We start from the raw sequence: 112761 nt of genomic DNA, 5'->3' as shown, positions 1-112761 counted from the left end.
AAATAACTCTGATAACCCTTCGGACCAAACTGTTTTTGGCGCCCTTCTGCCGCGGCACTATGCCGCAGCAGAAAAGGTCTTTTCAGGGGGCTCAGTGAGCCTCATCCCAGTTGTTTCCAACACCCACTTCGACCAGCAACGGCACATCCAGTTTCGCCGCCTCGCTCATGTGCACGCGAATTTCATCGCGAACCTGGTCGACCAGGTCTTCACGCACCTCGAGCACCAGCTCATCGTGCACCTGCAAGATGACTTTGGCGTCCAGGCCCGACACGCTCAGCCAGTTATCCACCGCGACCATGGCTTTCTTGATGATGTCTGCAGCGGTGCCTTGCATCGGCGCGTTGATCGCCGTGCGTTCGGCGGCGGCGCGCTCTTGCGGCTTGTTGGAGTTGATGTCCGGCAGGTACAGGCGACGGCCGAAGAACGTCTCGACATAACCTTGCTCGGCGGCCTGGGCACGCGTGCGGTCCATGTACTGGCGAACGCCGGGGTACCGGGCGAAGTAGGTATCGATGTAGGCCTTGGCGGTCTTGGTGTCGACGCCGATGTCCTTGCCGAGCTTCTGCGCGCCCATGCCGTAGATCAGGCCGAAGTTGATCGCCTTGGCGCTGCGGCGCTGGTTGGAGGTCACGTCGGCCAGTTCGACCTTGAACACTTCGGCGGCGGTCGCGGTGTGTACGTCCAGATTGTGGCGGAAGGCGTTCATCAGCCCTTCATCCCGGGACAGGTGCGCCATGATCCGCAGTTCGATCTGCGAATAATCCGCCGCCAGCAGCTTGTAACCGGCCGGGGCCACGAACGCCTGGCGGATGCGCCGCCCTTCGGCGGTGCGCACCGGGATGTTCTGCAGGTTCGGATCACTGGAGGACAGCCGCCCGGTGGACGCCACTGCCTGGTGATACGAGGTATGGATCCGCCCGGTACGCGGGTTGATCTGCTCCGGCAGACGGTCGGTGTAGGTGCTTTTCAGCTTGCTCATGGAGCGGTATTCCATGAGCACTTTCGGCAATCGATAGTCGTCTTCTGCCAGTTTGGCCAACACTTCTTCGGCGGTGGACGGCTGGCCCTTGGCGGTTTTCTTCAATACCGGCAGGCCGAGCTTCTCGTAAAGGATCACGCCAAGCTGCTTGGGCGAACCGAGGTTGAATTCCTCACCTGCAATCTCAAAGGCTTCACGCTCCAGCGCCACCATCTTGTCGCCCAGTTCAATGCTTTGCACGCCCAGCAAGGCGGCGTCGACGTATGCGCCCTGGCGCTCGATACGCGCCAATACCGGTACCAACGGGATTTCGATGTCGGTCAGCACGCTGGCCAGGCTCGGAATGGCCGAGAGCTTTTCGAACAGGGCATGGTGCAAGCGCAGGGTGATATCCGCATCTTCGGCGGCGTAGGGCCCGGCCTGCTCCAGGGCGATCTGGTCGAACGTCAGCTGTTTCACGCCTTTGCCGGCGATGTCCTGAAAACTCACTGTGGTGTGGTCCAGATACTTCTGCGCCAGGCTGTCCATGTCATGGCGCGTGGCCGTGGAGTTGAGTACGTAGGACTCAAGCATGGTGTCGAAGGCGATGCCACGCACGGTAATGCCGTTGTCCTGATCGCCGCCGATGGCGCAGTTGGCCAGGATGTTCATGTCGAACTTGGCGTGCTGGCCGACCTTGAGTTTGCTCGGGTCTTCCAGAATCGGCTTGAGTGCGCGCAGGACCGTATCGCGATCCAGCTGCTGCGGCACGCCAATGTAGGAATGGGTCAACGGGATGTAGGCCGCTTCATTGGCCTGAACCGCGAACGACAGGCCCACCAGTTGCGCCTGCTGCGCATCGATGCCGGTGGTTTCGGTGTCGAAGGCAAACAGCTTGGCGTTGTTCAGTTTTTCCAGCCAGGCATCGAACCGCGCCTGATCGAGGATGGTTTCATAGGCGGTTTCAGCAGCGGCGGCTGGCGCTTCGGCCTCTGGTTCGCTGAACAGATCGGCGGCCGGTGCAGGCTCGGCGGTAGCGCTCAGTTCCAGACGCTTGGCATCCCTATCGAGGTCGTTCAACCAGCTCTTGAATTCCAGCAGGGTGTACAGCTCGTAGAGTTTGGCCGGATCTTCAGGACCCATTTGCAGGTCATCGAGCCCAACGTCCAGCGGCACATCGACCTTGATGGTCGCCAGCCGATAGGAAAGGAAAGCCATTTCCTTGTGCTCTTCGAGCTTGGCCGGCAGCGTCTTGGCGCCGCGAATCGGCAGGGTCGGCACAATATCGAGCTGCGCATAGAGTTCGGTCAGGCCCCCGTTCACACCGACCAGCAGGCCGGAAGCCGTTTTCGGGCCGATACCCGGAACACCTGGAATGTTGTCGGACGAATCGCCCATGAGCGCCAGATAATCGATGATCTGCTCCGGAGCGACGCCAAATTTCTCCTTCACGCCCTCCACGTCCATGCTACTACCGGTCATGGTGTTGACCAAGGTAATGTGACCGTCGACCAGTTGCGCCATGTCCTTGTCACCGGTGGAGATGATCACCGGACGATCCGCCGCCGCGCTGCTGCGGGCCAAGGTGCCGATCACGTCATCGGCCTCGACGCCTTCGACGCACAGCAGCGGGAAGCCCAGGGCGATCACGCTCTGGTGCAGCGGCTCGATCTGCAAGCGCATGTCGTCGGGCATGCTCGGACGGTTGGCCTTGTATTCGGCGAACATCTCATCGCGAAAAGTCCCACCCTTGGCGTCGAACACCACGGCGAACGGACTGTTCGGATATTGCTTGCGCAGGCTCTTGAGCATGTTCAACACGCCCTTGACCGCGCCGGTCGGCAGGCCTTTGGACGTGGTCAGCGGTGGCAGTGCGTGAAAGGCGCGGTACAGGTAAGAAGAACCGTCCACCAGGACGAGGGGGGCTTGGCTCATGAGCAGGATCAACCTTTTCGGCGGGTCCGGCGCTAGAATAGCGGGACCGTTGACGACAAAGGGACAAGGTTATCATGCGCACACTAAATCGCCTGTTGCTGGCTGGCTTGTTTGCAATCACACCACTGGCCGTCATGGCGGCGGACGATGCGCCATCGCCGGAACCGGATGTGACTATTCGCACGGAAGGCGACAACACGATCAAGGAGTACCGCCAGAATGGCTTCCTGTATGCCATTCAGGTAACACCGAAGGGCGGAAAACCGTACTTTCTGGTGCGGGCAGATGGATCGGACGGTAACTTTATCCGCTCGGATCAGCCCGATATGCTGATTCCGTCGTGGAAGATTTTCGAATGGAAGTAGTTTCTTAATTTCAATCGGCGCCGGCTCAACAGCGGCGCCCGTACTGGCAGCTTAAACATGTCTGTGTTCACCCCCCTGGCTCGGCCCGAGCTGGAAGCTTTTCTCGCCCCTTATGGCCTCGGCCGCCTGCTTGATTTCCAGGGGATTGCCGCCGGTAGCGAAAACACCAATTTCTTTATCAGCCTGGAGCAGGGCGAATTTGTCCTGACCCTGGTCGAGCGCGGCCCGGTTCAGGAAATGCCGTTCTTCATCGAACTGCTCGACGTGCTGCACGGCGCGGACCTGCCGGTGCCTTATGCCTTGCGCACCACCGACGGCGTGGCCTTGCGCGAACTGGCGGGCAAGCCTGCGTTGCTGCAACCGCGCCTGGCCGGCAAACACATCAAGCAAGCCAACGCGCAACATTGCGCGCAGGTAGGTGAGTTACTCGGCCATCTGCACCTGGCGACCCAGGCCAACATGATCAAGCGCAAAACCGATCGCGGCCTGGACTGGATGCTGGAAGAGGGCACGCAGTTTTTGTCGCACCTCGGTGGTGCCGAACAGAAAGAGCTGCTGCAGCGGGCGCTGGAAGAAATCACCCGGCAGAAAGAAAAAATCCTGGCACTGCCACGGGCGAACATTCACGCCGACCTGTTCCGTGACAACGCGATGTTCGAAGGCACGCACCTGACCGGGTTGATCGACTTCTACAACGCCTGCTCCGGGCCGATGCTCTACGACGTGGCGATTGCCTTGAACGACTGGTGCTCGGACGACGATGGCGTGATCGATGGACCACGAGCGCGGGCCTTGCTCGGCGCTTACGCGGCCTTGCGACCGTTCACCGCCGCCGAAGCCGAGTTGTGGCCGACCATGCTGCGGGTCGCTTGCGTACGGTTCTGGTTATCACGCTTGATCGCCGCGGAGTCGTTCGCCGGGCAGGACGTGTTGATTCACGATCCGATGGAGTTCCAGTTGCGCCTGGCGCAGCGCCAGACAGGCAATACGCCGCTGCCTTTCGCCCTTTAAAGCAAAGATCGCAGCCTTCGGCAGCTCCTGCGGAGCAATGTAGGAGCTGCCGAAGGCTGCGATCTTTTTGTTTCAGCGGTTACAACGACTCCAGGCACCCTGCCAGATCATTCCCCAACTTCTCCAACACCTGCTCATAGCCCTGAGCGGTCGCCGGTGTGTACCCGCCCAGCGCATCCAGTTCAGCCAGCTTCACTGGCAGTCCGGCCACCAGGGTTTCCGCCAGGCGTGGCCGCAGCGGTGGTTCACTGAACACACAGGTCTTGCCGACTTCCTGCAACCGCGCGCGCATTGCCGCGACATGCTGGGCACCGGGTTGCACTTCGGCCGCGACGCTGAACACACCCACGTGCTTGAGGCCGTAGGCGTCTTCGAAGTAGTCGAAGGCTTCGTGGAAAACGAAGTAGGGCTTGCCTTGAACATCGGCCAGGCGTTTCTTCAGGCGCGCATCCAACGCATCGAGACGCTCGTCGAAGGCTTTCAGATTGCTCTGATAGCGCGCGGCATTTGCAGGATCGGCGGCAATCAGGTCAGCGGCCATTTTCGTGGCGATGACCCGGGCGTTGACCGGCGACAGCCACAGGTGCGCATCCAGACTGCCCGGACGGTGATCGTGGTCGTGCTCGTCGGCTTCTTCGGCGTGTGAGTGGTTATCTTCGGCAAAACGACGCAGTTTCATGCCCGGCAAATCCTGCACGGCGACGTTAGGCAACGTACGACCATTGAGCACCCGTGGCAGGAAGCCTTCCATGTCCGGGCCGATCCAGTACAGCAGGTCCACCGACTGCACCTTACGTACGTCGGAAGGCCGCAACGCATAGTTATGCGGCGAAGCACCCGGTGGCAGCAAAACCTCGGGGATCGCCACGCCGTCCTGCACTGCAGCCGCGATCAACTGCAGAGGCTTGATGCTGGTAAGGACCTTGACCTCGGCCTGCGCCGAACCGATCAGCAGAAAACTTGCGATAAATGCGACAAAAACAGAAAAAAGTCGGGACACGATGACCACTCGAAGAGGCGAGAACGGGTAACATAATAACGTCTCTCACAATCGTCGTCGCCGCTCATGCTCAAAACACCGATCGCCAGCCGTCCCCACGACCACTCACATTGCGTTCACAGCGCTTTGTCCGAGGCCGATGCCCTGTGCGCGCGTCAAGGCCTGCGCCTGACCGCGTTGCGCCGGCGAGTGCTGGAACTGGTGTGGCAAAGCCACAAGCCGCTGGGTGCCTACGACATTCTCGCAGTCCTTAGCGAACAGGACGGGCGCCGCGCCGCGCCGCCGACGGTGTACCGCGCGCTGGATTTCCTGCTGGAAAACGGCCTGGTCCATCGGATTTCCTCGCTCAACGCCTTCATCGGCTGCAATCACCCGGAACATGCTCACCAGGGTCAGTTCCTGATCTGCCGTGCGTGCCACGCCGCGATCGAACTTGAGCAAAAATCCATCAGCGACGCGATCATCGCCAGCGCCAGGGATGTCGGGTTTGTCGTCGAAGGCCAGACCGTCGAAGTGGTCGGTCTCTGCTCGGGTTGCCAGGGGGCTTGATGAGCAACGCGCTGATCCGTCTTGAACAGGTTGCCGTCACGTTCGCCGGGCAACCGGTGCTGGACAACATCGAACTGAGCGTCGAGCCGGGGCAGATCGTTACCCTGATCGGCCCCAATGGTGCCGGCAAAACCACCCTGGTGCGGGCCGTGCTCGGCCTGTTGAAACCGGACAGCGGCAGCGTCTGGCGCAAGCCGAAACTGCGGGTCGGTTACATGCCGCAAAAACTTCACGTCGATCCAACCCTCCCGCTGTCGGTCCTGCGTTTCTTGCGCCTGGTGCCGGGCGTGGACCGTGCGATGGCCTTGGCGGCACTCAAGGAAGTCGGCGCCGAACAGGTGATCGATAGTCCGGTGCAAAACGTTTCCGGCGGCGAAATGCAACGCGTGTTGCTGGCCCGGGCCTTGTTACGCGAACCGGAACTGCTGGTACTCGACGAACCGGTACAGGGTGTCGACGTGGCCGGCCAAGCTGAGCTGTACAGCCTGATCACCCGCCTGCGTGACCGTCACGGTTGCGGCGTGCTGATGGTCTCCCACGATTTGCACCTGGTGATGAGCACCACCGACCAGGTGGTTTGCCTCAATCGTCACGTCTGCTGTTCCGGCCATCCCGAGCAGGTCAGTGGCGATCCGGCTTTCGTCGAGCTGTTCGGAAAAAACGCACAAAGCCTGGCGATTTATCACCACCACCACGACCACGCCCACGACTTGCACGGCTCGGTGGTCAAGGCGCCCACACCGGGCCAACCCCATGTTCACGGAGATAGCTGCAAGCATGGCTGATTTTCTGCTCTACGCCCTGCTTGCAGGCTTGGCCCTGGCCGTTGTCGCAGGCCCGCTGGGGTCTTTCGTGGTCTGGCGGCGCATGGCCTATTTCGGCGACACCCTGTCTCACGCGGCATTGCTCGGCGTAGCCCTGGGCTTCCTGCTGGATGTCAGCCCGACCGTTGCCGTCACTGTTGGCTGCTTGCTGCTGGCGGTGATGCTGGTGACCTTGCAACAACGCCAGCCGTTGGCGTCCGACACGCTTTTGGGAATTCTCGCACCCAGCACGCTCTCTCTGGGCCTGGTGGTACTAAGCTTCATGCACGAAGTGCGGATCGACCTGATGGCATACCTGTTCGGCGACCTGCTGGCGATCAGCCCGACCGATCTGGCCTGGATCCTTGGCGGCAGTGCTGCTGTACTGCTCTTGCTGGTTGCGTTGTGGCGCCCATTGCTGGCGATCACGGTGCACGAAGAACTGGCCAGGGTCGAAGGCCTGCCGGTGGCGGGATTACGCCTGGCCTTGATGCTGTTGATCGCCGTGGTGATTGCCGTAGCGATGAAAATCGTCGGGGTGTTACTGATCACTTCGTTGCTGATCATCCCGGCGGCTGCGGCACAACGTCACGCCCGCTCGCCGGAGCAGATGGCACTGGGCGCGAGCCTGCTGGGCATACTCGCCGTGTGTGGCGGGCTGGCGTTGTCCTGGTTCAAGGACACCCCGGCCGGCCCGTCGATTGTGGTGACGGCCGCCGCGCTATTTCTGCTGAGTTTTGTTCTGCCCCGTCGAGGGGTGTAGACTTGCTCGTTTTTTGCGCAAATAGAGAGTCGCAGGAATGAAGTCGTTCGCCTCCCGTTATCTGCTCCTTGTCGCATTTTCTTTGCTGCTGGGCGCCTGCCAAAGCACGCCATCGGAAGCCACCAAGGCCGCCGATGCACGGGCCATGGCCATCGTGCAGCTGGAGCAAAACATCGCCAGCGATGAACTGGCCATCGCCGAAGACCAATTGGCAGCCTTGCAGGCCGAATCGCCCAACGATGCTTCCCTTGAGCAATACCAGCGGCAACTGGCCGAAGCCTATCTGCGCCGCAGCCAGACCGTACTGCAAAAAGGTGACGTGGATGCCGCCGCGACCGCCCTGAGCCGTGCCCGCGCGTTGATGCCCAAGGCTCCGGCACTGACCGGCGGAGTCAACGGCTCGATTGCCCAGGCGCGCAAGGCCGAGCTGGAAAAGGCCGAAGCCGCCCTCAAGGCTGCCGAAGCCAAGCCAAAAGCCAAGGTCATCGACCCGATGGCTGAAAGCACCACTGTCGTACTGAATATCAACGATATGGGCAAACTGCGTCGCCAACTGGATGCCATCGCCGCCGATGTGGTGAATTTTCAGTGTGATGTGAGCATTCAGGCTCCACGCACCAACGATTACCCTTGGCTGGCTAACTTGCTGACCAAGCGAGTGAAGAAGCTCGATCCTGAGTTTGATCTGAAGCTGGAGCGGCAGATTTTGCGCAGTGTTCCGGCACAGATGGTTCTGAGTCCGCGCAAACCCTGAAAAGCATCGTCGGAACGCCGACCGGAGCAAGCCCGCTCCCACAATGCCCGAGTTAGCCACAAAACAAGTGACCAACCTGGAGCCCTGTGGGAGGGGGCTTGCCCGCGAAGGCATCCTGCCTGGCAGTAAAACTCTCAGGCCGGAATCGCCTTGGCCTTCGCCTCTCTGTCCCAAACCCGATGCTGCCCTATTGCAGCCAAAAACGGTTTGATCAATTTCGCATCCGCCCCCACGATCAACCCCGCATCAGCCTCCAGCTTCAACACATCCAGCAACTGCTTCGCCTCGCCCTGCAACGCGATAGCCTTCAGATGCTTGTATGCCTCCAGCAGGTAATGCAGTGCCACTCCGTCAGTGCTCAGCGCCTTGATCGACGCGGCTCCGCCCGGCACGAACACCGCATCGAACGCCACCGAAGGCGAACCTTCCATCGAAGCTTCGACCGCAAGGGTTTTGCCATCAGCCGTTTTGACTGGCGCCGAACTCGGCCCTAACAGTATCCCGTGGGCCCCCTCCGCTTTCAGCGCTTTCTTCATTGCAGCGATCGAGGCGCCATCGACACCGTTCGCCGCCAAAATCGCAATTTTTCGCGTCTTGATGTTTTCCGGCAACAGATTGGCCTGGCTCAATGCCGGTGAATGATCCAGCGCGGTTTTGCGCACCTCGACGGTTCCTCGACTGGGCGCAGGCAATCCAAGGTTCTGCGCCACGCGCCTGGCCAATTCCAGATCGATATTGACGAGGATTTCGTTCACTTCCCGGGCGCGGATCGCTTCGCGCTCGACCTTGCCCAACTCAAAACTATAGGCCGAGATGATGTGCTCCCGTTCATGCTCACTCATGCTGTGGAAAAACAAGCGAGCCTGGGAGAAGTGGTCCGCGAACGATTCGCTGCGCTGGCGAATCTTATTGGCGTCGATGCGCTCCGGATAGCTATCGAACCCGCCGTCCTGAGCGGAGGCCGGCGTTTCCTTTGGCCAGCCGCCATCAATGGAGTTCGGCTCATAGGAGGCACGTCCTTTGTCGATAGTGGTGCGGTGCTGCGCATCCCGCTGGCCGTTGTGGAAGGGTGACACCGGACGGTTAATCGGGATCTCGTGAAAGTTTGGTCCGCCGAGTCGGCTGATTTGCGTGTCGGTGTAGGAAAACAACCGACCTTGCAGCAGAGGATCGTTGGAAAAGTCGATCCCCGGGACGATATGTCCGGGGCAAAAGGCAACCTGCTCGGTTTCGGCGAAGAAATTGTCCGGATTGCGGTTCAGCACCATCTTGCCCAACGGCGTAATAGGGACCAACTCTTCGGGGATCAGCTTGGTGGGGTCGAGAATGTCGAAATCGAAGGCATGTTCGTTTTCTTCTTCGATGACCTGCACCCCCAACTCCCACTCCGGATAGTCGCCGATCTCGATCGACTCCCACAGATCACGACGGTGGTAGTCGGCATCTTTTCCCGCAAGCTTCTGCGCTTCGTCCCACACCAACGAGCAAGTGCCGGCCGTGGGGCGCCAGTGGAATTTGACGAACCGCGATTTTCCTTCGGCGTTGATCAGGCGGAAGGTATGCACACCGAAGCCCTGCATGCTGCGCAGACTTTTCGGGATCGCCCGGTCGGACATCGCCCACATCACCATGTGCGCCGATTCCGGCACCAGCGAGACAAAGTCCCAGAAGGTGTCATGGGCCGAGCCCCCGGTAGGGATTTCGTTGTGCGGCTCGGGTTTGACCGCATGCACGAAATCGGGAAACTTGATGGCGTCCTGAATGAAGAACACCGGCATATTGTTGCCCACCAGGTCGAAGTTGCCTTCGTCGGTGAAGAACTTCACCGCGAAACCTCGTACGTCGCGCACGGTATCGCCTGAGCCTCGCGGCCCCTGCACCGTGGAAAAACGCACGAAGACCGGGGTTTTCTTCGCCGGATCCTGCAGGAAACCGGCCTTGGTCAGTACAGAGTGGTTTTCATAACTCTGGAAGTAACCATGGGCACCGGTCCCGCGAGCGTGAACGATGCGCTCCGGGATCCGCTCGTGATCAAAATGCGTGATCTTTTCACGCATGATGAAATCTTCCAGCAAAGACGGCCCGCGGGCCCCGGCCTTCAGGGTGTTCTGGTTGTCCGCCACCTTCACGCCCTGGTTGGTGCGCAAGGCCTGCTCAGTGGCATCGGAGCGAAATGTTTCCAGGTTGTCGAGCTTGGCGTTGGTGTTGTGGCGGTCCGGGGTATCGGACCCGGCCAGGGCACTCTGGGTGGCGGCAGGCTTCTTGATACTCATCAGGCGTGAACTCCTCAGGCGTATTCCAGTGGCCTAAGTAGTGACTGACGTATTTCTTCAGCCGTTCCTTTTTTCTGACCTTTGATCGCGTTATTGCCAAATGACAGGACAAATGCGAAATAAATGCTAAGAACCTCTATACGGACAGGCTAAAATGCGCGCCCGGCTAACCGCTGATCCTTTTCTAACGCGCCCCACAAGGTTCGCTACGTGATCGAGTTTCAAAACGTCCATAAAACCTACCGCGTCGCCGGTAAGGAAATCCCCGCCCTGCATCCGACCAGTCTGACGATTGAGAACGGGCAGGTTTACGGCTTGATCGGTCATTCCGGCGCAGGAAAAAGTACCCTGCTGCGTCTGATCAATCGCCTGGAAAACGCCAGCGGCGGCAAGATCATCGTCGACGGTGAGGAAGTCACCGCTCTAGACGCCAACGGCCTGCGCCGCTTCCGTCAGCAGGTCGGGATGATTTTCCAGCACTTCAACCTGCTGGCCTCCAAGACTGTCGCCGACAACGTGGCGCTGCCGCTGACCCTGGCCGGAGAACTGTCGCGCAGCGAGATCGATTCCCGCGTGGCCGAGTTGCTGGCGCGAGTCGGTTTGTCCGACCACGCCAAAAAGTACCCGGCGCAATTATCCGGCGGGCAGAAGCAGCGTGTGGGCATTGCCCGTGCGCTGGCGACCAAGCCGAAAATCCTGCTGTGCGACGAAGCCACCAGCGCCCTCGACCCGCAAACCACCGCGTCGGTCCTGCAATTGCTGGCCGAGATCAATCGCGAGCTGAAACTGACCATCGTCTTGATCACCCACGAGATGGATGTGATCCGTCGGGTCTGCGACCAGGTAGCCGTGATGGACGCCGGCGTGATCGTCGAGCAAGGCTCGGTGGCCGAGGTGTTCCTGCATCCGAAGCACCCGACCACCAAGCGCTTCGTGCAAGAAGACGAGCAGATCGACGAAAGCGAACAGCGTGACGACTTCGCTCACGTGCCGGGGCGCATCTTGCGTCTGACCTTCCAGGGCGAAGCGACCTACGCGCCTCTGCTGGGCACTGTCGCCCGGGAAACCGGTGTGGACTACAGCATCCTGGCCGGTCGTATCGACCGCATCAAAGACATCCCTTACGGGCAACTGACCCTGGCCGTGACCGGCGGTGACATGGAAGCGGCCTTTGCCCGCTTCACCGCAGCCGACGTCCACATGGAGGTGCTGCGCTAATGGAAGCCCTGACAAGTTTCTTCGCCAATATCGACTGGTTCGAAATCTGGCTGGCCACTGGCGACACGATGCTGATGCTCGGCGGTTCGCTGCTGTTCACCGTGTTGCTCGGTTTGCCCCTGGGTGTCCTGCTGTTCCTGTGCAGCCCGCGCCAGTTGCTGGAAGCCAAAGGCGTCTACGCGATGTTGTCGCTGGTGGTGAACATCCTGCGTTCGCTGCCGTTCATCATCCTGTTGATCGTGATGATTCCGTTCACCGTGTTGATCACCGGCACGTCCCTCGGTGTCGCCGGTGCGATCCCGCCACTGGTGGTGGGTGCCACGCCGTTCTTCGCACGCCTGGTGGAAACCGCCCTGCGTGAAGTGGATCGCGGCATCATCGAAGCGACCCAGGCCATGGGCGCGACCACGCGACAGATCATCACCAATGCCTTGCTGCCGGAGGCTCGTCCGGGCATCTTCGCAGCAATTACGGTGACAGCCATTACACTGGTGTCCTACACGGCGATGGCCGGTGTCGTGGGCGCCGGTGGTCTGGGTGACCTGGCGATCCGCTTCGGCTACCAGCGTTTCCAGACCGATGTGATGGTGGTGACCGTGGTGTTGCTGCTGGTACTCGTTCAGGTACTGCAAACCGTTGGCGACAAATTGGTCGTCCACTTTTCCCGTAAGTAAGACATGAGCCGGCCATTCGCTGGCAGGTGCCAAACGGGCACCGCAAGCGGGCACCTCACATGGAGTTAGCTGAATGAAAAAACTACTCGTGGCCTTCGCGGCCGTTGCGGCATTCTCTGCCCACGCTGAAACCCTGACCGTCGCAGCCACCCCGGTTCCGCACGCCGAGATCCTCGAATTCGTGAAGCCGACGCTGGCCAAAGAAGGCGTGGACCTGAAGGTCAAGGTATTCACCGACTACATTCAGCCGAACGTGCAGGTCGCGGAAAAACGCCTGGACGCCAACTTCTTCCAGCACCAGCCGTACCTGGATGAGTTCAACAAGGCCAAGGGCACCCACCTGGTTTCCGTGGCCGGCGTGCACCTGGAGCCCCTGGGCGCTTACTCCAGCAAGTACAAGACCATTGCCGAACTGCCTGGCGGTGCCAACGTGGTGATCCCGAACGACGCCACCAACGGCGGCCGTGCGCTGTTGTTGATGGCCAAGGCCGGCCTGATCAAGTTGAAGGATTCGAACAACATCCTGTCGACCGTGAAAGACATTACCGAGAACACCAAGGACCTGAAAATCCGCGAACTGGAAGCCGCGACCATCCCGCGCGTACTGACCCAGGTCGACCTGGCGCTGATCAACACCAACTACGCGCTGGAAGCCAAGCTCGATCCGGCCAAGGACGCGCTGTTCATCGAAGGCAGCGACTCGCCTTACGTGAACATTCTGGTAGCTCGCCCGGACGACAAGGACAGCGACGCGATGAAGAAGCTGGTCGCTGCCCTGCACAGCCCGCAAGTGAAGGCCTTCATTCTCGAGAAGTACAAAGGCGCGGTGGTGCCGGCGTTCTGATCGAACTGCTGCAACGAAAAAGGGGCGCATCGAATGCGCCCCTTTTTTGTGCCTGAAACACGGCTCCCACAGGGTTTAGTGGTGTGGTCAGTTGCGCTTGAGCATCACCGGCAACTGCGCCACCAACTTCGCATTATTCAACGGCGCCCGAATAAACCCGCGCTGGGTGCCGTCCGGTCCGATGACAGCGAGGTTACCGCTGTGGTCAACGGTGTAGTTCGGCTTGCTGGTGTCCGCCGGAATGAACGGAATGCTCACCGCGTTGGCGATCTTTTGCAGCTCATCGGTCGACGCCGGGGTCAGGCCGATGAACTGCGGGTCGAAGTAGCCCAGGTATTGCTTGAGTTGCTTGGGCGTATCGCGATTGGGGTCGATGCTGACCAGCACGATTTGCAGTTTATCCACAGCCTCTGGTGGCAACTCGCTCTTGATCTGCCGCAACTGGGCGAGGGTGGTCGGGCAGATGTCCGGGCAGAAGGTGTAGCCGAAGAACAGCAGGCTCCACTTGCCTTTCAATTCGTTGATCGCGACCGGCTGGCCGTCCTGATTGGTCATCGTCACGTCCGGCAGATTACGGCTCTGCGGCAGCAAGATGATGCCGGCGTCGATCAGCGCCGTCGGATCGCCCTGGTTTTTCCCGGACAGCACCTTGTTGACGGTCAGGCCCAGGATCAATGCAACCAGGGCGACGAGTATGAAGACGGTTTTCTGGGTTCGAGTCATAGGTTCAACAATAGATAGTGGTCTACGAGCAGGGCGATAAACAACAGGAACAAGTAGTAAATAGAGTACTTGAACGTGTTGATCGCCGCGTGCGGCCGAGTGCCACGGTACAGCACCACGGCCCATTGCAGAAACCGCGCGCCCAGCCCGAGCGCGCAGACCAGGTAGAGAGTGCCGCTCATGTGGATCACATAAGGCATCAGGCTGACGGCAAGCAATGCGAAGGTATAAAGCAGGATGTGAATCTTGGTGTAGTGCTCGCCATGGGTGACCGGCAGCATCGGGATGTCGGCCTTGGCGTATTCCTCCTTGCGATGGATCGCCAGCGCCCAGAAGTGCGGCGGGGTCCAGGCGAAGATGATCAGCACCAGCAGCAGCGGTTCGGCGCTGATGTGACCGGTGGCGGCGGTCCAGCCGAGCAATGGCGGCGCGGCACCGGCCAGCCCCCCGATGACGATGTTCTGCGGAGTCGCGCGCTTGAGGAATCCGGTGTAGACCACCGCATAGCCAAGCAATGAGGCGAGGGTCAGCCACGCGGTCAGCGGGTTGGTGAACGCCAGCAGCATGGCTTGCCCGAGGACCGCCAATACCAGCGCGAACGTCAGCGCAGCGGTCGGCGAAACCCGGCCTTCGGCGAGCGGCCGTTTGTGGGTGCGCGCCATCAACGCGTCGATGCGCCGGTCCACCACATGATTGACCGCCGCCGCGCCACCGGCACACAGGGCGATGCCCAGGTTGCCGAAAATCAGCACCGTCCATGGCACCCCGGCGCGGGTCGCAAGGAACATCCCCACCAGTGAAGTGATGAGCATCAGCACCACGACTTTGGGTTTGGTCAGTTCCAGGTAGTCACGCCAGATCGCCTGACTGGGACGTTCGCCGATCAGAATCGCCATGGCATCTCTCCTTTTATTGTTATGGGCCCGGCTGAGTGTTTACGCGGGCTGAAGTGCCAGCGTGCTTGCTTGACCCGGACCAGACTGGTTCGGGCGTGGTAGTTGACCAACACCATGGTCAGCAACAGCGCCGCGCCGCCCGCGTTATGCGCAACGGCCACCGGCAGCGGCAGATGGAACAGCACATTGCTGATGCCCAGGGTGATTTGTGCGCCAAGGGCAATCAGCACCAGGCCTGCCAGGCGCGTCATGCCGACTGTTTTCAGTTGCCAGGCCAGACCGAGCAGCACCAAAGTCACCAACAGGGCGCCAATACGGTGAGTCAGGTGAATCGCAGTACGAGCATCGCTGTCCAGTTGCCCGCCGAGGTAGTTCGGGCCGATGTGCTGGGTCAGGTGAAAGCCGTTGGCGAAGTCCGCCGGCGGCAACCACTGGCCGTGGCAGGTCGGGAAGTCGATACAGGCCACCGCGGCATAATTGGAACTGACCCAGCCCCCGAGGGCGATTTGCCCGATCACCAGCAACAGCCCCGCCGTCGCCCAGTGCTGTAAACGTCGTGGCACGGTCAGCGCCGGCAGCACACCGGACAGGCGCAAGGTCAGCAGAAACAACAGGCTCAAGGTCGCGAAGCCGCCCAGCAAATGCCCGGTGACCACCTGCGGCCAAAGCTTGAGCGTCACCGTCCACATGCCAAACGCGGCCTGGCCAAGAACCACCGCCAACAGAAACAACGGCAGCTTCACCGGCTGCCCGGGATGGCGGCGATGCACCCACGAGCGACCGGCCAACACCGCGATCAACAGCCCCAGCGTGCCCGCGAAGTAGCGGTGGACCATCTCGTTCCAGCCCTTGTGGGCCTCGACCGGAGCGTCCGGGAAATGCAATTCGGCATGGGCCAGCTGGGCTTCGCTTTTCGGTACGCTGATGAAGCCATAGCAGCCGGGCCAGTCCGGGCAGCCGAGGCCGGCGTGGGTCAGGCGGGTATAGGCGCCGAGCAACACCACAATCAGTGCCAGCAAGGTGGCAAACAACGCGAGGCGAAATCCAGGCTTGGCCATGACGATGCCCTTATCCGATGTTCGACAGTTTCAGCAGGTGGCGCAGATCGTTGAGCAGGTCCTTGCCCTTCACCGACGGGTCGTAGCGCAACACCAGATTGCCGTGGGGGTCGATGATCCACAGATGCGGCGTGTCATTGCTCTGGGCGCCTTTAGTGTAGGCAGGCAAGTCCAGCGAATAGCGTTGCAACTGCGGGTACTCGCGTTGAAGTTTAGTCTCGTAATCGCTGTTCAGCGTCTGCGCAGCGGCCAATGCATGACTGGCGCGGGACGCATCGCGGCCCAGGCCGATCTGGATTTGCCGCGCCAGATACACCAGTTGCTGACAATCCACCGCGCAATCCTTGGGCGCGGTCACCAGTATCTGCCAACGCTCTTCCTGGGCCTGCACGCCGATGTCCGCACGGGTCTGGCCGTTGCCGATCAGTTCGCCGTGATAACTGCGGCCCTCGGGCACCCAGAAATTCAGCTTGTACATGCCGGTGGCGAGGATCATCGGACCGATCACCCCGAGCAGGATCAGCAGCAGTTGCATACGGCCCTTGCGGCGGTTCACCGACGGTTTCGCCTCAGACATGCTGGGTGGATTCATGGCCGCTCCCATGGTGTTTCTCCTTTGCGTTGTGCCAGCCGAGATAGAGATAAAGGCCGAACAGGGCGATCGCCATGGCGAACCACTGCACGGCATAAGCGATGTGTTTTTCCGGACCCATGGCGACTACGGGCCAGTCGGCCTGATAGGTGGCGGGGCCGGTTTCGGCGCGCAGTTCGTAGGCAAAGCCTTCGCGGTTCAGTGCTGTCCAGAGCTTGTCTGGCTCAACGGCCGTAATCAGCTTCGGCCATGTCAACGTTGTGGGATCTGCGTGCAATTGGAACGTCGCCCCGGGGGAGACATAGACCCACGCCTCGAGGCTGACTGCTTCGCCAGGTGTCTTGAATTGCGGTAGTGTGCGGCGCTCCGGCCAAGGCAACCAGCCGCGATTGACCAGCAGCCAAAGCCCGGAGGCCTGATCTAGAAAGGGTTGCAACAGCTCGACGCCAACCCTGCCGTTGCGTTGACTGTTGTCCAGCAGCAGGCTGTGTTCGGCATCAAACCGGCCGTACAGGTGAACCCGACGGAAGGCCGGGTCTGTCGTGTGTTGCAGTTCGGTGCTGGCCATCGGCTCAGCGGCCCGGCGCTCGGCGTAGGTTTGCAGCAGCGCGCTTTTCTCCGCGCCCCGGCTCAATTGCCAGAACCCCAGGAACACCAGTAGCGGCAGCAACAGCACCACCACCAGCGTTGGCACGATACCCGGCCGAAAGCGCTTCATGGCATCGCCAGAAAGTCGGTCATCGCGATAGCTATACTCAAGTGCATCGCTTATCCCCCCGGAGTCTCACCATGCTCAAAGCAGCCATCGTCCTGATGCTGATTGCCACGGTTGTCAGCCTGTTCAGCGGCCTGTTTTTTCTGGTCAAGGACGACAGCCGCTCAAACCGCCTCGTCATTGCCTTGAGTGTGCGTGTCACTCTGGCCGCCATTACCCTGGGCCTGATCACCTGGGGTTTTTTCAGTGGCCAGTTGGTTTCCCATGCCCCCTGGTAACTAAAAGCTCACAGCCTCAGAGCACATAGACGAAAACAAACAGCCCGATCCACACCACATCCACGAAGTGCCAGTACCAGGTCGCCGCTTCGAAACCGAACTGGTGCTCGTTGTCGAAGTGCCCGCGCATGATCCGCACCAGCATCACGAACAGGATGATGGTGCCGATGGTGACGTGGGCGCCGTGGAACCCGGTGAGCATGAAGAAGGTCGCGCCGTAGATGCCCGAACCCAGGGTCAGGCCCAGCTCACGGTAGGCGTGCATGTACTCTTCGGCCTGGAAGGTGAGGAACGCACAGCCGAGCAATACGGTGAGCGCCAGCCAGAGTTTCAGTGCGCCGCGATGGCCCTTCTTCAAGGCATGGTGGGCAATGGTCACGGTCACGCTGGAACTCACCAGCAACACGGTGTTGAGCAACGGCAGGCCCCAGGGGCTGATGACCTCCTTGGGCGGCGGAAACAGTTTCGAGTCGGGGTTGCTCAGCAGCGGCCAGGTGAACTGGAAGTTCGGCCACAGCATGTGCGCCACGCCTTTGGCGCCTTCACCACCGAGCGCCGGCCCGGAGATATGACGGACATAAAACAGCGCGCCAAAAAAGGCGATGAAGAACATCACCTCCGAGAAAATGAACCAGCTCATGCCCCAGCGGAACGAGCGATCCATCTGTGCGCTGTACAAGCCGCCGCGACTTTCCTTGATCACCGTACCGAACCAGCCGAACAGCATGTAGGCCACCAACAGCCCACCGACGAAAAAGATCAGCGGGCCGTGGGATTCCGGACGCGCTGCCTTCAGATCATTGAACCAGGTAGCCAGGCCAAACACCGTGACGAACATCCCGACCGTGGCGATGATCGGCCATTTGCTCTGGGCCGGGACGTAATAATGTTCATGAGTTGCCATTTATTGTTCTCCTTATCGGGCACGCTCAGCCGCCAGTGTTTACAGCTACCGGTGGATGTCGGGCGGTGATATCGAACAGCGTGTAAGACAGCGTCAGGTGCTTCACATCCTTGGGCATGTCACGGTCAACGATGAAACGTACCGGCATCTCGATCCGCTGACCGGGCTGCAGCACTTGCTGGGTAAAGCAGAAACATTCGGTCTTGTGGAAGTACGCCGCCGCATTGCTGGGCGCGATGCTCGGCACGGCCTGGGCGCTCATCGGCTTATCGGTGGGGTTGTGGGCGATGAAGATCATCTCGTTCACCGCCCCCGGGTTCGCGGTCAATTCATCATGTTTGGGGTAAAAGTCCCACGGCATGTCGGCGGTGTTGGTCGACAGAAACTGCACGCGCACCTGCCGCGAGGTGTCGACCGTTTGCTCACCCTCGTACTGCCCGCCGGTCTTGCCATTGATGCCGAAGGCCTTGCACATCACGTCGTAGATCGGCACCAGGGCAAAGCCAAACACAAACATCGCCACCACCACGGTCAGCAGGCGCGTGACCAGTTTTTTCATCGAAATCGAGTCAGCCATGGGCCAAGCCCTCCACACAGAACTCTGTGGGAGCGGGCTTGCCCGCGATAGCGGCCTGACCGACACACCGCGTCGCATGCATCGCAGGCAAGCCAGCTCCCACAGGACCGAGGCGTTTCATTTCACTTCCGGCGGTGTGGTGAAGGTGTGATACGGCGCCGGTGACGGAATGCTCCACTCCAGGCCTTCAGCCCCATCCCATGGCTTGGCCGGTGCTGGCGGGCCGCCGCGAATGGTCTTGATCACGATGAACAGGAAGAAGATCTGCGTGGCGCCGAACATGAACGCGCCGATCGACGACACCATGTTGAAGTCGGCGAACTGCAGGTTGTAGTCCGGAATCCGTCGCGGCATGCCCGCCAGCCCCACGAAGTGCATCGGGAAGAAGGCCAGGTTCATGCCGATGAACGACAACCAGAAATGCAGCTTGCCCAGGGTTTCGTCGTACATGTGGCCGGTCCATTTCGGCATCCAGTAGTAGGCCGAGGCGAAGATCCCGAAGATCGCCCCCGGCACCAGCACGTAGTGGAAGTGCGCGACCACGAAGTAGGTGTCCTGGTACTGGAAGTCCGCCGGGGCGATGGCCAGCATCAACCCGGAGAAACCGCCGATGGAGAACAGGATCACGAACGCCACGGCAAACAGCATCGGCGTCTCGAACGTCAGCGAGCCCTGCCACATGGTGCTGGCCCAGTTGAACACCTTCACGCCGGTAGGCACCGCGATCAGCAGCGTGGCGTACATGAAGAACAACTCGCCCACCAGCGGAATACCGACCACGAACATGTGGTGCGCCCAGACGATGAACGACAGGAACGCGATACTCGCCGTGGCGTAGACCATCGAGGTGTAGCCGAACAACGGCTTGCGCGAAAAGGCCGGAATGATCGAGCTGACGGCGCCAAAGGCCGGCAGGATCATGATGTACACCTCGGGGTGACCGAAGAACCAGAATACATGCTGGAACAGCACCGGGTCTCCGCCACCGGCGGCACTGAAGAAACTGGTGCCGAAGTGGATGTCCATCAGCATCATCGTCACGCAACCGGCCAGTACCGGCATCACCGCGATCAGCAGGAACGCGGTGATCAGCCAGGTCCAGACGAACAACGGCATTTTCATCAGCGTCATGCCGGGGGCGCGCAGGTTGAGGATGGTGGCGATCACGTTGATCGCCCCCATGATCGAACTGATCCCCATCAAGTGGATGGCGAAGATGAAGAAGGTCACGCTTTCCGGCGCGTAGGTCGTCGACAGCGGCGCGTAGAACGTCCAGCCGAAGTTCGGCCCGCCACCGGGGGTGAACAGGGTCGATACCAGCAGCAGGAACGCCGCGGGCAACAGCCAGAAGCTGAAGTTGTTCATGCGCGGCAGGGCCATGTCCGGCGCGCCGATCATCAGCGGGATCATCCAGTTGGCGAGGCCGACGAAGGCCGGCATCACCGCACCGAAGACCATCACCAGGCCGTGCATGGTGGTCATCTGGTTGAAAAATTCCGGCTGGACGATCTGCAGCCCCGGCTGGAACAGCTCGGCGCGAATCACCATCGCGAACGAACCGCCAAGCAGGAACATGGAGAACGCAAACCACAGGTACAGCGTACCGATGTCCTTGTGGTTGGTGGTCAGCACCCAGCGCATCAGGCCTTTGGCGGGGCCGTGGGCGTGGTCGGTGGCGGTATGAACATGTTCATCGATTACAGCAGTCATGTCCTGTCTCCTGCAAACAGATGGGCTGGGCAGGCCGGGGTGCGTAGCCCCGACCGGTTCCGTAGGTGCGCAATAGACCGGGTCATTTGCTTTCCGCCTGTTTCAGCTCCAGCACTTCTTTAGGCGTGACCATGTCGCCCTTGTTGTTGCCCCAGGCGTTACGTTCATAGGTCACGACTGCCGCGATATCGACTTCCGAGAGTTGTTTGCCGAATGCGGCCATGGCGGTGCCAGGCTTGCCGTGGAAGACAATGCTCAGGTGAGCATCTTTCGGCCCAGTGGCGATCTTCGAGCCCTTGAGCGCCGGGAACATCGGCGGCAGGCCCTGGCCTTCGGCCTGGTGACAGGCCACACAGGTGGTGTGATAGACCTTGTCGCCGCGATCCTTGAGCTCGTCGAGAGTCCATTCCTTGCTGGTCAGCTCTTTGAGCTGCGCGGCTTCGGTCTTGCGTTCGGCCAGCCATGTTTCGTAATCGGCCTTTTCCTTGACCTCGACCACGGTCGGCATGAAGCCGTGATCCTTGCCGCACAACTCGGCGCACTGGCCACGGTAGATGCCGGGCTTGTCGACGCGGGTCCAGGCTTCATTGACGAACCCGGGAATCGCATCGCGCTTGACCGCGAAAGCCGGCACCCACCAGGAGTGGATGACGTCGGCGGAGGTCACCAGGAAGCGCACCTTGGCGCCGACCGGCAGCACCAATGGCTTGTCGACTTCGAGCAGGTAATGCTCGCCCTTGGCTTCCTTGTTGTGGATTTGATCCTGGGGAGTGGTCAGGTTGCTGAAGAACTCGACGTCCTGGCCCAGGTACTTGTAGTGCCACTTCCACTGGTAGCCGGTGATCTGGATATCGATTTCCGGCTCGCTGGCGTCGTACATCTTGATCAGGGTCGCGGTAGCGGGAATCGCCATGGCCACCAGGATCAGGAAGGGCACGATGGTCCAGAGGATTTCGACGGTGGTGCTTTCATGAAATTTGGCGGCCACCTGCCCGGTCGAGCGGCGGTGGAGAATCATCGACCAGAACATGGCACCAAATACGATGATGCCGATCACCACACAGATCCAGAAAATGATCATGTGCAGGTCGAATACTGCGTGACTGATTTCAGTCGCTCCAGGCGCCATATTCACAGTCCAGGCCGCTTGTGCCTGACTGAAAATCGACCACAACAGGAGGCCCATCCAGACATGTGGATGTCGCATCATTGCGGGTTCCCCTTATCGTTCTTGTTATCCCGCCGGCTTTCACCTGCGGCAAGGGAGCGGCTGCATCAGACTACGAACTTGAGCACCGGGCCTTGCTGCATATGCAGTCGGGCGTCATCAGCTAACTCCATTCCACCCCGAGTATAGACAGCGACTCTCACCTCGCAATGCGAAGGCGTAAATGATCTGAAACAGCATTAACTTGCGTTGCAGGGCACGAATGGAGAAGGATGCAGACGAGTGGTGGCAAACCGATATAACGGGGCCGTCTCAAGGATGAAATAATTATGACAAATGCGTCTTAGCATTTTTCGTAAGCCAGCTAAGTTATGTCTTCCCTATTTCATTGCCTTGTTTCCTGGAGTTTTCATGAACACCGCCGCATTGCGCGAGCAGATCCAAAAAGCCCAACAACACGAAGCCCAGACCGGCCTGCTGACGCGTCAGCTGGAAAGTAAGCTGCCTCATCTGCACCCGGCGATCCAATTGCCGGAGGCCGATACCAACGGCGTACTGACGCGATTTGTCGCCGCCTACATCGAAGAAGTGCCCGATCTGCTGGATGCAGCCAATGAAGTCGCAAGGGAAGCGGGCATTGAGTCACAGATCAAACCGGTGCTGAGTATCGCCGAGCAGTACTTCCTCCAGCCGCCAGCCATCATGGCCGGCCATGTCGGGCTCGACAGCCTGCTGGATGAAGCTTACCTGGCGCACCGGTTTGTCGAAGAGGTCAACGACCTGTACATCAAGCATTTCGGCCAGCCACTGATCCCTTTGGACATGACTGTCGCCAACCTGATTGCTCACCAATTGATCGGTGAGGAATTTGCCAACCAACTGGACGAAGTGGTGCATCACACCATTGACGAGATGCTCAACGACGAAAGTTTCGCACTGGAGTCGGTGGAAGCCTACCGTGACAAACTCAATAGCCCGGACACCGGTGCCGCGTGGAAACGCTGGCCGTGCATGTCCCGCCGTTTGGGCGTAGGCCTGGAACTGGATCAGCCGGCGGCTTGATCCACCGGTAAACACAATCCCCTGTGGGAGCGGGCTTGCTCGCGAATGCGGTTTCACATCCAACATATGTGTTGGCTGATCCACCGCTTTCGCGAGCAAGCCCGCTCCCACACTGTTATCTACCCGGCCGCGCCGACGCCAGTATTCGTCCGCACCCGCCCCTCAAGTCTGCGCTTCAATCCCCGCGATTCAATCATCAGCTTCGAACCCTTGGCCGCATTCGCCCGACCCCATTCCTCCAGCAACTCCAGACACGAGTGATCGATGTAGCTCAGATTATTGAGCGGCACATGCACCGTCACGCCTGGTGGAATACTGCCCAGCACCTGGGTCAGCGCCGGCACTTTGAGGAAGGTCGCCGCGCCCACCAGGCGCAATTCCATTTCCCCTTCCTGCGGCAGGTCGATCAGGCTGATTTTCAACCGCGAAGCTTTCAGCGCCAGCTTCACCAGCGTCAGGCCGAAGCCAATCAACACGCCGGTCAGCAGGTCCGTGAAAACAATGGCGAGCGCGGTTGCCGCATAGGTGAACATCGGCGCCCGACCGTACCGACCCAAACCACGGAAGACCTTGAGATCCACCAGCTTGAAACCGGTGTAAACCAGCACACCCGCCAGGCTCGCCACCGGAATGCTTTGCAGCACGCTGGACAGCAACAGCACGAACGCCAACAACCACAGGCCGTGGAAAATGGTCGAAAACCGCGTGGTTGCGCCGGCCTGAACATTCGCCGAACTGCGCACGATAACGCCGGTCATCGGCAACGCCCCAAGCAGGCCACACAGCATGTTGCCGATACCTTGCGCCGACAATTCCCGGTCGAAGTCCGAGCGCTGACCACTGTGCATGCGATCAACCGCGGCAGCTGAGAGCAGGGTTTCGGCACTGGCGATGAAGGCCACCGCAAACGCCGCGATCAGTAAAGCCGGATCAGCCAGGTTGAGCAGATCCGCTGGCTTCAGCCAGTCGATGGCCTCCGTCAGGTTGGCCGGTACCTCGACCCGCTTGACCTGCAACGCCAGCATCAGACTGGCAAGCGTGGCCAGACCGACGCCGAGTAGTGCGCCAGGAACGAAGCGCAGGGATTGCGGACGGAATTTCTCCCACAGCCACATGACGGCGATCGTCGACAAACCGAGCAACCCGGCTTGCCAGCCAAACGAGGGCAACGCCTGGGCCATCGCCGCCGGGAAGGCCGCCAGGTTATCCAGGCCGGAGGGTTTGGGCACGGCATCCAGCATTACATGCACCTGAGACAGGATGATCAGCACACCAATCCCGGCCAGCATGCCGTACACCACCGCGGGTGCCGTCACCCGAAACCAGCAGCCCAGCTTCAAACGGCCAGCCACCAGTTGCAGCAAACCCGCCAACAACAGAATGGGCCCGAGCATGGCGATACCATGCTGGCGAACCAGTTCGAATACCAGAACGGCCAGGCCCGCCGCCGGACCGCTGACTTGTAGCGGCGAGCCGGCCAACCAACCGACCACCAGACCACCGATGATGCCGGTGATCAGTCCTTTGGCCGGCGGTAGCCCCGAGGCAATCGCGATGCCCATGCACAGGGGCAGGGCGACCAGAAACACAACCACCGAAGCCAGCAGCTCCCGTGGCAGAACAGCTTTGAGTCGAGCAGCACGCATGGTGAATCTCCCGAAGTTTTCTTCAGGCATGGCAAAGCCAGGCTGCCTGAAGGCAGCCTCGGCTGAACCACACAACGATTTAGGAGGGTTTAGAAGCGCGCTTTGGGCGTCGCCACGGGAATTGGCAGGCTGCCATTAAGCGGCAGGAAACAGCCTTGATCGGCGTCGTACGCTTTGATTTCGCTGGTTTCGATGTTGTAGACCCAGCCGTGAATAAATAGCTGACCATTGGCCATGCGCGAGGCCACCGACGGATGGGTGCGCAGATGCTGCAATTGGGCGATCACATTCTCTTCGGTGAGGATGTGCATGCTTTCGCTTTCGCTAGAGCAGTTACAGTTCTCCTGCACCATGGTCTTGGCCACTTCGGCATGACGCAGCCAGGCTTTGACCGTGGGCATTTTTTCCAGACTGTCCGGGTTGAGCACCGCGCGCATGGCGCCGCAGTCGGAATGCCCGCAAATTATGATGTGATGCACTCCCAGCGCCAGTACGGCGTACTCGATGGCCGTGGAAACACCGCCGTTCATTTGCCCATAAGGCGGCACGACGTTGCCGACGTTACGGGTCACGAACAAGTCGCCGGGGGAGCTCTGGGTAATCAACTCGGGAACAATGCGCGAATCGGCGCAGGCGATGAACATCGCTCGTGGCCGCTGGGCCGTGGCGAGTTTCTTGAAGAGCTCTTCCTGCTGAGGAAAGATCTCATGATGAAAATGCAAAAAGCCGTCAACGATATGCTGCAACGCTGCATCGGCGGTTTCGGCCTCGGGTTGGGCTGAAGCCGACGCAGCCAACGGCTGTTTATCCTTGTCACTCATCAATTCATCCTCATTGGCGGGCTCAGGGAGTCTTCCCGGGTGGTCCGGTGTGAAGCCAGTGGCTGTTAAAAAACATCCAGGTCAAAAATCTCGACCCATCAGTCACTCGATGAACAAGGTAGCGGCCGAATCTTAATTGAAACTGAATAAAACGCTCTGGAATGCGTGTTCCAGGTCACAAAAAACGTGACCAGCCTAAGGCGTGAGCGCGATCTTCAGTACTCAACCATAGGCCAATTGTCCTCAAATCAACGACATTTGGCGACCAGGCGGACAAAAGGCATTGCAGTCCAGGTCAAAGCCTTCCCGGCGATTGAGCCCCAGGCGCTTGATGGTTTTGGCAAAGCGCTGTGCCAGCAGGTCGGCGAAGGGGCCTTCACCGCGCATTCGAGCACCAAAGCGGCTGTCGTAGAGTTCACCGCCACGGCTCTGGCGAATCAGGCTCAGCACATGCGCCGCCCGTTGCGGATAGTGGGCACCCAGCCATTCTTCGAACAGCGGCGCCACTTCCAGCGGCAGGCGCAACATCATGTAGGCAGCACTTTGCGCCCCGGCCGCATGGGCCTCGGTGAGCAGGCTTTCGAGCTCACTGTCGTTGATCATCGGAATCATCGGTGAACACAGCACGCCCACCGGAATGCCCGCCTCGCGCATGACCCTGATCGCCCGCAACCGGGCCGTGGGCGCTGCGGCACGGGGCTCGAGGATGCGTTTGAGTTCGTCATCCAGGGTGGTCAGGCTGATCATTACCGCCACCAGCCTTTGACTGGCAAGTTCGGTCAGCAGGTCCAGGTCGCGAAGAATCAGCGAGCCCTTGGTGACGATGGTCACAGGGTGTCGGTAACGCAGGAGTACTTCGAGGGTTTGCCGGGTGATCCTGTAGTCACGCTCGATCGGCTGATAGGGATCGGTGTTGGAACCCAGATTGATCGGTGCGCATTGATAGCCACGTTTGGACAGCTGCTCCTCCAGTACGTCCACGGCGTTGGTCTTGGCGATCAGTTTTGTCTCGAAATCCAGCCCCGGCGACATGTCCCAATAGGCGTGACTGGGGCGTGCGTAGCAATAGATGCAGCCATGCTCGCAGCCGCGATAAGGGTTTATCGAGCGATCAAAGGGCAGGTCCGGCGAATTGTTGCGGGTGATGATGGTTTTCGCCGTCTCGATGCGCACTTCCGTGCCTTGAGTCACGGGTGCTTCCTGGTACCAACCGTCGTCCTCGGCCACCGAATGATTAGGGGCGAAGCGGTTGTGCGGGTTGGTCGCGGTGCCGCGTCCGCGAGGAGGCAATGGCATATTCATAGTGAGCGCCCTACCGTACTGTATGCTTATACAGTACACCAGAACTCATCGGCGAGCCAATGCCGTTCGGCGCCTTTTGTATAAACGGCTAATTAACAGCTTGACCATTAAACATGGATGGGACGCCTCCAGAACTCTTTGAAATTGAGAGTTACATATAAAGAGTGGCCTAAAAATTATGTTTGTCTGTATTGTTTAGTCGCTGTAATCAGACATATGGAAATAACTTAAAGGGATTTAATAATGTCGTTTTTTAATCGTCGTGGTATTTTTCTGCAAAAACTTGGGCCTACCATAGTCGACCCGAATGAAGTGCTAGTCTCCATGCAGTTTGCTTTGAAAGAATCGAGTCTGGATGGTAACGGCTCTCCGACGGAGAGCCTGCTGGATTCCACCATTTACATTGCTTCGTCTCGCGACGGTGGCCAGACTTTCAGTATTGACAATGTCAGAGACGTAGAGGGTGATGGCAATATCGGTGAAACCGACAAGGTAAAAATGCTGGCACTGGCCAAAGCTTATGCAAATATTGTCAATCCATAATTGATGATTTGCAGTAAGCAATCGACAGGAGAATATCGATGTGGTTTGACCTGCTGCGCATGACGTCCATGCGTAGCAGATTGGATATATAGGGATATTATTATGTGGACACCCGGCGATACAGGTGTATTTCTACAGCGGATAGAAACACCGGGAATTGATAAGGTAATTATAAAGTTAGTAAGAAAACAATCGGACGATAGTGCCGACCAGCGATCTTTCAACCTCTACAGCAATGTCACGACAATGACCTTGCACATAAAGCCTGAGAACATCGAAGAGTACAGACTAGACTACGATCCATGGTCTGACATTAACGTAACTCCAGACCGAAGTATTGATGATAAAGATATCGACGCCATTACCAAGCTGGCTCTCGCCTTCTACAGTCAACCGATAATTGCTCCTGGCGACGGAGCTTTTCTCTCTCTTGAACCAGAGGATCTTGTTGATATCTTTGATCCAGACAAACCAATTGAACCTGTCCCTCCTCCGATAATCGGGGTGCAAATTGAAGTGCTGGATATGGAAGATAGTGATCAACCGGAGTTCGACTATTTCATGACAGCATTATCCGTGGACAATGGAGCAAATTTTAAAGTACGAAGGATCAATCCCCATTCCGGTATCTTTTACGTCCCGGGGATGGATGACTTGGTCAAATCATTCATCAAACTCAAATTGTAAGTCCATGCCAGTCACCTCAGACAACACCCTTTCACGTTTCATTGACAGTCCTCTCACAGGCCTTTGACCGCTCAGGGTTGAAGCTGGACTCCAACATCCTTTCTCTCCCTGAACGGTCACTCGGGCATGTCCTTACTGCGCTTTATCCCTGCGATGTGCCTGTTACTGGTCGCATTGTTCAACCTCACACCAGCTCTTGCCGCCGACAGCATCTCGACTCGCCCAACAGACTGGGCGCAACCAGTCGAGGTCCAGTACAACCTTTTCCAGATGTCGCCTACGCTGTACCGCAGTGCGTTGCCGGACAGTGGGGCATTGCCGTTACTGGAAAGACTCAGGGTCGGCACGGTGGTCAGTTTTCTGCCCGAGTCAGACGCGAGCTGGTTGTCCACGGCAAAAATCACCCAAGTTCATTTGCCTTATCGAACCAACCACGTAGATGACGCAGACATACTCAAGGCACTGCGTACCATTCAAACCGCCGAAGCCAACGGTCCAGTGCTGATGCACTGCAAGCATGGCTCCGACCGGACCGGACTGATAGCGGCCATGTACAGGGTGGTGGTGCAGGGCTGGACCAAGGAAGAGGCACTGAACGAAATGACCCAAGGCGGCTTTGGCGACAGCACCCACTTCAAGGACGGCATCCGCTACATGATGCAGGCTGATGTGGAAAAACTGCGCACTGCCCTGGCCAATGGCGACTGCAGCACCAGCCCGTTCGCCGCGTGCTCGATGAAGAGCTGGTTCAAGTCCGCTCACATCGAATAAAAAAGCCCCCGCTGCATGGCGCAACGGGGGCTTTTTTTCACTCAGTGTTGTTCGTCAGGCTTTTTCTTCAATTTCGGATTCGGGAAGAACTGAACCGCCTGAACCTTGGTGTCGGCAGGTTTGGGTGCGCTGGTGTTAACCCGCGTACCCAACTCCTTGGGCACCGAAAGCCCTTGCTCATTAAGTGTGTCGGAGTAACCGCAGGCCACGCACTCTCGGTGCGGGACCTGGTCTTCATTCCACATCATCAATTTGTCCGGCTCGCTGCATGCCGGGCAGACCGCCCCGGCGATAAAGCGTTTTTTCGTAATCACAGGTCCCTCACTCATGCTGCCGCGTCCTCACTCAGGCCGCTGTGGCGCAAGAGTGCGTCAATTGATGGCTCACGACCACGGAAGTCGACGAACAGCACCATCGGCTCCTGGGAGCCGCCACGGGCCAGGATTGCTTCGCGGAACGCACGACCGGTATCGGCGTTGAGCACGCCTTCTTCTTCGAACTTCGAGAACGCATCGGCCGACAGTACTTCAGCCCATTTGTAGCTGTAGTAACCCGCTGCGTAACCGCCAGCGAAGATGTGAGCGAAGCTGTTAGGGAAACGGTTGTAGGCCGGTGGACGCATCACCGAGACTTCATCGCGCACGCCTTCAAGCACTTGCAGCACGCTGCGGCCGTCGCCGTGGGTAGCGTGCAGTTCGAAGTCGAACAGCGAGAACTCCAATTGGCGGACCATCATCAGGCCGGACTGGAAATTTTTCGCCGCGAGCATTTTCCCGAGCAGATCCTGGGGCAGCGGTTCGCCGGATTCATAGTGACCGGAAATCAGCGCCAGTCCTTCCGGCTCCCAGCACCAGTTTTCCATGAACTGGCTCGGCAGCTCGACCGCATCCCAGGCCACGCCGTTGATGCCGGACACACCAGCATGCTCGACGCGGGTCAGGAGGTGATGCAGGCCGTGACCGAACTCGTGGAACAGGGTGGTGACTTCGTCGTGGGTCAGCAGCGCAGGCTTGCCGCTGTCGGCCGGGGTGAAGTTGCACACCAGGTTGGCCACCGGGCTTTGCAATACACCGCCAGCGGTGCGACGACGGTCGCGGGCGCCATCCATCCAGGCACCGCCACGCTTGTTGGCGCGGGCGTACAGGTCGAAGAAGAAGCGGCCGACGTGCTGGCCGTTTTCCTTGATTTCAAACAGGCGGACATCCGGGTGCCAGGTGTCGAAACCCTTCTGTTCGGCAATCTCGATGCCGTACAGGCGCTGGACAATGGCGAACAGGCCACTGAGCACCTTGTCGATCGGGAAGTAGGCGCGCAGGGCTTCCTGGGCCACGCTGTAGCGTTGTTCACGGAGTTTTTCGCCGTAGAAACCGCTGTCCCAGCTTTGCAGATCCGGGCAGCCCTGTTCAGCGGCATAAGCCTTGAGCTGCTCAAGATCCTGGGTGGCGAACGGCTTGCTGCGCTTGGCCAGGTCACGCAGGAAGCTCAGCACCTGATCGCTGGACTCGGCCATTTTGGTCGCCAGGCTCAGCTCAGAGAAACTGCTGAAACCCAGCAGCTTGGCCAGTTCCTGACGCAGGTCGAGGATTTCTTCCATGACCGGGCCGTTATCGTTCTGGCCGGCATTCGGGCCCTGGTCCGACGCACGGGTGCAGTAGGCCGCATAGACTTCTTCACGCAGTGCGCGGTCCTGGGCGTAGGTCATCACCGCGTAATAGCTCGGGAATTCCAGGGTGATCAGCCAGCCGTCCAGGTCCTTGGCCTGAGCCGCGGCGGCCATTTGCGCCTTGGCCGAGTCGGTCAGGCCGGCGAGGGCTGCTTCATCGGTGATGTGCTTGGTCCAGGCTTGAGTGGCATCGAGCAATTGGTTGGAGAAACGGCTGCCCAGTTCGGACAGCTTGCTCTGCACTTCGGCGTAACGCTTCTGTTCGGCTTCCGGCAGGTCGATACCCGACAGACGGAAGTCACGCAGGGAGTGTTCCAGGATAGTTTTCTGCGCCACGTCGAAACCGGCGGCCTCCGGACTGTTGGCCAGGGCTTCGAAAGCCTGGAACAGTTCGCGGTTCTGACCCATTTCGGTGGAGTAGGCGCTCAAGGCCGGCAGGCACGACTCGTAGGCTTCACGCAGTTCGGCGCTGTTGCACACGGCATTGAGGTGGCTGACCGGGCTCCAGGCGGCGCCCAGGCGGTCGTTGAGTTCGTCCATCGCCAGCACCAGGCCAGCCCATGTTGGCTGTTTGACCTGGGTCTTGAGGATCTCGACGATGGCGACACGGTTGTCAGCCAGGATCTGTTCAATGGCCGGTTGTACGTGTTCGGCGCGGATGGCGGAGAACGGCGGCAGGTCATAGGACTGCAAAAGAGGGTTGTTCACGCTCACGGTTGATACCTTGGCTGGAGAAACATGCAGCCATCTTAATTACAATCGACGTTCACCGCAGCTATCAGCAACAGAGAGAAACCCTATCGTGAACCTTCGCAAGTATCAGAACCACACGCCGCTGCTGGGTAAAGGCGCTTTTGTCGACGGCTCGGCGGTGGTGATCGGCGACGTTGAAATTGGCGAAGACAGTTCGGTCTGGCCGCTGACTGTGATCCGTGGCGACATGCACCGCATCCGCATCGGCGCGCGCACCAGCGTGCAGGATGGCTGCGTGTTGCACATCACCCACGCCGGGCCGTTCAACCCGGACGGCTTTCCGTTGCTGATCGGCGATGACGTGACCATCGCCCACAAGGTCATGCTGCATGGTTGTTCGGTAGGCAGCCGGGTGTTGATCGGCATGGGCAGCATCGTCATGGACGGCGCAGTGGTCGACGATGATGTGATCATCGGTGCCGGCAGCCTGGTGCCGCCGGGCAAGCATCTGCAAAGCGGCTTCCTGTATGTGGGCAGTCCGGTGAAGCAGATCCGCCCGCTGACTGACAAGGAGCGCGCCTTTTTCACCTACAGCGCGGCGAACTACGTGAAGCTCAAGGAGCTGCATCTGGCCGAAGGCTACGACCAGCTTTGACCCGGCCCCCTTATTCAGGATTCGACATGCATTACCAAACCGTTTTGTTCGACCTCGATGGCACCCTGACGGACCCGCGCGAAGGCATCACCCGTTCGATCCAGTTCGCCCTGTGCAAACTGGGTATCGATGAGCCGGACCTGGCGAAACTCGAACACTTCATCGGCCCGCCGCTGTTGCAGGCGTTCATGCAGTTCTACGACTTCGACGAGCCGAAGGCGTGGGAGGCGGTGAATTTCTACCGCGAACGCTTCAAGGTCACCGGTCTCTACGAAAACCGCGTGTTCGATGGCGTCATGCCGCTGCTGGAAACCCTGGGCGGACAAGGGCGTCAGTTGTACATCGCTACCTCGAAACCCTGGGTGTTCGCCCGGGAAATCGCCCGGCATTTCGACTTTGCCAAACACTTCAAGGTGATTTACGGCAGCGAACTGGACGGCACCCGGACCAACAAGGTCGAGTTGATCGCTCACCTGATGGCCGAAGAAAGCCTGGACCCGGCCAACACCCTGATGATCGGCGACCGCAAGCACGACCTGATCGGCGCGCGCAGCAATGGCCTGGACGCGGCGGCGGTGGGCTACGGGTTCGGCAGCCATGAAGAGTTGAGCGCCGAAGCGCCGGCGTATCACTTTGAAACGCTGGCTGAGTTGCATCAGGCGTTTTTGCAGCGCTGATAAGGCCGACACAAATCAACTGTGGGAGCGGCGGTGCGGCGATCCCACAGGGGGACTGTGTTCTTCCTCAAGGTCTCGGCGGTGGCGCCAATTTCTGCCCTTGCTCAACCGCCCAGTTCACCACCTGCGTGGTCAACTGATCGTTCGCCTGACCGAACCCGACCACCACCGCCGGAACCTGCACATCGCTGAGTGGCTGGCGCACTTCAAAGCGGCGGCTAGCGAGGATGCGCTGGTCATAACTGCGCACCAGCAATGCATCCAGACGCACGACCGCGCTGGCATTCATGCCCTGGTATTCAGTCTGGAACGCCTGCAGGCTGCCGCCCAATTCAAGATCGGTCTGGAAAATGCTGTCATCGGTGCTCAACAATGGCACCCGTCCGTCATACTGGAAACCTTCCAGCAGACGATTGCGCACCAGCACCGGAGCCGGGTCGCTCCAGCGTGAACCCTTGTAGTGGCTGATCACATCACCTTGGGGAATCACGGCAATGTTCGGACTGTTCAACGCTTCGCTGGACTGGAATTTGCTCAGGCGCAGCGACCAGCGCTGCGGCGTGCCATGGCTGGCCGATGCACTCTGGGCCGATGGCAATCGATAGACCTCGAAGGGCTCGGGCTTGGGCAGGATCGAGCACGAACTGATCAGCGTGAAGCCAGCGACGAGGGCAATCCGAATCAGCTTCATGGTGTGAATTCCTTGGTCTTGTCACTGCCCAGCAGGTAACCGCTGGGGTTGGCTTCCAGGCGTGTGGTAATGGTGCGCAACGAACTCAGGGTTTCGCGCATCTCGCGAACGGCCGGGCCCAGGCCATTGAGGCCTTGCATGCCGCTGTTGAGCGAATCCTGATTGGCGGTGATCAGTTTGTTGAGGGTGGCACTGCTCTCCTGCAGCGACTTCATCGCCTGCTCGGCGCTGCCCAGCGCCTCCTTGCCATGCTCGTTGAGCAGCCCGTTGGCATTGCGCATCAGCGCCGTGGTCTGCTCCAGCATGGTGTTGGCCTGCTTGCCCACCGACGCCAGTTGCTGCATGGCCTGGCGAATATCGCCGCGCTGATCGGCAATGGCCCCGGTGGTTTGCTCCAGGTGCTCCAGGGTATTGCTGATGCGCTCGATGTTTTCCGTGGAGAACATCAGGTTGGCGTTATGCATCAGCGTGGTCACCCCGGCCATCAGGTCTTCGCTGTCATTGAGCAGGCGGGCGATGGGCGAGGGCGAGGCGACGATGGTCGGCAGGTTGCCATTCTTGCCCTTGAGTGTCGGGCTCTGTGGCGTGCCGCCGCTGAGCTGGATGATCGAAGTCCCGGTGACGCCGGTCAGGGCCAACTTGGCATTGGTGTCTTCCTTGACCGGGGTATCGCCGGCCAGGCGAATTCGCGCCAGCACCCGGCGCGGGTCTTTCGGGTCCAGGCGCAGCGAGATCACATCGCCGACCTTGATCCCGCTGTATTGCACCGAGCTGCCCTTGGACAAACCGCTGACCGCCTCGTTGAACACGACTTCGTAGTCCTTGAACTCGGTGTCGACACTGGACTTGGCCAGCCACAGGCCGAACAGCAGCGCGGCCGTCACCACAATAACGGTGAACAGGCCGATCAATACATGATGGGCTCGGGTTTCCATGTCAGACCTCATTGAGCTGTTGGGCGGCCGTCAATGCCGCGCGGCCGCGAGGGCCATGGAAGTATTCGTGAATCCACGCATCGTCGGTTTCCGAGACCTTGTCGATGGCATCCGCCACCAGCACTTTTTTCTGCGCCAGCACCGCCACCCGGTCGGTGATGGTGTAGAGCGTGTCGAGGTCGTGGGTCACCAGAAAGACACTCAGGCCCAGGGCATCGCGCAGGGTCAGGATCAATTGGTCGAACGCGGCAGCGCCGATCGGGTCGAGACCGGCGGTGGGTTCGTCGAGAAACAGGATGTCCGGGTCCAGCGCCAATGCCCGGGCCAGGGCGGCGCGCTTGATCATGCCGCCGGACAGCGACGACGGGTATTTCTCCGCCGCCGACAGCGGCAACCCGGCCAGGGCCATTTTCACCGCCGCCAGGTGCTCGGCGTCGTTGCGGCTCAAGCCGGCGTGTTCGATCAGCGGCAGGGCGACGTTCTCGGTCACGGTCAGCGAAGAGAACAACGCGCCTTTCTGGAACAGCACGCCGAATCGCCGCTCCACCAGCGAACGCTCGTGTTCGGACAAGGTCGGCAGGTTTTTCCCGAAGACTTTCACCACGCCTTCGCTGGGCTGGCGCAACCCGACAATGCTGCGCAGCAGCACCGATTTGCCGCTGCCGGAGCCACCGACCACGGCGAGGATCTCGCCCTTGTACAAGTCCAGGTCGAGGTTTTCGTGCACGCTCTGGCGGCCAAAGCGGTTGCACAGTCCACGGACTTCAATCACCGCCTCGGAGGGCGCTCGGGGGATACGACTCACCAACCCATCTCCATGAAAAACATCGCGGCAATCGCATCCATCACGATCACTACGAAAATCGACTGCACCACACTCGACGTAGTGTGCGCGCCCACAGACTCAGCGCTGCCACTGACCTTGAAGCCTTCCAGGCAACCGATGGCGGCGATGAGGAAGGCGAACACCGGCGCTTTGACGATCCCCACCAGAAAGTGCTGAACGCCGATGTCCGTTTGCAGCAGCGACAGGAACATCGCCGGCGAAATATCCAGCGCCACCGCGCAGACCACGGCACCGCCGATAATCCCCGACAGCATCGCCAGGAAGGTCAGCATCGGCAGGGCGATCAGCAACGCCAGGACCCGCGGCACCACCAGCAACTCCACGGGGTCGAGGCCCAGGGTGCGGATGGCATCGATTTCCTCGTTGGCCTTCATCGACCCGATTTGCGCCGTGAACGCACTGGCGGTGCGCCCGGCCATCAGGATTGCAGTCAGCAACACACCGAATTCGCGCAGGAAAGCAAACCCCACCAGGTCCACGGTGAAGACGGTGGCGCCGAAAGTGGCCAGCACCGTCGAGCCGAGAAACGCCACCACGGCGCCCACCAGAAAAGTCAGCAAAGCAACGATGGGCGCGGCGTCGAGACCGGTCTGTTCGATGTGGGCGATCATCGGCGTGACGCGCCAGCGCTTGGGACGGAACAGGCCACGGGCGATGGTTTCGATGATCAGGCCGACGAAACCCAGCAGTTGCAGGGTGTCCTGCCAGACGGTGTCCACCGCGCGGCCAATACGGGTCAGCAACTGAATGGAAACGCTGACTTCCGGTTCCTTGATCGGTACGCAGAAATCGGTCAACGAGCAGTAGACGGTTTGCAGCAATGCACGATCGGCGGCAGAGAGTGTGCAATCAGGGTGTTCGGCGGAACGGCCGAGGCGCTCGGAGCCGAGCAGCTCGACCAACAGCGAGGCGCCAGCGGTGTCGAGGGCGCCTAGACCATTGAGGTCGATGGGGGTGTTGACGTCGTACTGGCCATGGAGTTTTTCGCTCAACAGCTTGAGGTCAGCGTAATGGGCAAGCGTCCAGTCGCCCGTCACCCGCAACCGCGCTGGGGTAATCGACGTGTCCAATCGGGCGTTGCCGGCCATCGTGCTGCTGATCATAAGCTCCGTGCTTGTTCAGTGATTACGCAGATTTACGTAATAGCACGAACCGGATTACTTTTCTTTGATCGCTGTGCTGTCCGTGACTTTGAAACGCAGCACGCCGATGACCTGGCCATCTTCGGTCAGCACCCGAACCTGCCATTTGCCGGCCGGGTTGCCCGGGAAGTTCTGCTTGTGGGTCCAGGCCCGGTAACCCTCCTTGCGCCCGCCACGAATATCCAGGGGGATGCGATCGACCTCTTTACCGTTGAACTGCCAGACGTGATAAATCCGCTCGTCCAGGCCACGCGGGGCATTGATCGCGGTGTATGCGTAGAGCCCGCCATTGCGAATCTGCTCGGCGCTGACTTCGTCGAGGCTGGCGCCCGGCGTGCGGTCTTGCATCTGCGTGCTGATGGCCACATCGGTCATCCACAGCGTCGCTGGCGGCACCCACGAACGCAGCTCCCAACCAACGGCGCCGATGCCCAAGGTGATACTCAAGATCGCCAGCGCATTGCGCAGGGTACGAATCGGGAAGATCGATGCCAGGCTCGGGAACGACAGCAGCACCGAGATACCCAGTGCCCATTTGAAACTTTGCGCGGTGGTCAGGTGCATGATCACCGGCAAGGCGGTGAGCAGCGCGGCGAACAGGGTCAGGGTGTGCAGGGCCAGAAACGCCCAGCGCCGTGGGGCCAGCCATTTGTAGTAGAGCGGGTCGATGATCGAAATCAGCGCCGCGACGCCGAGCAGCCCGGTGAAAAACAACTGGCCACTGTTCCACGTCGTAGTGATGAAGAAGAACGGCAGGACAAAGAACAGGCTTTCCTGATGGATCATCTGCGTTGCGTAACGCAGCAAGGGTTCCGGGATTTCTCGCTTGAAGATGCGCTTGAACAGCTTGGTCAGGCTGTTTTCCAGCATCAGCCAGATCCAGCTGATCAGCATGATGGTGGTGATCCAGCTCGCCAGGCCTTGCTGGCGATCGACCAGAATGAAACTGCCCACCCCCGAGATGAAACCACAGAGCGCAATGACCCCAGGGTACCGCTTCATCAATTCGAGGATGCGCTGTACGAAAAAGGTCAGGTTTTGCATTCGGCGGTTTCACAGTCGTCGTAGGAAAAAACCTCGACAGGGTACCGCTGGTGCGGCTCTGTGGCGAGGGTTCACGGTCAGTTACACCATGCACCAGGGGGAACCGGCAAGGCCTCTCAGTCCGTTGTCACCTGGAATGGTTATTTCCTGCGATGCAAACGCCAGCCCACCAGCATCAACACGATCAAGCCCGTCCCACCGACCGCCAGCCACATCAACTGGTCATAACTGAACAACGGTTTCTCGATCCGCAAATACCCCGGTTGCAGGAGCAACTCACGCACGGCCTTGTTCGCTTCTTCCAGGGTCACCCCTTGCAGCTCCCGGGTCGGGTTGGTGAAGCGACCGTCCTCGTAGTTGCCGATGGCGCTCCAGTAGTAGTCGGCCAACGCGCTGTTGCCTTGCACGGCCCAGGACTGGCGGGCAATTGCGGCCTGCTTGAGGCGGTTGAAGGTATCGGCATTGAGGCCATCCTTGAGCAGTCCGGCCTTCAGGTCCTCAAGTACTTGTTCGGCATCGGCCACGTCGTCGCGTTCAAGGTCGGCATTGAGGCTCATGAACCCCACGCCGCCGAACACCTCGCGCTCCGCCCACGGGCCGTAGGACAAACCGTGAGCCAGGCGCAACTGGCGATAGAGCGCCCAATCCAGATAGTCCTTGAGCAAATCGAAGGTTTCATCGTGCCCATCCTCCAGTACCGGCTCCGGCACCAGCCAGTGTAACTTGGCGCCGTTGCCGACAAGACCGTGGGTCAAGGTGCGTTCATGGGCGGCGCTGGCCTGGATTTGCGGCAGCGGCGGATGCTCGCCAGGGGTGATCGCTTCCAGCGCGCCATACGCCCGCTCCAGATAGGCCGGCAGCAACTTGTCGAGGTCGCCGACCACGATCAGGGTCATGTTGTTCGGCGCATACCAGTCCTTGCGCACCTGCTCCAGCTGTTCACGGGTCAGGTCATTGACTTGCGCACGCTCCGGGCACTTGAGGCCCAGCTCCACGGCCAGTTGTTTGCTGGCCGTGTGACCGAGGTCCTGTCGATCGAGCCAGCGTTGCAGGTGCGAGTAGTGGCCGCCGTCTTCACGCTCGACCACTTGCTTGGCCGCGTTGATGGCGTTGTCGTCGAAGCGGGTCTGGGTCAGCAGCGCCAGCAACAGGTCAAGCACCTTGCGCTGGTTTTTCGCCGGGGCTTCGATGACGAAGGTCGTATCGGCATTGCTGGTGAACGCGTTCCACTCACCGCCCAGGGCCTGCATGCTTTCTTCCAGGCCGCCTTCGCCGCTGGCGTCGATTCCGCTGAACAACAGGTGTTCCAGCAGATGCGGCAGCTCCTTTTCTTCACACTTGAAATCGTCCAGGCCAACGCCGACCACCAGCCGGATCGCCACATGCCCGCGATCAGTGCCGGGTTTGAGCAGCAACTGCAAACCGTTGCGCAGGGTGTAGCCCTCGACCTGGAAGCGATCCAGAGCGAATGACGGGAATGAGCCAAGTAACAGGCAAGCGAACAACAGACAACGCATAACGAGCTTCCGTACGGCTGGCGTAAGTTCAACAGACTTCAGGCAACTGCGGACGTTCAGGGTGAATGAGTGATGTCGCTCAAATCGTCGACCACCAGCGCACCTGTCTCCGATGTTTCCAGCACCACGTAGGCACTGCTGCAAAACAGCGAATTCAGACGTTTCATGTCGGCGATCAGTTCCAGGTGCAACGAACTGGTTTCGATACTTTGCACGATTTTACGTTGCAAGCGGCTGACATGAGCGTGGGCCAGGCGCCGTTCCTGTGCGCGGAAACGACGTTTTTCACGCACCAACTGGCGGGCACTTTCCGGGTCGCCACTGAGAAACACCGACATCCCGAGCCGCAGGTTGGAGATCAACTGAGTTTGCAGCCCGGTCAATTCGTCCAGCCCGACTTCGGAAAACGACCGGCGCTGCGAGGTTTTCTGCTGCTGGACCTTGCGCAGCATGCGTTCGATCAAGTCGCTGGCCAGTTTCAGGTTGATCGCCAGTTCGATGATTTCCGCCCAGCGCCGGCTATCCTGATCGCTGAGATCTTCCCGGGGCATTTGCGCCAGGTACAACTTGATCGCGCTGTAGAGCGCTTCGACATCGTCGGTCAGGCGGCGCATTTCCTGGGTGACGGCGGTTTGCTTGCCGTGCAAAACATCCAGCATGGCTTCAAGCATGTTGTCGATCAGGTCGCCCATGCGCAGGGTTTCCCGGGCCGCATTGGCCAGCGCCAAGCCAGGGGTGACCAACGCCGTCGGGTCAAGATGCCGGGGCTTGGCCGTACCGTTGGCCAGCGGGCGCTCCGGCAGCACCCAGGCACAAAACCTGGCCATCGGCCCAACGCTTGGCAGCAGGATCAGGCAACGCGCGATGTTGTAGAGCAGGTGAAAGCCGATGACCATTTCCTGAGGGCTGAAATCCAGGCCATCGAGCCAGTGCACCAGCGGATCGAGCACCGGAATGATCAATAAAAGACCAATCAGTTTGTACAGCAGGCTGCCCAGCGCCACTTGGCGCCCGGCGGCGTTCTGCATGCTGGTGCTGAGGAAAGCGAGTACACCACTGCCGATATTGGCACCGATCACTAGCCCGATGGCCACCGGTAAGCTGATCACGTTGGCGCCCGCCAGAGTCGCGGTAAGCAACACAGCGGCCAGGCTGGAATAGGAAACCATCGCGAACAGCGCGCCGACCAGGGCGTCGAGCAGGAGGTCGCCGGTGAGCGAGGCGAAAATCACCTTCACCCCTTTGGCATGGGTAATCGGGTGCGCGGCTTCGACAATCAGTTGCAACGCCAGAATGATCAACCCCAAGCCAATGGCGACACGGCCCATCTGCCCGAGTCGGGTCTGCTTGCGCGAAAGAAAGAAAATCACCCCGGTAAAAATCAGCAGGGGCGACAACCACGACAGATCGAACGTCAGCACCCGCGCCATCAAGGCCGTACCGACATCGGCACCGAGCATGGTGACCAACGCCGGCGTAAGCGCCATCAGGCCCTGGCCGACAAAGGAAGTGACCAGCATGGCGGTGGCGTTGCTGCTCTGAACCATCGCCGTCACAGCGATTCCGGAGAGGAAAGCCAGCCAGCGGTTGGACATGTTATGGCTGATGACATGCCGCAAGTTGGTGCCGTAGACCCGCAGGATGCCGGTTCGGACGATGTGCGTGCCCCAGATCAGCAGGGCCACGGCAGAAAGCAAATTGAGCAGGGTGAGCATAATGACCCCCTGTGGTGTAGCGCCCCAAAGGAGCAAGTTGACGGTACCGCGCAACGTTCTACGTTCTGTACTTAAGCTGTAGTTGGCTAACGGTCTGCGCGCCAGCATCGCATAGCCAAAGAAGGGATTGAAACAAAACTGTCATGAAATCCCGTTCATGCAACCCGCCAAAAAACAAAATGGGAGCGAGCCTGCTCGCGATGAGGCCATCAGCTCCAACATTGATGTTGACTGACAGACCGCCATCGCGAGCAGGCTCGCTCCCACAGGGTGTTGCGTACTACCGGGTTACTGGCCCGGAATATCTTTGCGCAGCTTTACCGGATCCTGCTGTTTCTTCTTTTTCGCGATGGCAGTGCGCATCCTGATGTTGATCGCTTCCACCGCCAGCGAGAACGCCATGGCGAAGTAGACGTAGCCTTTTGGCACGTGCACGTCCAGGGATTCGGCAATCAGCACCGTACCGACGATCAACAGGAACGACAGCGCCAGCATCTTCAGCGATGGATGCTTGTCGATAAACTCACTGATGGTGCCGGATGCCCACATCATCACCAGTACCGCCACGATGATTGCCGCGACCATGACCGGTACGTGGGAGACCATGCCAACGGCGGTGATCACCGAGTCCAGGGAGAACACGATGTCGATGATCGCGATCTGGATGATGGTGTAGAGGAAGTTTCCGCCCTTGCCCGAAGGTTCGTCGTTGCTTTCATCTTCACCTTCCAGCGCGTGGTACATCTCTTGCGAGCTTTTCCACAGCAGGAACAGACCACCGAAGAACAGGATCAGGTCGCGTCCGGAAATACCCTGGCCGAATACGACGAACAGGTCCGCCGTGAGGCGCATGACCCAGGTGATCGACAGCAGAAGCAGGATTCGCGTGATCATGGCCAGCGCCAGACCGAAAATCCGGGTGCGTGCCTGCATGTGCTTGGGCATGCGGCTGACCAGGATCGAAATCATGATGATGTTATCGATACCCAGGACGATTTCCAGGGCGGTCAGGGTGAAGAAGGCAACCCAGATTTCAGGGTTGGTCAGCCATTCCATGTGTATTCCTTTGAGCGATTGTTAAACCACAACGGGCCCGGGCTTCAAACAGCGAAGCCTGGACCCGAAGTGGTGAGTCTTGGGCTTATAGAGTGCTGAACACCGGGAAAGTCCCCAACAGCAGTGCAGCAATCAGTATGCAGATACAAACCAGCACTGCCCACTTCAGGGTGAAGCGCTGGTGGTCACCGAAATCGATGCCTGCCAGGGCCACCAACAGGTAGGTCGATGGAACCAGCGGGCTCAATAGATGGACGGGCTGACCGACGATCGAGGCACGTGCCATTTCCACGGCGGTTATACCGTAATGGCTGGCGGCTTCGGCAAGAACCGGTAACACGCCGTAATAAAATGCATCGTTCGACATGAAGAAAGTGAACGGCATGCTTACCAGTGCCGTGATCACCGCCAGGTACGGGCCGAGGAAGTCCGGAATCACCGCCAACAGGCTTTTCGACATGGCGTCGACCATCCCGGTGCCGGTCAGGATACCGGTGAAGATACCGGCCGCAAAGATCAACCCGACCACCGCCAGCACGCTACCGGCGTGGGCCGCGACACGATCCTTCTGCTGTTGCAGGCAAGGATAGTTGACGATCATGGCGATACTGAACGCCACCATGAACAGCACCGGCAACGGCAGCAGGCCACCGATCAGGGTGCCCATCAGGGCCAGGGTCAGGGCGCCGTTGAACCAGATCAGCTTCGGACGACGGGCATCCGGGAACTGCGAAACGCTGATTTCGCTGTGATCGATTTCATCGCCAACCAGGTGCAGTTCACCCAGGCGTGCACGCTCACGCTTGCCGTAGAAGTAGGCAATGACCAGGATCGCCACTACACCAGCCAGCATCGCAGGAATCATCGGTACGAAGATGTCGGACGGGTCCACATGCAACGCACTGGCAGCGCGAGCGGTCGGACCGCCCCATGGGGTCATGTTCATCACGCCACCGGCGAGGATGATCAGGCCGGCCATGATCCGCGGGCTCATGCCGATACGGCTGTAGAGCGGCAGCATGGCGGCCACGCAGATCATGTAAGTGGTCGCGCCGTCACCATCGAGGGAGACAACGAGCGCCAGAACGGCGGTGCCGACCGAAACTTTCAGCGGGTCGCCCTTGACCAGTTTGAGAATCTTGCGCACAGCCGGGTCGAACAGGCCGGAGTCGATCATCAGGGCGAAGTACAGGATAGCGAACATCAGCATCACGCCGGTCGGCGCAAGCTTGGTAATGCCCTCGAGCATCATCGGGCCGATCTTCGGCGAAAAACCGCCGAACAGGGCAAAGATGATTGGAATGATGATCAGGGCGATCAGCGCGGACAGGCGCTTGGTCATGATCAGGAACATGAACGTGATGACCATGGCGAAGCCAAGGAAAGTCAGCATGGGAATACTCCAGGCGTAGCGCGGCTAGGGAATGGGCGGATCGGGCGGGATCAGCGCAGAACGGGAAGCACGAGACGTACGGGCGGAGTTGCAGCGAAGCGGCGGATAGAAGAGGACATCAGAATCACCATTGTTGTTGTTAAATGGGCTGTGCGAGCGATAAAACGCTGGCATTGGCCAACCGGTCTGTTGCCGGTAGTGGGGGCGATCCTAATCGGGGAAGCTTTCAGCCAGCTTTCGCCAATGAAAGCAAGGACCGGATGTGCAACCGATCGTCGGATTGGGTTTCAAGTCCCTGAACGCAGGGCGGGAGGTTGAACGTGGGCGAAGTTCACACCGGGGGCTGCCACTGCGGGCAATTGCGCTATCAATTCAGCGGGCCGCTGCACGATATCGCCCACTGCCATTGTTCGATTTGCCGACGGGTTAGCGGCGGCATCGTGACCACCTGGATCACCGTGCCGGTATCGGCCTTTCAATGGCTGGCCGGGACGCCGTCGCGCTATGATTCTTCATCCACCTGCGCGCGATATTTCTGCGGCCACTGCGGGGCGCAGTTGGCGCTGGTGACGCACCTGAGCCCGAAAAGCATCGACCTGACCATCGCCACCCTCGACCATCCAGAGCAAGCGCCGGCCGAGCGGCACATCTGGACCGACAGCCGCTTGCCGTGGCTGCATCTGGACGAACACCTGCCCGGTGAGGCCGGAGAAACACTCTGATCAAAAAACCGTCAGGTCCAACGGCCGAATAGCGCCCATCCAGATCGCGTGCTCGGTGTGGTCGAGCAGGTCGTTGCCGGTCTCCGGGTGCAGAAACACCACCAGCCCCTTGCGGTTGAGCGCCAGCCACGGCAGCACGTCACCCAGCACCTGCGGCTCGAACGCCAACTGGCAGCTCCAGTCCGGGTGCGGACCGACCAGGCGCTCATGCACGCGGCCCATTTTCAGTGGAAACAATTGCGCCGCCTGCTCACACAAGGCCCGCGCCTGCCCGATTGTGCTGGCATCGAAATAAACGTGGGCGTGGTAACCCCTGATCTGCTGCATCTGAACCCCTCTGAAAACTGTTCGAACCCTTGCTGGTTCCTGCGGGTCAAACATCATACAGGCGCTGGAAAACAGGAAGCCCAGCCATGAAAAATGCCGAAACCCCCGTCGTGAAAGTGGTGCTTTATGGTGCCATGAGTAGCCTGGGCAGTGCGCTGATGGCTGAGATGCTGCGGCGCCAGCATGAAGTGATCGCAATTCTCGATGACCTCAATGCGCTGGCACCCCGTCCGGGGCTGCGCACCAAGACTGGCGACCTGTTCGACGCGCAACGGGTCAAGCAGAGTGTGGCCGGCAGCTCCGTGGTCATCTGCCTACTGGACGCTCCAGGTTTACCGTTCAGCAGCGAACACGTGGAAAAAACCATCGTACCGGGCCCGGTAGAGCAGGTGCTGGCAGTAGATGCGCTAATCGATGGCATGCAGGCAGCAAAAATCGCCCGATTGTTTCTGGTGGGTGATTTCGACGTGCTGGACGATCCGGAAACCGAGGACAGCTTGGAACGTCACGCCGCCGAGGAAATCCGCGAAGCACTGCAGAGCAGCCCTTTGCAGTGGACGATGGTTAACGAACCGCGCGGCGTACCGGGACTGACCATCGAACATTTTGCCCAAATCGGGGGCAACCTCGAGCCGGGACTGGCCGAACCACTCGGACGACTGGCCCGCACCGCCGCGGGCATTGCCGATGAATTGCACTTGAACCTGCACATCCGAGAGCACGTCAACTTCATCGCCACCGACAGCTAAACCGCAATGGACGGCAGTGTCAGCCCGTTGAGTGATTGCGCACTGCTGGCCTGCTCTGCCATCAACCAATCCACAAACTGCTGGATCAACGCTCCGCGTCGTTTGCGCTGGGGCAACACCACGTAGTAACCCAGCCTCGACATCACCGTTTCGCCGATCGGTCGACACAACAACCCCTGCGTCAGCAAGTTATCCACAAGGTGGCGCCAGCCGATGGCAACGCCTTGGCCACCAATCGCGGCCTGAATCAGCAAGGTGTAATTGTCGAAGCGCAACTGCCCGGGTGCCGGGGGCGAAGTGATGCCCAGTTCGCGGAACACACCACTCCAGTCGAACCAGTTACTGCTGTGCTCCCCACGCAGGTGCAGCAACGGAAACTCCAGCAATGCGTGGGCCGGCAAGGGCAGGGGACGTTCGCTCAACAACTGCGGGCTGCACACCGGAAACACTTCTTCGCTGAACAGCCAATGGCTTTCACCCTGCTTGAAGCGGCCATCGCCGAACAGTACCGCCACATCGATATCGGTACGTAGCATGTTATGGCTGCGTTCACTGGTGACCAGGCTGACATCCACCTGCGGATTGGCCGCGTGAAAGCGGTGCAGACGCGGCATCAACCAATAGGCGGCGAAGGCAAAATCCGTGGCCACCTGCAGCACTTCATGCTGTTGCTGTGCGCTGATCGCGCTCAATCCTGCGTCGATATTCTGCAAACCTAGCTGAACCTGCTCGAAAAGGATCTGCCCGGCCTCAGTCAGTTCGATTCCACGGTAAATGCGATCGAACAGGCGTGTCGACAGTTGCTCTTCCAGGCGCTTGATCTGCTGGCTGATGGCCGGTTGCGTGGTGCCCAGCTCAACCGCCGCGGCGGTAAAACTTCGCTGACGGGCCGCCGCTTCGAAGGCACGAAGCAGATCCAGTGACAGGTCACCAAGGGCGTCATACATAAGCTGTGCTTATCCTAGTCATTGCCGCGCGTGGGCTTTACCGCAAGCTGTGAGGGTTTCATTCTCGAAACCAGCACTCTCGCATAAACATCCACTATGGAATGCCGCGATCACATGAAGCGCAAGAACATTCTTTTCATCATGGCCGATCAAATGGCCGCGCCAATGTTGCCGTTCTACGGCCCATCGCCCATCAAACTGCCTAATCTCAGCCGCCTCGCCGCACAAGGCGTGGTGTTCGACTCGGCTTATTGCAACAGCCCATTGTGCGCGCCATCGCGTTTTACCCTCGTCAGCGGCCAGTTGCCGAGCAAGATCGGTGCCTACGACAACGCCGCCGATTTCCCCGCCGACGTACCGACCTACGCCCACTACCTGCGCCGCATCGGCTACCGCACCGCCTTGTCGGGCAAGATGCATTTCTGCGGGCCAGACCAGCTGCATGGCTACGAAGAACGCCTGACCAGTGACATCTATCCGGCTGACTACGGCTGGGCAGTGAACTGGGATGAGCCGGACGTGCGTCCGACCTGGTACCACAACATGTCGTCGGTACTGCAAGCCGGCCCGTGCGTGCGCACCAATCAACTGGATTTCGACGAAGAGGTGGTGTTCAAGGCCCAGCAGTACCTGTTCGACCATATTCGCGAGGACGGCGACCAGCCGTTCTGCCTGACCGTTTCCATGACTCACCCACACGATCCGTACACGATTCCCAAGGCTTTCTGGGATTTGTACGACGATGCAGACATTCCGCTGCCTGTAACCCCGGACCCGCATGACCTCGACCCGCACTCGCAACGTCTGCTCAAGGTCTACGACCTGTGGGACAAGCCGCTGCCTGTGGATAAAATCCGCGACGCCCGCCGCGCCTATTTCGGCGCGTGCAGCTATATCGACAGCAACGTCGGCAAACTCCTGCAAACCCTCGAGGATACCGGGCTGATCGATGACACCATCATTGTGTTTTCCGGCGACCACGGCGACATGCTCGGCGAGCGCGGCCTCTGGTACAAAATGCACTGGTATGAAATGGCTGCTCGGGTGCCGCTGCTAGTCAGCGCACCAGGGCAGTTCGGTGCCAGCCGGGTCAGCGCCAGTGTTTCCACGGCGGACCTGTTGCCAACCTTCGTCGAACTGGCCGGCGGCTCGCTGGAACCGGGCTTGCCGCTGGACGGCCGCTCGCTGGTCCCGCACCTGCAAGGGCAGGGCGGTCACGACGAGGTGTTTGGCGAATACATGGCCGAAGGCACCGTCAGCCCGTTGATGATGATTCGCCGCGGTGCCTACAAATTCATCTACAGCGAAGACGACCCTTGCCTACTCTTCGACGTACAGAATGACCCTCGCGAACTGGAAGAACTCAGTCATTCGCCGCAACATCGCCAGTTGTTCGACGATTTTCTCGCCGAAGCGCGGGCCAAATGGAACATTCCGGCGATTCACCAGCAGGTGCTCGCCAGCCAGCGGCGCCGACGCTTCGTGGCCGAGGCGCTGACCCTCGGCAAGCTGAAGAGCTGGGATCACCAGCCACTGGTGGACGCCAGTCAGCAGTACATGCGCAACCACATCGACCTCGACGATCTGGAGCGTAAAGCACGTTATCCACAACCCTGCCAAAACCAATAATGTTAAGGGGAAGTCCATGCAAAGGTTATCCACAGTACTGACGGTCGGGCTCCTGGCTCTGGGCAGTGCATCGGCGTTTGCCGATCAGAGTTGCGAGACCGTGAAAATGGCCGACCCGGGCTGGAGCGATATCGCCGCGACCAATGCCATCACCGGGTTTCTGCTGGACGGCATGGGCTACAAGGCCAAGGTCGACACCCTCGCGGTGCCGATCACCTTTGGCGGGCTGAAGGATGGCCAGGTCGATGTATTCCTGGGTAACTGGATGCCGGCGCAGCAGGGCTTCTATGACAAGTTCGTCGCCAACGGCGATGTCACGCAATTGGCGAAGAACCTCGACGGCACCGAATTCACCCTCGCCGTACCGGACTACGTATGGGACGCGGGTGTGCATAACTTTGCCGACCTGAACAAATACGCCGACAAGTTCGACCACAAGATCTACGGCATCGGCTCCGGTGCTCCAGCGAACATCTCTCTGCAAGAGATCATCAAGAAAAACGATTTCGACATGGGCCAGTGGAAACTGGTCGAGTCCAGCGAGCAGGCGATGCTGGCGGAAGTGTCCCGCGCGGTGAAAAAGCAGAAATTCGTGACCTTCCTCGGCTGGACGCCGCACCCGATGAACGTGCAGCTGAAAATGCGCTATCTGAAGGGTGGCGAGAAATACTTCGGTGACACCGGCAGCGTGCATACCCTGACCCGCAAAGGTTATGCACAGGCCTGCCCGAACGTTGGCAAACTGCTGAGCAACCTGAGCTTCACCCAGGACATGGAGAACAGCATCATGGCCGAGGTGGTGAACAAGAAAGTCAGCAATGCCGACGCAGCCAAGGCGTGGATCAAGGCCAACCCGGCGGTGCTGGATAAATGGCTCGATGGGGTGAAGACCGTGGATGGCAAGGATGCGCTGCCAGCGGTCAAAGCGAAACTCTGATGATTACCTGTGGCGAGGGAGCTTGCTCCCGCTCGGCTGCGCAGCAGACGCAATCCGGTTACCTCGATGAGTCAGACACATCGTGATTGCCCTTTTGGGACCGCTACGCGGTCCAGCGGGAGCAAGCTCCCTCGCCACAATGATCGCGTTGTCCTGCTACCCTTGCGCAAAATCCCCAACCGAGAGGCCCCATGGCCCTGCCAAGCCGCCATTCACTCTTCCCCTTCCTCACCTGGCTGCCCCGGCAAACCCGCGCCAGTGTCGGTCGCGACCTGATCGTTGGCCTCAGCGGCGCGATTCTCGCGTTGCCGCAATCCATTGCCTACGCACTGATTGCCGGCCTGCCGCCGGAATACGGCCTGTACGCCGCAATCATCCCGGTGTTGATCGCTTGTCTCTGGGGCTCGTCGTGGCATTTGATCTGCGGTCCTACGGCGGCCATCTCCATTGTCTTGTACGCCAGCGTCAGTCCTCTGGCCGTTCCTGCGTCGCAGGACTACGTCATGTTGATCCTGTTGCTGACGTTTCTTGCCGGCCTCTTTCAGTGGATGCTGGGATTGCTGCGCTTTGGCGCATTGGTGAATTTCGTCTCGCATTCGGTGGTGCTCGGCTTCACCCTGGGTGCCGCCGTGGTGATTGCCATCGGTCAATTGCCTAACCTGCTGGGACTGGACTTGCCCAGTCAGGCTACCGCGCTGGATAGCTTCATCACCTTGTTGCGCCATCTCGGCGAAATGGACAAGCCTTCACTGGCACTGGGGCTGGCGACGGTGGTGGTGGGCGTGATCCTCAAGCTGCTGCTGCCACGCTGGCCGACGCTCCTGATCACCCTGGTTCTCGGCGGCTTGCTGGTTTGGCTCTGGCCATCAATGTTCGGCCATGTGCAACTGGTCAGCGCCTTTACCGGCAAACTGCCGCCCTTCAGTCCATTGCCGCTGGACCTTGATCTGATCCTGCGCCTGCTGCCCAGCGCGGTAGCAGTAGGAATGCTCGGGTTGGTCACCAGCCTGTCGATTGCCCGCTCGATCTCCGCACGTTCGCAGCAATTACTCGACGCGAACCAGGAAGTTCGTGCCCAAGGCCTGTCGAACATCGTCGGTGCGTTTTTTTCCGGATCACTGTCAGCCGGCTCCTTCACTCGCTCAGGCCTGAGCTATGAAGCGGGGGCCTGTTCGCCACTGGCCGGGATTTTTTCGGCATTGTGGGTGGCGCTGTTTGCGATCTTCGGCGCGAGCCTGATCGCGCACATCCCGATTCCGGCCATGGCCGGCAGCATTCTGTTGATCGCCTGGGGGCTGGTGGACCATCGCGGCATTCGCGCGTTGTTGCGGGTCAGCCGCGCCGAATTCGTGGTCATGGCGCTGACCTGCGTCGCCACCCTGCTGCTGGAATTGCAGACGGCAATCTACGCCGGTGTGCTGGCCTCGCTTTTTTTCTACCTCAAGCGCACATCGCAACCACGGGTGCAGCATGTGCGGGATGGCGAGGAAGACATTCTGCGGGTGGGCGGCTCGATCTTTTTCGGCGCCAGCCATTACCTGCAAGTGCGCCTGCAACGCATGCACGGCGCGCGCGTGGTGATCGAGGCGCAGCAGATCAACTTCATCGACTATTCAGGAGTGGAAATGCTGCACCAGGAAGCGCGGCGCCTGCTTCGCCAGGACCGCAGCCTGACCTTGCGCCGAGCCCGGCCGCAGGTGGTGGAAGAGCTGAGGAAACTGGAAGGGGCAGAGAAATGCCCGATCCGGTTTGAAGATTAAAGAGATCGCAACCTTCGGCAGCTCCTACGGGTTGTGTGATCACCAGTAGGAGCCGCCGAAGGCTGCGATCTTTTGACTTTAAAGGGCCAGTTGCCGGCGAAGCTCAGCCAATACCGGCGCTGTATCCGGGCGTACACCGCGCCACAGAAAGAAGGCCTCGGCTGCCTGCTCGGCCAGCATCCCCAAGCCATCCATCACCACTGCCGCGCCGTTTTCGCTGGCCCAGCGGCAGAACGAGGTCGGCTCCTTGCCGTACATCATGTCGTAGCACACCGTTTTGCCAGGCTCGATCAGGCTGGCAGCAATCGGCGGCACATCGCCGGTCAGGCTCGCCGACGTCGCGTTGATGATCAGGTCCACTGACTCCCGCAACCAGTCGTAGCCACTGGCCGAGACCGGCCCCAGATCGCAGAACAGTTCCGCCAGCAACTCGGCCTTTTCCACCGTGCGATTGGCGATGATCACCGATGCCGGCTGCTCGGCCAGCAACGGCTCCAAAGCACCGCGCACCGCGCCGCCAGCACCGAGCAGCAGGATGCGTTTGCCTTTGAGGCTGAACCCGGCATTGACCGTCAGGTCGCGCACCAGCCCGGCACCGTCGGTGTTGTCGCCCAGCAAACTGCCATCGGCCAGTTTGCTCAGGGTGTTCACCGCGCCCGCCCGCTGCGCCCGTGCCGTCAGGCTGTTCGCCAGCCGATAGGCTTCCTCCTTGAACGGCACCGTCACATTGGCGCCACGCCCTTCGAGGAAAAACGTCCGGGCACAGGTGGAAAAGTCGTCCAGTGGCGCCAGTAGCGTGTTGTAGTCCAGCTTCTGCGCGGTCTGCTCGGCGAACAAGCGATGGATCAACGGCGACTTGCTGTGGCCAATCGGGTTACCGAATACGACATAACGGTCCATCAGGATTCCTCGTTCAGGCTTCGGCCAACCAATCGCGGTCTTGCAGGAAGTACTCGGTCAGGCGCGCTTCTTCGCTGCCGGGCTCGGCCTTCCAGTCGTAGCCCCAGCGCACTTGCGGCGGCAGCGACATCAGGATCGACTCGGTGCGCCCGCCCGATTGCAGGCCGAACAGCGTGCCACGGTCATAAACCAGGTTGAACTCGACATAGCGCCCACGGCGGAACTCCTGGAATTCCCGCTGTTTTTCGGTGAACGCATCGTTCTTGCGGCGCTGCACGATGGGCAGATAGGCGTCGATGTACGCATCACCGATGGCGCGCATGAAGGCGAAGCTGGTGTCGAAATCCCACTCGTTCAGGTCGTCGAAAAACAACCCGCCGATGCCACGCGGCTCGTGACGATGCTTGATGTGGAAGTAGCTGTCGCACCAGGCCTTGTAACGCGGGTAGACGTCCGGGCCGAACCGCGCACAGGCCTGCTCGGCGACACGGTGCCAGTGGATGCAGTCTTCTTCGTTGCCGTAATACGGGGTCAGGTCGAAGCCGCCACCAAACCACCAGACCGGTTCTTCACCTTCTTTTTCCGCGATGAAAAAGCGCACGTTGGCGTGGGAAGTCGGCACGTGCGGGTTGTGCGGGTGAATCACCAGCGAAACGCCGAGGGCTTCGAAGCCACGGCCGGCCAGTTCCGGTCGATGGGCGCTGGCAGACGGTGGGAGACCGCTGCCGAAGACATGGGAAAAGTTGACGCCGCCCTTTTCAATCACCGCGCCGTTTTCTATCACGCGGGTGCGACCGCCACCGCCCGCCGGCCTGGTCCAGGCGTCTTCGACGAATTGCGTGCCACCGTCTTCGGCCTCCAGAGCGGCGCAAATACGGTCTTGCAGGTCGAGCAGGTAGGCTTTTACGGCCTCGGTGCGGGTCGTCATGTCATCACCTTGAATCGGGCAAAACAACGCGGCGCTCCATTGGAGCTCAGCCTGCGCAAATGGGCGCGTAGCATACCATCGCAAGTCACCCCGCCGCAGTTGACGAAGATCAAGCTTAGGAGTCCGATAGGGAGCTTGGTAAAACGACCTATGGAGAGTTCTGATGGCAAAGCGTATCCAGTTCCGCGCCCATGGTGGCCCCGAAGTGCTCGAATATGTGGATTACCAGCCCGCCGAGCCAGGTCCGAAGGAAGTGCGCGTGACCAACAAGGCCATCGGCCTGAACTTCATCGACACCTATTACCGCAGTGGCCTGTACCCACCACCGTCCCTGCCGTCGGGTGTCGGCTCGGAAGGTGCAGGCGTGGTCGAGGCGGTGGGCAGCGACGTGAGCCGCTTCAAGATCGGCGATCGCGTCGCCTATGGCAGCGGCCCTCTGGGCGCCTACAGCGATCTTCACGTCTTGCCCGAGGCTAATCTGGTGAAACTGCCGGACGCCATCAGCTTCGAACAGGCCGCCGGCGTGATGCTCAAGGGCCTGACCGTGCAGTACCTGCTGCGTCAGACTTATGAACTCAAGGGTGGCGAAACCATCCTGTTCCATGCCGCGGCCGGCGGGGTCGGTTCCCTGGCCTGCCAATGGGCCAGAGCCTTGGGCGTCAAGTTGATCGGCACCGTCAGCTCGGCGGAGAAGGCCGCGCTGGCCAAGGCCAACGGCGCCTGGGCGACCATCGACTACAGCCATGAAAATGTCGCGCAACGCGTGCTGGAATTGACCGACGGCAAAAAAGTCCCGGTGGTGTACGACGGTGTTGGCAAGGACACCTGGCTGACTTCACTCGATAGCGTCGCGCCACGCGGGCTGGTGGTGAGTTTCGGCAATGCGTCCGGCGCGGTCGACGGCGTGAACCTGGGGATCCTGGCAGGGAAAGGCTCGCTGTACGTAACCCGGCCAACCCTGGGCACTTATGCGAACAACGCCGAGAACCTGCAACGCATGGCCGACGAGTTGTTCGAGATGATCATCGGCGGCAAGCTGACCGTGGACATCAGCCAGCGTTATCCACTGGCTGACGCGGCGAAGGCGCAGACCGAGTTGTCGGCGCGGCGCACGACGGGTTCGGTTGTTCTGCTGCCATAACCCTCTGTGGCGAGGGAGCTTGCTCCCGTTGGGCTGCGCAGCAGCCCTGCATTCGGCAACTGTGTAGTTTCAGTTATAACGCGCCTGCAGTTTTTGCGGGCGCTGCGCACCCGAACGGGAGCAAGCTCCCTCGCCACATGTCCATCCAGCTTTAGTCCGGACGCACAACCCTGCCGGTCGCCAGATCACGAATCACGCTCGGGTTCTTGCGTCCGCCCAAATTGCCACCCAGCACCAGATCCACCTGGCCACGGAAATACTGCTCGACGCGAATCCGCGTACGCGCCGCCGGGCGTCCCTGCGGGTTGGCCGACGTCGACACCAGCGGCCCGACCAGCGCGCACAAATCCCGCACCTGAGGGTGATCGCTGACCCGCAGCGCCACGGTTTCATGCACGCCGGTAATCCACTCCGGCAACAGGTTCTGGTGCGGCACCAGCCAGGTGTTCGGACCCGGCCAGGTGCTGGCCATGCGATCCATCCACAATTCGGGGAAGTCTTCGAAAAGGAAATCGAACTGACGGATGTTGTCGGCGACCAGAATCAGCCCCTTGTCCACAGACCGGCCCTTGATCAGCAGCAGACGTTCCACCGCTTCCTCATCCCAGGGGTCGCAACCCAGGCCCCAGACTGCTTCGGTTGGGTAGGCAATCACCGCCCCGGCGCGAATTGCTTGCGCGGCTTGTTGCACACGCCAACTGTTGACCATGAAAAACACTCCAGACTAAGGCTCTGCGCAGTTTACCGATCTTGTTTATAAAACCTAGCTCACCCGCGCAAACCAGCGCCCGCTTTCGCACACGGCGCGGCCATCCATTTCCAGTTCCGTCAGCGCCGCCAGCACTTTCGGCAGGGCCCAGCCGCTTGCGTCGGCCAGCGCTTCACTGGTGTGAGGCGCGGCATGCAGCAGCTTCAGCAGTGGGTGAGTCGTTGCAGGGATGCAGGTTTCTGTGGATAACGACAGTCGTTGCCAGCCGCGCAAGGCTTCGAGGATATGTTCGATAGTTTCCACCAGCACCGCACCGTCCCGAATCAACTGATGACAGCCGCGGGCACCGGGGTGATGGATCGATCCAGGCATCGCAAACACCTCGCGCCCCTGTTCCGCCGCCAGCCTCGCGGTGATCAGAGAACCGCTGGCGACACTGGCTTCGACCACCAGCACCCCGAGAGACAAACCACTGATGATCCGGTTGCGCCGGGGGAAGTTGCCGGCGCTGGGCCCTGCATCCAGTGGAAACTCCGAAAGCACTGCGCTGCCCGACGCGATCATGGCGTCCGCCAGGCGTCTGTTTCGCTGTGGATAAAACTTCTCGAGCCCCGTGCCGAGCACACCAACTGTTTGCCCACCGACGTCGAGCGCGGCCTGGTGCGCGGCGGCGTCAATGCCCAGGGCCAGGCCGCTGGTAATGACAAAACCGGCACCGGCCAGGCTGCGGGAAAACGCGGCAGCGGTGTCCATTCCTGGCCGGGACGCGCGACGGCTGCCGACCATCGCCAGTTGTGGTTTTTCCAGAATGCCCGGATCGCCCGCGACAAATAACAGCGGCGGTGCATCGCTGATTTGTGCCAGCAGTGCCGGATAGTCCGGTTGGTCCCACATCAGTAAATGCTGGGCCGGATGCTCCAGCCAGGCCAATGCATGACTGGCGCCGTCACGGATCTCGGTGCTACGCCTGGCCTCGGAACAGGCCAGTGGCAAACCCAGCGCGCGCCAGGCACTGGCCGGTGCGCTGATCGCTTTTGACGCCGAGCCAAAGGCTTCAAGCAGCTTCTTGAAACGTGCCGGACCGAGTTCCGGCAAGCGGTGCAGACGTAATCGAGCTTCCAGTTCCGCGGGGGAAACCGGTGTAACAGTAGGCAGCGACATGGATCATCCTTGATCGTAATAAGCACCCGTACAAACGGGAATAAGCTGTGGATAACTCTGTTGGTAACTTGTGAAGCACTCTTACGGATTTCGCACCTTGTCCATCACCGACAGCGAGCGCGAAGCGCTGAGCACCAGCCCATAGCTGAGCTTGTCGTAGGTACGGAAAACCATCAGCAGACCAGCGCGCTCATCGGGAATTTTCAACGGCTGACCGGTTATCCGGTCGCGCACGGTTTCGCCGGTCTTCATCACCGCCAGCAGATTGCCTTCGGCCAGGCCGTCGCGCTGCCCCTTGTTCAGTGTTACCACGTCCAACTCGCCGATCTGCGTGACCCCACGCGGCACATCGATGATCAAACCGTTGATTTCGTGGCTCGGTGTGCTGGGCGTAAAGGTCGAGTTGATCGCGCGCTCCTCACCGCCGAACAAGCGATCGCCGAGGCGGACTTCCTGGGTCGTGCGTTGCAACTCCAGGGTGGCGACCTCACCTTCGATGGCCACGACCTCGCCGCCGCCGATGTCATCGGCGTTGATCCCCAGGATTTCCTTGCTCTGCGGATCGGTGTAGACCTTGCCTTGGCGGAAGATGCCGTACGCCGGTTGCGCCGGATCGAAATGGCCGCGGGCAAAGATGCGGTCACCCGCGCCACTGAGCACGCGCTCGGCATCACCTGCGACGATGTAGGGCGCCTTGTCGAAATCCTCGGCCTTATCGATGATGCGGTTGCTCAGCAAAAAGCTGTTGATCGATTTCAGCGCAATGCCGGGGATAGCCTCGGTTACCGGGCTGCTACGCACCTGAGGCGACAGCTTTATGGTGGGAATATCTTCCCGAAGTTGCACTTGCCCGTAGGCCAGACCGGCCGAGGCCAGTAGCAGCAGGGCGAGTAGTGATTTCCTCATGCGGTGAATCCCTTTATTATGTGCATTCGCGTGAAACGCCAGAGCCGTCAGAGGCTCGCTCCCTGCTTGCTTATCAAGACTTGCTTGTCAACAAAAGGGAGCTACGTTTTACAACGGTAGCCTGCATCTTCGGACCGCCAGGCCATCGACCCGACCTTACTTCACACGTGCACTAATCAAGCTTATGGCCATTTTAAACATCCTCGAATTCCCTGATCCGCGTCTGCGCACTATCGCCAAACCAGTGGCCGTAGTGGACGACGAAGTGCGTCAGTTGGTCGACGACATGTTTGAAACAATGTATGAAGCGCCTGGCATCGGCCTCGCCGCTACCCAGGTCAACGTGCACAAACGTATCGTCGTGATGGACCTCTCCGAAGACCGCAGCGAACCGCGAGTGTTCATCAACCCCGAATTCGAACCCCTGACCGACGAGATGGAGCAATACCAGGAAGGCTGCCTTTCGGTACCGGGCTTCTACGAAAACGTCGATCGCCCGCAAAGGGTCAAGGTCAAGGCGCTGGACCGCGATGGCCAACCCTACGAACTGATCGCCGAAGGCCTGCTCGCGGTGTGCATCCAGCATGAATGCGACCACCTCAACGGCAAATTGTTCGTTGATTACCTGTCGACGCTCAAACGCGACCGCATCAAGAAGAAGCTGGAAAAACAGCATCGCCAAAACGCTTGATGCCCTCCTTCAAAGGCTTGCCGCGGCAAGCCTTTTTCTTTTCAAGATGCTTTGCAATAGAGAACACCCATGACTGAGCCACTGCGCATCGTCTTTGCCGGCACCCCCGAATTCGCCGCCGAACACCTCAAGGCCCTGCTCGACAGCCCTTACGAGATCGTCGCGGTCTACACCCAACCGGATCGTCCGGCCGGTCGCGGGCAAAAACTGATGCCAAGCCCGGTCAAGCAACTGGCGCTGGAGAACAATATCCCGGTGCTGCAACCGCCGACCCTGCGCAACGAAGATGCCCAGGCGGAACTGGCCGCGCTCAAGCCGGACTTGATGGTGGTGGTCGCCTACGGCCTGATCCTGCCGCAAGTGGTGCTGGATATTCCGCGCCTGGGTTGCATCAACAGTCACGCCTCGCTGCTGCCGCGCTGGCGTGGTGCGGCGCCGATCCAGCGCGCCGTGGAAGCGGGGGACGCCGAAAGCGGCGTGACCGTAATGCGCATGGAAGCCGGCCTCGATACCGGGCCGATGCTGCTCAAGGTCGCCACGCCGATCAGCGCCGAAGACACCGGTGGCAGCCTGCATGATCGTCTGGCCGAAATGGGCCCGCCGGCCGTGGTCCAGGCGATTGCCGGCCTCGCCGCCGCAACACTGGAGGGCGAAGTGCAGGACGACAGCCTGGCCACCTATGCGCATAAATTGAACAAGGACGAAGCACGCATCGACTGGAGTCGCCCGGCGGTTGAGCTGGAGCGTCTGGTGCGTGCCTTCAACCCGTGGCCGATCACCCACAGCACCTTGAACGGCGAAGCCCTGAAAGTGCTGGCCGCAAATCTGGCTGAAGGCAAAGGCGCCCCGGGTGAAATCCTTAGCGCCAGCAAGGACGGTCTGATCGTCGCCTGCGGCGAGCAGGCCTTGTGCCTGACCCGTCTGCAATTGCCCGGCGGCAAGGCGCTGAACTTCAGTGACCTGTTCAACAGCCGCCGTGAGAAATTCGCCACCGGAACGATCCTCGGTCAAGCGGCGGACGCTCAATGAATCCGCGTCTGGCCGCCGCCAAGGCACTCGCCGCAGTCCTGAGCGGCAAAGCCTCGCTCAACAGTTCGCTGCCAACACAAATGGACAAGGTCGAGGACCGTGATCGCGGCTTCACCCAGGACCTGGCATTCGGCACCGCACGCTGGCAGCCACGCTTGTCCGCGCTGGCGGCCAAACTGTTGCAGAAGCCGTTCAAGGCAGCCGACGCCGATGTCGAAGCGTTGCTGTTGGTCGGTCTCTATCAATTGCTCTACACCCGCGTCCCGGCCCACGCCGCCATCGGCGAAACCGTCGGTTGCGCCGACAAGCTGAAAAAGCCTTGGGCCAAGGCATTGCTCAACGCTGTGCTACGCAATGCTCAGCGCGAAAGCGAAACGATTTTCGCCGAGCTGGAACGTGATCCGGTGGTGCGCACCGCCCACCCGCGCTGGTTGCAGAAATCCCTGAAGGCGTTCTGGCCCGAGCAATGGGAAGCCATTTGCGCCGCCAACAATGCGCATCCGCCGATGATTCTGCGGGTCAACCGTCGTCATCACAGCCGTGATGCCTATCTCGGATTGTTGACCGACGCCGGTATCGCCGCGACGCCATGCATTTATAGCCGCGATGGCATCGTGCTCGAAGCCGCCACCGACGTGCGCGGCCTGCCAGGCTTCGCCGAGGGCTGGATCAGCGTGCAGGACGAGGCCGCGCAACTGGCTGCCGATCTGCTCGACCTCGCGCCAGGCCAACGGGTGCTGGACGCCTGCTGCGCACCGGGCGGCAAGACCTGCCACATCCTCGAAGCCGAGCCAAAACTGGCCGGCGTCGTGGCCGTAGACCTTGAAGCCAAGCGACTGATACGGGTGCGGGAAAACCTCGAACGCCTGAAACTGAGCGCCGAACTGATTGCCGCCGACGGTCGCGACACTCAGGCGTGGTGGGACGGCAAGCCGTTCCAGCGCATCCTGCTGGACGCGCCATGCTCGGCCACCGGCGTGATTCGTCGTCACCCGGACATCAAACTGACCCGCCAACCCGACGACATCGCCGCGCTGGCGCTGCTGCAGGGCGAGTTGCTCGATGCCATGTGGAAAACCCTGGAAGTCGGGGGCATCCTGCTGTACGCCACCTGTTCCACGCTGCCGACCGAAAACACCGAAGTCATCGAAGCCTTCCTCGCCCGAACGCCGGGTGCCCGGGAACTGGACCTCGCCACGGCGGCCGGCATCAAGCAGCCCCATGGTCGCCAGTTGCTGGCCCAGGAAGGTGGCCACGATGGTTTCTACTACGCCAAGCTGATCAAGATCGCCGCCGCTCGCGGTTAAATGGATTCAATGGAGTGACTGGATGAAAATCATCATCCTTGGTGCAGGGCAGGTCGGCGGTTCGCTGGCCGAACACCTGGCCAGTGAAGCCAACGACATTACTGTGGTCGACACCGATGGCGAGCGCCTGCGCGACCTTGGTGACCGCCTGGACATCCGCACGGTACAAGGTCGTGGCTCATTCCCGACCGTGTTGCGCCAGGCCGGAGCGGATGACGCCGACATGCTGGTCGCGGTGACCAACAGCGACGAAACCAACATGGTCGCCTGCCAGGTCGCCCATACCCTGTTCCACACCCCGACCAAGATCGCCCGGGTTCGCGAAGCCGCTTACCTGACCCGCGAAGAGCAGCTGTTCCAGAACGAAGCGATTCCGGTGGACGTGCTGATCAGCCCGGAACAAGTGGTCACCAACTATATAAAGCGCCTGATCCAGCACCCCGGCGCCTTGCAGGTGATCGACTTCGCCGAAGGCAAGGCGCAACTGGTGGCGGTACGGGCGTACTACGGCGGGCCGCTGGTGGGCCAGCAACTGCGGCAGTTGCGTGAACACATGCCGAACGTGGAAACCCGCGTCGCGGCGATTTTCCGTCGTGACCGGCCGATCCTGCCCCAGGGCGACACGGTGATCGAGGCCGACGACGAGGTGTTTTTCATCGCCGCCAAGGCGAATATTCGCGCGGTGATGAGCGAAATGCGCCGTCTCGACGAAACCTATAAACGCATCGTCATCGCCGGTGGCGGGCAGATTGGCGAACGTCTGGCCGAGGCCATCGAAAGCCGTTATCAGGTGAAAATCATCGAGATGAACCCGGCGCGCTGCCGTCATCTCTCCGACACACTGGACAGCACGGTAGTGTTGCAGGGCAGTGCTTCAGACCGCGACCTGCTGATGGAAGAGAACATCGCCGACGCCGACCTGTTCCTGGCGCTGACCAACGACGACGAAGCCAACATCATGTCATCGTTGCTGGCCAAGCGACTGGGCGCGAAGAAGGTGATGACCATCATCAACAACCCGGCCTATGTCGATCTGATCCAGGGCGGCGACATCGACATCGCCATCAGCCCGCAACTGGCGACCATCGGCACCTTGCTGGCCCACGTGCGCCGAGGCGACATCGTCAGCGTGCACTCACTGCGCCGGGGTGCGGCGGAGGCCATCGAGGCGATTGCCCATGGCGATGCGAAATCGAGCAAGGTGATCGGCAAGGCCATCGAGAACATCGGCCTGCCGCCAGGCACCACCATCGGTGCGATTATCCGCGACGAAGAAGTGATCATCGCCCACGACAACACCGTGATCGAAGCGGGCGACCATGTGATTCTGTTCCTTGTGGATAAAAAGCATATTCGCGATGTGGAGAAGCTGTTTCATGTGGGGTTGAGCTTCTTCTGATCCGGATTTTTCGGCGATCAGACTGGCCTCATCGCGAGCTTGCTCGCGATAGCGGACTTCCAGATACCGGATATTTTCCTGACACACCTCAAAAAGGAATCCACTGATGATCGAATCCCTGGAAAAAATGCTCGCCAAGGGTGTGGATAACTCATTGCTGCGCTTCGGCCTGGGCAAGGGCTATCTGGATCTGGGGGAAAACGCCAAGGCTGCGGAGCATTTCCAACGCTGCGTCGAATTCGATCCGAAGTATTCGGCGGCATGGAAACTACTGGGCAAGGCCCATTTGGCGCTGGCGGACTTTACGGCCGCGCGCCAAGCCTGGGAGCAAGGCCTGGAAGCCGCTCGCGTCCATGGCGACAAGCAGGCCGAAAAGGAAATGACGGTGTTCCTGAAGAAGCTCGAGCGTCAGGCGTACTGATCAGAGATAACGCAAACCGATGCCCTCGGCATCCACCTGCACTACTTCCATACGCACCCGCGGCGCGCCTGTGGGTAAGCCCTGCACCTGACCGTAAACCACCGCGCCTTTGGGCAAAGTCGACAACCCCGGATGCTTGACGTAGACACCCGTGCTCGACAAGTTGCGCGTCTGCCCCAGGCAATCGCCAAAGCTTTCGTGACTGATCTTGATGCGGAATGACTTACGGTGTTCGGACATCTTCTGCGCCCTTGAATGAACGGTTGTGGATAACCCCAAGTCCAGGGTCATCCACAGATCATGCCAATCGATTCAATACCAACGCTCTTCACCCGGCGGACGCTTCTTGAAGCGCTTCATGCTCCACATGTACTGGCTCGGGTACGCCCGCACATAGCGCTCGACCACCTGGCTCATGGCCGCGCAGGACTGCGCGGTATCGGTGCTGTACATGGCCTCTGGCGCAGCTTCAAGGATCACTTTGTAGCCGGAACCGTCCGGCAGGCGCAGGGCATGCAGGAACACGCCGACCGCTTTGCCGCCGGCCAGCATGTTCGGCACGAACTTGCTGGTCAGCGCCTGGGTGGCGAAGAACGGCACGAAGATCCCGGCGGATTCGGACGGTTCCGGGTCAGCGGGAATGCCCACTGCACCACCTTTGCGCACTTCCTTGATGACGCTGAGGATGCCTTCCTTGGTGGAAGCGGCGACCTTGTTGCCCAACTGCACTCGCTGCTTTTGCAGCAATTCATCCACCGCTTTCAACTTCGGCGGGCGGTAGAAAATGATCGGTTTGCACTGGCTGCAATAGAAGTGGTTCAGCACTTCCCAGTTGCCCAGGTGGCTGGTGATACCGACCACGCCTTTGCCGGAGGCGAGGGCGTCCTTCAAGATGTCGAGGCCTTCGACCTCGCGCACCAGGTCGATGGAGCGCTGGGCCGGCCAGATCCAGGCGCAGGCGCTTTCGGTCAGGGACTTGCCGATGTCCTTAAGGCTCTGTCCGACTAAACGTTCGCGCTCGGCGGGGTCCATGTCCGGAAAGCACTTGGACAGGTTGATCCGCACCACGTCGCGGGAACGGTTCGGGGTTTTCCACATGACCCAGCCAATCGCCGAGCCGACGGCCTGCACGGCCCGCCACGGAAGCAGGGCAAACAGCCGCAGAGCGCCTACCAGCAAGGCGCCTTTCAACTTATCCACAGGTCACTCCTGATTTTGTGCTGTGCGCGAGGCGGCCATTCTAACCGCCGTTCGCCAACTGCGCGTAGCGGTCGCAGTCCCGGGTGTGATCCATCACCATGCCCGAAGCCTGCATCAGCGCATAGCAAATGGTCGGCCCGACGAACGTGAAACCGGCTTTTTTCAGGCCTTTGCTCATTTCCACGGCGATCGGCGTCACGGCCGGGACTTCACTGCGATCCTTGAAATGATTGATCACAGGCACGCCACCGACGAACGACCAGAGAAACGCCACCGGGTCCTCCAGCGCCAGCCAGGCCTGGGCATTGCGCCGGGCCGCGTTGAGCTTGAGGCGGTTGCGAATGATGCCGGGATCGAGCATCAACTCGTCGATTTCGGCATCGCTCATCTGCGCCACGCGCTGGACATCAAAGCCGAACATCACCTGGCGATAGTGCTCGCGTTTGCGCAGCACAGTGATCCAGGAAAGCCCGGCCTGGAACCCTTCGAGCAAAAGCAACTCGAACAAACCCTGCGCATCCCGTAGCGGCGTGCCCCACTCCTGATCGTGATAAGCCATGTACAGCGGATCTTCGGAACACCAAAAGCAGCGTGGCATAAGGCTCCAGGGGGCGTGCGCAGCAATGAATCGGGTATACTCCCGCTCTTTAAATCGCAGCCCAAGAAACAGGTGAATTTCGTGAGCCAGCCTACGCCAGCCGTGCGTACCTTCCAAGACTTGATCCTCGCCCTCCAGCAATACTGGGCCGAGCAAGGTTGTGTGGTACTTCAGCCCTACGATATGGAAGTAGGCGCCGGCACTTTCCACACCGCAACGTTCCTGCGCGCCATCGGCCCGGAAACCTGGAACGCTGCCTACGTGCAGCCAAGCCGTCGTCCGACTGACGGCCGCTACGGCGAAAACCCGAACCGTCTGCAGCACTATTACCAGTTCCAGGTGGTCCTCAAGCCGAACCCGGACAACTTCCAGGAACTGTACCTGGGCTCCCTCAAGCACGTCGGCCTGGACCCGCTGGTCCACGACATCCGCTTCGTCGAAGACAACTGGGAATCGCCGACCCTCGGCGCCTGGGGTCTGGGCTGGGAAGTCTGGCTCAACGGCATGGAAGTGACCCAATTCACCTACTTCCAGCAAGCGGGTGGCATCGAGTGCTACCCGGTGACCGGTGAGATCACCTACGGTCTCGAGCGTCTGGCCATGTACCTGCAAGGCGTGGATTCGGTCTACGACCTGGTATGGGCTGACGGTCCGTTCGGCAAAGTGACCTACGGCGACGTGTTCCACCAGAACGAAGTGGAGCAGTCCACTTACAACTTCGAACACGCCAACGTCGACAAGCTGTTCGAACTGTTCGATTTCTACGAAAGCGAAGCCAAGCGCCTGATCGAACTCGACCAGCCGCTGCCGTTGCCGAGCTACGAAATGGTGTTGAAGGCTTCCCATACCTTCAACCTGCTGGATGCGCGCCGGGCGATTTCCGTGACTGCGCGTCAGCAATACATCTTGCGTGTACGCACCCTGGCGCGTTCCGTTGCGCAAGCCTACCTGCTGGCTCGTGCCAAGCTGGGCTTCCCGATGGCGACCCCGGACCTGCGTGATGAAGTACTGGCCAAGCTGGAGGCTGCACAATGAGTGCTCTGGATTTTCTGGTTGAACTGGGCACTGAAGAACTGCCACCCAAAGCCCTGAACACCCTGGCCGAGGCGTTCCTCGCCGGCATCGACAAGGGCCTGCAAGCTGCCGGCCTGAACTACGAGAGCAAAACCGTTTATGCCGCCCCGCGCCGCCTGGCCGTGCTGATCACCGCACTGGCCACCCAGCAGCCGGATCGCAGCATCAACCTCGACGGCCCGCCACGTCAGGCCGCGTTCGATGCCGAAGGCAACCCGACCCAAGCGGCACTGGGCTTTGCCAAGAAATGCGGCGTCGACCTGAGCGAAATCGATCAGAGCGGCCCGAAACTGCGCTACAGCCAGAGCATCGCCGGCAAGGCGACCGCAAGCCTGCTGCCGACCATCGTCGAAGACTCCCTGAACGACCTGCCGATCCCGAAACGCATGCGTTGGGGTGCGCGCAAGGAAGAGTTCGTTCGTCCGACCCAGTGGCTGGTGATGCTGCTCGGTGACCAGGTCATCGATTGCACCATCCTCGCCCAGAAGGCCGGCCGCGACTCCCGTGGCCACCGCTTCCATCACCCGGAAAACGTGCGCATCGGTTCGCCGTCCAGCTACCTGGCCGACCTGCGTGCCGCCTACGTTCTGGCCGACGCCAACGAGCGTCGCGAGATCATCAGCAAGCGCACCGAAGAGCTGGCCACCCGTCAGGAAGGCACGGCTATCGTTCCGCCAGCCCTGCTCGATGAAGTGACCGCGCTGGTCGAATGGCCGGTGCCGCTGGTGTGCTCGTTCGAGGAGCGCTTCCTCGATGTGCCGCAGGAAGCCCTGATCACCACCATGCAGGACAACCAGAAGTACTTCTGCCTGCTGGACGCCGACGGCAAGTTGCTGCCACGTTTCATTACCGTGGCCAACATCGAGAGCAAAGACCCACAGCAGATCATCGCCGGTAACGAGAAAGTGGTTCGCCCACGCCTGACCGACGCCGAGTTCTTCTTCAAGCAAGACAAGAAGCAGAAGCTCGAAGACTTCAACCTGCGCCTGCAGAACGTGGTGTTCCAGGAAAAACTCGGCAGCGTCTACGACAAGGCCGAACGTATTTCCAAACTCGCCGCTTACATCGCAGCGCGCATTGGCGGCAACGCTTCGTGGGCTGCTCGTGCGGGCCTGCTGTCCAAGTGCGACCTGTCGACCGAGATGGTCGGCGAGTTCCCGGAGATGCAAGGTGTCGCCGGTTACTACTACGCCCTCAACGATGGCGAGCCGGAAGATGTCGCACTGGCCCTGAACGAGCAGTACATGCCGCGCGGTGCCGGTGCTGAACTGCCAAGCACCCTGACCGGTGCGGCCGTGGCCATCGCCGACAAGCTCGACACCCTCGTGGGTATCTTCGGTATCGGCATGCTGCCGACCGGCAGCAAAGACCCGTACGCCCTGCGCCGTGCCGCACTGGGCGTGTTGCGTATCCTGATCGAGAAGCAACTGGATCTGGACCTGAACGACGCCGTGGCCTTCGCTGTGAATGCATTCGGTACCAAGGTCAAGGCAGCCGGCCTGAACGAATCGGTACTTGAATTCATCTTCGACCGCCTGCGTGCCCGCTACGAAGACGAAGGTGTCGATGTCGCGACCTACCTGTCTGTACGTGCCCTGAAGCCAGGCTCGGCCCTGGACTTCGACCAGCGCGTGCAAGCGGTACAGGCCTTCCGCAAACTGCCGGAAGCCGCCGCCCTGGCCGCCGTGAACAAGCGCGTGTCGAACTTGCTGAGCAAGGTCGAAGGCTCCGTTCCTACCGTCGTGGAAGCCAAGTACTTCGACAACGCCAACGAGTTCTCCCTGTACTCGGCGATCCAGCAGGCTGACCAGGCTGTACAGCCAATGGCCGCCTCGCGTCAGTACAGCGAATCCCTGGCACGCCTGGCTGCACTGCGCGAGCCGGTGGATGCGTTCTTCGAAGCTGTGATGGTCAACGCGGAGGACGCAAAAGTCCGCGCCAACCGTTATGCGTTGCTGGCGCGTCTGCGTGGGTTGTTCCTCGGCGTCGCCGACATTTCGCTGCTGGGCTGAGGGATTGCTGTTGAAACTGCTGATTCTCGATCGGGACGGAGTGATCAATTACGACTCCGACGCTTACATCAAGTCGGTGGAGGAGTGGATTCCACTCCCCGGTTCGATCGAAGCCATCGCGCAGTTGAGCAAGGCCGGCTGGACGGTAGCGGTCGCTACCAACCAGTCGGGTATCGCTCGCGGCTATTACGACCTCGCCACCCTGGATGCCATGCACGAGCGCTTGCGCGCGCTGGTGGCGGAGCAGGGCGGTGAAGTCGGCCTGATCGTCTATTGCCCGCACGGGCCGGACGAAGGCTGCGATTGCCGCAAGCCGAAACCCGGGATGCTGAAAACCATCGCCGCTCATTACAACGTGTCGCTGACCAATCTCTGGTTCGTCGGCGACAGCCTTGGTGACCTGGAAGCCGCCAAAGCCGTCGATTCTCAGCCAGTTTTGGTAAAGACCGGGAAAGGCGAAAAGACTCAGGGCTTGACCCTTCCGGTTGGCACATTGATTTTTGACGATCTGGCGGCGATTGCCGCAGAACTTATCCACAATTAGAGTGCTTCTGAATTTCCTGGCAAAGGATTGATCAGGAGTGCGCTTTATACAGGCGGGTATTGCCCGCAACGGTAAACGTCACCATGTCGATATTGCAGGCCATCAGAACCTTCCTCTTTTACCTGCTGCTGGGCACCAGCTCCTTGCTGTGGTGCAGCCTGAGTTTTTTTATCGCGCCGTTTCTGCCATTCAAGGCACGTTATCGCTTCATCAACGTGTACTGGTGCCGCTGCGCCTTGTGGCTGAGCAAAGTGTTTTTGGGCATTCGCTACGAAGTGAAGGGGGCCGAGAACGTACCTGAACGGCCTTGCGTCATTCAGTCGAATCACCAGAGCACGTGGGAGACGTTCTTTCTCTCTGCCTACTTCTCGCCGCTGAGCCAGGTGCTCAAGCGTGAATTGCTCTATGTGCCGTTCTTCGGTTGGGCCATGGCCATGCTGCGACCGATCGCCATCGATCGCGACAACCCGAAAGCCGCACTCAAGCATGTGGCGCAAAAGGGTGATGAGTTGCTCAAGGACAATGTCTGGGTGCTGATCTTCCCCGAAGGCACGCGCGTTCCTTTCGGCACCGTTGGAAAGTTCTCGCGCGGTGGCAGCGCCTTGGCGGTCAACGCCGAATTGCCGGTGCTGCCAATTGCGCACAACGCAGGCAAGTTCTGGCCGAAAACCGGTTGGGTGAAGAAGCAGGGCGTCATCACTGTGATCATTGGCGAGCCGATGTATGCCGCAGGCACCGGACCGCGAGCCATCGCTGAATTGAACGACCGGGTCCAGGCGTGGAACGAGCAGATGCAACGGGAAATGGGCTCGCTACCACCGGCTCCGCAAGCGCCGGTTTCAAACGATCAGGTGGCTGTCTGAGATTCTGTGGATAACCTGTGTACCGTTTCATTGAAAATCGTCGTTTTTTGTATGTAACCTTATGATTTTTTTACATATTTTTTTGAATGATAAAAACCATAAAAACGTGCATAAGTTTTTTTTGGACGTAAAAAAACCGGCTGATATAGCCGGTTTTTTTATGCCTGGAACAAACACTGGCTGTCGACCTGACGGGGCGGCCTGGATCACCCGGTTTCATTCTGCATACAGCGGAATTTGCAGCCTGAATGTCTATCCCACCGAACTTAATCCGACACTCGATTCGCCCACAGATCGTGAGACAGGAGCCGCAACGGGACCGCGCGTTGCTCCGGCGAGACAATAAAAAAGGCCAACGCAATGCGTTGGCCTTTTCGTTGGTATCGACCGGGATCAGAAATCCAGGTTGGACACCGCCAAAGCGTTGCTCTCGATGAAGTCACGACGTGGTTCGACCGCATCACCCATCAGAGTGTTGAAGATCTGGTCCGCGCCAATGGCGTCTTCGATGGTCACTTTGAGCATCCGGCGCTGGCTTGGGTCCATGGTGGTTTCCCACAGCTGATCCGGGTTCATTTCGCCCAGACCTTTGTATCGCTGGATGGTGTGACGCTTGGTGCTTTCAGCCATCAGCCATTCAAGGGCTTCCTTGAACTCGGTCACCGGCTTCTTGCGCTCGCCACGCTGGATGTACGCGCCGTCGTCCAGCAGGGTGCTCAGTTGAGCGCCTAGCGAAACGACAGTCTTGTAATCGTTACTGCCGAAGAAGTCGCGGTTGAAGGTGACGTAGTTCGACAGGCCGTGGGAGATCAGTTCGACCTCTGGCAGCCACACACCACGCTCACGGTCTTCACGCAGGCTGGCCTTGTAGACCAGACCCGACTTCTCGACGGTGCGCAGACGCACTTCGTACTGGGCCAGCCAATCTTGCATCGCTGCGTGATCGGACAGTTGCTCCATGCTCACCGCTGGCAGGTAGATGAAGTGCTCGGTCAGCTCCTGTGGGTACAGGCGCGACAGACGCTTGAGGGTCTTCATCACCAGACGGAAGTCATTCACCAGGCGCTCGAGGGCTTCGCCGGAGATACCCGGTGCATCCTCATTCAGGTGCAGGCTCGCATCTTCCAGAGCCGACTGCGTCATGTACTCTTCCATGGCGTCGTCGTCTTTGATGTATTGCTCTTGCTTGCCTTTCTTGACCTTGTACAGCGGTGGCTGAGCGATGTAGATGTAGCCGCGTTCGATCAGCTCCGGTAACTGACGGAAGAAGAAGGTCAGCAGCAGGGTACGGATGTGCGAACCGTCGACGTCAGCATCGGTCATGATGATGATGTTGTGGTAACGCAGCTTGTCGATATTGTACTCGTCGCGGCCGATGCCGCAGCCCAGCGCGGTGATCAAGGTGCCTACTTCTTGCGAAGAGATCATCTTGTCAAAACGCGCCTTCTCGACGTTCAGGATCTTGCCCTTCAGCGGCAGGATGGCCTGGGTCCGACGGTTACGCCCCTGCTTGGCGGAGCCGCCAGCAGAGTCACCTTCCACGAGGTACAGTTCGGAAAGGGCAGGGTCTTTTTCCTGACAGTCAGCCAGTTTACCCGGCAGGCCGGCGATATCCAGCGCGCCTTTACGACGGGTCATTTCACGGGCTTTACGCGCCGCTTCACGAGCACGTGCCGCATCGATCATCTTGCCGACGACCAGCTTGGCTTCGTTCGGGTTTTCCAGCAGGAAGTCGGAGAAGTACTTGCCCATTTCCTGTTCGACCGCGGTCTTCACTTCGGAAGAAACCAACTTGTCTTTGGTCTGGGAACTGAACTTCGGATCCGGTACTTTCACCGAAATGATCGCGGTCAGGCCTTCACGGGCATCGTCACCGGTGGTCGCGACTTTGTGCTTTTTCGCCAGACCTTCGGCTTCGATGTAGGTATTAAGGTTACGCGTCAGTGCGGAACGGAAACCCACCAGGTGAGTACCGCCATCGCGCTGTGGAATGTTGTTGGTGAAACACAACAGGTTCTCGTTGAAGCTGTCGTTCCACTGCAAGGCGATTTCCACGCCGATGCCGTCTTCGCGCTGAATATTGAAGTGAAACACCTGGTTGACCGCAGTCTTGTTGGTGTTCAGGTATTCAACGAACGCTCGCAGGCCGCCTTCGTACTTGAACAACTCTTCCTTGCCGCTGCGCTCATCCTTGAGGACGATGCCGACACCGGAGTTGAGGAAGGACAGTTCACGAATCCGCTTGGCCAGGATGTCCCAGCTGAAGTGGATGTTCTTGAACGTCTCGGCCGATGGCTTGAAGTGAATCTGGGTGCCGGTGGTTTCACTCTCACCAACGATTTTCATCGGTTCTTGTGGAACACCGTGGACGTAAGTCTGTTCCCAGATTTTGCCGCTGCGGCGCACCGTAAGAACAAGCTCTTTGGACAGTGCGTTCACTACCGACACACCTACACCGTGCAGGCCACCGGATACTTTGTAGGAGTTGTCGTCGAACTTCCCGCCGGCATGCAGTACGGTCATGATGACCTCGGCTGCCGAAACACCTTCTTCTTTGTGCACGTCTACCGGGATGCCACGACCGTTGTCACGAACGGTTATGGACTCATCCGGGTGAATGATGATGCTGATGTCGTCGCAGTGGCCGGCGAGAGCTTCGTCGATCGAGTTATCGACCACTTCGAACACCATGTGGTGCAGACCGCTGCCATCGTCGGTGTCACCAATGTACATACCGGGACGTTTGCGTACGGCATCCAGGCCTTTCAGCACTTTAATGCTCGTTGAGTCGTACGTATTTTCTTCGCTCAATGCCTTCACTCCCGATGGTCGTGGGTCTGGGTGATACGGCCCTGTTCCACGTGGAACAGAGCGACTGGCGTTTCCGTCTGCCAGCCTTCCCTCAATAATTCGTGATCTACACAGGTGATAAAGACCTGGCAGCGTAAGTCTTCCAACAAGCGGCAAAGCGCGCGACGGTGGTGCTCGTCCAGTTCGGACGGCAAGTCATCCACCAGATAAATACACTGACCGCGTCGAGCCTGGCTGACCAAGTGACCTTGGGCAATCCGCAATGCGCAAACCACCAACTTCTGCTGGCCACGGGACAAGATGTCCGCAGCGTTATGCGCGCCCAGTCTGAGCCGCAAATCAGCACGTTGTGGTCCGGCCTGGGTATGCCCCATTTGCTGGTCCCGCTGAAGAGACCCGGCGAGCACAGTACTCAGTTCACGGTCCTTGTCCCAGCCGCGGTAATAGCTGAGCGTCAAGCCTTCAAGCTCAACCAGATCGCTCAAGGTTTGTTCAAAGACTGGTTTCAAGGCTTTGATATAAGCGCGGCGGTATTCATCAATTTCAGCGCTGGCCTGGCACAGTTCCCTGTCCCAAACCGCTTGCGAAACGGCGTCAAGTGTACCATGCCGAAGCCAAGAGTTTCTCTGGCGCAGGGCCTTCTGCAAGCGCTGCCAGGTTGACATGAAGCGCGGTTCCACGTGGAACACCCCCCAGTCAAGAAACTGCCGGCGAATCTTCGGTGCACCTTCCAGCAATCGAAAACTGTCCGGATTGATCAGCTGCAGTGGCAGGATCTCAGCCAGTTGCGCGGCGCTGCGAGCATTCTGCCCATCGATACGGATCTGGAATTCGCCCTGTCGATCCCGTGAGATGCCCAAGGCGCTATGCCCTCCCTCCGCTAGCTCAACCTGGCCAAAGACCGTACATGCCAGTTGTTCATATTGAATGACCGGCAACAGACGGGTGCTGCGAAACGAACGGGCAAGCCCCAGCAGATGGATGGCTTCCAGAACACTGGTTTTGCCGCTGCCGTTGGCGCCGTAAAGAATATTGATGCGGGGGGAGGGGGAGAAGGTCACCGGGTGCAGATTGCGCACCGCGGTGACCGAGACGCGACTTAAGGACATCTAGCTTCTGCTGGGCATGATTACAGACGCATCGGCATGACAACGTAGGCCGAGTCGTCGTTATCCGATTCCTGTACCAGCGCACTGCTGTTGGAGTCGGACAGGATCAGGCGAACCTGCTCGGTGGTCATCACGCCCAGTACGTCAAGCAGGTAGCTCACGTTGAAGCCGATTTCCAGGGAGCCGCCGTTGTATTCAACGCCCACTTCTTCTTCCGCTTCTTCCTGCTCCGGGTTGTTCGCCTGGATCTTCAGCTGACCGCTGGCCAGTTGCAGACGGATACCACGGTACTTCTCGTTGGACAGAATCGCGGTACGGCTGAACGCCTCGCGCAGAGCCTGGCGATCGCCAAGTACCAACTTGTCGCCGCCTTTAGGCAGAACACGCTCGTAGTCCGGGAATTTGCCGTCGACCAGTTTCGAGGTGAAGGTGAACTCACCAGTGGTGGCGCGGATGTGGTGCTGACCCAGCACGATGCTGACATTGCCGTCCGGCTCGGTGAGCAGGCGTGCCAGTTCGAGGATACCTTTGCGTGGCACGATGACCTGATGACGATCCGGCTGACCGATATCGGCCTGCATCGAGCACATGGCCAGACGGTGACCGTCGGTGGCCACGGCGCGGATCACACCAGCGGAGACTTCCAGCAGCATGCCGTTGAGGTAGTAGCGCACGTCCTGCTGGGCCATGGCGAAGCTGGTGCGTTCGATCAAACGACGCAGCTTGCTTTGCTCCAGGCTGCAGGTCAGCGAACCCGGGCCTTCTTCCACGGTAGGGAAGTCGTTGGCCGGCAGTGTCGACAGGGTGAAGCGGCTACGGCCAGCCTTGACCACAAGCTTTTGCTCGTCGACCTTGATGTCGATCAGCGCATCGTTCGGCAAGCTTTTGCAGATGTCCATCAGCTTGCGCGCCGGTACGGTGATGGAACCCGGATCCGCCGGCTCTTCGAGTTGAACACGACCAACCAGCTCGACTTCCAGGTCGGTACCGGTCAGCGACAATTGCTGGCCTTCGACAACCAGCAGCACGTTGGAAAGTACCGGCAAGGTCTGTCGGCGTTCGACGACGCCTGCGACCAGTTGCAGGGGTTTCAACAGGGCTTCGCGTTGAATGGTGAAATGCATGGTCTAGTCCCTTGCCTTAATAAGCTGCGCTGGTGTTCATCAAGTGGTCAGCGTACGCAGCAGGTTCTTGTAGTCCTCGCGGATGTCCGCGTCGGATTCCTTAAGTTCGTTGATCTTGCGGCACGCGTGCAAGACCGTTGTATGGTCGCGACCGCCAAACACATCGCCGATTTCCGGCAAGCTGTGGTTGGTCAGTTCCTTGGACAACGCCATGGCGACCTGACGCGGACGAGCGACCGAACGCGAACGACGTTTGGACAGCAAGTCGGAGATCTTGATCTTGTAGTACTCGGCGACAGTGCGCTGAATGTTATCCACAGAAACCAGTTTATCCTGCAACGCCAACAAGTCTTTAAGGGATTCGCGAATCAGCTCGATGGTGATGTCGCGCCCCATGAAGTGCGAGTGGGCGATCACACGCTTGAGCGCGCCTTCCAGCTCACGGACGTTGGAGCGAATGCGCTGGGCAATGAAGAACGCGGCGTCGTGAGGCAGCTCGACTTTGGCCTGATCGGCCTTCTTCATCAGGATCGCCACGCGGGTTTCCAGCTCCGGCGGCTCGACCGCAACGGTCAGGCCCCAGCCAAAACGGGATTTGAGGCGTTCTTCAAGGCCTTCGATTTCCTTCGGGTAGCGGTCACTGGTGAGAATGACCTGCTGGCCACCTTCGAGCAGGGCGTTGAAGGTGTGGAAAAACTCTTCCTGGGAACGTTCCTTGCGGGCGAAGAACTGAATGTCATCGATCAGCAACGCATCCACCGAACGGTAGAAGCGCTTGAATTCGTTGATCGCGTTCAGTTGCAGGGCCTTGACCATGTCCGCCACGAAACGCTCGGAATGCAGGTACACCACCTTGGCATTCGGGTTCTTCTTTAACAGATGGTTACCCACAGCATGCATCAAGTGGGTTTTACCCAGGCCGACGCCACCATAAAGGAAGAGTGGGTTGTAACCGTGCTTGGGGTTGTCTGCCACCTGCCAGGCGGCGGCGCGCGCCAACTGGTTGGATTTACCCTCAACGAAATTCTCAAAGGTAAAGGTGCGGTTCAGGTAACTGGTGTGCTTGAGCGCACCTTCGACCTGCACCGTACGTTGCTCGGCGCGCACAGGTGCCTGTTGCGAACTGGCACCGGCCATCGGGTCGAAGCTGTCACGTGAAGGTTCTTCTTCGGTGACCTCGGCCACTTTTTGCGTCGCACGCTTGGTCGACGCGGCGGCAGGTGCCGGCGACGGACTGGCGGGCGCTTGAGCAGCCTGGGCCTGGGAAGCCGCGGCAGCCAGGGGAGCATTGGGCGCGGCACGGGGTGCCGAACTGCGTTTGCTGCCTATTAATAAGGAAAGCGCTGGCGCCATGCCATTGCCGTGCTCATCGAGCAATTCGAGAACACGCCCCAGGTATTTTTCGTTGACCCAGTCCAGAACAAAACGATTGGGCGCATAGACACGCAACTCGTCGCCTTCGGCTTCGACCTGTAGTGGACGGATCCAAGTGTTGAATTGTTGGGCAGGCAGCTCATCGCGCAAAAGCTCCACGCACTGCTGCCAAAGTTCCACTGACACGGATATCCCCTAAGTTGAAAGCCGGTGAGGCAAAAACAAGCGGCCATTGTAGCGACCAGACGCCGACTTATCCACACGAAGGTGGTTCATCGACCAAGAAGAATCACCCTTTCATACGCAAAAAAGGCGACCAGTGGTCTGTGCATAAGCTCTGTGGATAACTGGGGTTAAGGTCGTTGCACAAGTGGGGGCGAAACTCGGTGGATAACCACCCTGTGGATAAAGCCTGCTTTCACACACAGGTTATCCGACAGCGCAGCACAGGCTGAACACTGTTTTCCACTGTAGTTGTCATTCTCTGTACAGCAGGTAAAACAAGGGTTGAATTGAGTTATCCACAGAAGGACGCGGGCCTAGCTTTTATAAGCTTTACAGAAAAGCTTTAAATACTTTCCTTTCTTATTTTTATATCTACGTAAGGTGCAAGCGCCGAAAAACCTCTGGAGATCTATTTATAAGGAAACGCTGGTTGGAAATTGACCTGAAGGCTTGCTTTCTCTAGAATCCCCGGTCTCTTAAAACGGGGGCCATTCCGGCCCGTTGTGGACGAACCAGGTAACACGACAATGAAACGTACTTTCCAACCAAGCACTATCAAACGCGCTCGTACCCACGGTTTCCGTGCTCGCATGGCTACCAAGAACGGTCGTGCCGTCCTGTCGCGTCGTCGCGCCAAAGGTCGTGCGCGTCTGGCAGTTTGATAATCCGGCACTGGAGGTGAGTCAGGACTTCAGTCGGGAAAAGCGTCTGCTTACCCCCCGGCAATTCAAGGCAGTCTTTGACTCCCCTACCGGCAAGGTTCCGGGGAAAAATCTCCTGCTCCTTGCGCGCAACAACGATCTTGATCACCCCCGTCTCGGGTTGGTTATCGGGAAAAAGAGCGTAAAGCTCTCCGTCGAGCGCAATCGCCTCAAACGTCTGATGCGCGAATCGTTTCGCCTGAACCAGGATTCACTGGTCGGCTGGGACATTGTTATCGTCGCGCGCAAAGGTTTGGGCGACGTAGAAAACCCCGAATTGATTCAGCATTTCGGCAAACTCTGGAAGCGTCTGGCTCGCAGTTCGCCGGTACCAGCAGTCAAAACCGAAACTGTAGGGGTAGACAGTCCAGATGCGTAAACTGGCACTCGTTCCGATCCAGTTTTACCGCTATGCCATTAGTCCTCTGATGGCCAGTCACTGTCGTTTCTACCCCAGTTGTTCCTGCTACGCGTTAGAAGCCATCGAAAATCATGGCCTTCTTCGCGGTGGCTGGCTGACCTTTCGTCGTTTAGGTCGCTGTCATCCGTGGAATCCCGGTGGTTATGACCCGGTTCCACCTATCCCTACCTCCCGTTCTTCTTCGATGGCCGAGTAATCATGGATATCAAACGCACGATCCTGATCGTCGCCCTGGCAATCGTGTCCTACGTTATGGTTCTTAAATGGAACCAGGACTATGGTCAGGCTGCCTTGCCGACTCAGAATGTTGCCTCCAGTACGACTGCACCGGGCCTGCCGGAAACGGCAACTGGCTCCAACGCTTCCGCCAGTGACGACATTCCACGTGCTGCAAGCGACACCAGCGCACCTGCCGAAACGCCGGTGGCTGTGAGCAAGGACCTCATCCAGATCAAAACGGATGTACTGGACCTGGCTATCGACCCACAAGGCGGCGATGTTGCCCAGTTGACCCTGCCGCTGTATCCGCGTCGTCAGGATCACCCGGAAATTCCGTTCCAGCTGTTCGATAACGGCGGCGAACGTACTTATCTGGCGCAAAGCGGTCTGATCGGCACCAACGGTCCGGATGCAAATCCGGCCGGTCGTCCGGTTTATTCCTCGGAGAAGAAGGTTTATCAACTGGCTGACGGTCAGGACCAAATGGTCGTAGACCTTAAGTTCAGCAAGGACGGCGTCAACTACATCAAGCGTTTCACCGTGAAACGTGGCTTGTATGACGTAACCGTTTCCTACCTGATCGACAACCAGAGCGCCCAGCCCTGGACCGGTGCGATGTTCGCCCAGTTGAAGCGCGACGCCAGCGCCGATCCTTCGTCGACCACGGCTACCGGCACCGCGACCTACCTGGGCGCCGCCCTGTGGACAAGTTCCGAGCCGTACAAGAAAGTGTCCATGAAGGACATGGACAAGGCGCCGCTCAAAGAAACCGTCACTGGCGGTTGGGTTGCCTGGTTGCAGCACTACTTCGTGACCGCATGGATTCCGGCCAAGGGCGAAAACAACGTCGTCCAGACCCGTAAAGACAGCAAAGGCAACTACATCATCGGCTATACCGGCCCATCGATGAGTGTTGCACCGGGTGCCAAGGCCGAGACCAGCGCTGTTCTTTACGCCGGTCCGAAAAGCCAGGCCGTGCTCAAAGAGTTGTCCCCAGGTCTGGAACTGACGGTCGACTACGGCATTCTGTGGTTCATCGCCCAACCGATCTTCTGGTTGTTGCAACACATCCACGCCATTGTGGGTAACTGGGGCTGGTCGATCATCTTCCTGACCATGCTGATCAAAGGGATCTTCTTCCCGCTGTCGGCTGCCAGCTACAAATCCATGGCGCGCATGCGTGCAGTGGCACCGAAACTGGCTGCACTGAAAGAGCAACATGGCGATGACCGGCAGAAAATGTCGCAAGCCATGATGGAGCTGTACAAGAAAGAGAAGATCAATCCGCTGGGTGGTTGCTTGCCAATCCTCGTGCAGATGCCGGTTTTCCTCTCGCTGTACTGGGTTCTGCTGGAAAGCGTCGAGATGCGTCAGGCTCCGTTCATGCTGTGGATTACTGACCTGTCGATCAAGGATCCGTTCTTCATTCTGCCGATCATCATGGGTGCAACCATGTTCATCCAGCAGCAGCTGAACCCGACTCCTCCGGATCCGATGCAGGCCAAGGTGATGAAGCTGATGCCGATCATCTTCACCTTCTTCTTCCTGTGGTTCCCGGCCGGTCTGGTGCTGTACTGGGTAGTGAACAACTGCCTGTCGATCGCCCAACAGTGGTACATCACACGTAAGATCGAAGCAGCCGCTAAAGCAGCTGCCTGATTTACACTGTGGATAACCACTCAAAACGCCCCCTAGTGGGGCGTTTTGCTATCTGTCACTTTTGTCTGGATACCGGTTTATGAGCGTTCCTCGCGAAACCATCGCAGCCGTCGCCACCGCTCAAGGTCGAGGCGGTGTAGGCATCGTGCGTATTTCCGGGCCGTTGGCCAGCGTTGCGGCCAAGGCCTTCAGCGGTCGCGAACTCAAGCCGCGATTTGCTCACTACGGTCCGTTTTTCAGTGAAAACGACGAGGTGCTGGACCAGGGCATTGCCTTGTATTTCCCCGGCCCGAACTCGTTCACAGGCGAAGATGTGCTGGAGCTGCAAGGCCATGGTGGTCCGATCGTTCTGGATATGCTGCTCAAGCGTTGCCTGGAACTGGGTTGCCGTCTCGCCCGGCCTGGAGAATTCAGTGAGCGCGCCTTCCTCAACGACAAACTGGACCTCGCCCAGGCCGAGGCCATTGCCGACCTGATTGAAGCCAGTTCTGCCCAGGCTGCTCGAAACGCGTTGCGCTCACTGCAGGGTGCTTTCTCGTCGCGTGTGCATAACCTCACCGAGCAATTGATCGGCCTGCGCATCTATGTCGAAGCGGCCATCGATTTTCCGGAAGAGGAAATCGACTTCCTTGCCGATGGCCACGTCCTGAGCATGCTCGACAAGGTTCGCGACGAGTTATCCACCGTCATCCGCGAAGCCGGGCAGGGCGCCTTGCTGCGTGACGGCATGACAGTGGTCATTGCCGGCCGTCCGAATGCCGGTAAATCCAGTCTGCTCAATACCCTGGCCGGGCGTGAAGCGGCGATCGTGACCGAAATTGCCGGCACCACCCGTGACGTGCTCCGTGAACATATCCACATCGATGGCATGCCGCTGCACGTGGTGGATACCGCCGGCCTGCGCGATACCGATGATCATGTGGAAAAAATCGGCGTCGAGCGTGCCTTGAAAGCCATCGGCGAAGCGGATCGGGTACTGCTGGTGGTCGATGCCACGGCCCCGGAAGCCCTCGATCCTTTTGCACTCTGGCCGGAGTTTCTCGAAACCCGTCCCGATCCCGCGAAAGTCACCCTGATCCGCAACAAGGCCGACCTTACGGGCGAAGCCATTGCCCTGGAGGTCAGCGCGGACGGCCATGTCACCATCAGCCTGAGCGCCAAGTCTGGTGGTGTCGGGCTGGACCTGCTGCGCGAACACCTCAAGGCCTGCATGGGCTATGAACAAACGTCCGAAAGCAGCTTCAGCGCTCGCCGGCGACACCTTGAGGCGCTACGTCATGCCAGTGCAGCCCTCGAGCATGGCCGCGCTCAATTGACCCTGGCCGGCGCTGGCGAGTTACTGGCCGAGGATTTGCGCCAGGCTCAGCAGTCGCTGGGTGAAATCACCGGTGCTTTCAGCTCCGATGATCTGCTGGGGCGAATTTTCTCCAGCTTCTGTATCGGTAAGTAGCCCACCTGTTACTCACAGACAGGCCATTCGTGCCTGTCTGTTCTCTCCATTTCTGAAAAAAACCTCCAGTGTCGAGCGGACTTTGTCTGCTTGAGCGCAATTCCTGTACCCGAATTTCGAGCAAACGGCACTTTTCTGTGGATTAAGCCCTGTGAATAACCGTGGCTAAGGTCAGTTGATAACAGGGCCTGAAAACTGAACATAACCACCTCTGTGGATAACCACCTCTTTCATCCACAGGCTTACACCGGTTATCCAAGGGCCTCATTGGCACATGAACACAGGGTTTTGAATCTCTGTACACATTGAAAATAAAGGCCTGTATCAATCTATCCACAGAAATGATGGTGCATAGAAATAAACATAAAAACAAAGATTTAATAAATTTCTTTCTTTTTAATTTCTATAACTCCGACTTTTCCACAGCTGGTTAAATTTTGTGCAAAGGGTTCTTTAGGAAGGGCGAAGTCCCTATACTTGTCGACCAGGTCCAAAAACCTGAGCTCAAACTATTCCTGAATTACCTACTTAAGCAGGCACGAGGTGCGTGGTGGATTTCCCTTCCCGTTTTGAAGTGATCGTCATCGGCGGCGGTCATGCCGGTACCGAGGCAGCACTGGCCTCAGCACGTATGGGGGTTAAAACCCTGTTGCTGACGCATAACGTGGAAACCCTCGGTGCCATGAGTTGCAACCCTGCCATTGGCGGGATCGGCAAAAGCCACCTGGTCAAGGAAATCGACGCCCTCGGCGGTGCGATGGCCATGGCTACCGATAAAGGCGGTATCCAGTTTCGCGTGTTGAACAGCCGCAAAGGCCCGGCCGTGCGAGCAACCCGCGCGCAGGCAGACCGGGTTCTGTACAAGGCAGCTGTCCGCGAAATCCTGGAGAACCAGCCGAACCTGTGGATATTTCAACAAGCCGCTGACGACCTGATCGTCGAGCAGGAACAAGTCCGTGGTGTTGTCACGCAAATGGGTCTGCGTTTCCTCGCCGATTCCGTGGTGTTGACCACCGGCACGTTCCTCGGTGGACTTATCCACATCGGTTTGCAGAATTTTTCCGGCGGTCGCGCCGGTGATCCGCCATCGATCGCGCTGGCTCACCGTCTGCGTGAACTGCCATTGCGTGTGGGTCGTTTGAAAACCGGTACTCCGCCGCGTATCGACGGCCGGTCTGTGGATTTCTCGGTGATGTCCGAGCAACCGGGTGATACGCCGATCCCGGTGATGTCGTTCATGGGGTCCAAAGAACAGCATCCGAAGCAAGTCAGCTGCTGGATTACCCACACCAATGCCCGCACCCACGAAATCATTGCCGCAAACCTCGACCGTTCACCGATGTATTCCGCTGCCGGCGAGATCGAAGGGATCGGCCCGCGTTATTGCCCGTCGATCGAAGACAAGATCCATCGCTTTGCCGACAAGGAAAGCCATCAGGTGTTTATCGAACCGGAAGGTTTGACCACTCATGAGTTGTATCCGAACGGGATATCCACAAGCTTGCCGTTCGACGTGCAATTGCAGATCGTGCAATCGATCCGCGGCATGGAAAACGCGCACATCGTGCGTCCGGGCTACGCGATCGAGTACGACTACTTCGATCCACGTGACTTGAAGTACAGCCTGGAAACCAAAGTCATCGGCGGTCTGTTCTTTGCCGGGCAAATCAACGGCACCACCGGTTACGAAGAAGCCGGTGCCCAGGGTTTGCTGGCCGGGACCAACGCTGCGCTGCGTGCGCAAGGCAAAGAGGCCTGGTGCCCGCGTCGCGACGAGGCCTATATCGGCGTGTTGGTCGACGACCTGATTACCCTTGGTACCCAAGAGCCGTACCGGATGTTCACGTCCCGCGCCGAATATCGCTTGATCCTGCGCGAAGACAACGCCGACTTGCGCCTGACCGAAAAAGGCCGCGAACTGGGTCTGGTGGATGACGTGCGCTGGGCAGCTTTTTGCAAAAAACGCGAAAGCATCGAACTGGAAGAGCAACGCCTGAAAAGCACCTGGGTACGCCCGGGCACCGAACAGGGCGATGCCATTGCCGAAAAATTCGGCACGCCACTGACCCACGAATACAACCTGCTCAATCTCTTGAGCCGTCCGGAAATCGACTACGCTGGTCTGATCGCGGTGACCGGTGGCGGCGCAGAAGATCCACAGGTTGCCGAGCAGGTCGAAATCAAGACCAAGTACGCCGGCTACATCGATCGTCAACAGGATGAAATCGCCCGCCTGCGAGCCAGCGAAGACACCAAATTGCCTGTGGATATCGATTACACGAATATTTCCGGTCTCTCCAAAGAGATCCAGAGCAAGCTCGGCGCGACCCGTCCAGAAACCCTGGGCCAGGCCTCGCGTATCCCGGGCGTTACGCCGGCAGCCATTTCGCTGTTGATGATTCATTTGAAAAAACGCGGCGCGGGCCGTCAGTTGGAGCAAAGCGCTTGAGTTCGTTGGTCACTTCGCAACACGCAGAAGAGTTATCCACAGGTGCTCGCCAACTCGGTGTCACGCTGACAGAAACCCAGCACGCCCAGCTGCTGGGTTACCTGGCCCTGTTGATCAAATGGAACAAGGCTTACAACCTCACCGCCGTGCGTGATCCGGACGAAATGGTTTCCCGTCACTTGCTCGATAGCCTGAGCGTGATGTCGTTCATCGAAAACGGTCGCTGGCTCGACGTCGGCAGTGGCGGCGGCATGCCTGGCATTCCGCTGGCGATCCTGTTTCCCGAGTCCCAGGTGACCTGCCTGGACAGCAACGGCAAGAAAACCCGCTTCCTGACCCAGGTCAAACTCGAACTCAAACTGGATAACCTGCAAGTTATCCACAGTCGCGTCGAAGCATTCCAGCCTGCCCAACCGTTCAACGGGATCATTTCCCGGGCGTTCAGCAGCATGGAAAACTTCAGCAACTGGACTCGCCACCTCGGTGATAGCGAAACACGCTGGCTGGCAATGAAGGGCGTTCATCCGGCCGATGAGCTGGTAGCATTGCCGGCAGACTTCCACCTCGATAGCGAACACGCCCTGGCCGTACCTGGTTGCCAAGGCCAACGCCATCTGCTGATACTGCGCCGCACGGCATGATTGGGAACACAAGCAAGAATGGCTAAGGTATTCGCGATTGCGAACCAAAAGGGTGGCGTGGGCAAAACCACCACCTGCATCAACCTCGCAGCATCCCTGGTCGCGACCAAGCGCCGGGTGCTGTTGATCGATCTTGATCCACAGGGCAACGCCACCATGGGTAGCGGTGTGGATAAACATGGCCTGGAAAACTCGGTCTACGACCTGCTGATCGGAGAATGTGACCTGGCCCAGGCCATGCACTTCTCCGAGCATGGTGGTTACCAGCTATTGCCGGCCAACCGCGACCTCACCGCGGCCGAAGTGGTTCTGCTGGAAATGCAGATGAAGGAAAGCCGTCTGCGCAGCGCGCTGGCGCCGATCCGGGAAAACTACGATTACATTCTGATCGACTGCCCGCCATCGCTGTCGATGCTGACCTTGAACGCACTGGTTGCCGCCGACGGGGTCATTATCCCCATGCAGTGCGAGTACTTCGCACTTGAAGGCTTGAGCGATCTTGTGGATAACATCAAGCGTATCTCTGAACTGCTGAACCCGAACCTCAAGGTCGAAGGCCTGCTGCGTACGATGTACGACCCGCGCCTGAGCCTGATGAACGATGTCTCGGCGCAGCTCAAGGAACACTTCGGCGAGCAGCTCTACGACACCGTCATTCCGCGCAACATCCGTCTGGCCGAAGCGCCAAGCTACGGCATGCCGGCGCTGGCGTACGACAAAACATCGCGAGGCGCCGTTGCCTACCTGGCATTGGCGGGCGAAATGGTTCGTCGTCAACGCAAAAACTCACGCATCGCCGCTGCTCAGGCAACTTAAGGAATCCCCATGGCCGTCAAGAAACGAGGTCTCGGACGTGGACTGGATGCTCTGTTGAGTGGTCCGACTGTCAGCTCGCTGGAAGAACAAGCGGCGCAAGCCGATCTGCGTGAGCTGCAGCACCTTCCCCTTGATCTGCTCCAGCGCGGCAAGTACCAGCCGCGTCGTGACATGGATCCGCAGGCGCTCGAAGAGCTGGCGCAGTCGATCAAGGCCCAGGGCGTCATGCAGCCTATCGTGGTTCGCCCGATCGGCGGCGGCCGCTTCGAGATCATCGCCGGCGAACGTCGCTGGCGCGCCAGCCAGCAGGCCGGGCAGGAAACGATCCCGGCGATGGTTCGCGATGTACCCGATGAAACCGCGATCGCCATCGCGCTGATCGAGAACATCCAGCGCGAAGACCTGAATCCGATTGAAGAAGCGGTGGCCCTGCAGCGTTTGCAGCAGGAGTTCCAGCTGACCCAGCAACAGGTGGCCGAGGCCGTGGGCAAGTCGCGGGTGACCGTGGCCAACCTGTTGCGCCTGATTTCCCTGCCGGAAGTCATCAAGACCATGTTGTCCCACGGCGACCTGGAAATGGGTCATGCCCGTGCTTTGCTCGGTTTACCGGAAATTCAACAGGTTGAAGGGGCGCGACATGTTGTCGCACGCGGGCTGACCGTGCGCCAGACAGAGGCACTGGTTCGCCAGTGGTTGAGTGGTAAACCGGAGCCTGTGGAAGCGGCAAAACCGGACCCGGATATTGCTCGTCTCGAACAGCGCCTGGCCGAGCGCCTAGGCTCTGCGGTGCAGATTCGCCACGGTAAGAAGGGTAAAGGGCAGTTAGTGATTGGCTACAACTCACTGGATGAGCTTCAAGGCGTACTTGCACATATCCGCTGAAACATTTCCTCATGTAGCGCGCAGTCGGAAATCACTACCTGACAGTTGAATAGGGGCAGAACCGCCCCTATACTCTGCGCGCATTTTGTCGGCACAAATTATGCCAAGTTATTGAATTTCGGCAGCCGACCATTGGAGAGTAAAAGTGATGGAAACCCGCACGCCAAACCGCCTGCCCTTCCATCGCCTGGCAGTTTTTCCGGTGTTAATGGCTCAATTTGTCGTATTGCTGATTGCCGCTTTGGCGCTTTGGTACCGATATGGAGTCGTTGCCGGGTACTCGGGACTCTGCGGAGGCCTGATAGCCTTGCTACCCAATGTTTATTTCGCTCACAGGGCATTTCGGTTTTCCGGCGCTCGAGCGGCCCAGTCCATCGTCCGGTCTTTTTATGCCGGCGAGGCAGGCAAACTGATTTTGACGGCAGTGCTGTTTGCACTGGTGTTTGCAGGTGTGAAGCCACTGGCGCCGATTGCAGTATTCGGTGCCTTCGTGCTGACTCAGTCAGTCAGCTGGTTCGCTCCCCTGCTGATGAGAACAAGACTTTCGAGACCTTAGGGCGTTTGAGGCAACCATGGCAGAAACAACCGCTTCGGGCTATATCCAGCACCACTTGCAGAACCTGACTTTCGGTCAGCTCCCTACCGGCGGCTGGGGCTTTGCCCACACCGCAGCAGAAGCCAAGGAAATGGGCTTCTGGGCTTTCCACGTCGATACCCTCGGCTGGTCGGTCGCATTGGGTCTGATCTTCGTTCTTCTTTTCCGTATGGCGGCAAAGAAAGCGACTTCGGGTCAGCCAGGTGCTTTGCAGAACTTCGTTGAAGTATTGGTCGAATTCGTCGATGGCAGCGTGAAAGACAGCTTCCATGGCCGCAGCCCGGTGATTGCACCGCTGGCACTGACCATCTTCGTCTGGGTGTTCCTGATGAACGCCGTCGACCTGGTACCGGTCGACTGGATTCCTCAGCTGGCCATCCTGATCACCGGCGACCACCACATCCCGTTCCGTGCCGTGTCGACCACCGACCCGAACGCGACCCTGGGCATGGCGTTCTCGGTTTTCGCACTGATCATTTTCTACAGCATCAAGGTCAAGGGCCTCGGCGGCTTCATCGGCGAGCTGACCCTGCATCCGTTCGGCAGCAAGAACATTTTCGTTCAGGCCCTGCTGATCCCGGTGAACTTCCTGCTGGAATTCGTGACCCTGATCGCCAAGCCGATCTCCCTGGCTCTGCGTCTGTTCGGCAACATGTACGCCGGTGAGCTGGTCTTCATTCTGATTGCTGTGATGTTCGGCAGCGGTCTGCTCTGGCTTAGTGGCCTGGGCGTTGTTCTGCAGTGGGCGTGGGCTGTGTTCCACATCCTGATCATCACCCTGCAGGCGTTCATCTTCATGATGTTGACCATCGTTTACCTGTCGATGGCACACGAAGAAAACCATTAAGACCAGTCTCGACTAGTCTGATGTCCTTCCCGGTAAAACGGGAAGGTGCTCCTTACGGGGCATCTGAAACGATTTGTTTTACCGCTTTAATCTAAAAAACCTAAACCATACGACGTAAAAGTCGGGAGGAAAGATGGAAACTGTAGTTGGTCTAACCGCTATCGCTGTTGCACTGTTGATCGGCCTGGGCGCACTGGGTACCGCAATTGGTTTCGGCCTGCTGGGCGGCAAGTTCCTGGAAGGCGCAGCGCGTCAGCCAGAAATGGTTCCAATGCTGCAAGTTAAAATGTTCATCGTTGCCGGTCTGCTCGACGCCGTAACCATGATCGGTGTTGGTATCGCTCTGTTCTTCACCTTTGCGAACCCGTTCGTTGGTCAAATCGCTGGCTAATTACTCGGATCTTCCGGGTAATTTGGTGTGATGGACAACGTAACTGCGAGGTGTTGGCGTGAACATTAATGCGACCCTGATTGGCCAGTCCGTTGCGTTCCTGATTTTTGTACTGTTCTGCATGAAGTTCGTATGGCCTCCGGTCATTGCGGCTCTGCACGAACGTCAAAAGAAGATCGCTGATGGTCTGGACGCTGCCAGCCGTGCAGCTCGCGACCTGGAGTTGGCCCAAGAGAAAGCGGGTCACCAACTGCGCGAAGCGAAAGCTCAGGCAGCTGAAATCATCGAGCAAGCCAAGAAACGCGGTAACCAGATTGTCGAAGAGGCTGTTGAAAAAGCCCGTGTCGACGCTGACCGTGTGAAGGTTCAGGCTCAAGCCGAGATCGAACAGGAACTGAACAGTGTCAAAGACGCGCTGCGTGCCCAAGTGGGCTTGCTGGCAGTCGGCGGCGCCGAGAAGATCCTGGGTGCCACAATCGATCAAAACGCGCACGCAGAGCTGGTTAACCAACTGGCTGCTGAAATCTAAGCGAGGGCGATCATGGCAGAACTGACCACGTTGGCCCGACCTTACGCTAAGGCGGCCTTCGAGCACGCTCAGGCCCACCAGCAACTGGCCAATTGGTCAGCCATGCTCGGCCTGGCTGCAGCGGTGTCGGAAGACGACACCATGCAGCGCGTGCTCAAGGCCCCGCGACTGACGAGCGCAGAAAAGGCCGCCACGTTCATTGACGTGTGCGGCGACAAGTTTGATGCCAAGGCACAGAACTTCATCCACGTCGTTGCCGAAAACGACCGTCTCCCGCTGTTGCCGGAGATTGCCGCTCTATTCGACCTGTACAAGGCCGAGCAAGAGAAGTCGGTAGACGTTGAAGTGACCAGTGCTTTCGCATTGAACCAAGAACAGCAAGACAAACTCGCCAAGGTTCTCAGTGCACGACTCAACCGGGAAGTGCGCCTGCAAGTTGCGGAGGACGCTGCCCTTATTGGTGGTGTCGTCATCCGCGCCGGCGACCTGGTTATCGATGGCTCGATTCGCGGCAAAATCGCGAAACTTGCCGAAGCATTGAAATCTTGAGTTTGAAGGGGCAGCAGAGCAATGCAGCAACTCAATCCTTCCGAAATAAGTGAAATTATCAAGGGCCGCATCGACAAGCTCGATGTGACCTCCCAAGCCCGTAACGAAGGCACTGTCGTCAGCGTATCTGACGGTATCGTGCGGATTCACGGTCTGGCCGACGTAATGTACGGCGAGATGATCGAGTTTCCGGGCGGCGTCTTCGGTATGGCCCTCAACCTGGAGCAAGACTCCGTAGGTGCCGTTGTATTGGGCGCATACCAGTCTCTGGCTGAAGGCATGAGCGCCAAGTGCACTGGCCGCATCCTGGAAGTTCCGGTTGGTAAGGAACTGCTGGGTCGCGTAGTCGACGCACTGGGTAACCCTGTTGACGGCAAAGGTCCACTGGGCAACACCGAGACCGACGCGGTCGAGAAAGTTGCTCCAGGCGTGATCTGGCGTAAGTCGGTAGACCAGCCTGTACAGACTGGCTACAAGGCTGTCGATGCCATGATCCCTGTCGGCCGTGGCCAGCGTGAGCTGATCATCGGTGACCGTCAGATCGGTAAAACCGCTCTGGCGATCGACGCGATCATCAACCAGAAGAACAGCGGCATTTTCTGCGTCTACGTAGCAATCGGTCAGAAACAATCGACCATCGCCAACGTGGTTCGCAAGCTGGAAGAAAACGGCGCCCTGGCCAACACGATCATCGTGGCTGCCAGTGCTTCGGAATCTCCTGCGCTGCAATTCCTGGCACCGTACTCCGGTTGCACCATGGGTGAATTCTTCCGCGACCGCGGTGAAGACGCGCTGATCGTTTATGACGATCTGTCCAAGCAAGCAGTGGCTTACCGCCAGATTTCCCTGCTGCTGCGCCGTCCACCAGGCCGTGAAGCTTACCCAGGCGACGTGTTCTATCTCCACTCCCGTCTGCTGGAGCGCGCATCCCGCGTTTCGGAAGAATACGTAGAGAAGTTCACCAACGGCGCAGTGACCGGCAAAACCGGTTCCCTGACCGCACTGCCGATCATCGAAACCCAGGCTGGCGACGTTTCCGCGTTCGTTCCGACCAACGTGATTTCCATCACCGACGGTCAGATCTTCCTGGAATCGGCCATGTTCAACTCGGGCATCCGCCCTGCAGTGAACGCCGGTGTTTCGGTATCCCGTGTGGGTGGTGCCGCTCAGACCAAGATCATCAAGAAGCTGTCCGGTGGTATCCGTACCGCTCTGGCTCAGTACCGTGAACTGGCGGCATTCGCCCAGTTCGCTTCTGACCTGGACGAAGCGACCCGTAAGCAACTTGAGCATGGTCAGCGCGTTACCGAGCTGATGAAGCAGAAGCAATACGCACCAATGTCGATCGCTGACATGGCGCTGTCGCTGTATGCCGCTGAGCGTGGGTTCCTGACTGACGTTGAAATCGCCAAGATCGGCAGCTTCGAGCAAGCGCTGATTGCTTTCTTCAACCGCGATCACGCCGATTTGATGGCGAAGATCAACGTGAAAGGTGACTTCAATGACGAAATCGACGCTGGCATGAAAGCCGGTATCGAGAAGTTCAAGGCCACCCAAACCTGGTAAGCCGCAGCGGGAGCCGCAAGGCTCCCGCTTGCTAACCTGATAGGTGTTACATGGCAGGCGCAAAAGAGATTCGCAGTAAGATTGCGAGCATCAAAAGCACGCAAAAGATTACCAGCGCCATGGAAAAAGTGGCGGTCAGCAAAATGCGCAAGGCACAAATGCGCATGGCTGCTAGCCGTCCTTATGCGGAGCGTATCCGCCAGGTAATTGGGCATCTGGCCAACGCCAACCCGGAATACCGCCACCCGTTCATGATCGACCGCGAAATCAAGCGTGTGGGTTATGTCGTAGTGAGCAGTGACCGTGGTCTGTGCGGCGGCTTGAACACCAACCTGTTCAAGGCCCTGGTCAAGGACATGGCGGTAAACCGCGAAAACGGCGTCGAGATCGATCTGTGTGTCGTTGGTAGCAAGGGTGCGGCCTTTTTCCGCAACTTCGGCGGTAACGTCGTTGCAGCTATCAGCCACCTGGGTGAAGAGCCGTCGATCAATGATCTGATCGGCAGCGTCAAGGTGATGCTGGATGCCTACCTGGACGGCCGTATTGACCGCCTGTCCGTGGTGTCCAACAAGTTCATCAACACCATGACGCAACAGCCTACCGTGGAGCAGTTGATTCCACTGGTGGCAACCCCGGATCAAGACCTCAAGCACCACTGGGACTATCTCTACGAACCGGATGCCAAGGAGCTGCTGGACGGCTTGATGGTCCGTTACGTGGAGTCGCAGGTCTACCAGGCGGTGGTCGAGAACAACGCGGCTGAACAAGCTGCGCGGATGATCGCGATGAAGAACGCTACCGACAACGCCGGTGATTTGATCAGCGATTTGCAGCTGGTCTACAACAAGGCGCGTCAGGCTGCGATCACCCAAGAGATCTCGGAAATCGTCGGCGGCGCTGCCGCGGTTTAACGGTTCAAATATTCAGAGGATCCAGCTATGAGTAGCGGACGTATCGTTCAAATCATCGGCGCCGTTATCGACGTGGAATTTCCACGCGACAGCGTACCGAGCATCTACAACGCGCTGACTGTACAAAGCGCGGCCGGGACCACCCTGGAAGTTCAGCAGCAGCTGGGCGACGGCGTGGTTCGTACCATTGCGATGGGTTCCACCGAAGGCTTGAAGCGCGGTCTGGACGTTGTCGACTCTGGCGCAGCCATCTCCGTACCGGTCGGTAAAGCGACTCTGGGCCGGATCATGGACGTTCTGGGCAACCCGATCGACGAAGCTGGTCCAATCGCTACCGAAGAGCGTTGGGGCATTCACCGTCCAGCGCCTTCGTTCGCTGAACAGGCAGGCGGCAACGACCTGCTGGAAACCGGCATCAAGGTTATCGACCTGGTTTGCCCGTTCGCCAAAGGCGGTAAAGTTGGTCTGTTCGGTGGTGCCGGTGTAGGCAAGACCGTAAACATGATGGAACTGATCCGTAACATCGCCATCGAGCACAGCGGTTATTCCGTGTTCGCCGGTGTGGGTGAGCGTACTCGTGAGGGTAACGACTTCTACCACGAGATGAAGGACTCCAACGTTCTGGACAAAGTGGCACTGGTTTACGGTCAGATGAACGAGCCGCCGGGAAACCGTCTGCGCGTAGCACTGACCGGCCTGACCATGGCCGAGAAGTTCCGTGACGAAGGTAACGACGTTCTGCTGTTCGTCGACAACATCTATCGTTACACCCTGGCCGGTACTGAAGTATCCGCACTGCTGGGCCGTATGCCTTCGGCAGTAGGTTACCAGCCGACCCTGGCTGAAGAGATGGGCGTTCTGCAAGAACGTATCACTTCGACCAAGGAAGGTTCGATCACCTCGATCCAAGCGGTATACGTACCTGCGGATGACTTGACCGACCCGTCGCCAGCGACCACCTTCGCCCACTTGGACGCTACCGTCGTTCTGTCCCGTGACATCGCTTCCCTGGGTATCTACCCAGCGGTCGATCCACTCGACTCGACTTCGCGCCAGCTGGACCCGAACGTAATCGGCCAGGACCACTACGACACCGCTCGCGGCGTTCAGTATGTTCTGCAGCGTTACAAAGAACTGAAGGACATCATTGCGATCCTGGGTATGGACGAGCTGTCGGAAGCCGACAAGCAGTTGGTAAACCGTGCTCGTAAGATCCAGCGCTTCTTGTCGCAGCCGTTCTTCGTGGCTGAAGTCTTCACCGGTGCATCGGGTAAATACGTTTCCCTGAAAGACACCATTGCTGGCTTCAAAGGCATCCTCAACGGTGACTACGACCACCTGCCAGAACAAGCGTTCTACATGGTTGGCGGCATCGAAGAAGCGATCGAGAAAGCCAAGAAACTGTAATCCCGGCGCCCGGCAACGGGCGCTAATTTAGGTTGAGGCAATCAGATGGCTATGACAGTCCATTGCGATATCGTCAGCGCGGAAGGAGAAATCTTTTCCGGTCTGGTCGAGATGGTGATTGCGCACGGTGCACTGGGTGATCTTGGTATCGCCCTGGGTCACGCGCCGCTGATCACTAATCTGAAGCCAGGTCCGATCCGCCTGGTCAAGCAGGGCGGGGAAGAGGAGGTGTATTACATCTCCGGTGGTTTCCTCGAGGTTCAGCCGAACATGGTCAAGGTTCTTGCCGACACCGTGCAACGTGCTGCCGACCTGGACGAAGCCTCCGCTCAGGAAGCCGTCAAGGCTGCCGAGAAGGCACTGCATGAGCGGGGCGCGGAATTCGATTACGGTTCTGCTGCCGCACGTCTGGCCGAGGCTGCAGCTCAGCTGCGCACCGTCCAGCAGATCCGCAAGAAGTTCGGCCACTAAGGCAGCACTTGTTGTGTGATTGATTAAAAAGGGTAGCCTCGGCTACCCTTTTTTCTTTTCCAACTTTTACAACCTGGTCGCAGCCGCTGACCACCCAGGATTGGTAGCCAGTCATGTCTCTTGAAATCGTTATTCTTGCTGCTGGCCAAGGCACGCGCATGCGTTCCGCTTTGCCGAAAGTCTTGCACCCGATTGCCGGCAACTCCATGCTTGGCCATGTTATCCACAGCGCCCGGCAACTTGATCCACAGCGCATCCACGTCGTGATCGGTCACGGTGCCGATGCCGTGCGCGAACGCCTGGCGGCGGATGACCTGAACTTCGTCCTGCAGGATAAACAACTGGGTACCGGTCACGCCGTTGCCCAAGCCGTGCCGTTCATTCAGGCCGACACCGTGCTGGTGCTCTACGGTGATGTGCCGTTGATCGAAGTCGATACCCTGCAGCGCTTGCTCAAGAAGGTGGGGCCGCAGCAGTTGGGCTTGCTGACCGTCGAACTGGATGACCCGACCGGTTACGGTCGGATTGTTCGTGATGCTGCCGGCAAGGTTGCGGCCATCGTCGAACAGAAAGATGCCAACGAAGCTGAACGCAAGATCACCGAAGGCAATACCGGCATTCTGGCGCTACCTTTTGCCCGTCTTGGCGACTGGATGAGCCGACTTTCCAATAACAACGCCCAGGGCGAGTACTACCTGACCGACATCATTGCGATGGCCGTGAGCGATGGTCTGGTGGTGGACACCGAGCAGCCGCACGATGCCATGGAAGTGCAGGGCGCCAATGACCGCAAGCAGCTTTCCGAACTGGAACGGCATTATCAATTGCGCGCCGGTCGTCGTTTGATGGCTCAAGGTGTAACGCTGCGCGACCCGGCACGATTCGACGTGCGTGGAGACGTGACAGTAGGCCGCGACGTGCTGATCGACATCAACGTGATCCTCGAAGGCAAGGTGGTCATCGAAGACGATGTGGTGATCGGCCCGAACTGTGTGATCAAGGACAGCACCCTGCGCAAAGGCGTGGTCATCAAGGCCAACAGCCATATCGAAGGTGCCATTCTGGGTGAAGGCAGCGATGCCGGCCCGTTTGCGCGTCTGCGTCCAGGCACCGTGCTGGAAGCGCGAGCCCATGTGGGTAACTTCGTCGAGTTGAAAAATGCTCACCTGGGCGAAGGCGCCAAGGCCGGTCACCTGACCTATCTGGGCGATGCCGAAGTGGGCGCGCGCACCAACATCGGTGCTGGCACTATTACCTGCAACTACGACGGCGCGAACAAGTGGAAAACCGTGCTGGGTGAAGATGTGTTCATTGGCTCCAACAACTCGTTGGTGGCGCCTGTGGATATCCTGGATGGTGCTACCACAGCGGCCGGCTCGACCATTACCTCAACTGTGGATAAATCCCAGTTGGCCATCGGGCGTGGTCGTCAGAGGAACATCGATGGCTGGAAGCGGCCGGAGAAGATCAAGAAGAGCTGAGTTATCCACAGTTCGTTAGATCAAAAGATCGCAGCCTTTGGCAGCTCCTACAGGGTGACCAAAAATCCTGTGTAGGAACTGCCGGAGACTGCGATTTTTTTACTTATCCACAGCTCTTTTTATCGCATGGCGCTTGACGAAGTTTCGCTGATAGGTTTTGATTGCTTCCGTTATCTTTCGAAACGAAACTTACCAGCTCATGTCGAAGCGCAATACCCCTCAGCGTCGTCACAATATCCTCGCCTTGCTCAATGAGCAGGGCGAAGTCAGTGTGGATGAGTTGGCCAAGCGCTTCGAAACGTCGGAAGTTACGATTCGCAAGGATCTGGCGGCGCTTGAAAGCAATGGTCTATTGCTGCGTCGTTACGGCGGGGCGATCACCATGCCTCAGGAGTTGGTCGCGGACCTTGGTCAGCCGGTTTCCAAATACAAGCAAGCCATCGCCCGTGCCGCCGTCGCGCGGATACGCGAGCATGCGCGCATCATTATCGACAGTGGCAGTACCACCGCCTCCATGATCCCGGAACTCGGCCAGCAACCCGGCCTGGTGGTGATGACCAACTCGTTGCATGTCGCCAATGCCCTGAGCGAGCTTGAGCACGAACCGGTGCTTTTGATGACCGGGGGTACCTGGGACCCGCATTCCGAGTCCTTTCAGGGGCAGGTTGCCGAGCAGGTACTACGATCCTACGATTTCGACCAGTTGTTTATCGGTGCCGATGGCATCGATCTGGTTCGCGGTACAACCACCTTCAACGAACTGCTCGGGCTGAGCCGAGTCATGGCCGAAGTCGCCCGCGAAGTGGTCGTGATGGTGGAGGCCGACAAGATCGGCCGCAAGATTCCCAACCTGGAACTGCCCTGGAGCAGTGTCCATACCCTTATTACCGATGAACGCCTGCCACTTGAGGCTCGCGATCAGATTCAGGCCCGCGGCATCACTTTGATATGCGCGGCTGTCAGTCAGGAGAAATAGCATGTGTGGAATTGTCGGCGCAGTCGCAGAACGTAACATCACCGCCATCCTCGTCGAAGGCCTGAAGCGCCTCGAATACCGTGGGTATGACAGCGCTGGCGTGGCGGTCTACACCAACGATGAAAAACTCGAGCGCCTGCGTCGTCCGGGCAAGGTCAGTGAACTGGAGCAGGCATTGACCAACGAGCCGCTGGTCGGTCGTCTGGGCATCGCCCACACCCGCTGGGCCACCCACGGTGCGCCGTGCGAGCGCAATGCCCACCCGCATTTCTCCGGCGACCTGGCAGTAGTGCACAACGGCATCATCGAAAACCACGAAGCCCTGCGTGAACAACTCAAGGCCCTGGGTTATGTATTCACCTCGGACACCGACACCGAAGTCATCGCTCACCTGCTGAATCACAAACTCAAGGATCTGAGCGACCTGACCGTGGCCCTCAAGGCGACCGTCAAAGAGTTGCACGGTGCTTACGGCCTGGCAGTGATCAGCTCCAAGCAACCTGATCGTCTGGTCGCAGCCCGCAGCGGCAGCCCGCTGGTGATCGGCCTGGGCCTGGGGGAAAACTTCCTGGCGTCCGACCAGTTGGCCCTGCGTCAGGTCACCGACCGCTTCATGTACCTGGAAGAAGGCGATATCGCCGAAATCCGCCGCGACAGCGTGCAGATCTGGGACGTCAACGGCCAGGCTGTCGAGCGCGAAGCCGTGCAGTATCGCGACGGTGCCGAAGCCGCTGAAAAGGGCGAGTTCCGCCACTTCATGCTCAAGGAAATCCACGAGCAACCATCCGTGGTGCAGCGCACCCTGGAAGGTCGTCTGAGCCAGAATCAGGTACTGGTACAGGCATTCGGCCCACAGGCGGCCGAACTGTTCGCCAAAGTACGCAACGTACAGATCGTCGCGTGCGGCACCAGTTACCACGCCGGCATGGTCGCGCGTTACTGGCTCGAAGAACTGGCCGGCATTCCTTGCCAGGTCGAAGTCGCCAGCGAATTCCGCTACCGCAAGGTAGTGGTGCAGCCGGACACCTTGTTCGTGACCATTTCCCAGTCCGGTGAAACTGCCGACACCCTGGCCGCGCTACGCAACGCCAAGGAACTGGGCTACCTCGCCAGCCTGGCGATCTGCAACGTCGGTATCAGTTCGCTGGTGCGTGAATCCGATCTGACCCTGTTGACCCAGGCCGGTCGCGAAATCGGTGTGGCATCGACCAAAGCCTTCACCACGCAACTGGTTGGCCTGTTGTTGCTGACGCTTTCCCTGGGTCAGGTTCGCGGCACCTTGGCCAAAGGCGTCGAAGCGACGCTGGTCGAAGAACTGCGTCGTTTGCCGACCCGTCTGGGCGAAGCGCTGGCCATGGACAGCACCGTGGAAAAAATCTCCGAGCTGTTCGCCGAGAAACACCACACGCTGTTCCTCGGCCGTGGCGCGCAGTTCCCGGTGGCGATGGAAGGGGCACTCAAGCTCAAGGAAATCTCCTACATCCACGCCGAAGCCTATCCGGCCGGCGAGCTGAAACACGGCCCGTTGGCGCTTGTGGATAACGACATGCCAGTGGTGACCGTGGCGCCGAACAACGAATTGCTGGAGAAGCTGAAGTCCAACCTCCAGGAAGTCCGCGCCCGCGGTGGCCAGTTGATCGTCTTCGCAGACGAGAAGGCCGGCATGACCAACGGTGAAGGCACCCACGTGGTGCACATGCCGCACATCCACGACATCCTGTCGCCGATTCTCTACACCATCCCGCTGCAGCTGCTGTCGTACTACGTCGCCGTGCTCAAGGGCACCGATGTTGACCAGCCGCGCAATTTGGCGAAGTCGGTTACTGTGGAATAAGTTATCCACAGATGAAAAACCCCCTTTTCAGGGGGTTTTTCTGTTTCTAGGCGGTCGTAATTCGACGCTTACGCCGCGTGTCCAGCAGATAGACCATCGCACAGGCATACAAGGTCACCAGGATGAACAGGCCCATACGAATGGCGAAGGCGGTGTAGACATCTTTGCCCGCGGCACTGTCCTGCACCGATTGGCCGAGCAGAATGATCAGGGTCGCCAGGCTGTTGAGCCAGAAGCTCGGTGGTTGTCGGGTCAGGGACAGGCCATAGAGCTTTCTGGCCGCCAGCAATCCGAACAGCAGCATCCACAGAAAGAACATCCACAGGTTGACGAACAGGCTCAGCGCGCACCAGAAAAGGATCGCCATCAGGCCACCGAGCAGGGTCGAGCCGAGCAATTCCTGGCCGGCGGTGCGAGCGCTGGTCGCGCAGCTTTGTTGGCCGAGGCTGACGGCTTTCATGATGATCGGCAGGTAGCTGGCCGGGTCGATCATGGCCAGCAGGAAAGTCGGCAGCACCACCAGCGTGGCCCGTAGCGCCAGCCAACCGCTTTCGGTTGGCGTAAGGCTCGGGCCGGGTTTGGCCGCGGGGGCACTGGCGGGGTCGGGAAACAGCCAATGGCTGATGGTCAGTGTGGTGACGGCCAGGAACAGGCCCTTGACCAAGGCCACGATCACTTCAAGCGCCAAGGCGAATTCAGCGGTTCCGGCCGAACTGATCAAGGTCAGGCCCACCACCAGGAAGGTCGCCACCAGCGGGTTGCCGCCGCGCAGGCCATAACCGAAGGCCATGAACAGGCACAGTCCTACCAGCAACACGCCACTGAACGGGTAGTAACGCAGCAGGGGAATGAGCAGCAGGCCGGTCCCGGTGGTCAGCATAAGGATCAGGATCAGGCCCAGGCTGGCCTTGAACGGCAGCGGTCGGTTCATCGCCGCCAGCATCATCAGCGCCAGCATCGGCGAGAGGAACGGAATGGGCAGGGCCAGACCAAAGCTCGCTGCGAGGCACAGCGCCGTGCCGAAGCTCAGGCGCAGGGCGCGCTGAACCCGGACCGGACGCTCAATACGCATAGGACATCCAGCTCATCACGCGCAGGAACAGGCGACCCAGGATATTCAGCGGGTTACTTTCACTCGGGAACGCCATGACTTCGGCCTGTCCGCCGGACCGGATGCCTTGCGGGCTGGTCAACTCACCGGGCTCGAACTCGATGATGACCGGAAAGCGCTGGGCAGGGCGTAGCCAATCGCGACTGTTCTCCACTGTCGGCAGGCTGCCCGGCTGGGTGGTCTGGCCGATATCGACGCCATAGCCGACGCTGCGCACATGGCCTTTGAAAATTCTGCCCGGGTGGGCGTCGAGGATGATGGACACCGGCGTCCCGGGCTGCACGCTTCCCAGATTGTTTTCGGTCATGTCGGCGCTGATCCACACATCGTGGATAGCGATCAGGGTCATCACCGGAGCACCGGCGGCGGCGAACTGGCCGACATCGGTGCGCAGATCGGTGATCAGGCCGGCGGAGCGCGCATGGACCTTGGTATTGCCCAAGTCCAGCTCGGCTTTTTCAAGGTTGCTGGCGGCGCTGAGCAGTTGGGCGTTTTCGTCTTCGTTACCGCCCTGTTGTTCCCGTGCACGTTGCACTTCGGCCTTGGCCGCGGCGACCTGGCTGATGGATTCTGACAGGGTGGCGCGGGATATCTCCAGGCGGCGCAGCGAGATGGTGCCCGGGTCTTCGCTGTACAGGCGTTCAAGCCGCTGGATGTCCTGGCGTGCCTTGAGCTCGTTGGCCTGGGATGCACGCAGGGACGCTTGCTTGGAGTCGACGCCGGCGGTGTTGGCGCCTACCTGGCGACGGGTCGATTCAAGGTCGGCGCGGGCGCGATCGACGGCGATCTGGTACTGCTCCGGATTGACTTCAAACAGCAATTCGCCGGCCTTGACGTCCTGGTTGTTGCGTACATGCACCTTGGTCACCCGACCGGATACCTCGGCGGCCACCGGTACAATGAAGGCCTGCACCCGTGCCTGTTGCGTGTAGGGGGTGTAGCGGTCGGCCATCAGGTACCAGACCAGGCTCAGGATGATCAGCAGCACCACCCAGTTGATCGCTTTTTTCGCAGGGTCGGCGGCGGGTGCCGGGGCTTTCTCGGCGGCCGGTTGTTGGCTGTCAGTCATGGGCACTTTCCTTCGGTTCGTCGAGCAGATCGCCCCAATCGGTCCGTTCTTGCATTTGTTTGCGGGTGGCCGGGTCGACTATCGGCTGGTCGCTGTACCAACCTCCGCCCAAGGCTTTGTACAGGGCGATCAGACTGTTGACCGCGGTGCCACGGTTGACCAGATAGGTATCCTGTTGGGCAAACAGGGCTCGCTGGGCATCCAGCACGCGCTGGAAATCCGAATAGCCTTCGCGGTATTGGGCGTTGGCCAGGGTCACCGAACGTTGGGCGGCCACCGATGCGTCACTGAGAATTTGGTCGCGCTCCAGTGCCTTGATCAAGCCGGTCGCGGCATCGTCGGCCTCACGTGCCGCCTGGCGCACGCTGTCCTGGTAGATAACGATCAATTGCTGCAAGCGCGCGTCCTGCACGCGAACGTTGTTGGTGATCCGGCCGTGGTCGAAGATGTCCCAGCGCAGGCTGGGGCCGGCCACCATGTCGAGGGTGTTGGACGCACCATTGAGCGAGCTGGCGGACCAGACGATGCTGCCCAGCAGGCTGATGGAGGGGTACAGGTCGGTCTCGGCCACACCGATCAATGCCGACTGCGCTGCTACTTGCAGCTCGGCAGCGCGTACATCGGGGCGTCGCACCAGGAGGTTGGCCGGCACATCTTGCAAGACCGCGGTATCGAGCAGCGGCACTAAGCCGGTGTTGCGATTGAGGTCAGGGATCGAGCCGGGCGGCTGGCCGATCAGGGTGGACAACGCATTGCGCAGGCTCGCCACCTGGCTCTCGAAATCCGGGATGGTGCTCAGGGTGCCCAGGTACTGGGTCTTGGCTTGTTGCAGATCGAGTTCGGCTTCGGCCCCGCTGTTGAACAGGCGCTCGGTGATCTCGTAGCTGCGTTTTTGCAGTTTGGCGTTGCTGCGGGCGATGGCCAGGCGCGCCTCGGCGGTGCGCAAGGCGTAGTAGTTTTGTGCCAGCTGCGCGTGCAACAGCACCAGGGCATTTTCGTAGTTGGCCTGGGCGGCAAACCAGGACGCATCGGCCGACTCGATGGCACGGCTGAAACGCCCCCAGAAATCCAGCTCCCAGCCGATATCGAAGCCGACGCTGTGTTGCCAGAAATTCGTGTCCTGGGGGTTGGCGCCGCCCGACTGTCGACGGTTCAGGTACAGGCTGTCGGCGCTGGCCTGCTGCAATTGCGGGTAGCGCCCACTCAGGGCGATACCCAATTGCGCCCGGGACTCCATGACCCGCAGGCCAGCGACGTGCAGGTCGGGGTTGTGGGCATCGGCTTCGGCCATCAAATGGTCCAGCACCGGGTCGTTGAACACGCGCCACCATTGACGGCTGTCAGGTTGCGCGTGTTGTTGGCCGGCGATCTCCAGGGCCGGGCTGTTCCAGTGGTCGACCCAGGGCTGGGCCGGCGACTGGAAATCCGGGCCCAGTTGCACGCAGCCCCCCAGGACGACGGTGCTAAAGAGCAGAAGCCGGCTGATGCGAGCAGGGCGTGGCATCAAGCGCAAACTCCTCAGACAGGACGCTGATCGTTCGTTGCCTCTATCGTCGGTGTCTCGTTCAACGCCTCGATCTCGGGTGTCTCGTTCAGAACCTCGACAGTCGGTTGGTCCTGGACCCATTGCCAGAACAGTTGGTAGCCCACCGCCAGCGCAACCGGCCCGATGAACAAACCGATGAAGCCGCCGCTCACCATGCCGCCCAAGGCACCAATCAGAATCACCGGCATCGGGACATCGACGCCACGACCCAGCATCAACGGCTTGAGGACGTTGTCGGCCATCCCGGCGATCAGGCTGTAGATGCCAAACACGACGGTGGCCAGGCTGGTCCCTTCGGTGGCGAAGACATAAGCGATCACCGGGATGGTCACCAGCAGCACCGGCAATTGCATGATTCCCATCAACAGCGCCACCATGGCCAGCAGCCCGGCACCGGGGACACCCATGAGCACGAAGCCCACGCCAACCAGCAACATCTGGATAAACGCGATGCCCACTACGCCTTGGGCGACCGCGCGGATGGTTGCAGTGCAAAGTACGGTAATGCGTGGCCCACGCTCTGGTCCGGAAAGGCGCGAGGTGATGGCAAGGGCGCTTCTTTCGCCATTTTCGCCGTAGGCCATGAACACGCCGGCAATGATCAGGGCACCGATGAACAATAGAAAGCCCACGCCAACGTCGGCCATTTTGCCCAACAAGGTCAGGCCGACGGACTTGATATAGGGCAGTACCTTCATCACCACGCTGCTCATGTCAGTGGCGGCCTGCATCCAGTAGCCATAGAGCGGCTCGCCAATGAGTGGCAAGGAGGCGATTTTTTCGCTGGGAAGCGGAATCTGCAACGTATCGGACTTGAGGATCGCCAGGGTGGCCTGGACCGACTCACTGATCGAGGTGCCCAGCAAGTAGATCGGCACCATCAGCAAAGCCAGGGCTACCACCACGATCAGGGTGGCGGCACGACCGTCCTTGTTGACCAGCTTGCGCTTGATGAGCCCATGCAGTGGATACAGGGTGATGGCCAGAATCATTGCCCAGAGCATCAGGTTGAGAAAGGGGTGGAAGATCTGGAAGCAAAACAGTACCAGCACCGTAATCAGCCCGGCGCGAATCAGTACGTCGAGCAAACCACCGGACAGTGCTCTAGCGGAAATGTTAGTGCGCAACATTGTCGAACTCCTTGCGGTGTCACACAGGTTAGCCAGGCCGTTGAAGTTCAACTCTTCCCTACTAAGTGAATCCAAAAAAGCAGGATCGACGGACAGCCGTCCAAGCGTTAAAAAACCCATAACGCCTTACTTTAAGTAGAGAAAACTTCAACGAGGTACCTACCAAAAACCCAATAGGTAACGGGGTGGTTTGTAGTATAGGAGCAGTCGTATATTCCGCCCGTTTATACAGGCTGGAATTCTGCTGTAGTTGATGGAGTCCGCTGCGAGCCATTGCCTGAAGCGGTCCGGAAGCTGAACCAATGGTTCTTTTTCTCTATCGGGCATTAACCGTTGCAGCGGGCTGCTCAGGATAATTGCCAACAGTCGCACCCCTCGCAAGAAAATAATCCTCATTAATTATCAATAATCAAGGTTTGTGACACGCTTGGTTTTTACGGTGCCGGCGCTAGAGTGCAGTAGCCCATTGCTCTACCTGATGGTCGCGCGCCCAACTATGTAGTTGAACGATTAAAATTCCGGTCTTCGGTTGCGATTTATCTATCTGAAATGAGGACAGTCCCATGGACCGCTTCCAGGAAATGCAGGTCTTCGCTGCTGTCGCCAAGGAGCAGGGTTTTTCGGCGGCGGCGCGGGGTTTGGGTCTGTCGGCGGCCAGCGTCACCCGGGCGGTCGCGGCGCTGGAGAAGCGAATAGGCACACAACTGCTCACGCGTACCACGCGCAGTGTGTATTTGAGCGAGGCCGGCCAGCGATACCTGGAGGACTGTCGGAGAATTCTCGCCGAGGTACAGGAAGCCGAGGACTCGGCAGCAGGCAGCCATATCCATCCCCGTGGGCAACTGACCATCACCGCACCGGTCTTGTTTGGCGAGCTGTTTGTCACGCCGTTGATGGTGAATTATCTGACGCAGTTCCCCGAGGTCTGCATCAACGCGCTGCTGGTGGACCGGGTGGTGAGCGTGGTCGAGGAGGGCGTCGACGTGGCCATTCGTATCGGCGAGCTACCCGACAGCAACCAGCATGCGATTCGGGTCGGCGAGGTGCGGCGGGTGATCTGCGCCTCACCACAATTTCTGGCCAGCCATGGTCGGCCCAGGCATCCCCGGGAGCTGGCCCAGGCGCCGATTATCGCGACCTCGGCAATTGGCCAACTCAGGAGTTGGCCATTCATAGAAGACGGCGAAACCTTGAGTGTCCGGGCTGAACCACGGCTGGTGGTGACGGCGAATCAGGCGGCCATCACGGCAGCCTGCCTGGGGTTGGGATTCACCCGGGTACTGTCTTATCAAGTGGCGAGCAAGGTGGCTGCCGGCGAGCTGGAAATCATCCTGGCCGAATTCGAACTGCCACCATTGCCCATCCATGTGGTCTATCAGGGCGGGCGTAAAGCGCCGGCCCGGGTGCGCAGTTTTGTCGATTTCGCGGTGAAGACCCTGCGCGAGCATCCGGCGCTCACGCGTTGAATTATTTCACCCGCTGAAATAATGGATTGCGTTGGCTGGTGATTCTGTTGGTTTAGATGTGAGTAGAAGATATGACCCATCTCACTCCTGAACAGCAGCACTCACCCCGAGGTGTCGACCATGCAAGCGATCAAACTCTACAACTTCCCACGTTCCGGCCACGCTCATCGTGTCGAGTTGATGCTGTCCCTGCTGAAATTGCCGACGGAATTGATCTTCGTTGACCTCGCCAAGGGCGAACACAAGCAACCGGCGTTTCTGGCGCTCAATGCATTCGGTCAGGTGCCGGTGATTGATGACCAAGGCGTGGTGTTGGCCGATTCCAACGCAATTCTGGTTTACCTGGCGCAAAAGTACGGCAACGGTCGCTGGTTGCCGGCTGATCCCGTAGGGGCCGCCAAGGTACAGCGCTGGTTGTCGGCGGCTGCCGGTCCGATTGCCTTCGGCCCTGCCCGGGCAAGATTGATCACTGTGTTTGGCGCGCCTTACAACGCAGCAGAAGTGATTGCCTACGCCCATACCGTGCTCAAAGTGATCGATCACGAGCTGGCCAGTACGCCGTACCTGGCCGGCACTGAACCGACGATTGCCGACGTCGCCGTCTACAGCTACGTCGCCCACGCGCCTGAGGGCAATGTGTCGCTGGACGAGTACGCCAACATTCGCGCCTGGCTGGCCCGCATCGAAGCCTTGCCGGGGTTTGTCGGCATGCCACGCACCGTCGCCGGCCTGCAAAAAACCGCCTGATGCTGGTGGCCCGGTGTTGCCGGGCCGCCCCGTTCTGCGCCACAGGCGCAAGGGAGCAGCCGTATGGACCGTTCACCCTGGCATGCCGGCGAGAAACAATTGCAGGCGCATGTGGGCGTTGCCGAACGAATGGAGGCGTTCGGTCGTAAGGTAATTCGTAGCGAGATGCCGGACCAGCACCGAACCTTCTATCAGCAATTGCCGTTCATGCTGTACGCAGCGGTGGATGCTGAGGGTCATCCCTGGGCCAGCATCCTGGAAGGTCAGCCCGGTTTTGCGCACTCGCCGGAACCTGGCTTGCTGCAGTTTCGCAGCCTGCCGGCCTTTGATGATCCCGCGCAGTTGAGCGACGGCTCGGCCATCGGCCTGTTGGGCATCGAGTTGCACACTCGCCGCCGTAATCGCATCAATGGGCATGTCCGCGCCATGTCCAAGGACGGTTTCGCGGTGACGGTGGATCAGTCCTTCGGCAATTGCCCGCAGTACATTCAGCTGCGCCAGTTTCGCTCGGTGCCGCTGGCCGATCCCTCGACGCGTGTCGCCCAGCACTTCAGCGAACTGGATGATGCGGCCAAAGCCATGATCGCCGAGGCGGACACCTTCTTCGTTGCCAGTTATGTGGACGTCGACGGTGAACGCTCGGTGGATGTTTCTCACCGCGGCGGTCAGGCCGGTTTCGTACAGGTGGAAGGCAATCGCCTGACCATCCCGGACTTCGCCGGCAACCTGCATTTCAACACCTTGGGCAACCTGCTGCTCAATCCCCGGGCCGGGTTGTTGTTCATCGATTTCAATACCGGTGATTTGCTGCAGCTCAGCGGGCGCACTGAAATCATCCTGGACGGCCCTCAGGTCGAGGCGTTCCAGGGCGCCGAGCGCCTGTGGACAATCGATGTCGAGCAGGTGGTACGTCGCCCCGCCACCCTGGCGTTGCGCTGGCGTTTCGACGGTGTTTCACCCACCAGTTTGCTCACTGGCACCTGGGAGCAGGCCAAGGCGCGTTTGCAGGCCAAGGCCCTGGGCGATCAATGGCGGCCGTTGCGGGTGGCGCGGATTGAAGCGCAAAGCCACAGCATTCGCTCGATTTACCTGGAGTCCGCCGATGGGGCCGGGTTGCCACTGTTCCAGGCCGGGCAGCATTTGCCCCTGCGCTTCAACATTGACGGCGATGTGCAAATCCGCACGTACAGTTTATCGAGCGCGCCGTCCGATGATTTTTTCCGCATCAGCGTGAAGCGTGACGGGCGGGTGTCTACGCATTTGCATGAGCAGATTCGTGTTGGTGACCTGTTGGAAGCACGGGCGCCACAAGGTCATTTCACCGTGGCGCCCCATGAGCGTCGGCCTTTGGTGTTGCTGGCGGCCGGGGTCGGCATCACGCCGCTGTTGTCGATGCTGCGGGAGGTGGTTTACCAAGGATTGCGTACCCGTCGTATACGGCCGACCTGGTTAATCCAGAGTTCGCGCACGCTGGCCGACCAGCCGTTTCGCCGGGAGCTGGATCGCTTGCTCGAGGATGCCGGAGACGCGGTGCGGGTGGTGCGCTTGCTTAGCCAACCGGAAGCCGAAGCGATGCAAGGAGAGGATTTCGACCTCGGTGGACGGATCGACGTCGCGCTGCTCAAGGATCTGCTGACAGTCGAGGACTACGATCAGCCGGATTTTGTCGTCTGTGGTCCCGGGAGTTTTACCCAGGCGCTGTACGACGGCTTGCGCGAGTTGGACATTCGCGATTCGCGGATTCACGCCGAAACCTTCGGCCCGTCCACCTTGCGGCGGCGACCGGACCCCGATGCGGTGGTCATCGAGCAACCGCCCGCCGCCACCACATCCGTGCCCGTGATGTTCCAGCGTTCGGCCAAGGAGGCGCGTTGGCAGCCAGACGGCGGCAGCTTGCTGGAGCTGGCGGAAAGCCGTGGCCTGCGTCCGGAGTTCAGCTGTCGCGGCGGCTCCTGCGGCACCTGCAAGACACGCCTGATCAGCGGCCAGGTGCATTACCCACTGCCGCCAGCGGAGGTGCCGGATGACGGACAGGTGCTGATTTGCTGTGCGATTCCGGCGCAGGGGGCGCAGCCGTTGGTACTCGATATCTGAAGATCATTGCAGGCGAACATTGCCCGCCGGTCGATGGCTGGGTAGGGTAGTGAGCAGAACTAAAAAGGGCCGCAGAGGCCCTTTCTGCATTTCAGGAACAGGCGTTTCAATGGTTTTTTTCACTCGCTCGATGGTCTTTCTGATGGCGCTGGTGCTCACCACCGGTTGCGAAAGACAGGATGCTCCGCCGCTGGATCAACAGCTTTACGTCTGGCAGCGGCAGTGGACACCGGCCCACGACGCCGCCCTTCGGGACAGCCGCGCCGATTTTTCGACCCTGCGGGTGCTGGCCTTGCAGGCTTTCCCCAACGCCGGCTGGAGTCAGGCCGGGATTGATCCGGCACTGCTCAAGCGTGATGGTCGGCCGGTGATTGCGGTGATTCGCCTGGATGGGCAGCTCAAGGCGCTGGATCAGGATGAGATCACCGCGCAAATCCGGCAGGTGATCAGCGATTGGCAGGGGCAGGAGGTGAACCTCGCCGGCGTGGAAATCGACCACGATGCCGGCAACGCTCGGCTGCCGGCCTACCGCCAGTTTCTCGCGCAGTTGCGCGCAGCGCTGCCGACGTCGCTGCCCCTGAGCATCACCGCGTTGCCGTCCTGGCTCGACAGTCGCGAACTGCCGGCGTTGTTATCCACAGTCGACAGCAGCGTGTTGCAGGTGCACGCGGTGAGCGATCCGCGTCGTGGTTTGTTTGATGCCGATCAGGCCCGGCAATGGGTGAAGGCCTGGAGCCGAATCACGACAAAACCTTTCTATCTGGCGCTGCCAGCCTATGGCGTGGGGTTGCTGCCATCGGCGGGTGGCGCGCCCGTTGTGGAAAGCGAAGTCACGGTGGAGCGCGGAGGCCTGCGCCGGGAGTTGCTCGCCGATCCGCAGTTATTGCGCACCCTCGGTACCGAGCTGCGGGCCGATCCACCGAAACATCTGGCGGGCCTGATCTGGTTTCGCCTGCCATTGGCCAACGACCGTCGGGCCTGGAGCCTGACCACCTTGCGCGCCGTGGCGCGTGGAGATGTGCTCGACAGTCAATTGAACCTGAAACTCTCGGCCGACAATGGCCTCTATGACATCGGCATCAGCAACCAGGGCAACCTCGACCGCGCCTGGCCCGAACGCCTGACACTGGCGGTCAGCGGTTGTGAGGGAGCCGATGCCTTGGCCGGTTACGCGTTGCAACAGCGTCCGGATCTGCTTACCTTCACCCGCCTGCGCGATGGCCGAATATTGGCCGGCGGACAGCGTGCCATTGGTTGGGCTCGCTGCGCACACATTGATCAAGGAGGTTCGAATGTTCACCCGTAACTGGCCGCGTCATTTGCTTTGCCTGAGCCTAAGCCTGCCGCTGGGTTCGGCGCTGGCCTGCGGCCCGGACTTCCCCATGCGCCTGCTGGATAACCGTGGCCAGTCGTTGGCGGAACTGCCGGAAGGCAACTTCAGCTTCGAAATCAGCCGCCTCGGCCACGCCATCAACGGATTGAAGAACGTCACCGCCAACGTCGACTACTCGGATGAACCTGATGCTGTAGCGCTGCGGGATCAAGCCGAGCAGGCGGGACTTTCCGCTGAGCAACAGGTGTTGGTGAAACACCTGCGCAGCCTGACGGATGCCCATCAGGTTGAAACCGAAGGGGCGCAACTGCCGCCTGAGCTCAGATTGTATCTGGCCGGCGCTGTGGCTTTTGGCGCGGGTAATCCCGCCTTGGCCGCCGGGTATTTCAAGAAAGTGCTGGCCTTGCCCGCCGAGCAACGGGCTTCGCGCAGCACCTGGGCGGCTTACTCGTTGGGGCGTGCGTTGTTTGCCATGAGCGTCGAAGCCAATGCGGCTCCGGGTCTGCTCGAACAATCCGCCAAGGCCTTCGAGCAAACCCGGCAACTGAGTATCGACGGTTTCAGCGACCCACTGGAACTGGGTGTCGCCAGCCTCGGTGAAGAAGCCCGGGTGGTACGCACCGCCGGCGACTGGAACCGCGCCATCGAGCTCTACGCCACGCAGAATCTGCACGGATCCGCAGTAGGTTACACCTCACTGAAACTGTTGATGGCGGACCTGATGACGCTGCCGGAGGATCAAGTAGCCGAGTTGCTCAAGGGCCAACTCGTGCAGCAATTGGTGACCGCGTCGCTGATCAGCCGGTTGGGTTGGTCGTTCGGCGATCAACCGCCCAACGAACAGAAAATGATCAAGCTGCTGCAAAACAGCACTCGTGGCAGTCTCGAAAACGCCGACCGCCTGGCAGCGATGAATTATCAACAGGGTGATTACGCCAGCGCCAAGGCTTTCCTCGAACATGCCGGCGATGGCGGATTGGCCTGGTGGTTGCGGGCCAAGCTGGCGGTGCGCGAGGGTGATAAGAGTGCGGCCGCCGCAGCCTATGCCAAAGCAGCCCAGGCCTTCCCGCAGAATGAATCCTGGGGCGAGCGCCGCACACCGGACTACGATTACGAAACGCTTCAGCCCAAATGCCGGGTCGAGGGTGAAAGTGCGATCCTGGCGCTGCAACGCGGGGATTACCTGCAGGCCTTCGATCAGCTGTATCGCAGCCAAAGCATTTACTGGTTCGACGCTGCCACCGTTGCCGAGCGCGTGTTGACCCTCGAAGAACTCAAGCACTACGTCGACACGCAGGTGCCGGCACCGCCGCCGCTCAGCCAGCAGGACCGCGACAATTATGTGCCCTTGCCGGTGGCGGCGAGCCTGCGCAATCTGCTGGGGCGACGTTTGTTGCGCGAGGGGCATTACGAGGAGGCGCCGGCGTACTTCGATAACGTCGATTTGCAGAACAAGGCCAAGTCATACGCAATATTACGCAAAGAGGCGGATTCTGCCTGGTGGCCCACGACTCGCGCTGCTGCGCTGTTTAACTCGGCCGGGGTCGCGCGCACGTGGGGAATGGAAATCCTCGGTTATGAAATGGCCCCGGATTACGCCACATTCGGCGGCAACTACAGTCTGGAAAGTACCGAACTCAAGGTCGGGCCGTTAGTAACCGTGGGCGAAGTGAAGCGCCAGCAGGCCAGCGTTGCTCAGCCCGATGAGCGTTATCACTATCGTTTTGTGGCCACGGCATTGGCCAGCCGTGCGGCCGACAATTTGCCTCACACCAGCCAGGCCTTTGCGGCAGTGCTGTGCGCGGCTGCAGGCTGGAACAGCAGTCTTGAAGAAGAAAACGCTTTCTACCAGCGCTATGTCAAAGAGGGGCCGTACGTGGATTGGGCGTTCAATTTCGGTCATCAATGCCCGTATCCCGACTTCCAGAACGCCGACAAGCGCTACGTGACCCAGGTTACCGATTCCGTGCGTTCAGCGCTGCGGCCGTACAAGAAGCCGTTGCAGTATGGCGGCGTGATTGTGGTCACGGCGGCGGCATTACTCCTGATCAATCGCCGCCGCAAGGCGCAGTGAGGTTCAAGCCTGTTGCACAAAGGTCAACCGTACGGCGAAACCGATCAACAGGCTACCGAACAACCATTGTTGCAGGCGCTGGGCTGAGGGGCTGCGTTGCAGCCAACGGCCGAGTGCCGCGCCGACCAGGGCGTATGCGCTGTCGAACAGCAAACCGACGCCGACCAGCACCACGCCCAAGGTCGCAAATTGCCCAAGTACCGGCCCGGCCTGTGGGTTGATGAATTGCGGCAGCAGCACCGAGCAGAACAAAAGTGCCTTGGGGTTGAGCAGGTTGGTCAGCAGTCCGCGTCGGATGGCCGTGCCCCAACGTGGTTTTTCGCCGGTGGTGTCGGCGCCGGTGAGGCTCGGCAGCATCGTGGTTCGCAGGCACTGAATGCCGATCCACAGCAGATACGCGGCGCCGGCCAGGCGCACCAGGTCGAAGGTCCATGGCGCGGCCTTGAACAGTGCCGCCAGTCCCAGCGCCGCCAATGCCACATGGCAACCCCGGGCGATGCCCAGTCCCACGGCCGTAGATAGCGCGGCGCCTTTGCCCTGACGGGCACCGGTCTGCAACAGCAGGATCATGTCGGGCCCCGGCAACAGATAGACCACTGCCAGCGCCATGAAAAACAGCCAGAGACCTTGCATGTTGCACCCCGTTCGTTGTCGATTTGGTCGTACCAGTCTAGGGCTGGAGGGCGGGGCAGGTGCTTGCGTTGTCAGCTTCTATCAGCTCGTGTATTGGCATAATCTGCCACTTAATCAAGCTTGAACCATCAGGATCTGCCAAACCATGAAACTGGACGCTTACGACCGCAAGATTCTCGCCGCGCTGCAACGGGACGGCCGCCTGAGCAATGTGCAACTGGCAGACGAGATCGGCCTGTCGGCATCGCCTTGCTTGCGCCGGGTGCGAATGCTTGAAGAGGCGGGGGTGATTCGCGGCTACCAGGCCAATCTGGATCGCGATGAAGTGGGGTTGGGGCTGACGGTGTTTGTCGGGGTCAAGGTCGAGCGTCACAACGATGAACAAGCCGAAGCCTTTCGCCTGGCGGTGACGGCATTGCCCGAGGTGATTTCGGCGTTTCTGGTGTCGGGGGAGTCGGATTTTCTGCTGCAGGTGGTGGTGCCGGACTTGCGTGCCTATGACCGCTTTCTCACCGGGCGTTTGCTGAAGCTGCCGGGGGTGAGCGACATTCGCAGCAACTTTGCGATTCATACGGTGAAGGCCCCGGGATCGTTGCCGCTGGAGCATTTGCCGCTCTGAACCGAGTCGTCTGCGTTCGCGAGCAAGCCCGCTCCCACAGGTACAGCGCAAACCTTGTGGGAGCGAGCCTGCTCGCGAAGGCGGTGGCCCCGTCACCGCCAGTCCTTTGGATTACATCTGCGTCGCCATCCCTTCCACATCCATCGCCGCCTGACGCAAGGCCTCGGAGCGGGTCGGGTGTGGGTGGCAGGTCAGTGCGATGTCTTCGGCCGAGGCGCTGAACTCCATGGCCACGCAATATTCGCCAATCATTTCACTGACGCTCGGGCCAACCAGATGCACGCCCAGGACTTCGTCCGTGTGCTCATCGGCCAGCACTTTGGCGAAGCCTTCGGTTTCATGGTTGATCTTCGCCCGGCTGTTGGCGGTGAAGGGAAACTTGCCGACCTTGTACGCCCGGCCTTCAGCCTTGAGCTGCTCTTCGGTCTTGCCGACACTGGCCAGTTCCGGTTTGGTGTAGACCACACTGGGGATCAGGTTGTAATTGACCTCGCCCGCCTTGCCGACAATCTGCTCGACGCAGGCCATGGCTTCGTCCTCGGCCTTGTGGGCGAGCATGGGACCCGAGGTCACGTCGCCAATCACCCAGACCCCGGCGGCATCTGTGCGATGCCCTTTGTTGGCGAGCATGCCGCGCTTGTCCGTGGCGAGGCCGACGTTCTCCAGGCCCAGGCCCTGTGTATAAGGTCGGCGCCCGATGGCTACCAATACGTAATCCGCTTCCAGCAACTCGGCGGCACCGCCAGCGGCAGGCTCGATGCTGAGCTGAACGCCATTGGCGGAACTGGTGGCGCTGGTCACTTTTGAACTCAATTTGAAACTCAAGCCTTGCTTGCTCAGGGAGCGCTGCAGGGTTTTGCCGGCTTCGATGTCCACGTCGGGGCAGATCCGGTCGAGAAACTCGACCACCGTCACCTGCGCCCCAAGACGGCGCCAGACCGAACCCAGTTCCAGGCCGATCACACCGGCGCCGATCACCACCAGGTGCTTGGGCACCTCGGTCAGTGCCAGGGCGCCTGTGGAATCGAGGATGCGTTTGTTATCGATGTCTACACCGGGCAGGGGCGTGGGCTCCGAACCGGTAGCGATGATGATGTCCTTGGCGCTCAGTACTGTCTTGCCGCCGGCGCTATCGGTCACCGTGACTTTGCCCGGCCCATCGATGTGGCCCCAGCCTCTGATCCAGTCGACCTTGTTCTTGCGAAAAAGAAATTCGATGCCCTTGGTCAGCCCGGTAACGCTTTCATTTTTTTGTTTCATCATCTGGGCGAGGTTGAGGCTGGGTTTGACGTTGATCCCCAGGTTGGCGAATTCCGCACCCATGGCCGCGTCGTACAGTTCGGAGGCATGCAGCAACGCCTTGGATGGCATGCAACCAACGTTCAGGCAGGTGCCGCCGAGTGTGGCGCGTCCTTCCACGCAGGCGGCCTTCAGACCCAGTTGTCCGGCGCGGATCGCCGCGTTGTAACCGCCGGGGCCACCGCCAAGTATCACGACGTCATAAGTGCTCATGGATGTACTCCTGGATCGAAAGGGGATGGGTAAAAGTAGTTCCTTGATAAAATTACGATCGTAATATGTGCGTTCGGCTGCATTTCGATCAAGGCTTCAGCCAAGCGACAGGTTGGGCATCTTTAGATAGCGCGCTTGAATACGGAAATTTCACCATTTCCGTTATATCGTAACGAATGGCCCTGTAAGCGAAGACACTCTGGAGTGGTATGCAAGTCGATCTCGATGTTGATCAAGCGCCGTTAGCCGGGTTGCCGCGCTTTCAGCAGGCGTTCATTCAAGGGCGGCGTTTGCGCCAGTTCGCCATCGGTGCGGGCGTACTCGCGTCGGTGGGTGTGTTGCTGGCGCTGTTTGCCGGGCTGTTTTCGACGCAAACACTGTGGCCGGCGTTGCTGCTGAACCTGAGCGCGGCGTCTGTGGTGCTGATGGCCGGTTTGCAATCGGCCTGGTGGGTAACCGAGTGGCGTGCGCTGGCGATGAATCCCGAAGTGCCGGTGGTCGTTGTCGACGAGTCTGTCGCGCCTTCGGGGTGGTATGAGCGTTTGCTGGACCGGATCAGCCAGCAATCGCAGCACCTGCTGGGGCAAATCGGCGCGCCGACGCTGTGGCTTGGCGGCTGGGCATTGTTGGCGCTATTGGGCGTGGAACAGGCCTGGAACCTCGCGTTGCCTCCGGCAGCGCTGGGCCTGTCGGCCACTGTCGGGGCAGCGTGCTCCTTACTGTTGGCATTCGGCCTGTTGGTGATGGAGCGCCATCTGGCTCAGGAAAACACCGCGCAATGGCCTGAAGCCGCTGCGTTGGCGCAATTGACTCGTGTGGCGATCATCAGCCTGGTGCTCGGTGCTTTTTGTCTGTTGTTTGCCGATGAAACCTCGGTATGGCCTGTACGCCTGGCGGTGTTGATCGGACTGCTGCCGGGGCTGGTGGCGGCAGAACTGTTGCTGCGCGCGGTGTTGTCACTGTTCAGCCCGCGCCGGGACCGCCTTGAGCCGGAGCTGTTGGCGCGCAGTTTTGTCGCCGACATGCTGCGCTGGCCACCACAGCCATTGCTGGCGTTGCAGCACGAATTGCATAACCGCTTCGGCATCGACCTGCGACAGATCTGGGCCTTCACTTACATGCGTCGGGCGTTCCTGCCGGTGTTAGCGGTGGTGTCGCTGGTTGGCTGGTCGCTGACCGGCATTCACGAGATTGCCCTGCAAGGGCGTGGCATCTACGAGCGATTCGGCAAGCCAGTGGAGGTGTTCGGCCCAGGTTTGCACATGGGTCTACCTTGGCCATTGGGCCGGGTGTTGAGCGTCGAGAATGGCGTGGTTCACGAGTTGGCTACCAGTGTTGGAGAAACCACGGCCCCTGCTCAGGCAGACCCTGCGGAAGGCCCGGCCCCGACAATCGCCAATCGCCTCTGGGACGCCAGCCATGTGAACGATAAATCCCAGGTGATCGCCAGCAGCCGAGCCGACAAGCAGAGCTTTCAGATCGTCAACATGGATGTGAGATTCGTCTATCGCATCGGGCTGAGCGATCAGGCGGCATTGGCCGCAACCTATAACAGTGCCGATGTGCCGATGTTGATTCGCAGCACCGCCAGCCGAATCCTGGTTCACGACTTCGCCTCGCGCACACTCGACGGTTTGCTTGGCGAGGACAGGGTAGGGCTGGCCGAAGAAATCGGCCGCGCCGTCCAGGCTGACTTGCAAAAACTCGACAGCGGCGTGGAAATTCTCGCCACGGTGGTCGAGGCGATTCATCCTCCGGCCGGTGCAGCCAATGCCTATCACGGCGTGCAAGCGGCGCAGATTGGCGCGCAAGCCTTGATCGCCCGAGAACACGGCGCCGCTGCCGAGGCCATCAATCAGGCTCAGTTGCAGGCCAGTATTGCCCACGATCAGGCGACGGCCAGCGCCCGAGAAATCAATGCTGGTGCCGAGGCCGCGAACCTGAAATTCAACGCTGAACAAAAAGCCTATGCCAGCGCTGGCCAGGCCTTCTTGCTGGAGCAGTATTTCAGTCAGTTGTCCCAGGGTTTGGCCAACGCCAAGTTGCTGGTGCTCGATCATCGTCTAGGCGGCAGCAGCAACGCGCCGACCATCGACCTCCGTACTTTCACGCTGCCGGTTGACCCTGCGCCGTCGCGTAAAACCGCTCAGCCAGGAGCTGCCAATTGAGCCAGTCCCATACGCACGATCACGATGACCACGCCGGACACGATCACGGTCATGGTGGGCATCACCACCACGGTCATCACCATCACCACGGCGATCCTCAGGAGGCTGGTCCATTCCCATGGCGTCGGATGGGTTGGGCGGCATTGCTGGTGGCGTTTGCGGTCGCCGCTGCAAGCGTGGTTCAGGTGCGTTCGGGGGAAGCCACAGTGATCACACGCTTCGGCAATCCATCGCGAGTCTTGCTGGAGCCCGGCCTGGGTTGGCGCTGGCCGGCACCGTTCGAGGCGGCAATCCCGGTGGATCTACGGCTGCGCACCACGTCCAGCGGTTTGCAGGATGTCGGCACCCGGGACGGTTTGCGAATCATTGTTCAGGCCTACGTGGCTTGGCAGGTGCAGGGCGATCCGGACAATGTGCAACGTTTCATGCGCGCGGTGCAGAACCAGCCTGATGAAGCCGCGCGGCAGATTCGTACCTTTGTCGGCTCCGCACTGGAAACCACTGCCAGCAGTTTTGATCTGGCGAGCCTGGTCAATACCGATGCCAGCCAAGTGCGCATCGCCGATTTCGAAACACAACTGTGCAAGCAAATCGATCAGCAGCTGCTCACCACGTATGGCGTGCGCGTGTTGCAGGTCGGCATCGAACGATTGACGCTGCCTTCGGTGACGCTCACTGCGACGGTCGACCGGATGCGCGCCGAGCGTGAAACCATCGCCACTGAGCGCACGGCCATCGGCAAGCGCGAGGCCGCGCAAATTCGTTCCGCCGCCGAGCGCGATGCGCGAATTGTGCAGGCTGATGCCACCGTGAAAGCGGCAGATATCGAAGCGCAATCGCGGGTGGAAGCGGCGCAGATTTACGGTCGCGCCTACGCGGGGTCGCCGCAGCTCTACAACCTGCTGCGCTCGCTCGACACTTTGGGCACGGTGGTGACGCCTGGGACCAAGCTGATTTTGCGCACCGACGCCGCACCGTTCCGGGTGTTGGTTGACGGTCCGCCAAGCCTCGACAACAAATCCGGATCGCAGCCATGAGTTTGGTTCCACGTGGAACAAATGAGTTGAGCAGCCCTTGGATTCAGGCCGGGCGCTTGGCGTTTCTGGCCTTGTATGCGGTAACGGTGTTGGCGGCATTGGCGTGGGCGTTTTCCAATGTGCGGCAGATCGACCCGCAGAATCGCGCAGTGGTTTTGCATTTCGGCGCGCTGGATCGCATTCAGAATGCCGGGCTGTT

Annotated in this window: 106 protein-coding genes and 1 pseudogene (1 of these 107 cut by a window edge); 61 read left to right on the top strand and 46 right to left on the bottom strand. The window is 59.6% G+C overall.

Annotated features, from left to right (window positions below; genetic code table 11):
- Nucleotides 1-91 precede the first annotated feature (91 nt).
- Entirely contained in the window at nt 92-2896 is a 2805-nt protein-coding gene (polA, locus tag ACM6G4_RS10405; RefSeq protein ID WP_414913617.1) for a DNA polymerase I, read from the bottom strand.
- Between the two features lie 74 nt (nt 2897-2970).
- Here polA and ACM6G4_RS10400 point away from each other — a divergent pair, with 74 nt between their 5' ends.
- Nucleotides 2971-3261, top strand: coding sequence for a DUF2782 domain-containing protein (locus ACM6G4_RS10400; RefSeq protein ID WP_015092908.1), 291 nt, complete (start codon nt 2971-2973; stop codon nt 3259-3261).
- 57 nt (nt 3262-3318) lie between these two features.
- Complete coding sequence (locus ACM6G4_RS10395) at nt 3319-4272, top strand: homoserine kinase (protein WP_414913616.1); 954 nt, start codon at nt 3319-3321, stop codon at nt 4270-4272.
- 79 nt (nt 4273-4351) lie between these two features.
- Here ACM6G4_RS10395 and znuA read toward each other — a convergent pair whose 3' ends face one another.
- Nucleotides 4352-5272 carry a zinc ABC transporter substrate-binding protein ZnuA gene (gene znuA / locus ACM6G4_RS10390; protein ID WP_082563011.1) on the bottom strand — a complete coding sequence of 307 codons (921 nt, stop codon included), beginning with the start codon at nt 5270-5272 and terminating at the stop codon, nt 4352-4354.
- A gap of 66 nt (nt 5273-5338) precedes the next feature.
- On the opposite strand from znuA, the gene zur reads away from it, so the two are divergent.
- Genes zur through ACM6G4_RS10370 form a run of 4 tightly spaced genes read left to right on the top strand, consistent with a single transcriptional unit; the run spans nt 5339 to nt 8141 of the window.
- On the top strand, nt 5339-5821 hold the full coding sequence (gene zur, locus ACM6G4_RS10385; RefSeq protein WP_056726713.1) for a zinc uptake transcriptional repressor Zur: 483 nt from the start codon (nt 5339-5341) through the stop codon (nt 5819-5821).
- The gene (gene znuC, locus ACM6G4_RS10380; RefSeq protein WP_056726714.1) at nt 5821-6606 is read left to right on the top strand and encodes a zinc ABC transporter ATP-binding protein ZnuC; all 786 of its coding nucleotides are present in this window, start codon (nt 5821-5823) and stop codon (nt 6604-6606) included. Before zur ends, znuC begins: the two co-directional genes overlap by 1 nt.
- Complete coding sequence (gene znuB, locus ACM6G4_RS10375; protein ID WP_046042679.1) at nt 6599-7387, top strand: zinc ABC transporter permease subunit ZnuB; 789 nt, start codon at nt 6599-6601, stop codon at nt 7385-7387. The genes znuC and znuB overlap by 8 nt, the downstream gene beginning before the upstream one ends.
- Before the next feature lie 37 nt (nt 7388-7424).
- Nucleotides 7425-8141 (top strand): PA5502 family lipoprotein, encoded by a 717-nt coding sequence (locus tag ACM6G4_RS10370; protein WP_056726715.1) that lies wholly within the window; start codon nt 7425-7427, stop codon nt 8139-8141.
- Between the two features lie 134 nt (nt 8142-8275).
- Here ACM6G4_RS10370 and katE read toward each other — a convergent pair whose 3' ends face one another.
- Complete coding sequence (gene katE, locus ACM6G4_RS10365; RefSeq protein ID WP_414913615.1) at nt 8276-10414, bottom strand: catalase HPII; 2139 nt, start codon at nt 10412-10414, stop codon at nt 8276-8278.
- A 210-nt stretch (nt 10415-10624) separates the two neighbouring features.
- Between katE and ACM6G4_RS10360 the strand changes: the two genes are divergently transcribed.
- The 3 genes from ACM6G4_RS10360 (at nt 10625) to ACM6G4_RS10350 (ending at nt 13150) form a co-directional block, all read left to right on the top strand.
- Nucleotides 10625-11632 carry a methionine ABC transporter ATP-binding protein gene (locus ACM6G4_RS10360; protein ID WP_056726717.1) on the top strand — a complete coding sequence of 336 codons (1008 nt, stop codon included), beginning with the start codon at nt 10625-10627 and terminating at the stop codon, nt 11630-11632.
- Nucleotides 11632-12306 (top strand): methionine ABC transporter permease, encoded by a 675-nt coding sequence (locus ACM6G4_RS10355; RefSeq protein ID WP_056726718.1) that lies wholly within the window; start codon nt 11632-11634, stop codon nt 12304-12306. The genes ACM6G4_RS10360 and ACM6G4_RS10355 overlap by 1 nt, the downstream gene beginning before the upstream one ends.
- Before the next feature lie 73 nt (nt 12307-12379).
- On the top strand, nt 12380-13150 hold the full coding sequence (locus ACM6G4_RS10350) for a MetQ/NlpA family ABC transporter substrate-binding protein (protein ID WP_056726719.1): 771 nt from the start codon (nt 12380-12382) through the stop codon (nt 13148-13150).
- Nucleotides 13151-13237: 87 nt separating this feature from the next.
- On the opposite strand, the gene ACM6G4_RS10345 is transcribed toward ACM6G4_RS10350, so the two are convergent.
- From ACM6G4_RS10345 to ACM6G4_RS10325, 5 genes are read right to left on the bottom strand one after another with little or no spacing between them, the layout of a single operon-like run.
- Nucleotides 13238-13873 (bottom strand): SCO family protein, encoded by a 636-nt coding sequence (locus ACM6G4_RS10345; protein WP_056726720.1) that lies wholly within the window; start codon nt 13871-13873, stop codon nt 13238-13240.
- A complete protein-coding gene (gene cyoE / locus ACM6G4_RS10340) occupies nt 13870-14769 on the bottom strand; it encodes a heme o synthase (protein ID WP_414913614.1) in 900 nt (299 codons plus the stop codon). Before cyoE ends, ACM6G4_RS10345 begins: the two co-directional genes overlap by 4 nt.
- Entirely contained in the window at nt 14757-15827 is a 1071-nt protein-coding gene (locus ACM6G4_RS10335; protein WP_414913613.1) for a COX15/CtaA family protein, read from the bottom strand. Before ACM6G4_RS10335 ends, cyoE begins: the two co-directional genes overlap by 13 nt.
- A gap of 10 nt (nt 15828-15837) precedes the next feature.
- A complete protein-coding gene (locus ACM6G4_RS10330) occupies nt 15838-16431 on the bottom strand; it encodes a hypothetical protein (protein ID WP_414913612.1) in 594 nt (197 codons plus the stop codon).
- Entirely contained in the window at nt 16397-17137 is a 741-nt protein-coding gene (locus tag ACM6G4_RS10325) for an SURF1 family protein (protein WP_414913611.1), read from the bottom strand. Before ACM6G4_RS10325 ends, ACM6G4_RS10330 begins: the two co-directional genes overlap by 35 nt.
- 71 nt (nt 17138-17208) lie before the next feature.
- On the opposite strand from ACM6G4_RS10325, the gene ACM6G4_RS10320 reads away from it, so the two are divergent.
- Nucleotides 17209-17412, top strand: coding sequence for a twin transmembrane helix small protein (locus ACM6G4_RS10320; protein ID WP_007969817.1), 204 nt, complete (start codon nt 17209-17211; stop codon nt 17410-17412).
- Between the two features lie 16 nt (nt 17413-17428).
- Here ACM6G4_RS10320 and ACM6G4_RS10315 read toward each other — a convergent pair whose 3' ends face one another.
- The 4 genes from ACM6G4_RS10315 to coxB form a co-directional block, all read right to left on the bottom strand.
- On the bottom strand, nt 17429-18316 hold the full coding sequence (locus ACM6G4_RS10315) for a cytochrome c oxidase subunit 3 (protein ID WP_056726725.1): 888 nt from the start codon (nt 18314-18316) through the stop codon (nt 17429-17431).
- Nucleotides 18317-18341: 25 nt separating this feature from the next.
- On the bottom strand, nt 18342-18893 hold the full coding sequence (locus tag ACM6G4_RS10310) for a cytochrome c oxidase assembly protein (protein ID WP_056726726.1): 552 nt from the start codon (nt 18891-18893) through the stop codon (nt 18342-18344).
- A 117-nt stretch (nt 18894-19010) separates the two neighbouring features.
- Entirely contained in the window at nt 19011-20603 is a 1593-nt protein-coding gene (gene ctaD / locus ACM6G4_RS10305) for a cytochrome c oxidase subunit I (RefSeq protein WP_056726727.1), read from the bottom strand.
- Nucleotides 20604-20685: 82 nt separating this feature from the next.
- Nucleotides 20686-21813, bottom strand: coding sequence for a cytochrome c oxidase subunit II (gene coxB / locus ACM6G4_RS10300; RefSeq protein WP_056726728.1), 1128 nt, complete (start codon nt 21811-21813; stop codon nt 20686-20688).
- 369 nt (nt 21814-22182) lie between these two features.
- Between coxB and ACM6G4_RS10295 the strand changes: the two genes are divergently transcribed.
- Nucleotides 22183-22833, top strand: coding sequence for a hypothetical protein (locus ACM6G4_RS10295; RefSeq protein WP_056726729.1), 651 nt, complete (start codon nt 22183-22185; stop codon nt 22831-22833).
- A 119-nt stretch (nt 22834-22952) separates the two neighbouring features.
- Here ACM6G4_RS10295 and ACM6G4_RS10290 read toward each other — a convergent pair whose 3' ends face one another.
- The 3 genes from ACM6G4_RS10290 to ACM6G4_RS10280 all read right to left on the bottom strand — a co-directional run bounded on the left by ACM6G4_RS10290 (nt 22953) and on the right by ACM6G4_RS10280 (nt 26602).
- Entirely contained in the window at nt 22953-24479 is a 1527-nt protein-coding gene (locus ACM6G4_RS10290) for a SulP family inorganic anion transporter (protein WP_414913610.1), read from the bottom strand.
- Nucleotides 24480-24568: 89 nt separating this feature from the next.
- Nucleotides 24569-25300 carry a carbonic anhydrase gene (locus ACM6G4_RS10285; RefSeq protein ID WP_008045785.1) on the bottom strand — a complete coding sequence of 244 codons (732 nt, stop codon included), beginning with the start codon at nt 25298-25300 and terminating at the stop codon, nt 24569-24571.
- 243 nt (nt 25301-25543) lie between these two features.
- On the bottom strand, nt 25544-26602 hold the full coding sequence (locus ACM6G4_RS10280; protein ID WP_414913609.1) for a PA0069 family radical SAM protein: 1059 nt from the start codon (nt 26600-26602) through the stop codon (nt 25544-25546).
- 243 nt (nt 26603-26845) lie between these two features.
- On the opposite strand from ACM6G4_RS10280, the gene ACM6G4_RS10275 reads away from it, so the two are divergent.
- The 3 genes from ACM6G4_RS10275 to ACM6G4_RS10265 all read left to right on the top strand — a co-directional run bounded on the left by ACM6G4_RS10275 (nt 26846) and on the right by ACM6G4_RS10265 (nt 28603).
- Nucleotides 26846-27145, top strand: coding sequence for a hypothetical protein (locus ACM6G4_RS10275; protein ID WP_414913608.1), 300 nt, complete (start codon nt 26846-26848; stop codon nt 27143-27145).
- 102 nt (nt 27146-27247) lie between these two features.
- Nucleotides 27248-27832, top strand: a complete 585-nt coding sequence (locus ACM6G4_RS10270) for a hypothetical protein (RefSeq protein ID WP_414913607.1) — start codon at nt 27248-27250, stop codon at nt 27830-27832.
- A gap of 126 nt (nt 27833-27958) precedes the next feature.
- Nucleotides 27959-28603 (top strand): tyrosine-protein phosphatase, encoded by a 645-nt coding sequence (locus tag ACM6G4_RS10265; RefSeq protein WP_414913606.1) that lies wholly within the window; start codon nt 27959-27961, stop codon nt 28601-28603.
- A gap of 41 nt (nt 28604-28644) precedes the next feature.
- Here the strand turns inward: ACM6G4_RS10265 and ACM6G4_RS10260 are convergent, their stop codons facing one another.
- Both ACM6G4_RS10260 and prlC read right to left on the bottom strand, forming a co-directional pair.
- Nucleotides 28645-28932: a YheV family putative zinc ribbon protein gene (locus tag ACM6G4_RS10260; RefSeq protein WP_056726735.1), complete on the bottom strand. Its 288-nt coding sequence runs from the start codon at nt 28930-28932 to the stop codon at nt 28645-28647.
- Nucleotides 28929-30980, bottom strand: coding sequence for an oligopeptidase A (gene prlC / locus ACM6G4_RS10255; RefSeq protein WP_414913605.1), 2052 nt, complete (start codon nt 30978-30980; stop codon nt 28929-28931). Before prlC ends, ACM6G4_RS10260 begins: the two co-directional genes overlap by 4 nt.
- An 88-nt stretch (nt 30981-31068) precedes the next feature.
- Here prlC and ACM6G4_RS10250 point away from each other — a divergent pair, with 88 nt between their 5' ends.
- Both ACM6G4_RS10250 and ACM6G4_RS10245 read left to right on the top strand, forming a co-directional pair.
- Complete coding sequence (locus tag ACM6G4_RS10250; protein ID WP_414913604.1) at nt 31069-31614, top strand: gamma carbonic anhydrase family protein; 546 nt, start codon at nt 31069-31071, stop codon at nt 31612-31614.
- A 26-nt stretch (nt 31615-31640) separates the two neighbouring features.
- Complete coding sequence (locus ACM6G4_RS10245) at nt 31641-32291, top strand: HAD family hydrolase (protein WP_414913603.1); 651 nt, start codon at nt 31641-31643, stop codon at nt 32289-32291.
- Nucleotides 32292-32358: 67 nt separating this feature from the next.
- Here ACM6G4_RS10245 and ACM6G4_RS10240 read toward each other — a convergent pair whose 3' ends face one another.
- From ACM6G4_RS10240 to ACM6G4_RS10200, 9 genes are all read right to left on the bottom strand, one after another.
- Nucleotides 32359-32982: an ABC-type transport auxiliary lipoprotein family protein gene (locus ACM6G4_RS10240; protein ID WP_056726739.1), complete on the bottom strand. Its 624-nt coding sequence runs from the start codon at nt 32980-32982 to the stop codon at nt 32359-32361.
- On the bottom strand, nt 32979-33917 hold the full coding sequence (locus ACM6G4_RS10235; RefSeq protein ID WP_056726740.1) for an MlaD family protein: 939 nt from the start codon (nt 33915-33917) through the stop codon (nt 32979-32981). Before ACM6G4_RS10235 ends, ACM6G4_RS10240 begins: the two co-directional genes overlap by 4 nt.
- Before the next feature lies 1 nt (nt 33918).
- On the bottom strand, nt 33919-34722 hold the full coding sequence (locus tag ACM6G4_RS10230) for an ABC transporter ATP-binding protein (RefSeq protein WP_223542692.1): 804 nt from the start codon (nt 34720-34722) through the stop codon (nt 33919-33921).
- Nucleotides 34719-35867, bottom strand: coding sequence for an ABC transporter permease (locus ACM6G4_RS10225; RefSeq protein ID WP_056726742.1), 1149 nt, complete (start codon nt 35865-35867; stop codon nt 34719-34721). Before ACM6G4_RS10225 ends, ACM6G4_RS10230 begins: the two co-directional genes overlap by 4 nt.
- Nucleotides 35868-35921: 54 nt before the next feature.
- The gene (locus tag ACM6G4_RS10220; protein WP_056726743.1) at nt 35922-36950 is read right to left on the bottom strand and encodes a DUF5924 family protein; all 1029 of its coding nucleotides are present in this window, start codon (nt 36948-36950) and stop codon (nt 35922-35924) included.
- A 140-nt stretch (nt 36951-37090) separates the two neighbouring features.
- On the bottom strand, nt 37091-38467 hold the full coding sequence (locus ACM6G4_RS10215) for a M16 family metallopeptidase (protein WP_414913602.1): 1377 nt from the start codon (nt 38465-38467) through the stop codon (nt 37091-37093).
- A 56-nt stretch (nt 38468-38523) separates the two neighbouring features.
- Nucleotides 38524-40182, bottom strand: coding sequence for a Na/Pi cotransporter family protein (locus ACM6G4_RS10210; protein WP_056726745.1), 1659 nt, complete (start codon nt 40180-40182; stop codon nt 38524-38526).
- A gap of 288 nt (nt 40183-40470) precedes the next feature.
- Nucleotides 40471-41238: a TerC family protein gene (locus ACM6G4_RS10205; RefSeq protein ID WP_056726746.1), complete on the bottom strand. Its 768-nt coding sequence runs from the start codon at nt 41236-41238 to the stop codon at nt 40471-40473.
- Nucleotides 41239-41323: 85 nt separating this feature from the next.
- The gene (locus ACM6G4_RS10200) at nt 41324-42631 is read right to left on the bottom strand and encodes a CitMHS family transporter (RefSeq protein WP_056726747.1); all 1308 of its coding nucleotides are present in this window, start codon (nt 42629-42631) and stop codon (nt 41324-41326) included.
- Nucleotides 42632-42951: 320 nt separating this feature from the next.
- Here ACM6G4_RS10200 and ACM6G4_RS10195 point away from each other — a divergent pair, with 320 nt between their 5' ends.
- Nucleotides 42952-43353 carry a GFA family protein gene (locus ACM6G4_RS10195; RefSeq protein WP_414913601.1) on the top strand — a complete coding sequence of 134 codons (402 nt, stop codon included), beginning with the start codon at nt 42952-42954 and terminating at the stop codon, nt 43351-43353.
- On the opposite strand, the gene ACM6G4_RS10190 is transcribed toward ACM6G4_RS10195, so the two are convergent.
- On the bottom strand, nt 43354-43680 hold the full coding sequence (locus ACM6G4_RS10190) for a DOPA 4,5-dioxygenase family protein (protein WP_414913600.1): 327 nt from the start codon (nt 43678-43680) through the stop codon (nt 43354-43356).
- Between the two features lie 86 nt (nt 43681-43766).
- On the opposite strand from ACM6G4_RS10190, the gene ACM6G4_RS10185 reads away from it, so the two are divergent.
- A complete protein-coding gene (locus ACM6G4_RS10185) occupies nt 43767-44429 on the top strand; it encodes an NAD(P)-dependent oxidoreductase (RefSeq protein WP_414913599.1) in 663 nt (220 codons plus the stop codon).
- Here the strand turns inward: ACM6G4_RS10185 and ACM6G4_RS10180 are convergent.
- Nucleotides 44426-45376, bottom strand: a complete 951-nt coding sequence (locus ACM6G4_RS10180; protein WP_056726751.1) for a choline sulfate utilization transcriptional regulator — start codon at nt 45374-45376, stop codon at nt 44426-44428. The genes ACM6G4_RS10185 and ACM6G4_RS10180 overlap by 4 nt on opposite strands.
- A gap of 114 nt (nt 45377-45490) precedes the next feature.
- Here ACM6G4_RS10180 and betC point away from each other — a divergent pair, with 114 nt between their 5' ends.
- From betC to ACM6G4_RS10165, 3 genes are all read left to right on the top strand, one after another.
- Nucleotides 45491-47005, top strand: a complete 1515-nt coding sequence (betC, locus tag ACM6G4_RS10175) for a choline-sulfatase (protein ID WP_414913598.1) — start codon at nt 45491-45493, stop codon at nt 47003-47005.
- Between the two features lie 16 nt (nt 47006-47021).
- Nucleotides 47022-47942: a choline ABC transporter substrate-binding protein gene (gene choX, locus ACM6G4_RS10170; RefSeq protein WP_414913597.1), complete on the top strand. Its 921-nt coding sequence runs from the start codon at nt 47022-47024 to the stop codon at nt 47940-47942.
- 191 nt (nt 47943-48133) lie between these two features.
- Nucleotides 48134-49702, top strand: coding sequence for a SulP family inorganic anion transporter (locus tag ACM6G4_RS10165; RefSeq protein WP_414913596.1), 1569 nt, complete (start codon nt 48134-48136; stop codon nt 49700-49702).
- A gap of 78 nt (nt 49703-49780) precedes the next feature.
- Here ACM6G4_RS10165 and aroE read toward each other — a convergent pair whose 3' ends face one another.
- Together aroE and hemF are read right to left on the bottom strand one after the other, a co-directional pair.
- Complete coding sequence (aroE, locus tag ACM6G4_RS10160; protein WP_056726755.1) at nt 49781-50602, bottom strand: shikimate dehydrogenase; 822 nt, start codon at nt 50600-50602, stop codon at nt 49781-49783.
- A 13-nt stretch (nt 50603-50615) separates the two neighbouring features.
- The gene (gene hemF / locus ACM6G4_RS10155) at nt 50616-51530 is read right to left on the bottom strand and encodes an oxygen-dependent coproporphyrinogen oxidase (RefSeq protein ID WP_414913595.1); all 915 of its coding nucleotides are present in this window, start codon (nt 51528-51530) and stop codon (nt 50616-50618) included.
- A gap of 163 nt (nt 51531-51693) precedes the next feature.
- Between hemF and ACM6G4_RS10150 the strand changes: the two genes are divergently transcribed.
- Nucleotides 51694-52671 (top strand): NADPH:quinone reductase, encoded by a 978-nt coding sequence (locus tag ACM6G4_RS10150; protein WP_414913594.1) that lies wholly within the window; start codon nt 51694-51696, stop codon nt 52669-52671.
- Nucleotides 52672-52822: 151 nt separating this feature from the next.
- Here the strand turns inward: ACM6G4_RS10150 and ACM6G4_RS10145 are convergent, their stop codons facing one another.
- The 3 genes and pseudogenes from ACM6G4_RS10145 to ACM6G4_RS10135 all read right to left on the bottom strand — a co-directional run.
- Entirely contained in the window at nt 52823-53380 is a 558-nt protein-coding gene (locus ACM6G4_RS10145) for an L-threonylcarbamoyladenylate synthase (protein ID WP_056726757.1), read from the bottom strand.
- 54 nt (nt 53381-53434) lie between these two features.
- Complete coding sequence (gene dprA, locus ACM6G4_RS10140) at nt 53435-54541, bottom strand: DNA-processing protein DprA (protein ID WP_056726758.1); 1107 nt, start codon at nt 54539-54541, stop codon at nt 53435-53437.
- Nucleotides 54542-54622: 81 nt separating this feature from the next.
- Nucleotides 54623-55363, bottom strand: a pseudogene (locus ACM6G4_RS10135) (peptidoglycan-binding protein); the annotation flags it as partial.
- Nucleotides 55364-55631: 268 nt separating this feature from the next.
- On the opposite strand from ACM6G4_RS10135, the gene def reads away from it, so the two are divergent.
- The 5 genes from def to ACM6G4_RS10110 all read left to right on the top strand — a co-directional run bounded on the left by def (nt 55632) and on the right by ACM6G4_RS10110 (nt 60294).
- Nucleotides 55632-56138: a peptide deformylase gene (gene def / locus ACM6G4_RS10130; protein WP_056726760.1), complete on the top strand. Its 507-nt coding sequence runs from the start codon at nt 55632-55634 to the stop codon at nt 56136-56138.
- 69 nt (nt 56139-56207) lie between these two features.
- On the top strand, nt 56208-57167 hold the full coding sequence (gene fmt / locus ACM6G4_RS10125) for a methionyl-tRNA formyltransferase (RefSeq protein ID WP_409078212.1): 960 nt from the start codon (nt 56208-56210) through the stop codon (nt 57165-57167).
- Nucleotides 57164-58474 carry a 16S rRNA (cytosine(967)-C(5))-methyltransferase RsmB gene (gene rsmB / locus ACM6G4_RS10120; protein ID WP_414913593.1) on the top strand — a complete coding sequence of 437 codons (1311 nt, stop codon included), beginning with the start codon at nt 57164-57166 and terminating at the stop codon, nt 58472-58474. Before fmt ends, rsmB begins: the two co-directional genes overlap by 4 nt.
- 22 nt (nt 58475-58496) lie before the next feature.
- On the top strand, nt 58497-59873 hold the full coding sequence (trkA, locus tag ACM6G4_RS10115; protein ID WP_056726763.1) for a Trk system potassium transporter TrkA: 1377 nt from the start codon (nt 58497-58499) through the stop codon (nt 59871-59873).
- A gap of 103 nt (nt 59874-59976) precedes the next feature.
- Nucleotides 59977-60294 (top strand): tetratricopeptide repeat protein, encoded by a 318-nt coding sequence (locus ACM6G4_RS10110; RefSeq protein ID WP_414913633.1) that lies wholly within the window; start codon nt 59977-59979, stop codon nt 60292-60294.
- Here ACM6G4_RS10110 and ACM6G4_RS10105 read toward each other — a convergent pair whose 3' ends face one another.
- From ACM6G4_RS10105 to ACM6G4_RS10095, 3 genes are all read right to left on the bottom strand, one after another.
- Entirely contained in the window at nt 60295-60534 is a 240-nt protein-coding gene (locus ACM6G4_RS10105) for a PilZ domain-containing protein (RefSeq protein ID WP_414913592.1), read from the bottom strand.
- 72 nt (nt 60535-60606) lie between these two features.
- Nucleotides 60607-61494, bottom strand: coding sequence for a lysophospholipid acyltransferase (locus ACM6G4_RS10100; RefSeq protein WP_008045719.1), 888 nt, complete (start codon nt 61492-61494; stop codon nt 60607-60609).
- Between the two features lie 40 nt (nt 61495-61534).
- Nucleotides 61535-62092, bottom strand: a complete 558-nt coding sequence (locus tag ACM6G4_RS10095) for a DNA-3-methyladenine glycosylase I (RefSeq protein ID WP_056726766.1) — start codon at nt 62090-62092, stop codon at nt 61535-61537.
- Nucleotides 62093-62173: 81 nt separating this feature from the next.
- Here ACM6G4_RS10095 and glyQ point away from each other — a divergent pair, with 81 nt between their 5' ends.
- From glyQ to ACM6G4_RS10075, 4 genes are all read left to right on the top strand, one after another.
- On the top strand, nt 62174-63127 hold the full coding sequence (glyQ, locus tag ACM6G4_RS10090) for a glycine--tRNA ligase subunit alpha (RefSeq protein WP_003187265.1): 954 nt from the start codon (nt 62174-62176) through the stop codon (nt 63125-63127).
- Complete coding sequence (gene glyS, locus ACM6G4_RS10085; RefSeq protein WP_414913591.1) at nt 63124-65178, top strand: glycine--tRNA ligase subunit beta; 2055 nt, start codon at nt 63124-63126, stop codon at nt 65176-65178. Before glyQ ends, glyS begins: the two co-directional genes overlap by 4 nt.
- A gap of 4 nt (nt 65179-65182) precedes the next feature.
- Entirely contained in the window at nt 65183-65722 is a 540-nt protein-coding gene (gene gmhB, locus ACM6G4_RS10080) for a D-glycero-beta-D-manno-heptose 1,7-bisphosphate 7-phosphatase (protein WP_177336487.1), read from the top strand.
- 83 nt (nt 65723-65805) lie between these two features.
- A complete protein-coding gene (locus ACM6G4_RS10075) occupies nt 65806-66585 on the top strand; it encodes a lysophospholipid acyltransferase family protein (RefSeq protein ID WP_056726768.1) in 780 nt (259 codons plus the stop codon).
- A 393-nt stretch (nt 66586-66978) separates the two neighbouring features.
- On the opposite strand, the gene gyrB is transcribed toward ACM6G4_RS10075, so the two are convergent.
- From gyrB to dnaA, 4 genes are read right to left on the bottom strand one after another with little or no spacing between them, the layout of a single operon-like run.
- Complete coding sequence (gene gyrB / locus ACM6G4_RS10070) at nt 66979-69396, bottom strand: DNA topoisomerase (ATP-hydrolyzing) subunit B (RefSeq protein ID WP_056727026.1); 2418 nt, start codon at nt 69394-69396, stop codon at nt 66979-66981.
- A gap of 5 nt (nt 69397-69401) precedes the next feature.
- Nucleotides 69402-70505 (bottom strand): DNA replication/repair protein RecF, encoded by a 1104-nt coding sequence (gene recF, locus ACM6G4_RS10065; RefSeq protein ID WP_056726769.1) that lies wholly within the window; start codon nt 70503-70505, stop codon nt 69402-69404.
- A gap of 20 nt (nt 70506-70525) precedes the next feature.
- Nucleotides 70526-71629: a DNA polymerase III subunit beta gene (dnaN, locus tag ACM6G4_RS10060; RefSeq protein ID WP_007969885.1), complete on the bottom strand. Its 1104-nt coding sequence runs from the start codon at nt 71627-71629 to the stop codon at nt 70526-70528.
- Nucleotides 71630-71668: 39 nt separating this feature from the next.
- Entirely contained in the window at nt 71669-73189 is a 1521-nt protein-coding gene (dnaA, locus tag ACM6G4_RS10055) for a chromosomal replication initiator protein DnaA (RefSeq protein ID WP_056726770.1), read from the bottom strand.
- 566 nt (nt 73190-73755) lie between these two features.
- Here dnaA and rpmH point away from each other — a divergent pair.
- The 21 genes from rpmH to glmS all read left to right on the top strand — a co-directional run bounded on the left by rpmH (nt 73756) and on the right by glmS (nt 94023).
- Nucleotides 73756-73890, top strand: coding sequence for a 50S ribosomal protein L34 (rpmH, locus tag ACM6G4_RS10050; protein WP_003213577.1), 135 nt, complete (start codon nt 73756-73758; stop codon nt 73888-73890).
- A 16-nt stretch (nt 73891-73906) separates the two neighbouring features.
- Complete coding sequence (gene rnpA, locus ACM6G4_RS10045) at nt 73907-74308, top strand: ribonuclease P protein component (protein WP_056727027.1); 402 nt, start codon at nt 73907-73909, stop codon at nt 74306-74308.
- Nucleotides 74301-74546 (top strand): membrane protein insertion efficiency factor YidD, encoded by a 246-nt coding sequence (gene yidD / locus ACM6G4_RS10040; protein ID WP_010207715.1) that lies wholly within the window; start codon nt 74301-74303, stop codon nt 74544-74546. The genes rnpA and yidD overlap by 8 nt, the downstream gene beginning before the upstream one ends.
- A gap of 2 nt (nt 74547-74548) precedes the next feature.
- A complete protein-coding gene (gene yidC / locus ACM6G4_RS10035; RefSeq protein WP_056726771.1) occupies nt 74549-76228 on the top strand; it encodes a membrane protein insertase YidC in 1680 nt (559 codons plus the stop codon).
- Between the two features lie 79 nt (nt 76229-76307).
- On the top strand, nt 76308-77678 hold the full coding sequence (gene mnmE / locus ACM6G4_RS10030) for a tRNA uridine-5-carboxymethylaminomethyl(34) synthesis GTPase MnmE (protein ID WP_056726772.1): 1371 nt from the start codon (nt 76308-76310) through the stop codon (nt 77676-77678).
- Between the two features lie 550 nt (nt 77679-78228).
- A complete protein-coding gene (gene mnmG, locus ACM6G4_RS10025; RefSeq protein ID WP_414913590.1) occupies nt 78229-80127 on the top strand; it encodes a tRNA uridine-5-carboxymethylaminomethyl(34) synthesis enzyme MnmG in 1899 nt (632 codons plus the stop codon).
- Nucleotides 80124-80768 carry a 16S rRNA (guanine(527)-N(7))-methyltransferase RsmG gene (rsmG, locus tag ACM6G4_RS10020; protein WP_007969895.1) on the top strand — a complete coding sequence of 215 codons (645 nt, stop codon included), beginning with the start codon at nt 80124-80126 and terminating at the stop codon, nt 80766-80768. The genes mnmG and rsmG overlap by 4 nt, the downstream gene beginning before the upstream one ends.
- Nucleotides 80769-80786: 18 nt before the next feature.
- Nucleotides 80787-81584, top strand: a complete 798-nt coding sequence (locus ACM6G4_RS10015; RefSeq protein WP_056726774.1) for a ParA family protein — start codon at nt 80787-80789, stop codon at nt 81582-81584.
- 9 nt (nt 81585-81593) lie between these two features.
- The gene (locus ACM6G4_RS10010; protein ID WP_056726775.1) at nt 81594-82466 is read left to right on the top strand and encodes a ParB/RepB/Spo0J family partition protein; all 873 of its coding nucleotides are present in this window, start codon (nt 81594-81596) and stop codon (nt 82464-82466) included.
- A 148-nt stretch (nt 82467-82614) separates the two neighbouring features.
- A complete protein-coding gene (locus tag ACM6G4_RS10005) occupies nt 82615-83022 on the top strand; it encodes a F0F1 ATP synthase subunit I (protein WP_008045685.1) in 408 nt (135 codons plus the stop codon).
- A 16-nt stretch (nt 83023-83038) separates the two neighbouring features.
- Complete coding sequence (atpB, locus tag ACM6G4_RS10000) at nt 83039-83908, top strand: F0F1 ATP synthase subunit A (RefSeq protein ID WP_095943038.1); 870 nt, start codon at nt 83039-83041, stop codon at nt 83906-83908.
- Nucleotides 83909-84041: 133 nt separating this feature from the next.
- Nucleotides 84042-84299, top strand: a complete 258-nt coding sequence (gene atpE, locus ACM6G4_RS09995; RefSeq protein ID WP_003097235.1) for a F0F1 ATP synthase subunit C — start codon at nt 84042-84044, stop codon at nt 84297-84299.
- A gap of 58 nt (nt 84300-84357) precedes the next feature.
- The gene (locus ACM6G4_RS09990) at nt 84358-84828 is read left to right on the top strand and encodes a F0F1 ATP synthase subunit B (RefSeq protein WP_008045681.1); all 471 of its coding nucleotides are present in this window, start codon (nt 84358-84360) and stop codon (nt 84826-84828) included.
- 12 nt (nt 84829-84840) lie between these two features.
- Nucleotides 84841-85377 carry a F0F1 ATP synthase subunit delta gene (locus ACM6G4_RS09985; protein WP_008045680.1) on the top strand — a complete coding sequence of 179 codons (537 nt, stop codon included), beginning with the start codon at nt 84841-84843 and terminating at the stop codon, nt 85375-85377.
- Nucleotides 85378-85398: 21 nt separating this feature from the next.
- A complete protein-coding gene (gene atpA, locus ACM6G4_RS09980) occupies nt 85399-86943 on the top strand; it encodes a F0F1 ATP synthase subunit alpha (protein WP_030132553.1) in 1545 nt (514 codons plus the stop codon).
- Nucleotides 86944-86993: 50 nt separating this feature from the next.
- Nucleotides 86994-87854: a F0F1 ATP synthase subunit gamma gene (atpG, locus tag ACM6G4_RS09975; RefSeq protein WP_008045673.1), complete on the top strand. Its 861-nt coding sequence runs from the start codon at nt 86994-86996 to the stop codon at nt 87852-87854.
- A gap of 27 nt (nt 87855-87881) precedes the next feature.
- Nucleotides 87882-89261 (top strand): F0F1 ATP synthase subunit beta, encoded by a 1380-nt coding sequence (gene atpD, locus ACM6G4_RS09970; RefSeq protein ID WP_008045671.1) that lies wholly within the window; start codon nt 87882-87884, stop codon nt 89259-89261.
- Nucleotides 89262-89306: 45 nt separating this feature from the next.
- Complete coding sequence (locus tag ACM6G4_RS09965; protein ID WP_007969909.1) at nt 89307-89732, top strand: F0F1 ATP synthase subunit epsilon; 426 nt, start codon at nt 89307-89309, stop codon at nt 89730-89732.
- A gap of 113 nt (nt 89733-89845) precedes the next feature.
- Nucleotides 89846-91213, top strand: coding sequence for a bifunctional UDP-N-acetylglucosamine diphosphorylase/glucosamine-1-phosphate N-acetyltransferase GlmU (glmU, locus tag ACM6G4_RS09960; RefSeq protein ID WP_056726777.1), 1368 nt, complete (start codon nt 89846-89848; stop codon nt 91211-91213).
- A gap of 199 nt (nt 91214-91412) precedes the next feature.
- Nucleotides 91413-92189: a DeoR family transcriptional regulator gene (locus ACM6G4_RS09955; protein ID WP_008018362.1), complete on the top strand. Its 777-nt coding sequence runs from the start codon at nt 91413-91415 to the stop codon at nt 92187-92189.
- A 1-nt stretch (nt 92190) separates the two neighbouring features.
- Entirely contained in the window at nt 92191-94023 is a 1833-nt protein-coding gene (gene glmS / locus ACM6G4_RS09950) for a glutamine--fructose-6-phosphate transaminase (isomerizing) (RefSeq protein ID WP_414913589.1), read from the top strand.
- Nucleotides 94024-94069: 46 nt separating this feature from the next.
- On the opposite strand, the gene ACM6G4_RS09945 is transcribed toward glmS, so the two are convergent.
- From ACM6G4_RS09945 to ACM6G4_RS09930, 4 genes are read right to left on the bottom strand one after another with little or no spacing between them, the layout of a single operon-like run.
- Entirely contained in the window at nt 94070-95095 is a 1026-nt protein-coding gene (locus ACM6G4_RS09945; RefSeq protein WP_414913588.1) for a DUF2955 domain-containing protein, read from the bottom strand.
- Nucleotides 95085-96203 carry an HlyD family secretion protein gene (locus ACM6G4_RS09940; protein ID WP_414913587.1) on the bottom strand — a complete coding sequence of 373 codons (1119 nt, stop codon included), beginning with the start codon at nt 96201-96203 and terminating at the stop codon, nt 95085-95087. The genes ACM6G4_RS09945 and ACM6G4_RS09940 overlap by 11 nt, the downstream gene beginning before the upstream one ends.
- Nucleotides 96196-97707 carry an efflux transporter outer membrane subunit gene (locus ACM6G4_RS09935; RefSeq protein WP_414913586.1) on the bottom strand — a complete coding sequence of 504 codons (1512 nt, stop codon included), beginning with the start codon at nt 97705-97707 and terminating at the stop codon, nt 96196-96198. Before ACM6G4_RS09935 ends, ACM6G4_RS09940 begins: the two co-directional genes overlap by 8 nt.
- Nucleotides 97708-97721: 14 nt before the next feature.
- The gene (locus ACM6G4_RS09930) at nt 97722-98879 is read right to left on the bottom strand and encodes an AI-2E family transporter (RefSeq protein ID WP_056726782.1); all 1158 of its coding nucleotides are present in this window, start codon (nt 98877-98879) and stop codon (nt 97722-97724) included.
- A gap of 563 nt (nt 98880-99442) precedes the next feature.
- On the opposite strand from ACM6G4_RS09930, the gene ACM6G4_RS09925 reads away from it, so the two are divergent.
- The 5 genes from ACM6G4_RS09925 to ACM6G4_RS09905 all read left to right on the top strand — a co-directional run bounded on the left by ACM6G4_RS09925 (nt 99443) and on the right by ACM6G4_RS09905 (nt 106593).
- Nucleotides 99443-100345 (top strand): LysR family transcriptional regulator, encoded by a 903-nt coding sequence (locus ACM6G4_RS09925; protein ID WP_414913585.1) that lies wholly within the window; start codon nt 99443-99445, stop codon nt 100343-100345.
- Nucleotides 100346-100465: 120 nt separating this feature from the next.
- Nucleotides 100466-101092 (top strand): glutathione S-transferase family protein, encoded by a 627-nt coding sequence (locus tag ACM6G4_RS09920; protein WP_056726784.1) that lies wholly within the window; start codon nt 100466-100468, stop codon nt 101090-101092.
- Between the two features lie 63 nt (nt 101093-101155).
- Nucleotides 101156-103186 (top strand): pyridoxamine 5'-phosphate oxidase family protein, encoded by a 2031-nt coding sequence (locus ACM6G4_RS09915; protein WP_414913584.1) that lies wholly within the window; start codon nt 101156-101158, stop codon nt 103184-103186.
- A gap of 109 nt (nt 103187-103295) precedes the next feature.
- Complete coding sequence (locus ACM6G4_RS09910; RefSeq protein WP_414913583.1) at nt 103296-104492, top strand: DUF3142 domain-containing protein; 1197 nt, start codon at nt 103296-103298, stop codon at nt 104490-104492.
- Nucleotides 104479-106593 carry a hypothetical protein gene (locus tag ACM6G4_RS09905; RefSeq protein ID WP_414913582.1) on the top strand — a complete coding sequence of 705 codons (2115 nt, stop codon included), beginning with the start codon at nt 104479-104481 and terminating at the stop codon, nt 106591-106593. Before ACM6G4_RS09910 ends, ACM6G4_RS09905 begins: the two co-directional genes overlap by 14 nt.
- Before the next feature lie 3 nt (nt 106594-106596).
- Here ACM6G4_RS09905 and ACM6G4_RS09900 read toward each other — a convergent pair whose 3' ends face one another.
- Nucleotides 106597-107226 carry a LysE family translocator gene (locus ACM6G4_RS09900; protein ID WP_414913581.1) on the bottom strand — a complete coding sequence of 210 codons (630 nt, stop codon included), beginning with the start codon at nt 107224-107226 and terminating at the stop codon, nt 106597-106599.
- A 145-nt stretch (nt 107227-107371) separates the two neighbouring features.
- Between ACM6G4_RS09900 and ACM6G4_RS09895 the strand changes: the two genes are divergently transcribed.
- On the top strand, nt 107372-107845 hold the full coding sequence (locus tag ACM6G4_RS09895) for an Lrp/AsnC family transcriptional regulator (RefSeq protein WP_008045644.1): 474 nt from the start codon (nt 107372-107374) through the stop codon (nt 107843-107845).
- A 111-nt stretch (nt 107846-107956) separates the two neighbouring features.
- Here the strand turns inward: ACM6G4_RS09895 and lpdA are convergent, their stop codons facing one another.
- A complete protein-coding gene (gene lpdA / locus ACM6G4_RS09890; RefSeq protein WP_414913580.1) occupies nt 107957-109357 on the bottom strand; it encodes a dihydrolipoyl dehydrogenase in 1401 nt (466 codons plus the stop codon).
- Between the two features lie 209 nt (nt 109358-109566).
- Between lpdA and hflK (ACM6G4_RS09885) the strand changes: the two genes are divergently transcribed.
- The 3 genes in view from hflK (ACM6G4_RS09885) to hflK (ACM6G4_RS09875) are tightly spaced (each overlapping or abutting the next) and all read left to right on the top strand, a layout consistent with a single transcriptional unit that may run on beyond the window.
- Complete coding sequence (gene hflK, locus ACM6G4_RS09885; protein WP_414913579.1) at nt 109567-111525, top strand: protease modulator HflK; 1959 nt, start codon at nt 109567-109569, stop codon at nt 111523-111525.
- Nucleotides 111522-112562 (top strand): protease modulator HflC, encoded by a 1041-nt coding sequence (gene hflC, locus ACM6G4_RS09880; RefSeq protein WP_414913578.1) that lies wholly within the window; start codon nt 111522-111524, stop codon nt 112560-112562. The genes hflK (ACM6G4_RS09885) and hflC overlap by 4 nt, the downstream gene beginning before the upstream one ends.
- A protein-coding gene (hflK, locus tag ACM6G4_RS09875) for a protease modulator HflK (RefSeq protein WP_056726792.1) crosses the window boundary here: on the top strand, nt 112559-112761 show its 5' end (the start). The gene runs 856 nt beyond the window's last position; the window shows 203 of its 1059 coding nt (coding positions 1-203); its start codon is at nt 112559-112561; its stop codon lies off the right edge, out of view. The genes hflC and hflK (ACM6G4_RS09875) overlap by 4 nt, the downstream gene beginning before the upstream one ends.

The sequence above is a fragment of the Pseudomonas sp. IT-P258 genome (assembly GCF_949767825.1).
GTDB lineage: Bacteria > Pseudomonadota > Gammaproteobacteria > Pseudomonadales > Pseudomonadaceae > Aquipseudomonas > Aquipseudomonas monachiensis.
Note: the sequence above shows the minus strand (reverse complement) of the source record. Positions and strands in the feature narration are given on the sequence as shown.

Excerpts from the sequence above, each read along its gene's own strand:
- polA (WP_414913617.1), bottom strand. The coding sequence starts at position 2,896 with ATGAGCCAAGCCCCCCTCGTCCTGGTGGACGGTTCTTCTTACCTGTAC.
- ACM6G4_RS10400 (WP_015092908.1), top strand. The coding sequence starts at position 2,971 with ATGCGCACACTAAATCGCCTGTTGCTGGCTGGCTTGTTTGCAATCACA.
- ACM6G4_RS10395 (WP_414913616.1), top strand. The coding sequence starts at position 3,319 with ATGTCTGTGTTCACCCCCCTGGCTCGGCCCGAGCTGGAAGCTTTTCTC.
- zur (WP_056726713.1), top strand. The coding sequence starts at position 5,339 with ATGCTCAAAACACCGATCGCCAGCCGTCCCCACGACCACTCACATTGC.
- znuC (WP_056726714.1), top strand. The coding sequence starts at position 5,821 with ATGAGCAACGCGCTGATCCGTCTTGAACAGGTTGCCGTCACGTTCGCC.
- znuB (WP_046042679.1), top strand. The coding sequence starts at position 6,599 with ATGGCTGATTTTCTGCTCTACGCCCTGCTTGCAGGCTTGGCCCTGGCC.
- ACM6G4_RS10370 (WP_056726715.1), top strand. The coding sequence starts at position 7,425 with ATGAAGTCGTTCGCCTCCCGTTATCTGCTCCTTGTCGCATTTTCTTTG.
- katE (WP_414913615.1), bottom strand. The coding sequence starts at position 10,414 with ATGAGTATCAAGAAGCCTGCCGCCACCCAGAGTGCCCTGGCCGGGTCC.
- ACM6G4_RS10355 (WP_056726718.1), top strand. The coding sequence starts at position 11,632 with ATGGAAGCCCTGACAAGTTTCTTCGCCAATATCGACTGGTTCGAAATC.
- ACM6G4_RS10350 (WP_056726719.1), top strand. The coding sequence starts at position 12,380 with ATGAAAAAACTACTCGTGGCCTTCGCGGCCGTTGCGGCATTCTCTGCC.
- ACM6G4_RS10345 (WP_056726720.1), bottom strand. The coding sequence starts at position 13,873 with ATGACTCGAACCCAGAAAACCGTCTTCATACTCGTCGCCCTGGTTGCA.
- cyoE (WP_414913614.1), bottom strand. The coding sequence starts at position 14,769 with ATGGCGATTCTGATCGGCGAACGTCCCAGTCAGGCGATCTGGCGTGAC.
- ACM6G4_RS10335 (WP_414913613.1), bottom strand. The coding sequence starts at position 15,827 with ATGGCCAAGCCTGGATTTCGCCTCGCGTTGTTTGCCACCTTGCTGGCA.
- ACM6G4_RS10330 (WP_414913612.1), bottom strand. The coding sequence starts at position 16,431 with ATGGGAGCGGCCATGAATCCACCCAGCATGTCTGAGGCGAAACCGTCG.
- ACM6G4_RS10325 (WP_414913611.1), bottom strand. The coding sequence starts at position 17,137 with ATGAAGCGCTTTCGGCCGGGTATCGTGCCAACGCTGGTGGTGGTGCTG.
- ACM6G4_RS10320 (WP_007969817.1), top strand. The coding sequence starts at position 17,209 with ATGCTCAAAGCAGCCATCGTCCTGATGCTGATTGCCACGGTTGTCAGC.
- ACM6G4_RS10315 (WP_056726725.1), bottom strand. The coding sequence starts at position 18,316 with ATGGCAACTCATGAACATTATTACGTCCCGGCCCAGAGCAAATGGCCG.
- ACM6G4_RS10310 (WP_056726726.1), bottom strand. The coding sequence starts at position 18,893 with ATGGCTGACTCGATTTCGATGAAAAAACTGGTCACGCGCCTGCTGACC.
- ctaD (WP_056726727.1), bottom strand. The coding sequence starts at position 20,603 with ATGACTGCTGTAATCGATGAACATGTTCATACCGCCACCGACCACGCC.
- coxB (WP_056726728.1), bottom strand. The coding sequence starts at position 21,813 with ATGATGCGACATCCACATGTCTGGATGGGCCTCCTGTTGTGGTCGATT.
- ACM6G4_RS10295 (WP_056726729.1), top strand. The coding sequence starts at position 22,183 with ATGAACACCGCCGCATTGCGCGAGCAGATCCAAAAAGCCCAACAACAC.
- ACM6G4_RS10290 (WP_414913610.1), bottom strand. The coding sequence starts at position 24,479 with ATGCGTGCTGCTCGACTCAAAGCTGTTCTGCCACGGGAGCTGCTGGCT.
- ACM6G4_RS10285 (WP_008045785.1), bottom strand. The coding sequence starts at position 25,300 with ATGAGTGACAAGGATAAACAGCCGTTGGCTGCGTCGGCTTCAGCCCAA.
- ACM6G4_RS10280 (WP_414913609.1), bottom strand. The coding sequence starts at position 26,602 with ATGAATATGCCATTGCCTCCTCGCGGACGCGGCACCGCGACCAACCCG.
- ACM6G4_RS10275 (WP_414913608.1), top strand. The coding sequence starts at position 26,846 with ATGTCGTTTTTTAATCGTCGTGGTATTTTTCTGCAAAAACTTGGGCCT.
- ACM6G4_RS10270 (WP_414913607.1), top strand. The coding sequence starts at position 27,248 with ATGTGGACACCCGGCGATACAGGTGTATTTCTACAGCGGATAGAAACA.
- ACM6G4_RS10265 (WP_414913606.1), top strand. The coding sequence starts at position 27,959 with ATGTCCTTACTGCGCTTTATCCCTGCGATGTGCCTGTTACTGGTCGCA.
- ACM6G4_RS10260 (WP_056726735.1), bottom strand. The coding sequence starts at position 28,932 with ATGAGTGAGGGACCTGTGATTACGAAAAAACGCTTTATCGCCGGGGCG.
- ACM6G4_RS10245 (WP_414913603.1), top strand. The coding sequence starts at position 31,641 with ATGCATTACCAAACCGTTTTGTTCGACCTCGATGGCACCCTGACGGAC.
- ACM6G4_RS10240 (WP_056726739.1), bottom strand. The coding sequence starts at position 32,982 with ATGAAGCTGATTCGGATTGCCCTCGTCGCTGGCTTCACGCTGATCAGT.
- ACM6G4_RS10235 (WP_056726740.1), bottom strand. The coding sequence starts at position 33,917 with ATGGAAACCCGAGCCCATCATGTATTGATCGGCCTGTTCACCGTTATT.
- ACM6G4_RS10225 (WP_056726742.1), bottom strand. The coding sequence starts at position 35,867 with ATGATCAGCAGCACGATGGCCGGCAACGCCCGATTGGACACGTCGATT.
- ACM6G4_RS10220 (WP_056726743.1), bottom strand. The coding sequence starts at position 36,950 with ATGCAAAACCTGACCTTTTTCGTACAGCGCATCCTCGAATTGATGAAG.
- ACM6G4_RS10215 (WP_414913602.1), bottom strand. The coding sequence starts at position 38,467 with ATGCGTTGTCTGTTGTTCGCTTGCCTGTTACTTGGCTCATTCCCGTCA.
- ACM6G4_RS10210 (WP_056726745.1), bottom strand. The coding sequence starts at position 40,182 with ATGCTCACCCTGCTCAATTTGCTTTCTGCCGTGGCCCTGCTGATCTGG.
- ACM6G4_RS10205 (WP_056726746.1), bottom strand. The coding sequence starts at position 41,238 with ATGGAATGGCTGACCAACCCTGAAATCTGGGTTGCCTTCTTCACCCTG.
- ACM6G4_RS10200 (WP_056726747.1), bottom strand. The coding sequence starts at position 42,631 with ATGCTGACTTTCCTTGGCTTCGCCATGGTCATCACGTTCATGTTCCTG.
- ACM6G4_RS10190 (WP_414913600.1), bottom strand. The coding sequence starts at position 43,680 with ATGCAGCAGATCAGGGGTTACCACGCCCACGTTTATTTCGATGCCAGC.
- ACM6G4_RS10185 (WP_414913599.1), top strand. The coding sequence starts at position 43,767 with ATGAAAAATGCCGAAACCCCCGTCGTGAAAGTGGTGCTTTATGGTGCC.
- ACM6G4_RS10180 (WP_056726751.1), bottom strand. The coding sequence starts at position 45,376 with ATGTATGACGCCCTTGGTGACCTGTCACTGGATCTGCTTCGTGCCTTC.
- betC (WP_414913598.1), top strand. The coding sequence starts at position 45,491 with ATGAAGCGCAAGAACATTCTTTTCATCATGGCCGATCAAATGGCCGCG.
- choX (WP_414913597.1), top strand. The coding sequence starts at position 47,022 with ATGCAAAGGTTATCCACAGTACTGACGGTCGGGCTCCTGGCTCTGGGC.
- ACM6G4_RS10165 (WP_414913596.1), top strand. The coding sequence starts at position 48,134 with ATGGCCCTGCCAAGCCGCCATTCACTCTTCCCCTTCCTCACCTGGCTG.
- aroE (WP_056726755.1), bottom strand. The coding sequence starts at position 50,602 with ATGGACCGTTATGTCGTATTCGGTAACCCGATTGGCCACAGCAAGTCG.
- hemF (WP_414913595.1), bottom strand. The coding sequence starts at position 51,530 with ATGACGACCCGCACCGAGGCCGTAAAAGCCTACCTGCTCGACCTGCAA.
- ACM6G4_RS10150 (WP_414913594.1), top strand. The coding sequence starts at position 51,694 with ATGGCAAAGCGTATCCAGTTCCGCGCCCATGGTGGCCCCGAAGTGCTC.
- ACM6G4_RS10145 (WP_056726757.1), bottom strand. The coding sequence starts at position 53,380 with ATGGTCAACAGTTGGCGTGTGCAACAAGCCGCGCAAGCAATTCGCGCC.
- dprA (WP_056726758.1), bottom strand. The coding sequence starts at position 54,541 with ATGTCGCTGCCTACTGTTACACCGGTTTCCCCCGCGGAACTGGAAGCT.
- def (WP_056726760.1), top strand. The coding sequence starts at position 55,632 with ATGGCCATTTTAAACATCCTCGAATTCCCTGATCCGCGTCTGCGCACT.
- fmt (WP_409078212.1), top strand. The coding sequence starts at position 56,208 with ATGACTGAGCCACTGCGCATCGTCTTTGCCGGCACCCCCGAATTCGCC.
- rsmB (WP_414913593.1), top strand. The coding sequence starts at position 57,164 with ATGAATCCGCGTCTGGCCGCCGCCAAGGCACTCGCCGCAGTCCTGAGC.
- trkA (WP_056726763.1), top strand. The coding sequence starts at position 58,497 with ATGAAAATCATCATCCTTGGTGCAGGGCAGGTCGGCGGTTCGCTGGCC.
- ACM6G4_RS10105 (WP_414913592.1), bottom strand. The coding sequence starts at position 60,534 with ATGTCCGAACACCGTAAGTCATTCCGCATCAAGATCAGTCACGAAAGC.
- ACM6G4_RS10095 (WP_056726766.1), bottom strand. The coding sequence starts at position 62,092 with ATGCCACGCTGCTTTTGGTGTTCCGAAGATCCGCTGTACATGGCTTAT.
- glyS (WP_414913591.1), top strand. The coding sequence starts at position 63,124 with ATGAGTGCTCTGGATTTTCTGGTTGAACTGGGCACTGAAGAACTGCCA.
- ACM6G4_RS10075 (WP_056726768.1), top strand. The coding sequence starts at position 65,806 with ATGTCGATATTGCAGGCCATCAGAACCTTCCTCTTTTACCTGCTGCTG.
- recF (WP_056726769.1), bottom strand. The coding sequence starts at position 70,505 with ATGTCCTTAAGTCGCGTCTCGGTCACCGCGGTGCGCAATCTGCACCCG.
- dnaN (WP_007969885.1), bottom strand. The coding sequence starts at position 71,629 with ATGCATTTCACCATTCAACGCGAAGCCCTGTTGAAACCCCTGCAACTG.
- rpmH (WP_003213577.1), top strand. The coding sequence starts at position 73,756 with ATGAAACGTACTTTCCAACCAAGCACTATCAAACGCGCTCGTACCCAC.
- yidD (WP_010207715.1), top strand. The coding sequence starts at position 74,301 with ATGCGTAAACTGGCACTCGTTCCGATCCAGTTTTACCGCTATGCCATT.
- yidC (WP_056726771.1), top strand. The coding sequence starts at position 74,549 with ATGGATATCAAACGCACGATCCTGATCGTCGCCCTGGCAATCGTGTCC.
- mnmE (WP_056726772.1), top strand. The coding sequence starts at position 76,308 with ATGAGCGTTCCTCGCGAAACCATCGCAGCCGTCGCCACCGCTCAAGGT.
- ACM6G4_RS10015 (WP_056726774.1), top strand. The coding sequence starts at position 80,787 with ATGGCTAAGGTATTCGCGATTGCGAACCAAAAGGGTGGCGTGGGCAAA.
- ACM6G4_RS10010 (WP_056726775.1), top strand. The coding sequence starts at position 81,594 with ATGGCCGTCAAGAAACGAGGTCTCGGACGTGGACTGGATGCTCTGTTG.
- ACM6G4_RS10005 (WP_008045685.1), top strand. The coding sequence starts at position 82,615 with ATGGAAACCCGCACGCCAAACCGCCTGCCCTTCCATCGCCTGGCAGTT.
- atpB (WP_095943038.1), top strand. The coding sequence starts at position 83,039 with ATGGCAGAAACAACCGCTTCGGGCTATATCCAGCACCACTTGCAGAAC.
- atpE (WP_003097235.1), top strand. The coding sequence starts at position 84,042 with ATGGAAACTGTAGTTGGTCTAACCGCTATCGCTGTTGCACTGTTGATC.
- ACM6G4_RS09985 (WP_008045680.1), top strand. The coding sequence starts at position 84,841 with ATGGCAGAACTGACCACGTTGGCCCGACCTTACGCTAAGGCGGCCTTC.
- atpA (WP_030132553.1), top strand. The coding sequence starts at position 85,399 with ATGCAGCAACTCAATCCTTCCGAAATAAGTGAAATTATCAAGGGCCGC.
- atpG (WP_008045673.1), top strand. The coding sequence starts at position 86,994 with ATGGCAGGCGCAAAAGAGATTCGCAGTAAGATTGCGAGCATCAAAAGC.
- atpD (WP_008045671.1), top strand. The coding sequence starts at position 87,882 with ATGAGTAGCGGACGTATCGTTCAAATCATCGGCGCCGTTATCGACGTG.
- ACM6G4_RS09965 (WP_007969909.1), top strand. The coding sequence starts at position 89,307 with ATGGCTATGACAGTCCATTGCGATATCGTCAGCGCGGAAGGAGAAATC.
- glmU (WP_056726777.1), top strand. The coding sequence starts at position 89,846 with ATGTCTCTTGAAATCGTTATTCTTGCTGCTGGCCAAGGCACGCGCATG.
- ACM6G4_RS09955 (WP_008018362.1), top strand. The coding sequence starts at position 91,413 with ATGTCGAAGCGCAATACCCCTCAGCGTCGTCACAATATCCTCGCCTTG.
- glmS (WP_414913589.1), top strand. The coding sequence starts at position 92,191 with ATGTGTGGAATTGTCGGCGCAGTCGCAGAACGTAACATCACCGCCATC.
- ACM6G4_RS09945 (WP_414913588.1), bottom strand. The coding sequence starts at position 95,095 with ATGCGTATTGAGCGTCCGGTCCGGGTTCAGCGCGCCCTGCGCCTGAGC.
- ACM6G4_RS09940 (WP_414913587.1), bottom strand. The coding sequence starts at position 96,203 with ATGACTGACAGCCAACAACCGGCCGCCGAGAAAGCCCCGGCACCCGCC.
- ACM6G4_RS09935 (WP_414913586.1), bottom strand. The coding sequence starts at position 97,707 with ATGCCACGCCCTGCTCGCATCAGCCGGCTTCTGCTCTTTAGCACCGTC.
- ACM6G4_RS09930 (WP_056726782.1), bottom strand. The coding sequence starts at position 98,879 with ATGTTGCGCACTAACATTTCCGCTAGAGCACTGTCCGGTGGTTTGCTC.
- ACM6G4_RS09925 (WP_414913585.1), top strand. The coding sequence starts at position 99,443 with ATGGACCGCTTCCAGGAAATGCAGGTCTTCGCTGCTGTCGCCAAGGAG.
- ACM6G4_RS09920 (WP_056726784.1), top strand. The coding sequence starts at position 100,466 with ATGCAAGCGATCAAACTCTACAACTTCCCACGTTCCGGCCACGCTCAT.
- ACM6G4_RS09915 (WP_414913584.1), top strand. The coding sequence starts at position 101,156 with ATGGACCGTTCACCCTGGCATGCCGGCGAGAAACAATTGCAGGCGCAT.
- ACM6G4_RS09910 (WP_414913583.1), top strand. The coding sequence starts at position 103,296 with ATGGTTTTTTTCACTCGCTCGATGGTCTTTCTGATGGCGCTGGTGCTC.
- ACM6G4_RS09905 (WP_414913582.1), top strand. The coding sequence starts at position 104,479 with ATGTTCACCCGTAACTGGCCGCGTCATTTGCTTTGCCTGAGCCTAAGC.
- ACM6G4_RS09900 (WP_414913581.1), bottom strand. The coding sequence starts at position 107,226 with ATGCAAGGTCTCTGGCTGTTTTTCATGGCGCTGGCAGTGGTCTATCTG.
- ACM6G4_RS09895 (WP_008045644.1), top strand. The coding sequence starts at position 107,372 with ATGAAACTGGACGCTTACGACCGCAAGATTCTCGCCGCGCTGCAACGG.
- lpdA (WP_414913580.1), bottom strand. The coding sequence starts at position 109,357 with ATGAGCACTTATGACGTCGTGATACTTGGCGGTGGCCCCGGCGGTTAC.
- hflK (WP_414913579.1), top strand. The coding sequence starts at position 109,567 with ATGCAAGTCGATCTCGATGTTGATCAAGCGCCGTTAGCCGGGTTGCCG.